This is a genomic window from Prevotella sp. ne3005 (assembly GCF_900110085.1).
GTDB lineage: Bacteria > Bacteroidota > Bacteroidia > Bacteroidales > Bacteroidaceae > Prevotella.
Window position 1 is genome coordinate 288,357 of the sequence record NZ_FOCK01000004.1, and the last position, 101,272, is coordinate 389,628.

The window sequence follows — 101,272 nt, forward strand, 5'->3', positions numbered from 1 at the left end:
GAGTCAGCCACGTTGAACTCTACCTCAGTACCCTCACTACGACCAATCCAGTTCCGCTGGGTCTCCTTCAGTGAGTCTGTCCAATCAATCTCCTCCAGACCATCGAGCAGACGCTGGGCGTAAGCAGAAACACGCAGACACCACTGTCGCATCTTCTTCTGCACCACAGGATAGCCACCACGAACGCTGACGCCATCCACTACCTCATCGTTAGCCAATACGGTGCCAAGTTTAGGACACCAGTTCACCATCGTATCAGCCAGGTAGGCAATACGGTAGTTCATCAGCACCTCCTGCTTCTTCTTCTCAGAGAAACCAGCCCAGTCGGAAGCTGTGAAGTGCAGCTCCTCAGTACCCAGGGCGTTACAGTTCTCAGTACCCATCAGTTCGAAGTGCTCAATCAGCTTAATGGTAGGCTGAGCCTTATGGGATGAAGTAGAGAAATAGCTCTTGAACATACGCTGGAAAGCCCACTGCGTCCACTTATAGTAGATAGGATCGCAAGTGCGAACCTCGCGCTCCCAATCGAAGCAGAAGCCGATCTTATCCAACTGACTGCGATAGCGGTTGATGTTCTCAACGGTGGTCTTCTCAGGGTGTTGACCCGTTTGGATAGCATACTGCTCAGCAGGAAGTCCGTAAGCATCATAACCCATGGGGTTCAGCACGTTGAAGCCCTGCTGGCGCTTATAGCGGGCATAGATATCACTGGCGATATAGCCAAGGGGATGACCCACGTGCAAGCCTGCCCCAGAGGGGTAAGGGAACATGTTCAGCACGTAGAACTTCTTCTTGTTCTTGTCCTCCACCACGCGATAGGTACCATTCTCCACCCATCGCTTCTGCCATTTCTGTTCGATGTCTCTGAAATTGTAATCCATTGTATCTTTCTTTTTTAATTGTTTCCGTACATTAATACTGAGGGTGCAAAGATAGTGTAAATCGTGCAAATAACCAAATTTATTTTGATTTATTTCTTTGGCAATTGATAATAAATGGTTACCTTTGCAGCCATAATAACAAGAACAGGGATGATAAGAAAGATTTTGCCTTTGGCTATTCTGGCAGGAATATGTATTTCCATAGGATGTGTGGTTAATCTCAGAGTTGGTGGTGTGGCTGGTGCCGTACTGTTTGCTTTTGGACTCACCACGGTGGTGTATTATGGACTGAAGCTCTATACGGGCACAGCAGGATTCATCCGTATGAAGGGCGATTGGACCATGCTTGGCTTGGTACTCCTGGGAAATATCATTGGCTGTCTGCTCTCTGCGTGGCTGATAGCCTATGCCCAGCCTGATTGCATCGAACCTGCTTCGAAGATTCTGGCTGGACGTCTGGCCAAAGGACCCTTTGCTTGTTTCCTGTTAGCCATTGGTTGTGGCTTTATCATGACCACAGCTGTGGAGTTTGCCCGTAAGGGAAAGATGTTGACTTTGCTCTTAGGAGTCCCTGTGTTCATCCTATGTGGCTTTGCCCACTCCATCGCTGATGCCTTCTACTTCCTGGTCTCCCCAGCAGAACAAGTCTTACAGGCTGATGTCCTCATCGTTTACATCAGTGAAGTCTTAGGCAACTTCGTAGGCTGCAACCTCTATCGCTGGATGCTCGTCTTCGAACAGCAACCTCAAGGCTGACGAGAACGTATATCGTTCCCCACGATCCGTAAGCTCGAGAGCTTCTTCGTACTTGCCTACTTTTATTTCAAACAAATTATTCTCAGAAAATTATTTTTTTTAAATAATTCTTTGTGGATATAGATAGTTTTTGTATCTTTGCAGCGTATAACATAATATATCAGAGATATGATAAAGAACACCAACCCATTTATTGTGTCAGGCAAGATTCCCGTTGCATTATTTTGTGATCGTAAGGAAGAAACAGATAGTCTGCTGAAGTTTCTTCAGAGTGAGGAGAACGTGGTTTTGATGTCGCAGCGTCGTATGGGAAAGACAAAGCTTGTGGAACACTGCAGTGAGGTGAATATGCTCGAAAAGCAATATATCCTGATAAACGTTGATATTCTGCACACTACCTCACTGCGAGAATTCATCCAATTATTTGGAGGTGTTGTTTTTGACAGTGTTGCTCGTCGTAGTGCAAAGATGATGAAGTTATTCACAGCAACATTAAAGTCGTTAAAGGGAAGTTTTGGTTATGACCCTATACAAAATATACCCACTTTTGATATTCGTTTGGGTGATTTAACAACACCGGAATATACATTAAATGAAATATTCCAATATATAGAAAAGGCTGATCGACGTTGTATCATTGTTATTGATGAGTTTCAGCAGGTGACTAAATATTCCGAAAAGAATGTGGAGGCCATGTTACGCTCACACATACAAAAGCTTTCAAACGCAAATTTTGTATTTTCTGGTAGTCAGCGTAGGTTGATGGAAGAGATGTTTTTCTCTGAAAAGCGGCCTTTCTATATGAGTGCCCGTAGCATACAATTGTCGCCCATTCCGTTTTCTGACTATTTTCAGTTTGCAAGTTATCACTTCAATCAGGCAGGAAAATCCATTGAGGAAGCAGCAGTACAACAAGTTTATGACACATTCTTTGGTGTAACACTTTATCTTCAGAGAATGATGAAGGATGCTTTCAATCTTACCTCAAAAGGTGAAAAATGCGACGAAGCGTCTATCAAACAGATCATAAATGACTATGTGTTGGAATGCGAACCAAGACTCAGGGAACAACTGGCCTTTGTCACTGAAACACAGAAAGAACTACTCTATGCTGTCAGTGAGGAACAGGAACCTGTTAAAAACCTAACAGCTTCAGCTTTCATAAAACGTCATCGCTTAAAGTCATCAAGTGCTGTTCAAGCTGCTGCAAAGAAACTATTGGAATATGACTTATTAACTCGCAATGAGGGTTCCTACTCAATTGCTGACCCTCTGATGGCTTTGTGGTTGAAATCAAAGAGATTTTAAAGTCCACTCCATCGCTGGATGCTCGTCTTCGAACCCAAATCAGAATGAAGTAAACAATCATCCCCTACTCATTATCAAACTCGAAGATCGCTCAGTTCTCCCAAAAGCGCAAGAATTCCCTTCCCACAATGTTTTTAAATAATAGTTGTTAAGGTAGCATTTCAAGATCTAATGAGCTGTTGAAAAAGTTTAGATGTTTAGGAAAAATCCTGAACATCTAAACACATACATTTCTTGAATACTATAACGCTAAATACTGAGATTCTAATATTTAGCTATTGCTTTATATAGGTTATCTCCCCTATGGTAACTCTATTACCACTCATTTTAAAATAATTACTTTCTGTTTCACCTGATGAATTTGTAATATAAATAGTATTTCCGTCAATTTTATATTTACCTTCAAAAGATTTCCACACATTTCCGTTTTGTGTTATAGATATTTTTATCTGGTATCCACTTATAACCATAGTAAACAATTCTATTGGGTCACCGTTTTCCTCAATATAAGTTCCAGAAGGGATACTAGTATAAGTTTCATCATCATCACTGCTGCATGATGTGAACCCTAAACTTAACATTGTTACCATCATAATGGCCAATAGATGAATTAAATTTTTCTTGTACATAATGTTTTGAATTAAGTTGTGCAATATTGCTTTTTATTCTTTCATTGATACTGCACTAACCTTTAAAAAAGAAAGCGCAGACTTCCGTCATACGCTACTCAGGCCTACCACAGCCATCAATCCACTATGAGGAAATCCACGCTTAGCGTGAACTTCAATGTGAATTGATATTGCTCGTTCATTATCTATCGAGGTGGTAGTTCGAGTAGCGATTGAGCAAAAAAGTAAATGCATTATTTAATGCACGCTGCAAAGATAAGAAATATTTCCGAAACTCAAAAGAAAAAAACAGGAAATCTTTTGGATTCCTGCCAAGTAGTGTTATAATCGAGATAGATTAGAACAAATCTTCCATTTGTATATGGAAAAATTCTTTGAGGGCACAAAAGCTCCAGATCCTTTTGCATCCCGACCCCTTCTTCGCCAACGATGACAGCGATGACAATCGGTGTCATCGTCATCGTTCAGGCATCTATACCATTATTATGGAATAGAATAAACGTGATGTCAAATTGTAAAGAAAAGTATCAAGAATTTAACACTCTTGGATGAGTGCTTCCAGGAAACGGAAAGCCTGAATATGGCAGAATTATTGACAAAAGAAACCTTCGTCGGAGTTTGATGGGACTAAACCTGGACTTTAGTCCGAGCAAAGTCCAGGTTTGTGACGTACAAAGTTAGTCTTTTATAGGGCCAAAGATAGTCTAAAATGGGCTAAAAAACAGTGTTTGGCAGGATGAATTCTTTACATTTTCAGACCCGAAATCCATAACCGTTTTAGTATCAACGAATTACAAAATGGCTCATATTTCACGTCTTTCAAGCCCAAAGATGAGTTGGGCTCTAAAACGCGATTCTCACGCATCGGTTTGTCAGTATATTTCTCTTCATCCCAAGAGTCCTGTATGCTCGAACATCTTCCGATAGGCCTCGGCTTTCTTGGTGAAGGCCAAGGGATAGGCACGAGAGGATGAAGGGAGGCGATAGAGGATGATTGACTCTGAATCGTGATTCAAGAGCTGGGGGATGGTGACGAAGGTGTTGACCTTGGGCGTCTCTGGGATTTGGAGGGTGGCGCAGATGGTGTCTGTGGCCTTCTCGCCTGTGGTGACGATGGCCCTGAGGTGAGGGAGCTTAGAGATAAGTGCGGGGATATCCGTAGGTTCCACCACCTCGAGAAACTTATCAGAGGCATTGTCCATCAGGCGACGAATGGCTGTAGAGGTATCGTAGAAGGCGATGCCCTTGTCTTGGCAGAAGCTGACTATCTCGTTGATCTTAAATCGTTTAGCCTCGACATCTACGAAATGGTTGCGATCTCCGAAAAACACCTCCCCTTCGATGCGCCAATGGTCGTTGATGAAGTTGGGGTAATAGAAATCGATGCACCAGCGTTTGCGCTGGGGAGGGAAGCTGCCCAAGAACAGCACTTTGGCATTCTCTGGCAGGAAAGGGATGAGCGGATGGTACTCTACCCCACCCTCGCTTCGCTGGATATTCTCTGTGTTCAGATACGACTTCATACTATTGATAGCTAAGCGTTGTGCCCTCAGGCGTCACCTCGAGTGTGGCTCTGGCACCAGTAAGCAAAGGGAAGTTGCGCAGATGGGCATGACCCACAGGGAAATCGAAGCAGACGGGAATGCCATAGTGCTTCATATACTCGTGGAGCATCTGATACATATCCTGGAAACCATTCTCGGGGTGCTTGTATTTGTTGAACTGTCCTACGATGATGCCTCGTAGATGGGGCAGCAGGCCTCGTATCTCCACATTGTGAAGCATGCGATCCACCTTGCTCATCCCCTCGCCTGTATCCTCCATGAAGAGGATGATATCATCGAGCAGCAGAGGGTCGAAGTCGGAACCAGCCAGATCATTGTAGACAGAGAGGTTACCCCCTACGACGATGCCCTCTGCCCTACCCTTGATGTCGAGCGGATGGGGCGCCACTCGATAGGTGGGCAGTTCACCTTGCAGCATTCGTCGGAGCGTCTGACTGATGGTGTCATTACCCTCGTAAGTCTTTAGTGCCCAGCACATGGAGCCATGAATACCCTTCACCCCTGCCCTCGCCTCAGCACAGAGCAAGGCTGTCACATCGCTGAATCCAATGATCGTCTTGGGATATTGGCGAAGCGTATCGAGCGACAAGCGTGCCAGCAGGTGGGCAGCCCCATCACCACCTCGAGAGCACATAACGGCCTTTACGCTTGGTTCTCTGAGAGCCCAGAGCAAGTCGGAGAGGCGCTCGTCGATGGTGCCGGCAAAACCATGATAGTCGTTGAGGGCGTTTGGTCCCACCACACAATGGTAGCCCCAGCTCTCCAACGTACGGATGCCCCCATTGATGGTAGTGGTATCCGTACTGCTCGATGGCGAGATAATCGCGATGGTGTCGCCTTCATGCAGAATCTGTGCTGACAGTGAGGGCATCCAGCAGAGCAAGAGCCCCAAGAGACAGTATTTCTTCATCATGATGCAAAGTTACGAATAAAAAGTGAAAGATGATTTATTTTCAGGGGAAAATTTTGTCAATTGGGAAAAAAGGAGTAACTTTGTCGCTCAATATAAAAAGGTAGCAGATATGGCCAAGAAAGATGGGGAATTAACCCCGATGATGAAGCAGTTTTTCGATTTGAAGGCGAAACATCCGGATGCAGTGATGCTCTTCAGATGTGGCGACTTCTATGAGACCTATTGCGAAGATGCCATTACTGCTGCGAAGATCCTGGGCATCACCCTCACCCATCGTAACAATGGTGCTGGCGTGAAGGGCGACGAGATGGCCGGATTCCCCCATCATGCCCTCGATACCTATCTCCCCAAGCTCATCCGTGCTGGAAAACGTGTGGCTATCTGCGACCAGCTGGAAGATCCTAAGTTGACCAAAAAGCTTGTCAAACGAGGCATCACTGAATTGGTGACTCCTGGTGTGGCCATGAGCGATAATGTGCTGAACTATAAGGAGAACAACTTCCTGGCAGCTGTACACTTTGGGAAAGCTTCGTATGGCGTGGCCTTCCTGGATATCTCTACTGGTGAGTTCCTGACAGGTGAAGGTACTCAGGACTATGTGGAGAAGCTATTGGGTAACTTCTCACCCAAGGAGGTGCTCCACGATAGGAGCAAGAAGCAGGAGTTTGAGCGTAGCTTTGGTACAAAATACTTTACCTTCCAACTCGACGACTGGGTGTTTACGGAGCAGACTTCCAAGCAGAAGCTGTTGAGGCACTTCAATGTGAAAAACCTGAAGGGCTTTGGTGTAGACCATCTGCAATCAGGTGTCATCGCAGCTGGAGCCATTCTGCAGTATCTCGAACAGACCCAGCACACCCAGATAGGGCATATCACTTCGATATCCCGTATCGAGGAAGATAAGTATGTACGCCTGGATAAGTTCACGATTCGCAGTCTGGAACTTGTTCATCCGATGCAGGATGACGGAAAGTCGCTGCTCGATGTGATCGACAAGACGGTAAGTCCGATGGGAGGCCGTCTGTTGCGTCGTTGGCTGGTGTTCCCCTTGAAGGACGAGAAGCCCATCAATGAGCGCCTCGATATCGTGGAGTACTACTATCGTGAGCCAGAATTCCGTGAGTGTATCGATGACCAGATACATCGCATTGGCGACTTGGAGCGTATCATCTCGAAGGCGGCTGTGGGTAGGGTATCGCCTCGTGAAGTCGTACAGTTGAAGATCGCCCTGCAAGCCATCCAACCCATCAAGACTGCTTGTCTCTATGCCAAGAACGAAGCGCTGAACAGGGTAGGGGAACTGCTGAATCTCTGTGAGTCGCTCAGAGACAGGATAGAGAAGGAAATCCAGAACGATCCGCCTCAGTTGGTGGCCAAAGGAGGTGTCATCAAAGATGGTGTGAATGCTGAGCTCGATGAACTCAGAAGCATCGCCTATAGTGGTAAGGACTACCTCTTGAAGATTCAGGAGCGAGAGGCCCAGGAGACGGGCATCCAGAGTTTGAAGATAGGCTATAACAATGTGTTTGGCTACTATCTCGAGGTGCGCAATACCTATAAGGAAATGGTGCCCCCAGAGTGGGTGCGCAAGCAGACACTGGCACAGGCAGAGCGCTATATCACACAGGAGTTGAAGGAGTACGAAGAGAAGATCTTGGGCGCTGAGGACAAGATTCTGAGTCTGGAGGCCAAGCTCTTCAATGATCTGATTCTGGGCATGCAGGAGTTTATCCCCCAGATCCAGATCAATGCTAATATCATTGCCCATCTGGATTGCCTCTTGAGTTTTGCAAAGACAGCTGAGGAAAACAACTATATCCGTCCTGTAATTGACTCTACGGAGGTGATAGACATCAAACAAGGTCGCCATCCTGTCATCGAACAGGAGTTGCCCCTTGGTGAGCGTTATGTGCCTAATGACATCTTATTGGACAATGAGCGCCAGCAGATCATCATTATTACAGGTCCGAATATGGCTGGTAAATCGGCGCTGCTGCGTCAAACGGCATTGATAGTACTGATGGCGCAGATAGGTTGTTTTGTGCCCGCAGAATCAGCTAGAATCGGTCTGGTGGACAAGATATTCACTAGGGTGGGGGCCTCAGATAACATCTCCTTAGGTGAATCAACCTTTATGGTGGAGATGACGGAAGCTTCAAACATCCTTAATAATGTCAGCAGTCGCTCTCTGGTGCTCTTCGATGAGTTGGGACGAGGTACGAGTACCTACGATGGTATCTCGATAGCCTGGGCCATCGTAGAGTATCTGCACGAGAACGCCAAAGGTCACCCCAGAACCCTCTTTGCGACGCACTATCACGAGCTGAACGAGATGGAGAAGAACTTCCCGCGCATCAAGAACTATAATGTCTCTGTGAAGGAGTTGGATGGAAAGGTCATCTTCCTGCGTAAGCTGGAGCGGGGTGGGAGTGAGCACTCCTTTGGTATCCATGTGGCAGAGATAGCTGGTATGCCTCGCTCGATTGTGAAGCGTGCTAACGTGATTCTGAAGCAGCTGGAGGCTGAGAATGCCTCTGTAGGTAGTGTGGGCAAGCCCACAGCAGAGATCGCAGCCTCTCGCGAAGGTATGCAGCTGAGTTTCTTCCAACTGGATGATCCTGTGCTTTGTCAGGTTCGCGATGAGATTCTTGGCCTTGACGTCAACAACCTCACCCCTCTCGAAGCCCTCAACAAACTCAATGAAATCAAGAAAATCGTCTCAGGTAAGTAGTTCCCAGATACCTTCCCCCTTGTAAGCTCCCTGTTTCCTTCGAGGAAACAATTATTTTCTCAGTGGGGAAACACCGTTTTCTCGTCTGGAAAACGATATTTTCTCACTGAGGAAATGATTTCAAAGAAAAATCCTATGATTTCTTGGCCCTTACCATGCAATACGTTCCAAGCAGGATAAAGGGAATGGAAAGAATCTGTCCCATGTCGAGTGGGAGGGAGGCTTCGAAGGCTTCCTGTATCTCCTTGGTGTACTCGATGAAGAAACGGAAAGTGAAGATATAGGTCAGACAGAAGCCGAAATACCAGCCAGTACCAATCTTCTGGGGCATACGCTTGTGCAGATACCACATGATACCAAACAGAATGGCGTAAGCAATGGCCTCGTAAAGCTGTCCTGGGTGACGAGGTACAGCATCGACACGCTCGAAGATAAAGGCCCATGGCACATCTGTAATCTTACCAATAATCTCAGAGTTCATTAGGTTGCCCAAGCGGATGCAGCAAGCCATAGAACCAGTGGCAATAGCGATATTGTCGAGTACTGTCCAGATGCTGAGTTTGGTCTTCCTGACATAGAGCCAGAGGGCAATCATCAAGCCTAAGGTACCACCATGCGAGGCAAGGCCTGCATAGCCAATGATATAGAAGCCAAATGTTTGTCCCAACCAACTACCATCGTTGCCTATGAGGATGGGGAAAATCATCTCCACGATGCCTTTCCAAGAGGTGAGAAAATCCTCTGGCTGGTAGAAGATACAATGGCCCAAACGAGCACCTATCAGGATGCCAAAGAAACAGTAGATAAAGAGGGGATCGAAAAGCTCGTCCTTGATTTTCTGTTCCTTATAGAGCCTCTTGACGATGAAGTAGCCCAGGACAAAGCCAATGAGCCACATCAGTCCGTACCAGCGAATGGCAAACGGACCCAGACGGAAAGCCTCCAGGTCAGGATTCCAGACAATATAACTGAGCAGATTCATCATACGTTAAAGCGGAAATGCATGATATCACCATCCTGAACCACGTAGTCCTTACCCTCTACGCCCATCTTACCTGCCTCACGGACAGCTGCCTCAGAGCCATACTGGATATAGTCGTCGTACTTGATGACCTCAGCACGAATAAAGCCTTTTTCGAAGTCGGTATGGATGACTCCAGCACACTGAGGTGCCTTCCATCCTTTCTTATAGGTCCAGGCCTTTACCTCCATCTCACCAGCGGTGATAAAGGTCTCGAGGTTCAGAAGGGCATAGGCCTTCTTAATCAAGCGATTGACGCCACTCTCCTCCAGTCCGAGCTCTTCCAAAAACATCTGCTTGTCTTCGTAAGACTCGAGTTCTGCGATATCCTCCTCTGTCTTGGCTGCAATAATCATTGCCTCTGCTCCTTCCTCTTTGGCGAGGGCCTCGACTTTCTTGGTGAAGTCGTTGCCTGATTTTGCATCAGCCTCACTGACGTTGCAGACATAGAGTACGGGCTTTGAAGTGAGGAGGAAGAGGTTGCGGGCGCAATCCTGCTCGTCCTTACTCTCAAACTCCACGATACGGGCATTCTTACCCTGCTCCAACACCTCTTTATAGGCATGAAGCACATTGACTTCAACCTTTGCGTCCTTATTTCCAGCAGCTGCAGCTTTCTCTGTCTTGGCCAAACGACTCTCGATGGTCTCAAGGTCTTTCAGCTGAAGCTCTGTATCAATGATTTCCTTATCGCGAATGGGGTCGATGGTGCCATCTACGTGGGTGATATTATCATCCTCGAAACAGCGCAGGACATGGATGATGGCATCCGTCTCACGAATGTTGCCAAGGAACTTGTTTCCTAAGCCTTCGCCTTTCGAAGCACCTTTTACAAGACCAGCGATATCTACAATCTCACAGGTGGCAGGTACGATACGACCTGGATGAACGAGTTCTGCGAGTTTGGTGAGTCTTTCATCAGGTACGGTGATGACACCCACGTTGGGCTCAATCGTACAGAAAGGGAAGTTTGCTGCCTGCGCCTTGGCGCTTGACAAACAATTAAATAAGGTGGACTTACCCACGTTAGGGAGTCCCACAATACCACATTTTAATGCCATTTTCTTCTTTTAAACGTTTAAATTTGGGTGCAAAGGTACTGCAAATTAATGAATTAGCCAAATTTTTGAGTATTATTGCAACTTTTTGTATCTTTGCAGCGTCAAATGGATGAAGTAACAATTAAAACTTAAGGATATGAAGACAACAATAGTTACAATGATGACTGCCCTAGTACTTTCAGTATCATCTTGCAGAGTTAGTTTGGGAAACGGTTTTAATGAGAGGATAGAACCCAGTGAGAACATTGTCAAGGCCAAGTATCCTCAGGAGGCATTTGACAAGATCGATAATCATGTGGTGGGTAAGATCCAAGTGGTTCAGAGTAAGGATGATAAGTGCCGTGTGACCCTCTCAGCACCTGACAACTATATCGAGCTCTTTGAGTTTAAGAATAAGGATGGTGAACTCGACATTCAGTTTGCTGATCGTAACGTGAATATCGATGCGGATAACGTCACCATCATTATCTATACGCCTAATATCCGCGAGATTGAGAACTCTGGCGCAGCAGATATCTGTATGGATGAGCTGACTACGGATGAGCTGGAAATCAAGAATTCTGGTGTGGGTGCCTTTAAGATGGCCAAAGTTACAGCCCGTAAGCTCGATGTATCGTGCAGTGGTGTGGGTAGCATCACCATCGATGGTAAGACAGACGAGGCAGAATACAGCTGTAGTGGTGTAGGCAATATCGATGCCAAGGACATGAAGGCTCGTGAGGTGGACGCCCATATCAGTGGAGTAGGGGGCATCGAGTGCTTCGCTTCAGAATATATCAAGGGTGATGTCTCTGGTGTAGGAGGACTCAAATACGGAGGCAATCCCAGCAAGAAAGACCTTCACAGCGGTATGACAGGAGGCATCTCAGAATTGTAATATGATACAACCCCAACTGCATTTCTACGACTTTGGTGAAGGCGTGAAGGCCTTCAGCAGCACAAGGCATGGTGGCTTCAGCAAAGGCCACTATGCAGCTTTTAATATCAACCACTATTGTGGCGACAGCGAAGATGACATTGCTAAGAACCGCTCTCTGCTCTGTGATTTGTTAGGTATCGGAGAGGATCGTTTGCTGATGCCCCATCAGGTACATCTGACAGAGATGGTGACCATCGACGAGGTCTTTATTGGGCTCTCTGCTGCGGAGCAAAAGGCGCGTCTGGAGGGTGTGGATGCCCTGATGACGAACTTGAAGGGAGTCTGTATAGGGGTGTCTACAGCTGATTGTATCCCTGTGTTATTATATGATAAGGTGCACCATGCCTCTTGCGCTATCCACGCTGGTTGGCGGGGGACAGTGAAACGCATCGTTGAGAAAGCTGTAAAGAAGATGACAGGCGTCTATGGTTCTCGTCCTGAGGACATGCTGGCCCAGATAGGTCCTGGCATCCATCTCGAGAGCTTCGAGGTGGGCGATGAGGTCTTCGAAGCCTTTGAGAAAGAAGGCTTTGCGATGGATACTATCAGTAAGAGATTTCCTTCCAAGGATGGTTCTGTCCAAGAGAAATGGCACATCGATTTGCCAGCATGCAATCGTCAGCAACTGATGGACTCAGGCATTCCTGAGCATCAGATCAAGGTGTCGCCCGTTTGCACCTTCCTGCAGCACGAGACCTATTTCTCAGCTCGTCGCCTGGGCATCAACTCTGGCCGTATCTTTACAGGAATCCTGATGGATTAATGGGCCTCAAGCCAGTTCTGCCCAAAGCCGGAATCAGCTACCAAAGGTACACTTAGGTGGAAGGCTTTCTGCATCTCCTCAAGGACAATGTGCTCCACCTTTTCCTTTTCTTCAGGGTATACGCTGAAGTTGAGTTCGTCGTGTACCTGCAGAATCATTTTACTCTTGATGCCTTCAGCCTGGAAGCGCTGATGGATATGGATCATGGCTACCTTGATGATATCTGCTGCTGTGCCTTGGATGGGGGCATTGATGGCATTACGCTCAGCAAAACCACGAACAGTGGCATTGTGGGAGTTGATGTCTGGCAGGTAACGCCGACGCCCGAAGAGGGTAGTGACATAACCCTTCTGACGAGCCACTTCCTTGGATTTCTCCATGTAGTCATGAACCTGTGGGAATGTGGCGAAGTAGCCGTCTATCAACATCTTAGCCTCGTCGCGAGGGATGTCCAGACGCTCTGCCAAACCAAAGACGGTTATACCATAGATGATTCCAAAGTTGGCACGCTTCGACTTGGTGCGCTCATCGCGTGTCACCTCTTCGATAGGCTTCTTATAGATGTTTGCAGCTGTGGCTGCATGCAGGTCCTTACCCTCACGGAACACTTCCACCATGTTCTCGTCCTTCGACAGATGGGCCATCACTCGTAATTCAATCTGACTATAGTCTGCAGAAAAGAAAAGACAACCTGGCTCTGGAATAAAGGCCTTACGAATCTCCTTTCCATCTTCGCCTCGAATGGGGATGTTTTGCAGATTGGGGTCAGATGATGATAAGCGACCTGTGGCAGTGATAGTCTGATTAAATGAGGTATGGATATGTCCTGTACGTGGATTGATGAGCTTGGGTAGGGCATCGATGTAGGTTCCGATGAGTTTCTTTAATCCCCTGTGTTCCAATATGTCTGCCACAATCTCATGCTTATTGCGCAACTGCTGGAGCACTTCTTCTGAGGTAACATACTGACCAGTCTTTGTCTTCTTGGCTTTCTCCACAATCTTTAGTTTCTCGAAGAGAATCTCACCCACTTGTTTGGGTGAGGCGATATTAAATTGTTGGCCTGCCAGTTCGTAGATACGTGCCTCGATCTCATTCATACGAGTGGTGAATTGTTTTGACGTTTCAGCCAACGAATCCGTATCAAGACATACACCATTCATCTCCATCTCTGCCAAGACAGGCATTAAAGGCATCTCTATATTATAAAAGAGGTCTTCGCACTCATACTTCTTCAATTCTGGCTCCAGCTTGTTCTTCAAGCGCAGGGTGATGTCCGCATCCTCTGCAGCGTATTCATAGACCTGAGAGGGTGGGAGTGAGCGCATCGATTTCTGATTCTTGCCCTTAGGTCCAATCAACTCGTCAATATGGATCGTCTGATAGTTGAGGTAGATCTCAGCCATGTAGTCCATGTTGTGATGAAGTTCTGGTTGGATGAGGTAGTGGGCAATCATGGTGTCCCACATCGGACCAGCAAGATGGATGTCATAGTTGCGAAGCACTTCGAGATCGTACTTCAGGTTCTGACCCACTTTAAGGATTTTGGGGTCTTCGTAGACGGATTTAAAGATATTAACAATTCGCAACGCTTCTTCACGATTAGCAGGGATGGGGACATAAAATGCCTCGAATTCCTTCACAGCGAAGCTCAAACCCACCAATTCTGCATCGATGGACGAGGTTGAAGTGGTTTCCGTGTCTAGACTGAGAATTTCGTTTGTCAAGAAATAGTCACACAATTTCTTCAAATCTTCCTCATTATCAATGAGTTTGTAATTATGAGGGGTCGTTTTAAGGCTCTCAAAACTCGAATTTTTTGGCCCTTCCGACCCGTCGGCGGGAAAATCGGCAAATAAATCAAGTTGTGCATTAACGGGTTTTGGCGTATTTTGAGGTTTTTTAAGAATCCTGTCTGCCAAGCTCTTAAACTCAAGTTCTGTGAAGAGTTTGCCCAGTTCTTCCTCATTGGGGTCGACCAGTTTCAGTGAGTCCATATCGAGCTCGATGGGCACATCCGTTTTGATGGTTGCGAGGAAGTAACTCATCTTGATGTCCTCGACATGCTCTTCCACTTTTTCGCGAAGCTTGCCCTTGATCTCACTCGAACGCTGAATCAATTGTTCCACGTTTCCAAAATCACCGATGAGTTTTGTGGCCGTCTTCTCTCCCACACCCGGACAACCGGGGAAGTTGTCTGCAGAGTCGCCCATGAGGGCCAGAAGGTCGATGACTTGGAGTGGGGTAGCAATGCCATACTTCTCACAGACCTCCTTGGGACCCATCGTCTCATAACCTCCACCATGACGAGGACGGAATATCTTCACGTTGTCACTCACCAATTGTCCATAATCCTTATCAGGGGTTAACATATAGGTAGTGACTCCGATGGAATCAGCCTTTTTGGCCAGGGTACCTATCACGTCGTCTGCCTCATAACCGTCAACCTGAAGGATGGGTATGCGGTAGGCATTGAGGATATCCTTGATGATTGGCACAGCCTTGCGGATATCCTCCGGCGTCTCCTCGCGCTGGGCTTTATATTCTGGGAAGGCTTCACTTCGGAACGTTGGGCCATGAGGATCGAAAGCCACACCAATATGTGTAGGCTGTTCTTTCTGCAACACTTCGTTGAGGGTGTTGCAGAAGCCTATGATGGCACTCGTGTTCAATCCTTTCGAGTTGATTCTCGGGTTCTTGATGAAGGCATAATATGACCTGTAAATGAGCGCATAAGCGTCTAAAAGGAACAATTTCTGCATAACTTTCTTAATTTTCTGCTCAAAAGTACTCATTTTTTTTTGAATAACGGAATTATTTCTTATTTTTGTGGCAAAATTCGATGCAAAATGGATTATTTATTAACGATTCGAAGACCTATTGCTGTTGAAATGAACGACTTTATCGAGTTGTTCGATAAGAGTCTGTCGTATAAGGAAGGTCTTCTTGGACAAGTACTTTCGCATATTCGTAAAAGAGGTGGAAAGCGCATGCGTCCGATGCTGGTTCTGCTCTCTGCGAAGAACTATGGCGTGGTGTCGGATGTGACTCAGAATGCTGCCTTAGGATTGGAGCTGCTTCATACTGCCAGCCTGGTTCACGATGATGTGGTGGATGAGAGTAGCGAGCGTCGAGGTCAGGCCTCTGTGAATGCCTCTTATGATAATAAGGTGGCTGTGCTGGTGGGTGACTATATCCTCTCTACGGCTCTTCTCCGAGTGGCTCTTTCGAATAACCATAAGATTGTTCAGCATCTTGCAGAACTGGGTCGCACGCTTGCTGCTGGAGAGATCCTGCAGCTTTCCAATATCTCGAATCAAGATATATCGGAAGAGGCGTATTATCAGATCATTGATAAGAAGACTGCTGTGCTCTTCGAATCGTGTGCTGCCCTTGGAGCTATCTCTGTGGGATGCTCAGATGAAGAGGTGGAAAAGGCCAGGCAGTTTGGACATAATATTGGTATGATCTTCCAGATTCGCGATGATATCTTCGATTATTACGACTCTAAGGAGATTGGCAAGCCTACAGGAAATGATATGACTGAGGGTAAATTGACGCTTCCTGTGATCTATGCATTAAATCATGCGGGTTTTGACTCCATGCAGACTTTGGCCAAGAAGGTGAAGACAGGCAAGATTAATGCCGATGAAATCGCTGTTTTGGTAGAGTTCACCAAGCAGAATGGGGGTATAGAGTATGCAGAACAGAAGATGGAAGAGTTTGCCAAGGAGGCCCAGAAATATATCGATGAATGCGTGAAACCAGAGCTTAAAAAGGCCTATATGGCTTATCTGGATTATGTGATACAACGTAATATCTAAGCAACAATAAACCCTCGCCAATCGGCGAGGGTTCTTTATTGCGGAAGAACCGGCTTGCTCACTTTTGCTTGTTAAAAGAACTTCACCTCTTCGCCAATCACTTCGCTTAACAGCAGGTTTGCCAAGCGTGATGTTCCCATGCGGAACCACTGGTTGGTGAGCCATTTCTCGCCCAGAACCTCCTTGACGATGGTGTAATAGATAAGTGCATCCATCACAGAATTAAGGCCTCCAGCGGGCTTGAAACCAATCTGAATACCTGTCTGCTCGTAATATTCCTTGATGGCCTGACACATCACGTATGCTGCCTCTGGCGTTGCTGCTGGCTGCTCCTTACCTGTTGAGGTCTTGATATAGTCGGCACCTGAATACATGGCTAGAATAGAGGCTGTCTTGATGTTTGAAGCCGTCTTCAGACAACCTGTTTCCAGAATCACCTTCATCTTCTTGTCGCCACAAGCCTCCTTCATCTGCTGGATTTCATCGCATACTGTCTCGTAGTCGCCAGAGAGGAATGCACCTACGCTCAGCACCATATCGATCTCTGTGGCGCCATCTTTTACTGCCAGTGAGGTCTCGATGGTCTTCACCTCTATTAAGGCCTGAGACGAAGGGAATGAGCCTGAAACACATGCAATCTCTACGCCATCTACCTCCAAGGTCTCAGCAACAATCTTGGCAAAGCGCGGATAGACGCAGATAGTGGCTACATGGGGTAGGTTAGGATAGGCCTCGTCGAACTGGTTTACACGTTCTGTAAAGGCCAGTACACTTTCATCGGAATCCGTAGTTTTCAGCGTAGTCAGTTCCACGCTACCCATCAGGAATTGCTTTACTTCTGGGGTATCGTTCTCATGCACTTTCTCTGCAATGATCTTCTTCACAGCCTCCTTCACTTCCTCGTCGGAAATTTCGAGGTTGTACTTACTCAGAGCCTCTTCAATACGGCTCTTCTCTGGCATCTCCACGTGGTGGTGATGCTCGTGGTCATGATGATGTTCTGCCATAATCGTTTATGCTAATAGTTTCTTGTTATGTATATGTCGTAATGCGTCTCTTTGCGTCTTCTTTTCAATGGATTTCTCTAGTTCGGTGGTGAGGTCTACGCCCGTCTGATTGGCCAGACAGAGCAGCACCCAGAGCACATCTGCCATCTCTTCGCCCAGATTGTCTTTCTCGCCCTCCTTGAAGCTCTGATCGCCATATTTACGGGCTATCACACGAGCCAATTCGCCTACTTCTTCCGTTAAAACCGCCATATTTGTCAGTTCTGAGAAGTATCTCACACCGTATTCCTTAATCCAGCGGTCTACTGCTTCCTGTGCTTCTTTGATGGTCATCTGAACAGCATTTTAATGATGAGAATGAATATAGCGACCAGCAGAATGATAATGTTCTGTTTATTTTCGCGAGCATAGGCCTCCCAGTGGAAGGCTTTATAAAGAAAGGTTATGAGCCAGCAGAGTAGTCCGATGGCACAAGGCCACATGCCGAAAGCTGTTCCCCAAATCAGGCTGCATCCTATGCCTATAATAACCAGGATCAGACCAGATACTTCTATTTCTCTAAGATACTTTTTCATTCCTTTGTCAATTACTAGTCTTTTTTATTCCTTATTCTTGGTATCCATGCAGATGGTGACAGGTCCGTCGTTGAGGAGTTCTACCTTCATATCTGCTCCAAATTCGCCCGTTCCAACGGTCTTTCTGATGGCCTCAGAGAGTTGTTTGCAGAAAGCCTCGTAGAGTGGGATAGAGTGCTCGTGGGAGCCAGCACGAAACCAACTGGGACGATTTCCCTTCTTGTAACTGGCGTAGAGCGTGAATTGACTGACTACCAGACAATTTCCGTCTACATCGAGGATGCTGCGATTCATGACACCGTTTTCATCGTCAAACACCCGCAGATTGGCAATCTTCTTCACCAACCACTCCACATCCTCCATTGAATCCTCATCGCAGATACCTAATAGAATTAGGAATCCGAGACCTATTTCTGCCTTCTTCTGGCCTTCGATGGTAACGCTGGCGTGGGTGACACGCTGAATGACTGCTCTCATAACGTTTCTGATTTTTCGGCAAAGATACAAACTTATTTTTGTATCTCCAAATCTTTTTCGATTCTTCTTGTGGAATTATTAACCCTTCCTTTCATGCATTGTTCACAGTTCACAGTATCACAGTTTTTTTTCGAAGGGGTTGCCCTGCTTCATGGTATTATTTCTTATACATATTTATACATATATTTAATAATATTAACACTTATAAAAGCTTTTATTCCCCCTTTGCAAGAAATAACAAACTGTGATACTGTGAAACTGTGATTATTGTCGTTTCCTGTGCATGGCGATGTAAACTATTTTCTTTTTACTTCCTTACATAGGTTCTTTATAATTAACTCTCCCAGAAGAGCATTTAGCGTACCTTGATTTTACTCTAAGTAAAGTGGGAGTTTACTCGGAGGAAAGTGTCATTTTACCCGTCATAAACTCTAGGTTTCCTGACGACAATTCTTAGTTCTATTGCGGCTCACTCGTTGCCGTGTTTCAATGTAAATATTCTTTATTATTCTTCTTGATGGAAGTACTCGAATATGATTTTTGCTTTTGCCTTACCAATGAGTCCGGAAAGGGTCTCTAAATCAGCTTCTCGGATGCGTTTTACCGATTTTAATGCCTGCAATAGCGCATCTTTGGTCTTTTTTCCTATGCCTTTGATGTCATCCAGCTCAGAGTGCAGGGCATGCTTAGAACGCTTTTCTCGATGGAATGTGATGGCAAATCGATGCACTTCATCCTGTATTTGAGTGAGCACATGGAAGAGCTCAGACTCTACCTTCAGGGCAACCTTCATAGGCGGGAAACCATATAGTAGCTCATTGGTGCGATGACGATCGTCTTTGGCGAGTCCGGCAATGGGAATATCGAGATTTAGTTCGTCTTGAATCACCTCACGAATCACCTCCATCTGACCTTTTCCACCATCCGCAATAATGAGGTCGGGTAGGGGTTGTTCTTCGTCAACCAATCGGTTGTATCTTCTCGATACCACTTCCTTCATCGAGGCATAGTCGTCAGGGCCCTTTACCGTCTTGATATTGAAGCGTTTATAGTCCTTTTTGCTGGGCTTCATTTTCTTGAATACCACGCATGAAGCAACAGCATCCGAACCAGAGATATTTGAGTTGTCGAAGCACTCGATATGGTAGGGTAGTTTGGGTAGGTGAAGCTTGTCTTGAAGCTCCTTCATAAGGCGTGTTTGCTTCTGCTCCGGATTAAGTTTTTCTGCTTGTTTCAGGCGGTCCAGCTTGTATTGTTTGCCATTCATAATCGAGAGATCGAGTAGGGTCTTTTTGTCTCCTCTCTGAGGGATGGTAAAGGTAACATTTTCGAGCTCTACATCTACCTCTTGGGGCACGATAATCTCCTTAGCATCGCTCTTGAATCGCTGCCGTAATTCAATGATTCCGAGCTGCAATAGTTCATCGTCTGTCTCTTCTAGTTTCTTCTTGTATTCGATGGTAAAACTCTGGTTGATAGAGCCATTTGAGACGTGGATAAAGTTGATGAATGCCATCTTCTCATCACTCGTAATAGAGAATACATCGACGTTGTTGATGGTGTGGCTCACCACCTGACTCCTACTAGCGAATTGGTCCAGTGCGATATACTTCTTTTTCACTTCTTCTGCCTCTTCAAAACGCAGTTCTTCTGAGAGTCTTAGCATCTCTTCTTTCAGGTCGTTGAGCACCTGGCGCGTGTTTCCTTTTAGGATCTCTCGTGCCTGAAGGATGTTTTTCTGATAGTCGTTATACGATTGTTTCCCTACGCATGGACCCATACATTTTTTAATATGGTAGTCCAGACACACTTGGTATTTCCCCGCCTCAATGCCCTCTTTGGTGATGGGTTGACGACAGGTACGAGGATGGTAGAGTTCCTTGATGATGCCCAGGATGTTGTTCATGCTCGTAACATGAGAGTAGGGGCCATAAAAAGTGCCTATTTTCTTGTTGATATTCCTGGTTTTGAAGATGCGTGGGAAGAATTCCTTGGTAATGCAGATGCTAGGGTAGGTTTTACCGTCTTTGAGCAACACGTTATAGCGGGGATTATGCTTCTTGATTAGTGCGTTTTCCAAGAGTAGGGCATCCTCTTCTGTATTTACTACCGTATAGCTAATATCGAAGATTTTACTGACGAGCACTTTGGTCTTGAAACGGTCTATTTCTGCGTAGAAGTAAGATGAAACCCTAGACTTGAGATTTTTGGCCTTACCCACGTATATGATGGTGTGCTCATGGTCGTAGAACTGGTAGCTGCCTGGTTTATCTGGCAACCTGCTAACGATTCCTTTCAGGTAGGCTAAACGCTTTTCGTTTTCTTCCTTTGTCATGCTGCTGTTGATGATGCAAACCTTGCGGACCCCCTGTAATTAAAGGTGTTCCGCAAGGTCGTGTTTCACGTGGAACGTTTCTCAGATAGTTAATAACGTAGTAAGATCTATACCCTCAAATTCGTCACGACCATGTAATCCTTCGTCTTTGATTTCCACGATGAAGTTCATATAGACCTTCTTGGGGTGGAAGTGCTGAACCAGGTTATATGCAGCCTTGGCCGTACCTCCTGTTGCCAACAGGTCGTCATGAATCAGAACAACGTCGTTTTCGTCGATGGCATCGATGTGCATCTCAATGGTGTCGACACCATACTCTTTGGAGAAAGATTCTTTGATTACTGTATAGGGCAGCTTTCCGGGCTTACGTGCCATCACGATTCCACACCCTAGTCGTCCTGCCAAAGCAGATGCCATAATGAAGCCCCGACTCTCGATTCCAACGATTTTGGTGATGCCCTTGTCTTTGTAGATAGCCTCCAGTTCATTCAGCATAATCTGTACACACTCGGCATTCTTATAGAGCGTGGTCACGTCTCTGAAGTTAATGCCCTTTTTGGGGAAATCTGGTATGGCACGCAGATTGTCCAATAATACTTTGTTGTTCATAATCAGTGAGTTATAAAGTTATTAATGATCATTTGTTTCACGTGGAACGTTACCGCCCCATCAGTACCAAGAGCACATTGATGTCGCTGGGAGAGACGCCAGGAATGCGGCTGGCCTGTGCCAGCGTCTCGGGCTGGATCTTCATCAGCTTCTGGCGGCATTCAGTAGAGAGACCTTGCAGCTCTTCGTAGTTGAAGTGCCCACGAATCTTAATGTTCTCCAAGCGGTGCATTTTCTCTGCCACAATCTTCTCTCGCTCGATGTATCCTTTATATTTCATCCTGATCTCCGCAGCCTCTGCAATCTCCTCTCTTCGATTAGATGGGCGATTCAGAACCTCTTTTAATGGAGCGATGATTTCTGATAGGTTCGTCAGATTGAGCTGAGGACGGTTCACTAAGTCTACGAGCTTGCAGCCAAATTGGAGTGGGGTAGTGCCAAGCGATTCGAGTGCATCATTTATTAATCTCGGTTTTATCGCAAAGTTCTGACAGAATGTTTCGATTTCTTCGATGGCCTCCTTTTTCTCCATCCACCAATCGAAACGGTCCCTTTTCGCTAATCCGAGCTTGTAGGCTTTCTCCGTTAATCGCGCATCGGCATCATCCTGTCTCAACAAGATGCGATATTCTGCTCTGGAGGTAAACATACGATAAGGTTCATCTACGCCTTTTGTCACCAAATCATCGATGAGAACGCCGATATAAGCCTCGTCGCGATGAAGAATCAGCGGACTGAACTGACTCTCGCTCTCTGCACCAGCTTTCAGGGCAGCGTTGATGCCTGCCAATGTCCCCTGGCCTCCTGCTTCCTCGTAACCTGTAGTTCCGTTTACCTGACCAGCCATAAACAGATTGCCGATAATCTTCGATTCCAACGAATGATAAAGTTGCGTTGGGTCGAAGAAATCGTACTCAATGGCATAGCCTGGACGATAGACTCTGACATTTCTGAAGGCAGGCATCTTCTTCAGTGCTTCTATTTGCACATCCATCGGAAGGGATGATGAGAAGCCATTGAGGTACATCTCGTTGGTGTCTTCTCCTTCTGGCTCCAAGAAAAGGGGATGCTTATCTCGTTCAGGGAAGGTCATGAGTTTCGTTTCAATCGAAGGACAGTAACGAGGACCTATTGATTGGATCTGACCATTATATAAAGGTGAATCGTCCAATCCGCTTCTGAGGATCCGATGCACTTCCTCATTCGTGTTTACCGTCCAGCAAGGCAACTGCTTCAGGGCACCTCCCTTGTTCATATAACTGAACTGATAGGGGCGGTTCTCACCAGGCTGAATCTCCATTTCATCGAAATCCACTGAGCGCTTGTCAATGCGGACAGGAGTGCCCGTCTTCATGCGAGCTGATACGACACCATGTTGGGTGATGCTCTCCGTAAAATGGGGAACGGCAGGTTCTGCAATGCGACCACCAGCCACCATCTTTCGTCCTATATGCATCAGCCCGTTGAGGAAGGTACCTGCTGTCACAACGACACACTTGGCATAAATCTCTGCGCCCCAGATGGTGCGTACACCAATGGCTTTCTTGTCTTCCACAATCAGTTCATCAGCCTGATCCTGCCACACTTCCAGATTCTTCGTTTCATCGAGTCTTTTTCTCCACTCCCAGATAAACTTGCCTCTGTCGCATTGGGCACGAGGGCTCCAAACGGCAGGCCCTTTGCCAACGTTCAGCATACGGAACTGGATGGAGGTGGCATCAGTCACCAAACCCATCTGTCCACCAAGGGCATCGATCTCTCGTACAATCTGCCCCTTGGCGATGCCTCCGATGGCAGGGTTGCACGACATCTGGGCAATCTTATTCATGTCCATCGTCACCAGACATGTCTTGGCACCCATATTGGCACTGGCACAAGCTGCCTCACAGCCTGCATGACCTCCTCCAATGACGATTACATCATATCTTAAAACCATAGTCAAACGCTACACCTTTCAATCAATAATCGAATTGTTGGCGCAAAGATACTCAAATTTTGATAATTTCCCGTGGAAAGTCCAACTTTTTTTGTAACTTTGCAACCAAATAAGCAAAAAACTCGGAATTATTAGTATAATGGAACAAGCAGAACGTATCAGGCAGATGGAACAAAGGCTTGAAAAGGCTTCGGCAGCGACTATGGAACTGTCAGCAGCCCTCGACAAGTATCTGGATGTCCAAGAGGCGATAAAAATGCTCAGTGATTACTATGGTAGTGAGGACTGGAAAAAGGACTTTGCTGACGACGAGGCAGGTCTCTTGCCATCAGATCTTAAGAGGGGCGTTCTATCAGAAGACGGCATCTGGAATCTGCTCTCTGATTGTCAAGAATTGAATGTCAGATTACGAGAAGCAATAACGAAAATGTAATTTTTTTGAAAAAACGCTTGCTTATCTCATTATTTTTTACTATCTTTGTACCCTAAACGTGTGCTGATGTACCTAAAAGTAAGTATCAAACATTCTATAACTCATTTAAATTCAACAACTTATGTGGTTAATCAATTCATCAATTGGTAGAAAAGTTGTAATGTCTGTTACGGGCGTTGCGCTCATTCTGTTCCTGACCTTCCATGGTTGCATGAACATGGTGGCGCTATTCTCGGAAGAGGGTTACAACATGATTTGCGAATTCCTGGGTGCCAACTGGTATGCCGTTGTGGCTACACTTGGCTTGGCTGCCCTGGCAGTGATTCACATCGTCTACGCGTTCATTCTGACAGCGCAGAACCGTACCGCCCGTGGTGACAACCGTTACGAGGTGGCTACGACGGTTAAAGCTGGTAAGGTGGAGTGGGCATCTAAGAACATGCTCGTTCTTGGAATCATCATCCTTATTGGTATGCTGATTCACCTGTGGAACTTCTGGTACAACATGATGTTCGCAGAGCTTGTGGGCGCTATGCCTGCCATTGATCCGACAGACGGCTTTGGATGGATCAAGGTGACATTCTCGAATCCTGTATTCGTAGTGATTTACATCATTTGGCTTGCAGCCATCTGGTTCCACCTCACCCATGGTTTCTGGTCAGCTATGCAGACCCTTGGCGTAAGTGGTAAGATTTGGCTGAAGCGCTGGCAGTGCATTGGCATGATTTATGTAACCGTGCTCATGCTGATGTTCCTCGTTGTGGTTTTGGCTTTCGCATTCGGTTGTGCACCAAGTCTCAGCTGCTAATTATCAACTTTAAAATTCTAGAAGATTATGGCAAAAGTAATTGATTCTAAGATTCCCGCAGGTCCAGTGCCTGAGAAATGGAAGGAATATAAGGCTCATCAGCGTCTGGTCAACCCGAAGAACAAGCTGAAGCTGGATGTGATTGTGGTTGGTACTGGTCTGGCTGGTGCTTCTGCAGCTGCATCTCTCGGTGAGATGGGATTCAACGTGATCAACCTGTGTATTCAGGACTCTCCTCGTCGCGCTCACTCTATCGCTGCTCAGGGTGGTATCAATGCCGCTAAGTGCTACCAGAACGATGGTGACTCTATCTACCGTCTGTTCTACGATACCGTCAAGGGTGGTGACTATCGTGCTCGCGAGGCCAACGTCTATCGTCTGGCTGAGGTTTCTAACAATATTATCGACCAGTGCGTGGCTCAGGGCGTACCTTTCGCTCGTGAGTATGGTGGTATGCTGGCTAACCGTTCATTCGGTGGTGCTCAGGTAAGCCGTACATTCTACGCCAAGGGTCAGACGGGTCAGCAGCTTCTGCTGGGTGCTTACTCTTCACTGAGCTGTCAGGTTCAGGCCGGTAAGGTAAAGCTTTACACCCGTTATGAGATGGAAGATGTGGTGATCGTTGATGGCCGCGCTCGTGGTATCATTGCCAAGGACCTGTGCACAGGTAAGCTGGTTCGCTTCAGCGCTAATGCTGTGGTAATCGCTACTGGTGGTTATGGTAACACTTATTTCCTCTCTACCAACGCTATGGGATGTAACTGTACAGCTGCTGTTCAGTGCTATCGTAAGGGTGCTTACTTTGCAAATCCCTCTTACGTTCAGATTCACCCCACCTGTATCCCCGTTCATGGCGACAAGCAGTCTAAGCTGACGCTGATGTCTGAGTCACTGCGTAACGATGGTCGTATCTGGGTTCCAAAGAAGCTCGAGGATGCTAAGGCTCTGCAGGCTGGAACCAAGCAGGGTTGGGAGATTCCTGAGGAGGATCGCGACTACTATCTGGAGCGTCGTTATCCTGCATTCGGAAACCTCGTTCCTCGTGACGTAGCCTCTCGTGCTGCTAAGGAGCGTTGCGACAAGGGCTTCGGTGTTAACAATACCGGTCTCGCTGTATTCTTGGATTTCTCAGAGTCTATCAACCGTCTGGGTATCGATGTAATTATGCAGCGTTATGGTAACCTCTTCGAAATGTACGAGGAGATCACCGACGTATTCCCTGGCGATGTAGCCAACGAGATCAACGGCGTGAAGTACTACAAGCCCATGATGATCTATCCCGCTATCCACTACACCATGGGTGGTATCTGGGTAGACTACGAGCTGCAGACCACTATTCCTGGTTTGTTCGCTATCGGTGAGTGTAACTTCTCTGACCACGGTGCTAACCGTCTGGGTGCTTCTGCTCTGATGCAGGGTCTCGCCGATGGTTACTTCGTACTGCCTTACACCATCCAGAACTATTTGGCTGATCAGGCTGTATGGCCAAAGGTTTCTACCGATCTGCCTGAGTTCGCTGAGGCTGAGAAGGCTGTTGACGCCGAGATGGATCGTCTGCTGAAGATTCAGGGTAAGCGCTCTGTTGACTCTATCCACAAGGAACTCGGCCACATCATGTGGGAGTATGTGGGTATGGGCCGCACCGCTGAGGGTCTGAAGACAGGTCTGAAGAAGATGCACGAGCTTGAGAAAGAGTTCGATACAAACCTCTTCGTTCCTGGCTCTAAGGAAGGCCTGAACATCGAGCTTGATAAGGCTATCCACCTGCGTGACTTCTTCACCATGGGTCAGCTCGTAGCCTTCGACGCCCTCTCTCGTAACGAGTCTTGCGGTGGTCACTTCCGCGAGGAGTACCAGACCGAGGAAGGCGAGGCAAAGCGCGACGATGAGAACTACTTCTACGTAGGCTGCTGGGAGTATCAGGGCAAGGGCAACGAGCCTACTCTTATCAAGGAGCCACTGGAGTATGAGGCAATCAAGGTACAGACACGTAACTATAAGAATTAATAAGGTATGGCAAAGAATATTTCATTTACAATAAAGTTCTGGCGCCAGAATGGCCCCAAGGACCAGGGACATTTCGACACCCACGAGATGCACGATATTCCCGATGACACCTCTTTCCTGGAGATGCTTGACATCCTGAACGAGGAGCTCATCAACGAAGGCAAGGAGCCCTTCGTGTTCGACCATGACTGCCGCGAGGGTATCTGCGGTATGTGCTCACTCTACATCAATGGTACGCCTCACGGACTTACCGAGCGTGGCGCAACAACCTGTCAGCTCTACATGCGTCGTTTCAACGATGGTGACGTCATCACTGTCGAGCCTTGGCGCTCTGCTGCCTTCCCTGTAATCAAGGACTGTATGGTAGACCGCAATGCTTTCGATAAGATTATCCAGGCTGGTGGTTATACCACGATCCGCACAGGTCAGGCCCAAGATGCCAACGCTATCCTGATTCCGAAGGAAGACGCTGACGAGGCTATGGACTGCGCTTCTTGTATTGGTTGTGGTGCTTGTGTAGCTGCTTGTAAGAATGGCTCTGCTATGCTCTTCGTATCGTCTAAGGTATCTCAGCTGGCTCTGCTTCCCCAGGGCCGTGTAGAGGCTGCCCGTCGTGTGAAGAACATGATTGCTAAGATGGATGAGCTCGGCTTTGGTAACTGCACCAACACCCGCGCTTGCGAGGCTGTCTGCCCGAAGAACGAAACCATCGCTAACATCGCTCGTCTGAACCGCGAGATGATTAAGGCAAAGTTGGCTGATTAAGGTTTCACCTTATTTATAATAAGAGCGCTGTAGATCTTTCTACGGCGCTCTTTTTGCTTTCTGTATGTACCTTATTAAATTACAAGTTCTTTGATATGATTTTAATGAACTCGCTTTCAAAGTTGGGTGTGAGGATGCCTTGGCCAATGGTTGCACGGATTTCATCGAGGGTCCAGAAACGGCCTCCATCGAGTTCTTCACTTGAAAGACAGATGGGGCCATCGTAGGTAACGCGATTCACATAGACCAGTTCTCGCTCTCTGGCACTCTCAAAAATGTATTTCTCGATAAACTGCGGTTGGAAGTCGGTGATACCTAATTCTTCGCGAACCTCACGACGCAACGCATCTTCTGGCGTCTCTCCATAGTCTATATGTCCGCCCACGGCTGTATCCCATTTGCCAGGCTGGATATCCTTCCACTCCGGGCGCTTCTGCAGATACAGCTCACCTTTGGAATTGAACAGATGCAGATGCACCACTGGATGCAGCAGTCGCGAACCGTTGTGACATTCGCCACGAGTTGCCGAGCCAATCGTCTGACCATCGACATCTACGATGGGGAATATTTCTTGTTTGTTGTCTTGTGCCATGAGTTGTTGATTTGAAAATTATCCAAGGAAGAAAAGGCTGACGCCAAAGACGGAGATGATGGCTCCAATGACGGCCCGCCAGGTGATTTTCTCGTGGAAGAGCCAATACGAGGGCAGAAGGATGATAATAGGTGTCATCGCCATCAGTGTAGAGGCAATGCCTGCTGCCGTATACTGCACAGCCATCAGTGAGAAACCAACACCTACAAAGGGCCCGAAGATGGTAGTGGCCGTAGCCACGGAAAGTCCCTTTTTATCGTGTATCGCTTCACGTAAAGGAGCCATTCCATCGCGAAACCAAAGCAATAATGAGAAACCGATGATTCCTGCGACACAACGATAGAAGTTAGCACTGAAAGGTACCAGCCATTCGGGCATGCCTGCCTCAGCCATCATCGAAGCTTCATAATGATCCATTCCAATCTTGCTCAGTACCAAGCCAACACCCTGACACACTGCAGCGCCAATCGCAAAGAGTACACCATTGAGAGGTAATTTCAACGAAACCTTGTGGTGCTCGCCTCGTCCTAATACGGAAATACCGATACCCATGAGCGTTACCAGCATAGCCAAGATACTCATGGCCCTCATCTGCTGGTCTAATGTTATCCACGCCATCAGGGCTGCTGCCAATGGGGCAAGCGTCATAAAGAGTTGTCCATATCGCGAACCTATTATAATATAGCACTGAAAGAGGCAGAAGTCGCCAATCACATAACCCACAAGTCCAGACAGCAACATCCATCCCGCAGCTTCTACTGATGCTCCTGCAGGCAACGGATTGCCTGTTACAACGCCAAACAGCACCAGCGAGAACACCAGTGCCAAAGCCATACGCAGGACGTTTAGCGTCAGGTTGCCAAGTCGCTTTGAGCCGAACTCACTCAGTAGCGCTGTTGCTGTCCACGAAAACGCTACGCCTATTGATATCAGTTCACCTAAATAAGTCATCGTTTCTTTTTTGTTTGATCTTGTCTTTACTCTATTGAGATAATGATTCTTTGATAGGACTTCAGGTTGGAAGCTCCTTTATCACTGACCTCACAGATGAAGTGGAGGGCCTGGCCTGTGGCGTTGGTAGGGATGTGGAGGTTGACAACAGCGCTCTGCGCATCCTCAATGGTCAGTTTGGCTGTTCCTATTTCTGGTTGCTGCCACCATTGGAAAGCGATGGCGTTGAAGTCTGGGTCGGAACTTTTGGAGGCATCCAATCGGATGGTATCACCAGCTTTAGCCTGAAGTGTTAAAGGCGATGGGCCTTGGTGACCATTAACCACAACTATCGGATTGTGATTACCTTCGCCATGTTCTGCCCAATGCAACCGTTCTATAAAATCAAATAGCTCATGGAGGTAGAAGCGCTGCTTATAACCAATGCTGATGCTGCGCACTGGCTCCTCCCAACTGGTCCAGGCTGTTGTGAGCGAGTCAGGACAGAGACCACGCTGATGGTAGCCTGCCCAACCTGCTTGTGAGGGGTCTTCAGGGTCGTTGAGACCATTGGGTAATACATAGAGGAAACTAGGCGTATCACCCTCTACACCCCATTTGTAATTAGGATACTCCTTGCCCAATGCACCCAGTTTCTGGATGCTGTTCTGGTGCCATGCCCAGTGCTGCTTGCCCAGTTCGCATTGCTCCTGCCAGGTGCCCTCGTCCCAGATAAACTGCAGGTCGTCCTTAAACTCCTGACGCAGCCACTGGTGTGAACTATAAGCCCGATTCATACGCATGTTGTATTGCATATCCTGATCCGTAATGGTATAGATGCGGAATTTGCTTACAAACTTCTTCAGTTCCTCTGCTGAGCGTGTCTGCTTCACTCGCCAGATGGCCTGCGCCAGCGTGTTGGCGCCTCCCCAGGCTGCCACATAGATAGGACGTGGGTCGTCTTCATCTGCCAGTTGTATCAGCAGGTTACTGCCTGGCGAGTCATTACCTTCGCCAATCACCTTGATACCTCCATGCTCACTACCCATCACAGCACGACTTCTGAGATAGTCGGCACTGGGCCAGTAGCCTATATGCTGACGTCCGTTTTCTTCGTCGTTTGATAAGAAAGAAGTCTGCTCCGAGCGTTTCCTCAGGTTTTTGACATCCTGGCCATAGGCATCAATCACGCGATGCAGATACTGCGCCCATTCCTTAGGGTAGGGGTCGCAGTTCCATCCCACTGATGTAATCAGCGCCTCGATCTCAAACATATCGGCATAGACCATCAGGTGTACCATCGACTCCATATCGTCGGGCTCCACATCAGCAGGTGCAATGTCAGTACATACCACCAGACGTGGTTTCAAGGGCGTTTCCTTTGCGAAACTTATGACAGAAATGCCCAGCAGCATCACAAAGGCTATCGTTAGCTTTCTCATCTTGTATGTTTGCTTTTCGTTTTGCGAGGGCAAAGATACGAAATTAATATGAATTAATTTGTTTTATTCGGATAATTGTTGTACTTTTGCCCGGAATTTGTAATCATGGTTCAAGATGAGCAGAAATAAAATCTTTACCTTATTAATATGTGTAGCATGGACATTGACGGCTGGTGCGCAAAATTCTGTTGAGAGCATCCGCAAGGCTTACCAGGATGTTCATAAGATGATTGACCAGATGACGCCTGATGCAGATGGCATGTGGAAAACGCCACCAGAATATTTCGATTTGAAGGTGGTGCAGAACTTGCCAGGCACAGGTCCTCATGAGGAAAAAATCCGTATGTACTATGGTGAATTGGAGTCAGAAGAGGAGGGCAATCCCTATCCACCGCATTATCTCCGCTTCACTACAGCCAAGTATAACTTTGCTGCCCGTGAGTTCTATGAGGAATATCTCTACGACGACAAAGGACAAGTGATGTTCATCTATGCCCTCACCCCCGATGTTGGCGATGAGTTGATACCCTATGAGTTACGTATGTGGTTCGATGGCAAGCGCCTGCTGCGCTTCACAGCTAAGAAGTCAACCCTCAAGGATGTTTATTCTGGCTCGACTATCCCAGAGTTGTATCTCAGTGAAGCAGAGCGTTGTCAACAGCGTGCCCAACGTTATCTCTTGATGTTCAAGGGTATTGATGAAAACACAAACTTGTGACTTATGGCCAGGACATCAGGAAAACTATCTAGAATCACAGAGCAGCCCTCCCATTACGACCATCTGGAACAGATGTCGGTAGGAGAACTGTTGAAGCATATCAACGAGGAGGATGCGCTGGTGGCTGATGCCGTTGGCAAGGCTAATCCGCAGATAGAAGCGTTGGTGGAAGCCATTGAGACAAGGATGAAGCGTGGTGGGCGACTCTTCTATGTGGGAGCAGGAACCAGTGGACGACTGGGTGTGCTCGATGCCAGCGAACTGCCTCCAACCTTTGGTGTGCCAGAGGGTTGGGTGACAGGTATTATTGCTGGTGGTGACGAGGCTTTGCGCCATGCTGTGGAGAAGGCAGAAGATTCCCCAGAGCAAGGCTGGAATGACCTCCAGGCCTTTCATCCCACGGCGGATGACAGCGTGATAGGCATTGCGGCCTCTGGCACGACCCCTTATGTGATAGGCGCCATTCGTCAGGCTCACCAAAACGGACTCCTGACAGGTTGTATCACAAGTAACCCCAACACTCCTTTGGCAGAAGCCTCCGATTTCCCCATAGAAATCATCGTAGGCCCAGAGTTCGTGACAGGCTCCAGTAGGATGAAAAGTGGAACAGCCCAGAAGATGGTGCTGAACATGATATCCACAACCCTGATGATCAGGATGGGGCGCGTACATGGCAACCGTATGGTGAAGATGCAGTTGACGAATGCCAAACTCGTGGATCGTGGCACAAGGATGCTGCAGGATTACCTGGGATTGGACTACGACGAGGCCCAACAGCGTCTGCTCGATGCCGGAAGTGTGGCAGGAGCCCTCAAAGGCAAGGGCAGAAAGCACTGATTACTTACCCCATGCCTTCATTGACTGCAACAGGACGCTGAGCAGGATGAGGACGATACCCAGATAGAAAGAGAAATTGATTTCACGACCTTCCCCAAAGATGAGGAAGGCAAGGATAATCGTATAGCAAGGTTCGAGATTATAGGTAAGGTTTACCGTAAAGGCCGAGAGTCGCTTCAGGGCCTGGATCTGGAGCAGATACATGCCTACCGTACAGAACAGCGCGTGGCAGAGCATAAGCCAGAGGTTGCTGCCTTCAGGAATGACGACTACGGGCTGATGACTGGGAAATACCAACAGATAGAAAGGGATGATGGCAGAAACCATGATGAGACCACCCGACATCTGATACATCAGCACCGTCCGACTGCGCACCCCTACGCTTACCTTCTTATTACAGATGGCGTAGAGGGCACAGACGGCTGATGACAGTACACCAATCATGATGCCATAACGATAACGTGCATCGAGCGAGAAGATACAGAGCACACCAGCCACCGTTATCAGCGACAACAGGAGCTCCGTCCATGAAATCTTCCGTTTATAGATCAAAGGCTCGAAGAGGGCCGTGAAAAAACCTATGAGCGAGAAGCAGATGACACCAATGGAGACATTCGAGGCCTTGATGCTGCCATAGAACAACATCCAGTGGAAACCCAGCAAAGCCCCACAGCCACAAAGCTGCAGAAACTTTCGCCAGCCCACACGAGGCAATCCTGTAAAGACCAGCAGGATGAGGCTCGTAAACAGCATCCGATACCATACGATATCCACCTCATTCAATGTGATGAGTCGCCCGAAGAGGCCAGTAAAGCCTGCAAGCAGCACGCTCAGATGCAGTTGTACGAATCCCTTTCTCGTCTCCGTCATCAGACAGCTATTTCACTTTCCAGACATTCAGTACGATACCCTTGAACTCCGAAGAGAACTCAGGGGCGCAGACGAAGAGTGCATTATTCAGCCAACCGTATTTACTGTCTGCAGGAGCTTCGAACTGAGGGGCTGCACGGAAATAGAAAGATGGTTTCCCGTCAGCATCCTTCCCATTGGCAATGATGCCACGATTGCGGACGTGGATGTAGATACCGTCATCCGTCTTGATACAGTAGATGGCCTCCAGTTCTGTGCGGTTCTCTGTATTCAGTTGATAGTCTGCACCACCATTGATGATCGTTCCCTTCAGCAGCGGACCCTCGAAAGTACCTCCTGTGATGGGAATGACGGTACGGCGGCCATGCTGGGTGTTGTCAATGCCAAAGGCCTCGCCAAGCGTCACCTTCAGCTGCAGGGCAAACTCCAGTTCTGGTGTGAACTTCGGGGGGTAGCTCTGGGCGCTGACATTCAGAGTTAGGGCTGTCAGCAGGGCCGTGAATAGTAATTTCTTCATTGTAGGTTTGCTTTGTTATTACACATTTCTGATTATTTTGGTGCAAAGGTAATACAAAAATCTGAATTATTTGTTATCTTTGCATCCGAAATGATGAATCAGGCAACTTTTGACTTTATCCGTCAGCACGCTGATGCCGATGTGCGTCAGCTGGCACTTCAGGGGACAAAGGATCCTGAGGTCAATCTGACCTTTGCCCTTGAGCAGATAGCCGGCAGACAAAAGGCGCGCACCAAACTGCCCTCCTGGGCTGCTAACGACGGCATCATTTATCCTCCCCACCTCTCGATGGAACAATGTTCCTCTGAAACCACAGCCCTTTACAAAGCCAGGTTGGCAGGTCGTGGCGAGACCTATGTAGACCTTACAGGAGGCTTTGGCGTCGATTTCTACTTCATGTCGCAAGGTTTCTCCAAGCGCATCTATGTGGAACAAAATGCCGACCTCTGCACGATCGTTGGGCATAACATGCAAGCGCTGGGACTTCAGAGCACTGTGGTTTGTAGTCAGACGGCAGAATACCTGTCGTCGATGCCACATGCCGATGTCGTCTATCTGGACCCTGCCCGTCGTAATGAGCATGGTGGCAGGACCTACAGCATCGAGGATTGCTCGCCCAATGTGCTCGAGCTGATGCCCCGATTGATGGAGAAGGCAGAGAGGGTGATTCTGAAACTCTCCCCCATGCTCGATTGGCATCAGGCTGTGGAGGCGCTGAAGAGCGTGAGCGAGGTGCATATCGTCTCTGTCAACAACGAATGCAAAGAGCTCCTGCTGGTGCTTGGCAGGCAGACGAGCGAGACTTTGCGACTGGTATGCGTCAACGGAGAGAGTACCTTTGAAATAATTCCCACCGTGGGAACAAATAGTTCCCAGGCTGGGAACAAACAGTTCCCACGGTGGGAACTTTCTTCCATCAGGGACCAAAGCCTCTGTCTCTACGAACCAAACGCCTCCATTATGAAGTCCGGATGCTTCGCCGCCTTGGAGGAGCGGTTCCCTATACAGCAGATAGGCCCCAACTCCCATTTGTTCATTTCTGCTGACGAAATCCATGATTTCCCTGGTCGCAGCTTTGAGATATTGGCTGTTTCATCCATGAACAAGCGCGAGCTGAAGGAGGCGCTCAAGGGTATTGACAGGGCAAACATCGCAGTGCGCAACTTCCCTCTGTCAGTAGCCGAACTCCGCAAGCGCCTGAAACTGAAGGATGGTGGCGAGGTGTATATTTTTGCCACGACGGTGGGCAACGATGGGCATCAGCTCCTTGTTTGCCGTAAAAAATCTTAATAATTTGGTTTTTTGCGCCTTTTTGCGTAACTTTGCAACGAATTATTGCTTTAACGAAAAGAAAGATGTCATCAGTAGAAATAAGGAGAGTTGCAGACAAAAAGGATTTGAAGGCATTCATCGAATTTCATTACGAGTTGTATGAAGGAAATCCCTATGATGCCCCCAATCTGTATAGCGACGAGGTTCACACCTTCAGTAAGGATAAGAATTCAGCCTTTGAGTTTTGCGAGGCAGAGTATTTCCTGGCCTATAAGGACGGAAAGCTGGTGGGCCGTGTGGCTGCCATCATCAACCATCGTTATAATAAGCAGTGGGAGCGTCCTGCCGTGCGTTTCGGCTGGCTCGATCTGGTCGACGATATCGAGGTGCTTCGGGCCTTGCTGGGTGCCGTTGAGGATTATGGTCGCAGCAAGGGCATGAAGGAGATCATCGGCCCTCTTGGTTTTACAGACATGGATCCTGAAGGTATGCTGACCTACGGCTTCGATCAGTTGGGCACGATGGCCACAAGCTATAACTACGAGTACTACCCCAAGCTGATGGAGCAGATGGAGGGTTACGTGAAGGATAATGACTATGTGGAGTATAAGCTATACGTGCCGAAGGATGGCATTCCCGAGAAGTACAAGCGTGTGGCAGAAATGACGATGAAGCGCTACAACCTCCATGTGCCCGATCTGAAGCGTAGTCAGGTGTTTGGTCCTGAGCAGTATGGTCAGAAGGTGCTCGATGTGGTCAATAAGACCTTTGCCCACCTTTATGGCTTTTCCCAGATGACCCAGCGCCAGAAAGACGAGTATGTGCAGATGTACTTCAAGTTCTTCTCGATGGATATGCTCTGTGTCATCGAAGACTGGAACACGCCCAATCACGATGTGATAGGCGTGGGAATCTCCATTCCTTCGTTGACCAAAGCCCTGCAGAAGTGTCGCAAGGGGCGTTTGTTCCCCTTCGGATGGTGGCACGTCATCCGGGCCCTGAAGTTTCATAAGACGGATGTCGTCGACTTGTTGCTCGTCGGCATCCTGCCAGAATATCGCGCCAAGGGTGCCAATGCCCTGCTGTTCTATAAGCTCATACCCGTCTATCAGAAGTACGGCTTTAAGTGGGGCGAGACTCATGTGGAGATGGAGACCAACAGCAAGGTGCAGGGCCAGTGGGCTTATCTGGAGAACGAACAGCATAAACGCAGAAGATGTTATAAGAAAGCTTTATGATAGAAGACAACAGCATAATCAGTCAACCTAATGAACAGGTAAACTACGATGAAGACAACATCCGCCACCTGTCGGATGTAGACCATATCCGCACGCGTCCTGGTATGTACATCGGACGCCTCTCCGACGGTTCGCAGCCAGAGGATGGTATCTACGTACTCCTGAAAGAAACCATCGACAACTCCGTCGATGAGTTCCGTATGAATGCTGGCAAGCGCATTGAGATCGATATTATAGACCATCTGCGAGTCTCTGTTCGCGACTATGGTCGTGGTATCCCTCAGGGAAAGATCATCGAAGCCGTCAGCCAATTGAATACGGGTGGTAAGTACGACTCCAAGGCCTTTAAGAAGTCGGTGGGAATGAATGGTGTCGGTATCAAGGCTGTCAACTTCCTGAGTTCCCATTTCGAAGCCCATAGCTATCGTGACGGACAAGTACGCAAGGTGGTCTTCGAGCGTGGTATCCTCAAGAGCGACGTTACTGAGCCCTCTAATGACGAGACGGGCACCTATATCATGTTCGAGCCCGACGACACGTTGTTTAAGAACTATTCCTATCGCGACGAGATCATCGAGAACATGCTCCGTAACTATACCTACCTGAACTCTGGTCTGGCCATCATGTACAATGGGCGCCGCATTATCTCTCGCAATGGTTTGGAGGATCTGCTTACCGATCGCATGACCAACGATGGCCTTTATCCCATCGTCCACCTGAAGGGCGAGGACATTGAGATTGCCTTTACCCACTCCGATCAGTATGGCGAGGAATACTACTCCTTCGTCAATGGTCAGCACACCGTCCAGGGAGGAACCCATCAGAGCGCCTTAAAGGAGCATATCGCCAAGACTATTAAGGAATACTTTGGCAAATACGAACCAGGCGACATCCGCACAGGTATCGTGGCAGCCATCGCCCTAAATGTCGAGGAGCCCACCTTTGAGAGTCAGACGAAGATCAAGCTTGGTTCTACGCAGATGTCCCCCAATGGTGTGAGCATTAATAAATATGTGGGTGACTTCATTAAGCAGGAAGTAGACAACTACCTGCATATACATCAGGATGTGGCAGAGGCCCTAGAGACCAAGATCAAGGAGAGTGAGCGCGAGCGCAAGGAGATGGCAGGTATCACCAAGAAGGCCCGTGAACGTGCCAAGAAGGCCAACCTTCACAACCGTAAGTTGCGTGACTGCCGCATCCACTATAACGACGCTAAGAACGACCGTAAGGAAGAGTCCTCCATCTTTATTACAGAGGGTGATTCTGCCAGCGGAAGCATCACAAAGAGCCGCGATGTAAACACTCAGGCAGTGTTCTCCCTGCGAGGCAAGCCCCTGAACACATTCAAGCTTACCAAGAAAGTGGTCTATGAGAACGAGGAGTTCAACCTCCTGCAGGCAGCCCTCGACATAGAAGACGGCCTCGACAACCTTAGATATAATAAGGTGATAGTGGCTACCGATGCTGATGTCGATGGCATGCATATCCGTCTGCTGCTTATCACTTTCTTCCTGAAGTTCTTCCCAGAACTCATCAAGAAAGGTCATGTCTATGTGCTGCAGACGCCGCTTTTCCGTGTCCGCAACCGTCGCACTAAGATCAAGAACAAGAAGGTGATAGCTGAGGCCGATGCCAAGTCTGGCAAGAAGGGCGACTTCATCACCCGCTACTGTTATAGCGATGAAGAACGGTTGACGGCTGTCTCGGAACTTGGTCCTGATCCAGAGATTACCCGTTTCAAGGGTCTTGGCGAGATCTCGCCTGATGAGTTTGCGGGCTTCATAGGTCCCGATATCCGTATGGAACAGGTGACGCTCCACAAGAACGACCAGATTCAGAAACTCCTGGAGTACTATATGGGCGACAACACGATGGAGCGCCAGAACTTTATCATCGATAACCTGGTGGTCGAAGAAGACCGCCCAGAAGAAGAATCTTATGATTAAATTCAATCAGATAACACGATGGGGCATCTTATCATTATGCCTTTTCGTCTTTTCGCATTTATCCGCACAGTTTCGTCCTTCTACGAAAGACGATTCGCCATTGAGGAAACTGCAGTATGCTGAGGTGGCCATCACCAATCTTTATGTCGATAGCGTCGATGAAAAGAAACTGGTAGAGGATGCCATCCGTGGAATGCTCGAGAAACTCGATCCCCATTCCACCTATGCCACCCCTAAGGAAGTGAAGGAGCTTAACGAACCTTTGAACGGCAACTTTGAGGGCATTGGTGTGCAGTTTAATATGATTGAAGACACGCTGCTCGTCATCCAACCCGTCACCAACGGCCCTTCAGAGAAGATAGGTATCATCGCTGGCGACCGTATTGTCTCTGTGAATGATACGGCCATTGCTGGTGTGAAGATGCCGAAAGAGGAAATTATGAAGCGTCTGCGTGGTCCGAAAGGTACAAAAGTCAAACTTGGCGTAGTGCGTCAGGGTATCAAGGATCAGTTGAAGTTTACTGTTACACGAGATAAGATTCCTGTGAAGTCAGTGGATGCTGCCTATATCATCCGCCCTGGCATTGGCTATATCCGTATTGGCAACTTTGGAGCCACTACCCATCAGGAATTCCTTGAGAGCCTTTCCAAACTCCGAAAGGCTGGTATGGTTGACCTCATTCTCGATCTTCAGGATAATGGAGGCGGTTATCTGAAAGCAGCTGTCGATATTGCCAACGAGTTCCTTCAGCGGGGCGATCTCATCGTCTATACCGAGGGTCTGAAAGTGCCCCGTATGGAGTATAAGGCCGATGGCCGTGGTGTGTTCCTCTCAGGAAAAGTGGTTGTCTTGGTCGATGGTTTTACGGCTTCGGCAGCAGAGATTGTCACGGGAGCCATTCAGGATCAGGACCGTGGTTTCGTTGTGGGGCGCCGAACCTTTGGAAAGGGCCTCGTACAGCGTCCTGTCGATCTGCCCGACGGTTCGATGATTCGTCTCACAATCGCTCATTACTATACCCCCTCGGGCCGTTGTATCCAGAAGCCATATAAGAAAGGCGACAAGAAAGATTATGCGATGGATATGGTGAATCGGCTTAAGAGTGGTGAGCTGACAAATGTCGACAGTATCCACTTTGTCGATTCGCTGAAGTATGAGACCCTTCGCCAGCACCGTACGGTTTATGGCGGCGGTGGTATCATGCCTGATGAGTATGTGCCTCTCGACACCACAATCTATACAGACTACCATCGACAGCTGGCTGCCAAAAGCATTGTCATTCAGCAGAACCTCCGCTATGTCGACAATCATCGTAAGGAATTAAAGGAGTGCTGGCCCTCGTTCGACGAGTTCAAACAGCATTTCGAAGTGCCACAATCACTCATCGACACAATCATTGCCGAGGGAGAGAAGCAGGAAATCAAGCCCAAGGATGAGGCCGAATTGGCCCAGACCATACCTTATCTCAGTCTGCAGCTGAAGGCCCTTATCGCCCGTGATATCTGGGATATGAGCGAATACTACTCTGTGGTCAACGAGAGCAGCGAGATGGTCCGCAAGGGGCTTGAAGTCATCAGCAAGTAGGGTTTACAAGATCTCCATCAATTGGTGGAGACTTGTGACCTCAAAGGTGACAGGCTCTGGGGCAGGATAGTCGGGAAAGCGGTTGAAGTAGGCAGTATCGAGGCCGACTTGCTTAGCACCTAAGATGTCGGTATTGAAGTTATCGCCAATCATCAGCGTCGATGCCTTGGGGGCCTTGGAGATCTCAAACGCATAGTCAAAGAATTGTTGCGAGGGTTTGTTGGCTCCCGCATCCTCGCTGAGGATAATGGTATCGAACATCTCATAGAGGCCACACGATTGCAGTTTCTTGTATTGCACCTCATGGAAGCCATTACTGCAGATATGCATCCGATAGCCTTTCTTCTTCAGGTAGTCCACCAGTTCACGGGCGCCCTCCACCAATCCTGGCTTCGTGGAACAGTAGTCCAGGAACAGGTCACTGGCCTTCAGGCAGTAGTCCTCCGTAGGCTCCAGCCCTTTTCCAAAGCTTAGAGGACGACGGAAACGCTCTACAATCAGATAGTCACGTGTAATCTCTGCTTTCGAGTAGCGTGTCCAGAGATCGATATTTGCCTTCCAATATTCATCATAGAATAGGGTAGGGTCAGGGAAGTAGTCGCCTAAGTGCAGGGCAACAAAGAGCTCTTGCAGGGCGATGACGGCATTGCCATGGGTATCATAGAGCGTATCATCGAAGTCGAGAAAGAGGTCGGAGTATTTCATATCGTACCTGATTTTATATGAGCCCAAAGTGTCTAAGGGCGTTTCGGATGCCATCGTCATCAACGCTGGTGGTCACATAGTCGGCAATCTCCTTCAGTTCGTCGATGGCGTTGCCCATCGCCACACCAATGCCTGCTCCGCGAACCATAGAACTGTCATTGCCGCCATCACCGAAGGCCATTGTCTGCTGAGGGTTCAGCCCTTGGTGAGCGGCCATTGCCAGAAGCCCCTCGCCCTTATCTGCCCCCTTGGCGGTGATGTCGGTAAAGGCAGGGTGCCAGCGTCCAGAGGTACAGCCAGGCAAACGACTCATCAACTCCCGTTCGTAATCCTTGTTGAAGAATGGCGTCAGCTGGAGGATACGCTGGTCGATAACTTCCTCAACGGCTTTTGCCAGATGCAGGTTCTTGACGGCCAACTGCTGCCCGAAGATATAGTCCACCTCACCCTTAGGGTCGAAAATAGCTACATCCTTCTCGCCAATGACAATCACACCATATTGTTTTTCTTGCGCATCCTTTACTACGAGCCGCGCTTCCTCTTGAGGGATCGACTTACAGCTCACCACGTCGTTGCCTACAAAGCAGAGGGCACCATTGGTGGTCACATAGCCGTCGATCAGATGCTCGATGGCACCAAGATTGGTAATGATAATCGGAGGACGACCAGTAGCAATAAACACCTTGTGACCATTGGCTTTCGCCTGGGTCAGTGCCAAGATGGTCGATGGCGGTATCTCATGGGTCTGGAAACTCACTAACGTTCCATCAATGTCGAAGAATAGGGCATATTTTGTCATTTCGCTTGCAAAATTACGAAAAATTTCGTATATTTGCCGTCGTATACTAAAATTATTTGAAAATGAAAAGACTTATCTCCCTCCTGACGCTGTTGATGACACTGCTCTCGGCTACTGCCGATGATACTTTTTGGTTAGGTGCAGATATCAGTGGAACCTCCGCCATAGAGGCTTTCGGTGGCCAACTCTATAATGCTCAGGGCGAGCCCTGTGAGAACACCAAACTGATGAAGGAATATGGTCTGAACGCTGCCCGATACCGTGTTTGGGTCGATCCTCGGGGTGGGTTTAGTAGTAAAGAGGATGTGCTCCGCTTGGCTCTTCGCGCTAAGGAGCAGGGCATGGCCATCATGATCGACTTCCATTACAGCGATTGGTGGGCTGATCCTGGTAAACAGAATATCCCTAAGGCCTGGGAGCAGATGACTTACGAAGAAATGTGCCAGGCATTGGCAAAGCATACTCATGAAACTTTGCAGCTGCTGAAGGATAATGGTGTTGACGTGAAGTGGGTACAGGTTGGCAACGAGACCACCAATGGCTTCCTCTGGCCAATGGGGCGTGCCACGGAGAACATGGCGCAATATGCAGGATTGACGCAGGCTGGCTACGAAGCCGTAAAGGCTGTGTTCCCAGACGCCATTTGTATTGTTCACCTCGATGGTGGCTGCGACCCCAAGCGCTACAAGTTTATTTTCGAGGGACTCAAGGAGCATGGCGCCAAATGGGACATGATAGGTCTGAGTGTCTATCCTTATTGGGACATCGATGCTGGATTGACCAAAACAGAAGACGAGACACTCGAGAAGGCCATCGCCAACATCAACCAGTTATGGGATCTCTGGCAGACGCCGCTGATGATTGTCGAGACAGGCTATGATGCCGATCGTGCCGAGGATGGCAAGTTGTGGATGACACGACTAATCAATGCTGCCCGCCATCAGACGAACGGCCATTGTCAGGGCATCTTCTACTGGGCTCCTGAAGCCGAAGGTCATTATCGCCTGGGAGCCTTCCGCAACCATCGTCCTACGGCCATCATGGATGCCTTTAAAGAAGCTGCCTCCAAGCAGTAATTAATAGCCGAGATTCTCGCCCACCAAAATCACGGTATGTTTGCCGTGTGGTGAATTGCGCAAGAAGTGGACGTAGTTGCAGATACTCTCTGGCGAATTACAGTTGTGGCAGACACCATCCACCTGACAGGGCGTCTTGATGTCGAAACGGGTCGCATTGATAGGTGAGGCCGTGCTGCGAGCCCTGGCCAGAGCAGCCTCCACCGTTTGGGTCACCTTGTTCAATCCGATGATAAAGATCACCTTCTTGGGTCCCCATGTAATAGCTGCCACACGGTTACCATTCCCGTCGATATTCACAATCACACCGTCTTCAGAAATGGCATTTGCACTCGACAGATAGACATCGGTCGTAAAAGCTCTGACATACATCTGCACTTTCTCCTCGTTGCCCTCTACGAGGTCGCGGTCCAGCACTTCATATGTTCCTTTCTTCCTAAGGGCATCAGGCAGTCCCATATCCCGTATGGTCATCGAACCGCCCCAAGTGATACTGCTGCCATCGGGAATCAGTTCTAACACTTTCTGAATGGTTTCCTCGGAGGTTTTACAATAGAAGGCCTCCATATTACGGCGTTTCAGATTCTTGATCATCCGTTCTGCCAGTCGTTCGTTTCTGAGTTCTTTGGGTGTCATAATCCTATTTGTTTAGTTAATCCTCGGCAAAAATACACATTATTAATAATACGTGCAAGAAAAAACGGCTAAACAATCCTAAAAGTTGGTATTTGGATAGAGGTCATTCGCAAAAAATCATTATCTTTGCAGCAATATCGAAGACAATGACATTGATTATAGGACTATTGATACCATTGCTGGGCACGATGCTTGGTTCTGCCTTTGTGTTCTTCATGAAGGACGAAATGTCTGTGAGGTTACAGAAGACGCTTCTGGGATTTGCCTCTGGCGTGATGGTGGCGGCATCAGTATGGTCGTTGCTGATTCCATCGATGGAGATGGTGGAAGATAGCGGGCGCTGGTCTGTCCTTCCTGCTGCTGTAGGATTCCTATTGGGTATGGGATTCTTGCTGATGATTGACGAGTTGACACCTCACCTCCATATCGGCACAGACAAACCCGAGGGTATGCAATCGCATCTCTCCAAGACAGCGATGCTGGCTCTGGCTGTCACCATTCACAACTTGCCAGAAGGTATGGCGGTGGGCGTGGTATTCGCTGGAGCAGAGAGCAGTGTCTCGAATATCTCATTGGCCAGTGCTGTAGCCGTAGCCTTAGGTATCGCCATCCAAAACGTGCCTGAGGGTGCTATTATCTCCATGCCCATGCGGGCAGCAGGCAATTCCAAGTGGAAGTCATTTGTGATTGGTTCGTTGAGTGGTGCCGTTGAGCCTGTAGGAGCCGTCGCCGTCCTACTCCTGGCCTCGATGCTGATGCCTGTCCTTCCTTATATGTTGGCCTTTGCTGCTGGTGCCATGTTCTATGTCGTTGTCGAGGAACTGATTCCTGAGGCCTCCAATGGTCAGCACTCTAACCTTAGCACCATCGGTTTCGCAGTAGGTTTTGTCCTGATGATGGTGCTTGATGTGGTGATGGGGTAGTTTAGCATATGTTTATTAAAGAAGTAATACCATCAATATTCGTTCATTGCTAACAAAAATGTTGCAATGAACGATTTTTATTATTAAATGAAACATTATTTATTGTAAATATAAGGTTTTTGACCTATTTTTGCAGCAGAATTCGATAACAATCAAATGAATAGTAAAATGAAAAGAACAGCAATTTCTATCGTGGCCGCCCTGCTGACGTCGCTGTCGGCACAGGCTCAGGTGAACCCAATGGTATTGAGTGAAAACCATGCGATGGTACGTCTGGAGACAGGATGCAAGTATGTATTGCTGCCTGTTGAGGAGAAGGCAGAGAATGCCAACATACGCATCATTGGTATGGAGAACCAGAGTACGCGTCGTCCGAATGTACGACTGGCAGTTGACAACGTAGACTATTACGTGCCCCTAGAGATAAAGGACGGTCAACTGCTTGATATTATCTTCCATGGCGACCGTCGTACGACAGGCAACATGAAAGGCTTTGCTTGCTGGAAGGAGATGAAGTTTAGTGATACTTTCGATACTACCAATCGCGAGAAGTTCCGCCCAGCCTATCACCATACGCCACAATATGGTTGGATGAACGATCCGAATGGAATGTTCTATAAGGACGGCGAATGGCATTTATACTATCAGTACAATCCCTATGGCTCTTTGTGGGAGAACATGACATGGGGCCATAGCGTCTCTAAGGACCTTGTCCACTGGGAGGCTTTACCATTGGCCATTGAGGCAGATGCCTTAGGCACTATCTTTAGTGGATCTTGTGTGGTAGACAAAGATAATACCGCTGGCTTTGGTAAGAACGCTGTCATCGCCTTCTACACTTCTGCAGGGGAGGCTCAGACTCAGTCGATGGCCTACTCAACAGATGGTGGACGTACCTTTAATAAATATGGAAAGAACCCCGTTGTTACTTTTAACGCACCCGACTTCCGTGACCCCAAGGTGTTCTGGTATGATGGCACTAACCGCTGGATTATGATGCTAGCCGTGGGACAGGAAATGCAGATCTGGTCATCGGCCAACCTGAAGGACTGGCAGAAGGAAAGCAGCTTCGGTAGTGAATATGGTAATCATGGTGGTGTATGGGAGTGTCCTGACCTGTTGAAGATCGAAGACAAATGGGTGCTGATTTGTAACATCAATCCTGGTGGACCTTTTGGCGGCAGTGCTACCCAGTATTTTGTTGGTGACTTCGATGGTCATAAGTTTACCTGCGAGTCTATGCCAAAGGTAACGAAGTGGCTTGACTATGGTAAGGACCATTATGCTACCGTTTCATTCTCAAATGCGCCCGATGGCCGTACTGTGGTTCTGGCTTGGATGTCCAACTGGCAGTATGCTAACCAGGTGCCCACAAGACAGTTCCGCTCAGCTAACTCTATAGCTCGTGACCTAGGCCTGTTCAAGGATGGCGAGGAGACCTATGTCAGTGTGATACCCTCGAAGGAAACACTGGCTATGCGTGGTAAGAAAATCAAGAACCCGACAGATGCCTGTGAGATTGTCGTCGACGTGAAGGGCTCAATGGAGTTGATACTCTCCAACACAAAGGGTGAGCAGGTTGTCATGAAATACGATGCTCAGAAACAGACCTTCGCTATGAACCGCAAGCAGAGTGGAGACATCAGTTTCAGTGAAGCTTTCCCGATAGAGACTACAGCTCCCACCCATGGTGCTCTGAAACAGCTTCGCCTCTTCATCGACCATAGTAGCATTGAGGCCTTTGCCAGTGACGGAAAGATGGCGATGACCAATCTCGTATTCCCCAACGAGCCTTATAACACGCTGAAAGTGAAAGGCGGTAAGGCAACCATCTACGAGATTAAATAGTAAATAATCAAATAACATACAACTATGAGTAAAGTTAACAAACTTGCCCTTGTTCCTGTGATGCTCTGCTTCTTCTGCATGGGCTTCGTAGACTTGGTGGGCATCGCTTCGAACTATGTGAAAGAAGATTTGGCCCTAAACGATTCGACAGCCAACATCTTTCCTTCGCTGGTGTTCTTCTGGTTCCTGATCTTCAGTGTGCCAACGGGTATGCTGATGAACAAGATCGGGCGTAAGAACACTGTGTTGCTCTCGCTTGGCGTGACTGTACTGTCGCTGCTGATTCCTCTGTTTGGTAATAACTTCGCTATCATGCTGATCTCATTCTCGTTGTTGGGTATTGGAAATGCTCTGATGCAGACATCGTTGAATCCGCTGGTATCGACCGTTATGGGTGGTGGTAATCTGGCTTCTACCCTCACTTTCGGACAGTTCATTAAGGCCATCGCCTCGTTTCTGGCTCCTTATCTGGCTATGTGGGGTGCTACTCAGGTGATTCCCTCGTTCGGCTACGATTGGCGCATCCTCTTTGGCATCTATTTCGTTATCGGTATTCTGGCTACCGTCCTTTTGGGTGTGACGCATATCGATGAGCCCAAGATTGAGGGTAAGGCTTCGACCTTTGCTGAGTGCTTAAAACTGCTCGGCACCCCCATCGTATTGTTGTCGTTCTTTGGTATTATGTGCCACGTGGGTATCGATGTTGGTACCAACACCACAGCTCCGAAGATCCTGATGGAACGCTTAAACATGACACTCAATGAGGCTGCCTTTGCAACCAGTCTCTACTTCATCTTCCGTACCATTGGTTGTCTGACGGGCTCGTTCTTCCTCCGTGTATTGCCTACGCGTACATTCTTTATTATCAGTGTTGTGATGATGGCACTCTCGATGTGTGGACTCTTCATCGGCACAGAGAAATGGATTCTCTACACGGCTATCGCACTGGTGGGTTATGGCAATAGCAACATCTTCTCTATCTGTTTTGCTCAGGCACTCACAGCAATGCCTCAGAAGCAGAACGAGGTTAGTGGTCTGATGATTATGGGCCTTTTCGGTGGAACGGTATTCCCGTTGTTGATGGGTTTTGCCAGCGATGCCATCGGACAGGCAGGTGCTGTATTGATCATGGCCCTCGGCGTTATTTATCTATTCACCTATATCAAACAACTTAATACAGAAAAAGCATGAAACGTTATATTGTAGGCCTCGGTGAGGCATTGTGGGATGTACTTCCCGAAGGTAAGAAATTAGGTGGCGCTCCTGCCAATTTCGCTTATCACGCAGCACAGTTTGGTTTGGATACCATTGCCATCAGCGCATTAGGCGAGGATGCACTGGCAGAAGAAACCATCGATGCTCTGAAAGAGCACAATCTGAACTACCTGATGCCACGAGTTCCTTATCCTACGGGAACGGTGCAGGTAACACTTTCCGGTGAAGGTATCCCCACGTATGACATCAAGGAGAATGTGGCCTGGGATAATATTCCTTTCAATGCAGAGATGGAAGAGATTGCAAAGAGCGCACGGGCTGTCTGCTTCGGTTCACTGGCTCAGCGTAATATTGTCAGCCGTGAGAATATCCGCAAGTTCCTTGATGCCACACCCGATGACTGTCTGAAGATCTGTGACATCAACCTGCGCCAGCAGTTCTATAGCAAGGAGATCCTTGAGGATTCGTTCTGTATCTGTAATATCTTGAAGATTAATGACGAGGAGCTGGTTGTTGTCAACCGTATGTTTGGTTATGATGGACTGGATATGCGCCAGACCTGTGAGAAGATTGTACAGGATTACCACCTGAAGATGCTTGTGCTGACCTGTGGTACAAATGGCTCGTACGTCTTTACTGATGACGGACTGACATCGTTCCAGGACACACCGAAGGTTGAGGTGGCTGACACCGTGGGTGCCGGCGACTCGTTTACCGGTTCGTTCTGTGCTTCAATCATCAATGGCCGACCAGTACAGGAAGCCCACAAGACGGCCGTTCAGGTCAGTGCCTATGTATGCACTCAGAACGGTGCCATGCCTATCATACCAGACAAACTGAAAAAAGCATAATATCCATTAAGAGGTTCAGTTTCTTACTGAACCTCTTTTTTTATTCCTCCCTTTGTTACATTTTTCCAAAAATATTTGGAATTTCCGCAAAGTTTTCATATCTTTGCAGCACCTATTACTAACGCCGGTATACCAATGCGCAAGTTTTTATTTTACCTGATTGCACTTACAATAGTTCTATCTTCTTGCTCTAAAAGTGAGAAGACTTATAAGATTGCTGTGTCTCAGTGTTCGGAAGATATATGGCGTCATAAGTTGAATCAGGAGTTGGTAATGGGCACCTATTTCTATGATGACGTGGAGCTGAGTTTTGCCTCTGCTGATGATAGTGACGAGAAGCAGATAGAACAGATCAACCAGTTTGTCAATGAAGGTGTCGATCTGTTGATTGTGGCTCCAAACCAGGTTTCCACCGTTTCGCCTGCCATCGACAACGCTTTCGACAAAGGGATTCCAGTCATAGTCTTTGACCGGAAGACCAACTCAGAGAAATATACGGCTTCTATCGGAGCCGATAACTATGAGATGGGTTCGCTGATGGGGGAGTATATAGCTACTCAACTTGGTGGAAAAGGTCGTGTGTTGGAGATTATGGGACTAAAGGGGTCGTCACCCGCCATCGATCGTCATAACGGCTTTGTAAAAGCACTTGCCGCCTATCCTGGTATAGAGCTTGTCGCTTCGCTGCAAGGCGACTGGACAGAGGAAAGTGCCGTCAAAGCTATCAAGGACTATCAAGGCGACCTTACTCATATTGATTACGTCTTTGGTCAGAATGACCGTATGGCCGTGGGTGCCTCGAAGACGCTGGCCAGCAAAACTACGAAATACTGTGGCATCGATGGTCTTCCTGGAAAAGGGAACGGTATTGAATGTGTTCGCGATTCGGTGCTGGAAGTCTCCTATATCTATCCCACTCATGGAGATCAGGTGCTCCAATTGGCGATGAACATCCTGGAAGGGAAACCTTACGAGAAGGACAATCCTTTGATGGCGTCGCTTGTCACCAAAGACAATGCCAAAGTGTTGCTGCTGCAGAACGAGGAACTGGTGCGCCAAAGTAACAATATCAATTTGTTACATAGGCAAGCTGACAACTACCTGCAACAGCTTAACAGCCAACGTTTGATAACGTTGCTTTTGGCTATTGTCATATTTGTAATCACTGTCAGTGGTATGATTATTGTTTCCAACATGCACCGCCGTCACCGTCTGGAGCGCCAGGCTTTCTCAATGGTGGTAAACGTACCGGTAGAAGATGAGCCGGCAGAGGTGGCTCCTGCTCCGGAACAGCCGCAGATTACGACTGTGACCCCAGAGGAACAGGCACATATAGAAGCGGGATCTGATGCCCGATTCCTGGAGAAGCTTCGTGGTCTTGTACAGGAACAGATGGGTGAGAGCTCTTTAAGTGTTGAGACCTTGGCCGAACAGATGGGCGTCAGCCGTGTTCAGCTATATAGAAAAGTGAAGACGCTGACAGGTCGTACACCTGTCGATATTATCCGCTTGAGTCGTCTTAACCGTAGCAAGGTTTTGCTGGAGACAACCGATAAGAATGTATCCGAGGTTGCCTATGAAGTAGGGTTTACTGCCCCCTCTTATTTCACCAAATGTTTCAAAGACGAGTTTGGCATTAGTCCTTCCGACCTTTAAGTTAGCAAAAATCGTTCATTTCTTCGCAAATTTGTTACACTGAAACAATTTTTGCATGGAATGAACGATATTTTTACGCCCTCACGCGAATTGCTTAGTACCTTTGCAGCAAATATTTCAATTCATTATGAGTACTAACAATTTAAACAAGTCAACAATGGAAAAACTAAAGAAACTATTTCTGAGTTTTGCACTCCTGCTTGTCAGTACTATTATGTACGCGCAAACGGAGATCAGTGGCACGGTGGTCGACGCTACAGGCGAGACAGTTATCGGTGCCACAGTGATGGAGAAAGGGACCTCGAACGGTACTATTACTGATTTCGATGGTAACTTCAAGATTAAGGTGAACCCTGGTGCAATCCTGGTGTTCTCCTACATTGGCTTTGAGACACAAGAAGTGGCTGCAAAAGATGGTATGCAGATCACGATGAAAGACAATGCCAAGGAGCTGGCTGAGGTTGTGGTTACTGGTTACCAGACACAGCGTAAGGCCGACCTTACCGGTTCGGTATCAGTTGTTGAGACGAAGGATCTGAAGACTTCATCGGATACCGACCCCATGCGTGCCTTGCAGGGTAAAGTTCCAGGCATGACCATCACCAGTAACGGTTCTCCTGTCGGTGCAGGTACCGTCCGTATCCGTGGTGTGGGATCGTTCAACTCTTCACAGGATCCTCTGTTCGTTATCGACGGTGTGCCTACAACGACCAACCTGAACACTCTGAATATGAATGATATCGAGTCGATGCAGGTGTTGAAGGACGCTGCCTCTGCTTCTATCTACGGTTCTCGTGCTGCTAATGGTGTGATCATCATCACCACCCGTAGCGGTAAGAAGGGCGACAAGGTAAAGGTTGACTTCTCTGCCAATCTGACGGCCCAGTTCTACACCAAGCAGTCGATGATGGACCTGGCAAATACCGCTCAGTATGCCACCTCAATGGCTCAGGCTGCCATGAACGACGGCCTCGATCCCGAGCAGTATGCCAACAACTACGGTCTGACACTGAATGCCGCTTCAGGAACACCTATCAGTGCATACGACCCTGCAACAGGACAAATGCGTCAGTTTACTGTTAACGGTCTTTACGACGGTTATATTAACCTGAAGCGCACCATGCGTTTCAGCGACACCGACTGGCTGAAAGAGATTTCACGTACAGGTTTCGCACAGAATTACGACCTCTCTATCTCTAATGCTACCGAGAAGACATCGGCACTCTTCTCTTTTGGTTACAAGAAGAACACTGGTATCCTGAAATATACCGACTTTGAGAGCTTCTCAGGTCGTATCAATACTAGTTTCAAGGTGAACAAGATGATTACCGTGGGTGAGAATGCTACTATTTCCTATTCTAATCAGGTTGACTGCCAGCCTCTGGAGAATGCTCTGAAGATGGCTCCTACAGTACCTGTTTATGAAGAGGACGGTGTAACCTTCTCAGGTCCTGTCGGTGGCATGTCCGACCGTCAGAACCCCCTGCGTGAGTTGTATCACAACCGCGACAACCGCCTGAAGATGTGGCGTGTTTTCGGTAATGCATTCGTTAACATCGAGCCTATTAAGGGCCTGTTGCTCCGTTCAAACTTCGGTCTTGATCTGTGGTCTGAGAATATTCACAGTGTGACTTACACCTGGCATTCAGACGTGGTGAACAACTCTACGCCTTCTGCAAACATGGGTTACAAGACCGATGTGAAGTGGACTTGGTCAAATACGGCCAACTATAGCTTCAACCTTGGTTTGGATCACTCTTTCATTGTACTGGGTGGTATTGAGCTCCACAGAGATATCGAGGACAGGGCAAATGCCTATGCACAGATGTTTGCTATAGAGAACTACGACTATATGTATCCCGATGCAGCTACCGGCACCCAGCGTGCAAGTGGTATCCAGGAAGGCTACAACCTCGTTTCTTTCTTCGGAAAGGTTGACTACAACTTCAAGGACCTGCTGCTCGCTTCGTTCACCATCCGTCACGACGGTTCAAGCCGTTTCGGTGAGAACAACCGCTATGGTACCTTCCCCGCTGCTACACTTGGTTATCGTATCTCACAGCATCTGGGTCAGAGCTGGATCGACGATCTGAAGATTCGTGCATCTTGGGGTCAGACTGGTAACCAGGCTATCTCTAATTACGCCCGCTACGGACTCTATGCAGCTACCTATGGTGGTGGACGCAATGAGTCGACAGCATACGACCTCGCACTGCAGGGCAGTGGTATCTTCCCCTCTGGCTTCCGTGCTACTCAGGCTCAGAACAACGACCTGAAGTGGGAGACCACAGAGCAGTGGAACCTCGGACTTGACTTCCGTTTCCTCGGCAGCTCTATCTATGGTACATTCGATACCTATATTAAAAAGGTAAAGGATATGCTGATCAATCCCGCCTACCTCGGTTCGATGGGTGAGGGTGGTGCAAGCTGGCTCAACGGTCCCAGCCTCCAGAACTGGGGTATGGAGCTCTCACTTGGCTATCGCCACACTACAGAGTATGGTCTGAAGTACGACATCAACGGTAACGTCGATTTCTATCGTTCAAAGGTTACTTACCTGCCTGAGACAACAACTGGTTCGTATGTCCACACTGCTAAGGAGAACCTTGTAGAGTCGAAGAAGCCTTACGGTTCAATCGTAGGTTATGTAGTCGACGGATTGTTCCAGAGCCGTGAGGAGGTTCTTGCCTCTGGCCAGGACAATGCCCGCGTAGGTGGTCTGAAATATGCCGACCTCGATGGTAATGGTATCATTAACGAACAGGACCAGACCTGGATTTTCAATCCGGTGCCCAACTTCTCTTGGGGTCTGAACTTTGACATCAGCTATAAGGACTTCGACTTCAATATGTTCTGGCAGGGCGTTGCCGGTCAGGATGTCTACAACGACCAGAAGTTCCAGACTGACTTCTACAGCATCACCGATGCCGGTTCTAACAAGGGTAATCGTATGCTTGGTGCATGGACTACAGCCAACACTGGCAGCTCTATTCCTGCCCTGACCACTAACAATACCGGTGGTGAGAATCGTGCCTCTACATATTTCGTAGAGAATGGCTCTTACGGAAAGCTCCGTCAGGTTCAGATTGGTTACAACTTGCCTAAGAGCCTTATTGGCAAGCTGAACATGACAAGTGCACGCGTTTATATCTCTGGTCATAACCTGCTCACCATCAAGAGTAGTTCGCTGACCTGCTCTGATCCTGAGAACCCACGTTGGATGTATCCTAACAGCACTAGCCTCTCATTTGGAATCCAGACCTCTTTCTAAAGGTAAAAGGGTAAAAAAGTAAAAGGGTAAAAAAGTAAAAAGGTAAAATAGTAAAATAAGAAAGATTATGAAGACAATATATCAAGCAATCTGCGCAGGTCTGATCGTTTGCGGTGCACTTACCTCTTGCAATAAGTTCATCGACGTTGAACCCAAGGGTGTCATCAGCGAGGGTCTGGCTATGAGTCAGCCAGAGGAGATGGTGACTGCAGCCTATGCCAAACTCGGCGACGACTGGTATACTTATCCGTTTAATTTGTGGCCTTATGGCGACGTTTCTTCCGACGATGCCATGAAAGGTGGTTCAGGTACTACCGATACCAACTACCATCCTGTAGAGGTTTGGTCGACACTTACAGCTTCGACTCCCGACCATATGGACGAGCTCTGGTATCATCTCTACTGCTCAGTAAGCCGTTGCAACCGTGCTTTGGTAGCGCTGGCTGATGCTGGCGACAAACTGGATCCTCAGACAAGAACCATCCGTGAGGGTGAGGTCCGTTTCCTCCGTGCCCACTTCTATTTCAAGCTCGTACAGCTCTGGAATCAGGTGCCCTGGATCGACGAGGAGGTCTATAGAGTTCACTCTGAGGAGCAGACTCGTAACGATGAGTTCACTCACGAAGAGTTGATGCAGAAGATTGTGGCCGACTTCAAGGCTGCCTACGATGTACTGCCTGCCGTTCAGGCTGAAGGCGGACGCGCCAACAAGATTGCTGCTGCTGCCTATCTGGCCAAGTGCTATCTGACAATGGCTTGGGGCGACGGTTATGAGGCAAACACTGGTGTGAGCCATATCAACAGCCAGTATATGCAGGAAGTACTGAAGTACACCCAGGAGGTGGCCAGCTCTCAGTATGGTTATCTCGAGGACTATGGCGACATCTTCCTGCCTGAGTACAAAAACTCTAAGGAGAGTGTCTTCGCTGTACAGCACTCTGACTATCAGGATGACAACACCCTCTATGGTCGTGCCAACTGGAGCAACATGCTTAATGGCTGCTGGCAGATGTGGTCATGCGGATGGGACTTCCACAAGCCCACACAGAATCTGGTGAACGCTTTCAAGACCAAGGACGGTCTGCCCATGTTCGACGACTATAACAAGGAGATTTCATATCCTATTAACGGTGTGCCCAATGCTCAGAAGTGGGATCCGCGTTTGTTCCACACTGTTGGTATGCCTTCCTTCCCCTACAAATACGAGGCTCAGTACACGATGACCAAGGACAACTCTCGTACCCCGAATACCTACGGCTACTATGCTTCACTGAAGGAAGTTCCGCAGCGTTCAAAGGGTGAGACCTTCGACAACCCCTGGCAGGCTTTCGCCATGAACGACTATGTGTTCCGCTACACCGATGTGATGCTGATGCGTGCTGAGGCTATGATTGAGACAGGCGACCTGGAAGGTGCCCGCACCATTATCAACGACATCCGTCAGCGTGCCAAGAACTCTATCTCCAAGCATATTGCATACGCTGCCGACCAGTGTGATATCGCCCTCTATCCCCAGACCTACTTCCAGGATAAGGATACGGCTCGTAAGTGCCTGCGCTGGGAGCGCCGCCTGGAGCTCGCTATGGAGAACGGCCGTTATTTCGACCTTCGCCGTTGGGGTATAGCCTCTACTACCCTGAATGCCTTCTTTGAGACAGAAAAGAATATGGAGTATGATGGTCAGACCTATGCACAGTATTATAAGGATGCCCATTATACACCTGGCAAGAACGAGTACTTCCCATTGCCTTATATCCAGCTCTACTACGTACCTGGTCTCTATACCCAGAACAAGGGATACAATTAAATTGAAAATGTTAATTGACAATTGAAAAATAAGCGTTATGAAAAAGATATTATTTATTATAATGGCGATGTTTGCCTTGGTTCTGACTGCTTGTCAGAACAAGGACATCGAGCGCGAGGCCATGAAGCTTCAGGCACCCGATGCATCACAGATCACAGGTCAGCTTTCTGGCGACAACTACACCTGGACGTGGCCTGCCCAGAACGGTGAGATGCGAGTAGCGATCTATCGCAACGGAACCCTCTCGGGGATTGAGACCGTCAGCGGCAACTCCTTTACACATAAGGATGTGCCTACAAATGTGCCTTTCGAGTATGTGTTCAAACTGACCGATGGTGCCAACATGTCGGCAGGTGTCATCAAGTCCTACACCCGCGAAGGTGCTACCAGCATCAGCGGTGTACAGATGAGTCAGGTCGACAAGGATGGTGGCTATGATGCCCTGATAGAGTGGAACAAGGCTGCCGATGCCTCAAGCATCCTGCTGACTGCCACCAACGGCAAGCGCACCATCACCGAGAGCCTTTCAGGTACAGCCACAAGCTATGTGATTAAAGATGTTGTGACTGGCGAGACATGGTCTGTCGTCCTGGTAGCCCAGAATGAGAAGGGTACGTCACTCTCTACGTCATCATCCCTCCGCATCGGTAAGACTGCCATCGGATTCCTCAGCGTATATGCTACTCCCGAGGAGTTGGTAGCCAACGGTGATGATGATGAGGCCTCTGCATGGCTCTGGCTCCACGAGACTTATCCTACTGCTAAGTTCGTACCGTTCACCAGCATCACTTCTAGCGAGGTTGTTGAGCCGTTCCGCGTTCTCTTCTGGCTGCGCGACCTTGAGGGCGTGAGCGAGAGCGACGTTTGGAACATGCCTGCCAGCGTACAGGCTGCCACACCAGTGATTAAGGAGTGGTATAAGGATGGTGGAAGCATGCTGCTGTGGAGCCACGCTACCGTATATGCCGGACATCTGGGCCGTATCAGTCTCGACGAGATGAAGGGCAACGACCACGCATTCGGCTTCGGTGTAGGCGGCTTCAATCCCGACACCTGGAAGATGGCTGTCGAGCTGAATCCCGACCATAAGTTCAAGAAGGATCATTCAACACATCCTATCTACAGAGGACTCGAGGTTGAGACGACACAGGACACCAAGCTCATCGCCTTCAAGGGCCCGGGTTGGACTGAGGATCACAACTGTCTGTACTTCAACCTGCCAAGTCTCTGGACAGGTATTGGCAACACCGAGGAGGCTTGCTATGCACAGTGCACACAGACCTACGGTGTCTATCCTCTCGGCACATGGGATAGCCAGATATGGTGGGTAAGCCAGATGAATGTCTGGGAGGCTCAGCAGGGTAACACAGAGTTCAAGGGTACACTCCTCTGCATCGGTAACGGTGGTTGCGAGTTCTCAATGAAGAACCCCGACGGTACACCTGACAAGAGCGCACACCCGAAGAACAATGTCTATCAGGACAATGTGCTCACGCTGGCTAAGAACTCTCTGGAATATCTGAAGACAAGGTAATCAGGCAATACCGGAAATAAAGACTATGCGAATGCTAAAACGAATATCCTCGATGGTGGTGACCGCTGTGATGGCGGTTACCATCATTGGCTGTTCGGGGGATGACCCCAAGTCGGATCCTACGCCGACTCCAACCCCCACGCCTACACCCACCCCGACCCCGACGCCGACTCCAACGCCGACGCCTACACCGGTATCCGGTTACAACGAGCAGTACCGTCCACAGATCCATTTTACGCCAGCCAAGAACTGGATGAACGATCCCAATGGAATGGTTTTCTTTGATGGAACGTATCACCTCTTCTATCAGTACAACCCGCTGGGCAACGACTGGGGAAATATGTCGTGGGGCCATGCCACCAGTACCGATCTTGTTCACTGGAAAGAGCAGGCTGTAGCCCTGATGCGCGACGATCTGGGTGATATCTTTAGCGGTTCGTGTGTCATCGACAAGGACAATACCGCTGGCTTCGGAGCCAATGCCATGGTAGCTCTTTATACCTCGGCGGGGGATGGCAAGCAACAGCAGAGCATAGCCTACAGCACTGATGGAGGCGTTAACTTTACACGTTTCTCTGGCAACCCTGTTATCAGGAACAACGACGACAATCTGCGTGACCCCAAGGTATTCTGGCATGCCGACACCAAGCAATGGGTGATGGCACTGGCTAAAGGCATGGCCAAGGGAATAGACTTCTACACCTCGCCCGACCTGAAATCGTGGACGCATCAGAGTAAGTTCTTCACCCAGTTGTCTGGCCTCTCGGGAATGGATAACGTACAGTGGGAATGCCCTGATCTGCTTCAGTTTGGCAATAAGTGGGTTCTCATTGTCAGTGTGAACCCCGGCGGTCCAGTGCTCGGTTCTGGCACCATGTACTTTGTGGGTCAGTTCGACGGTAAGGAGTTCAAGGCCGATGCCCTCGACTATCCGCTCTGGCTCGACTATGGTATGGACAACTATGCTGGTGTCAGCTGGAGCAATACTGGCGACAGAAAGATGATGATTGGCTGGATGAACAACTGGAGTTATGCAGGTGCCGTGCCTTGCTCTCCCTGGCGTTCGGCCATGACCCTGCCTCGTGAGCTGAGGCTTACGGAGCATGCAGGCAAACCCCTGCTCTGCAACGCTGTAGTGAGCGAGATCGACAAGATTGCAGGCCAGTGGCAGACTGTCAGCACCGAAGCCCTGCCTCTCGATGCTGCGAAGTCGGCTTATCAGCTGCGCCTCAATATCAGCATGGACAAGAACTCTACCATCACGCTGAGCAACGGCAATGACGAGAAGTTTGTCATAGAGATCACAGCCTCGTCACGTGTACTTGCTGTCAAGCGTACGGCTGCTACAGGAAAGTCCTTCGGAACCTTCTCCGTACCATCCATGCGGGCACCGCTGAATGTTGATGGCGACAAGGTGGCGATAGACCTGTTTGTCGATCAGTCGTCAGTAGAAATCTTCACTCAGGATGGAGCAATGGCAATGACGAACCTTGTGTTCCCCAACTCCATCTACGATGCGCTGACCGTCAGTGGTGCCACCTACGAGGCCCAGGTGCGGTCGCTGACTCGCATTTGGTAAATACATTTATAGTTCGATTTATACATAAGATTGGTTTTTGTTAATTTTCTAATATTGTTAATTAGAGTTTGTGTTAGAGCGAGGCCTGCAGGGATGCAGGCCTCGTTCTTTATGTTCCAACAGATTGGAGAGATGCCCATGTCCGACAAGGTTGTTAATGAGCAAACATTTAAGGAAGGGCTGGAGGCTACAAACGAGAGATGAGATAAGGACAAGAGGATTAAAACAGGTTCTAAAGCATTTGTTCCCACGGTGGGAATAAAGTGTTCCCACCGTGGGAACTGTTGGAAAGTCGTAAGGAAAGTGTCAGCATCGCCGTAGCGGACGCTGAGAAAGTCGTAAGCGGACGCAGAGAAAGTCGTAAGGTGACGTTGGCTTGTCTGGAAATATTCGTTTTTTATCAAAAACCCTCAATCCCTCCCGTCAATGGCCCGGAAGCCCCTAAAATAAAGGATTCTTTGATTTTCATCCCTCCCTTGATCCCTCCCGTCATCTCTCCCATATCCCTCCCGTCGTCATCTCCTGTGTCTGACTTGAGCCATCTCACATTTATGTATCGAATGTTAAAATTCGTGATTATTTAGGCATTTGCCACAGATTATTAAGAATTTATTTGCAAAACGGCAAAAAATTTTGTATCTTTGCACCTACAAAAACACGTTGTGGAAAACGCGACGATACTACTGCCGAAGCATCGGCTTAAAGTAGGATTTACATTTGAAATTATTATAAGGAATGGAGAAGAGTAATCTTTTGCCTGTAGAGACTTTTGGAGTCTCCCAGGTGGGAACGCTTGTGATCGAGCTGTTCCTCATGAGCAACTACCGTTTCCGACGAAACATCCTCAACGGAAAGGTAGAGTTCTCGGCAAAGCCCAGTGGCGATGCGGAGTGTGATTATCGTCCTCTGACGCAGGCGGCCCTTAAAAGCATCGTGATTCGTGCCAAGCGCGAACAGGTGCTGGAAAAGGGGAACCCTAAGTCGGAGATTGAGGAGTATGTGGAATCGGAGGAAGTGCCAGAGTATAATCCTGTACAGGATTTTCTGGAAAATCTGCCTGTATGGGACGGACAGAACCATGTAGCCAAGGTTTTTAGTCGTATCCCAGGCATCACCTCCGAGCAGCTGAACTATCTCACCATCTGGCTGCGATCTACTGTGGCCCACTGGTCGCAGATGGACATGCTTCATGGTAATGAGTGTGTGCCAACGCTCATCGGAGGTCAGGGTTGCGGAAAGACCACCTTCGTGCGTCGTCTGTTGCCTCAGCATCTGCGTGAATATTACCTCGACCATCTGAATCTGTCGAACAAGTTTGATAAGGAGATGGCTCTGACGAACAATCTCCTGGTCAACCTCGACGAGTTGGAGGCCATCCGCCCTTCCCAGCAGGCATCGCTGAAGCAGACGCTGTCTGTCAGCAAGGTGAATGCTCGCCCGATATTCGGGCGTGCCCAGGAGGATCGTCCCCGATTTGCCTCGTTTGTGGCTACCACCAACAATCGTCATCCGCTGAAGGATGTTACGGGCAGTCGCCGATACATCTGCATCTTGATTCCTGATGGTCAGATGATCGATAATACGGGTGAGATAGACTATGGGCAGCTCTATGCTCAGGTGGTGTATGAGATCCATAATCAGGGTGCCCACTACTGGTTTCACAATGACGAGGTGGCCCGCATCCAGCAGCTGAACCAGGATTTCATGGAAAAGAAGGACCTCGGAGAGATGTTTACCGCCTGTTTCCGCCAGCCTCGTGAGGGTGAGGCGGCCAAGACGATGAACTGCGACCAGCTGATCAGCATCATGCAGAAGGATTATCCTACGTTGCAGAATACGATAGGCAATAAGGTCAAGCTCGGCAAGGCCATTTCGGCTCTGGGGTTCAAGCACAAGGAGCACTCCCATGTGGCCTATTATGAAGTGGTACCACTCATGAAAGTCACAGCCGCATGAACCAGACGGGAGGGATGACGGGAGAGATATGGGAGGGATTGAAAACATCCCTCCCGTGCTCAAACCCCTTTATACAAAGGGCTTCCGGAAGATTTAGGGAGGGATGAGAGATTTTTTAGCAAATACATAAATTAAAACAATGGAAAAGATTTTAGAATTGAAGATGATCCCTTGGGGATATGAGATTTGTTTCAACAACGATTGTCAGTTGCGTGAGAAATGCCTGCACTATCAGGCAGGGCTGTTGATGCCCAGCGACCGTCTTAGCGGTCCTGCGGTCTATCCTGCAGCGTGGAAGGACGGCCAGTGCCAGCGATTCCGGGAATACAAGCTGGTCAGGAAGGCCTGGGGCTTCAACAAGCTCTATAGGAACCTGCCTCGTCACCTGAAGACTGAGGCTCGCGAGTGTGTGATGAGTTACTTCAGTGGTGGCTGCGGCCCTTACTATCGTTATCATCATGGTGAGAACAAGCTCTCGCCCAGTCAGCAGGAAGATATCATGAACATCATGTCAAAGTTCTGCAGTACCGAGGGCCTGTCCTTCGACCGCTACGAATGGGACTACGACTTCACATGATCTGTTGAGGTGCATTCCCACAAAAAAGACTCACGAAGCAGCTTAGTTTCGTGAGTCGTTTTTATGAGATATAGGTAGATTCTACTCGACCGGGCGAACCAGGCGCACGGAGAAACCGCGGGACGAGGCATGCATCCCTGCAGGTCTGGATGACGTTTCTTTGTATCTAGAAATGACAGCCAGTTTTTTTGCGAATCGTTTGGCGGATTCATGAGAATGTACTACCTTTGCAGGCTAATGAATCGTAAACTAATAGAATAAGCAAGACCATCTATATGGAGATCTACGAGAAAAGACATGCTTTGAAAGCAATATGGGATGCGGTTACCTATTTGTTACCTATAGTGCTGGGCTGTGTGATTGCTGCCATTGCCATCAGTCCATCCTTTTTTAATACTACAATTTCTGCACCAGACTGGTTGTGGTACTCGTTGGTGGCAGTTGCTGTGTTTATCATTCTGCCGTTGAGCCTGTACGTCCTGTATTTCTTTAGTGTAAGGTATTACAATCTGTGCCTGTTTAAGAAGCCAGCCTTGGTTATCACCGATAGCGAGCTACACATATTCTCACCATATCGTGGCTATACGGTCGTCAGATGGGATGAGATAGCAGAGTTTAAAGATGGCTATCTTACGAAGTTTCGCAAGTTTGTTTATCCTGTATATAAAGATGCTATGCGGAACAAGAATATACTTCGCAGGGGCTATCTTGACGGTATATTGACTGATTACCTTACGATAGGCTACGACGACTTGCTGGCCGAGCTGAACAGCCATCTGAAGAAAAATGCAAAATAATCCCGATTTTTTTTGCATTTCGCTTTAATTACATTACCTTTGTACCATGAATCGAATTTATGAATACTATATTCTCTTATTCTTGTCGCTCGTGAGCCTGACAGCCCAGGCACAGGGACTGCCTACGGATGGACCTTTGACCATCCGACTCATACTTCAGCAGTTGGGTGAACGTCTGCTGAAAGGAAAGACGGGCAGTATCGTGGCCATCAACCCCGAAAACGGCGAGATAATCTGTCTGGCTACGAACACGCCACAGGGGCCGGACGTGCGTCAGGCCATTGGCAAGCCTCAGGCGCCTGGCTCTACCTTCAAGACGGCTCAGGCTCTGACGCTCTTGTCGGAGGGATTTGTTACGCCTGATACGAAGATGGCCTGTAACAGTGGCATCACCGACGGCAATATCAAGGTGGGCTGTCACAAGCACCGCTCGCCCCTGAACCTGAAAGATGCCCTGGCGCAAAGCTGTAACACATGGTTTATCGTGAACTTCGGTTCGATGATCAACGATGACTTCATGTACGAGTCGAAGGATGAGGCCATCAACACCTGGCGAAGCTATATGCAGTCGATGGGGCTGGGTGGTCCGATGCATATCGACATCGCTGGCGAACAGGGAGGCCTGTTGGCAGGTGCCGACTACCTGAATCGCCGTTATAAGGATGGCTGGGACGGTAAAACCGTCTGGTGGGCAGGCATGGGACAGGGTGATGTCACCTGTACGCCCCTGCAGCTCTGCAACCTCGCTGTTACGATTGCTAATCGTGGCTGGTACTACGTGCCCCATATCCATAAGAACACGACCAACCAGCGCTATCTGACCAAGCGCCAGACCAAGGTTGCCAAGGAGGCCTATGCGCCAGTGGTGGAAGGCATGCGTCTCGCTGTGGAGAATGGAACGGCCACCAGCATCAAGACCACTTATCCCATTTGTGGCAAGACGGGCACGATAGAGAATCCGGGTAAGGACCATTCGGCCTTTATCGCCTTTGCCCCGATGAACAATCCCAAGATAGCCATTGCCGTCTATGTGGAGCATGGTGGCTTTGGCGCTGATTTGGCTGCCCCCATGGCAGGGCTCGTCATCGAGGCCTACCTGAAAGGCAAGCTATCCCCGGCCTCTGAGCAAAAGGCCAAGCGTCTTGAGAAAAAACAATTATAAATATGAATACTAAATTAGAAGATCAATTATGAAAGCTCTATGCCCATCATCGCATGGCTCTGTTTATCTCCTTCGCCTTGTCGCTGACGGTTATCCCTGTGCTTTGGCTGGTGTCGAAGTTTGCACCCGGGCTCTTGTGGTATAGCTACTTGATAGCTTACATCATTGAGATTGTAGCCATCTTAGTATTACATCATGTGATGCATGCCAAGTTTGAACTAAGTACGAAAGTTTAGTTTCTGGTAAGCCAGACGCTCGTCACCAGAGGCAAGGTAGATAATACCGCAATAGGTAAAGCCGTGCTTCTTGATATTGTGTTGCATGATCCGATTGTCCTTATGGGTGTCAATACGGATGTTTGCATCATGTGAAAAGCAGAAGTCCATGATGGTGCTGAAAATGCCATGGGCCTCAGGATAGCTGGCAATCCGATGGATAACATGATAGGGTAGGTTGTCATCCATCCACTCACCATCGTATATCTTAGAGTAGGTTGGTTCAGGAGATGGCAAGAATGCGAAATAGCCGACGATACGGCTTCCATCCTCAATGACAAAGCCACCATGTTTCTCCATATCACTGAAAATGACTGCCTCTGAAGGATAGCCATCTCCCCATTGGTGCATGTTGCCGGATTGCCGCATGATCTTCTTTGCTGCGTCCATCACTTGCATTATCTCGGTGATGTCTGTCGGCTTTGCCTCTCTGATAGTCCAATTCATAAACGTATTATCTATTTTCACATAAAACTAACGACAAAGATAATGAAAAACAGGGAATCATCGCAATAATATCATCGACATTTAGGATTGTTTATGAAGTGTTCATTATAAAAAGAAAGGGACTTACCATCACGGCAAGCCCCCCATTTAACTAAACTAAACAAATACTTTATGACTCATCATGTGTTATTGTGCGTGCTGGCATTTATCGCAGCGACCTTTACACGCAGTCTTTCTTTCACAATAGCGCTCACATTGTGCACAAAGGTCATAGCCCAGCATCGTACCAAGAATAAAGTCCTCCTCAGGCGTCAGCTCGTTGAGCGGACGGGTGACAATGAGGCGAATGGCATTGAGGCATTCCTTACGACCAATATAGAAATTCAGATTGTTCTTGCCAGCCGGTTGTAATACGAAGTCCATGTTCTGACTGTAGAGTCGTTTGGTGGCATAGGCTTCATATCGCTTCGGACAGGTAAAGAGTACCATCTGGCGCACTCCCTTTTGGAGTTCGTAAATATGGTTCATCAATACTTTCATCTCAATTGGTGTAATCTCGGTTTGTCTCATAGCCCTATATATTATAAATTAGGTGAAATCTCTGCAATCCACGCATCGATGCGCGTATCTGTCTTATCGTCCTCGTTCACATCGTCGAGAGGTAGACCCACGAATTTTCCATCAACGACTGCTTCAGAGTCGTCGAAGGTATAACCGTCAGTTTCTACAGCTCCCACAAAGTGCGCACCACTGGCTTTAATACCATTATACAATTCACCGATGCCACCGACAAAGGTGTCGCTATACGACTCACTGTCGCCACAGCCGAAGAGGGCGATGGTCTTGCCTGAGAGGTTGGCACCCTGCAACACCTTCAATCCGTCGTACCAGTCGTCCTGCAACTCACCAGCACCCCAAGTCGAGGTGCCGAGGATCAGGTTTTGGTTGTTGTTCACTACATCGGCTGTGAGGTCCTGTACGTTGATGGCCTCACAACCTAACTTCTGGGCTATTTTCTCTGCGATAGCCTCGCACGTTCCTGTTGAGGAACCATAAACTACAATTGTTGCATTCATTTCTAACTATTCTAAATGGCTAAAATTTCCGGGTGCAAAGGTACGACGAAAATCCCGACGGTACAATACTCAAAACTGAGTGTTTTACCGTCGGGGGATATAGGAATTCTAATGAAACGCGATTAATAAGAAGTAGGTATTCCTTTCTTTTCTTTGGCTTGCCTTGCAAACTCAAATAGTGACTGGGGAAGATGGCAGTAGCCTGTAGGATTCTTGTCGAGATAGTCCTGATGATATTCTTCGGCTGTATAGAAGTTCTCCAACGGCAGTTTTTCAACGGCCAGCGGCTGCTGATACTTCTTCTGTTCCTCGGCAAATACCTTTTCGATAATGGGCAAATCCTCTGAATCGGTATAATAGATACCCGTACGATAACGGGTTCCCTCATCGTGCCCCTGCTTGTTAAGACTTGTCGGATCGATGGCCTTGAAGAACATCTGCAAAAGGAATTCAAGGCTCACCACATCTGGGTAATACTTCACATGTACCGTCTCGGCATATCCCGTTGTATCGGTATAGACCTCTTTATACGTTGGGTTGGTAGTATGACCATTGGCAAATCCCACTTCCGTTTCCACCACACCCTCTATCTGTTTGAAGAAATGCTCTGTTCCCCAGAAGCATCCTCCTGCAAGGTAAATCTCTTTTTTCTCCATATTACTTCAACATGATGATACTTTATGAAATTACATCGTGGCAGTGAGGAAGGTGGCGTTGCCAAAGATATAGAGGATATTCTCACAGGCTGGCACGAGGATGGTTTCACCCTGATGAATCTCTATGCCATTGATATTGGCTTTTCCCCAAAGACATACCACGATGACAAATGAGTCGCAGTGGAAGTCAATCTGCTGGGCAACCTGTACCACTACGCGATGTACCACGAAATATGGACAGTTGATGAGCTGTGACGTGGGCTTGGTGCTGTCGTAAGAGGTGCGATAGGCTGGCCACACCTGATAGTCGATGGCTTCCTTGGCCTGCTCAATGTGTAGTTCACGGGGGTTGCCATGCACATCCTTACGTCCGAAGTCATAGACACGATAGGTGATATCGCTGGTCTGCTGGATCTCGGCCAGGAAGTTGCCTGCACCGATGGCATGCAGACGACCTGCAGGTAGGAAGTAGAGGTCGCCCTCATGAGCCTCGTGGGTAGCGATTACGTCCTGCATGGGCGAACGTCCGTTTTGGGGTTCAGCCGTTGCCAGCTGTTCGTATTCCTCTGGCGTGATGCTCTTCTTAAGACCTGCGTAGATCTTTGAGCCCACATCGCTCTTGATGATATACCACATCTCCGTCTTTCCCGCACAGCCATGACGCTCCATCGCCAACTTATCGTCGGGATGCACCTGCACGGACAGGTCCTGACGGGAGTCGATCAGCTTCACCAGCAGGGGGAACTGATTACCGAACTTCTTGTAGATCTTCTTGCCTACCAGCAGCTCCTTGTACTTATCGATCAGTTCTACCAGCGTGAGACCCTCATCGACGTCATTGATAAGGCCTCGGTTGATGGCTACGCTCTCATGGCCTGGTACACCACTGATTTCCCAACTCTCACCGACATTGGGTTGTGCATTGAAGATGCCTTTGAAGGGGGCAATCTGATAGCCGCCCCAGATGGTGGTCTTCAGATAAGGCTCAAATTTATAGGGTTTCATAGGAATTCTGTTGTTGAGGCGTTATTTTTGATTTCTGTTCTTTGCTATCAGCTTCTTGATGGTCTCCACACTGGCACTGGTGGTGAGTCCGTCCTCAGGGGTGTTCATGCAGTAGTCCACCAGGCGGTCCACACTTGAGGTGGCGACATGCAGACGGGTATCGGCTGAAGCATAATAGATGAATACCTTTCCATCCTCATCCTTGATCCATCCGTTGGCAAAGGCCACGTTCATCACATCACCGATATACTCGTCGCCTTCGGGTACCAGGAAGAAACCGCCAGGCTTGGCAATCACCTTCGTGGGATCCTCGAGTGAGGTCATATACATATATAGTACATAGCGCAGACCATCAGCCGTACCACGTACACCATGAGCCAGATGGAGCCAGCCCTTTGGCGTCTTCAGGGGATGGGGGCCCTCACCATTCTTCACCTCGGTGATGGTGTGGTACTTGCGCTCATAGATAATCTTCTCTTCCTTCACCTCGGCATGTGTCATGTCATCCACCAGTGCCCAGCCGATGCCACCGCCGCTGCCGGTGTCGATGAAGCCATCCTGCGGACGGGTATAGAGGGCATACTTACCATCCACGAACTCCGGATGAAGCACCACGTTGCGCTGCTGACTCTTCGTCTTCAGATCAGGCAGACGGTACCAGGTCTTCAAATCCTTGGTGCGGGCGATGGCGGCTGTAGCCGTGGCGGCCGAGAGGTTGCCAGGTTGTGAGTCGTCGTGGCGCTCAGCACAGAATACGCCGTAGATCCATCCGTCCTCATGCTGGGTGACACGCATATCGTAGATATTGGTGGCAGGATCCTCCGTATCAGGCATGGTGACGGGCTCATCCCAGAAACGCCACTGGTCGATACCGTTAGGCGACTCTGCCACGGCGAAGAACGACTTGCGGTCAGCGCCCTCCACACGACATATCAGCAGATAACGTCCATCAAGTTTGATAGCACCTGCATTGAGTACAGCGTTCATCATGATACGCTGCATCAGGAAGGGGTTGTCCTGCTCGTTGAAGTCGTATTTCCACTCCAGAGGCGTATGCTCTGCCGTCAAAATGGGGTACTCGTATTTCTCATAAATACCGTTACCACCCTCCATCACTTGATTCTTGCGCTGAAGCAGTGCCTCATGACGCTGGCGTAATGCCTGTACTTTTTCCTGATAGTTCATAATGCTTTTATTTTTTATTGTTTTTATTCCCTTTTTGACATTAGATAAAAACCTCGCGCACCTCCTGCTTCAATGTTTCAATCTCCATCATTTCTTAATTGGATAAATATAGATAAGGCCAATCATGATCAACGCAATAATAGCGGGGAAGAGGGAGAACAGTGCCCAGATCATATTGTTGACAGACGCTGCATCGGTGATGGTGATGACGGTCTGACCTGTGGCATCGGTACCTGACACGAAGCCGGCGATACCCAGCAACAGTGCCACCAAAGAGCCGGAGATGGCAGTACCGAACTTCTGCGACATCGTACCGCTGGAGAAGATAAGACCTGTGGATGAGGTGCCGTTCTTCTCAGTGGCATAGTCGGCTACATCGGCATACATCGACCATAACAGTGGCGAGTAGAGTCCGATACCGATAGAGGTGAGGATCACAACAGCTACCATCAGCCAGATGCTGGCGGCATCCATCGGAATAAAGAAGAAAATCACTGAAGTAACCACGCAGATGACAGCTGCCCAGATGAATGCCATGCGCTTGGAACCTACCCACTTGGTAAAGGCAGGCGACACACCACCGAAGATCATACAGGTAAGTTCACCAAAAGTCATAAACACCGTATAGTTGATGATGAGTCCACTCACCGTCACGTCGCCATGCAGACAATACTCGAACATATAGCCAGCCACCGCATAGCGGAAACCGTTGAAGAAGTTCATGCAGATACCTATCAGCGTGAGGATCACCCAAGGACGGTTACGGAACAGGTCGCCGAAGGGTTTCAAGGAGAACTTCTCGGCACGGGCTGGCTTCTTGCGCTCTTTCGTCAACAAGCCACAAGCCAAGGTACCTACCGTTGCCACAAGACCAAGCATCGCACCTACCACCGCATACTGGTGCTGGTCGCTGCCACCCACCATCTTCTGCAGATAAGGGAAAGACAGCAACGTGACGAATCCCATGGCATAGGCTCCCACCATACGGAAGGAAGAGAACTGATTCTTCTCGTTGTCATCATCAGTCATCACACCCAGCAATGAGCCATAGGGGACATTCACCGCCGTATAGACCACCATCATCAGCAGATAGAACGTGTAAGCCCAGATGCGCTTACCCGTCAATCCGAGGTCGGGGGTGTAAAGCAACAGGGCGAAGATGAGTCCAAGGGGGACGGCACCAAAGATCATCCAAGGACGATAGGTGCCCCAGCGCGACAGGGTACGATCGGCCAGAGAGCCCATCAGAGGATCAGTTACCACATCGAACATACGGGCTATCAGCATCAGGGTAGCCGTGTCTGCAACAGTCAGACCAAATACATTGGTGAAGAACAATGGAAAGGCTATTGACATCACCTTCCAAGTAATACCACCAGCGGCAGCATCACCCAAAGCATAACCAATCTTTTCGCTTAATTTTGCCATAGGTTTCTTAACTCCTTTAAAAGCCAGCTTTCCCACTCATCCCACTGCTCTTGGAACCAGAAATGCCATGTGGCTTGATAAGGTGAGATTTCCTTAGGTCCAGTCACAGTGTTATAGGTAGCCCAAGCTGTGGTAGGGGGTACTACGTCGTCGCAATAACCAAAAGAAAACCAGCCGTGCTGCTTGTCAGTGATCAGACGTGCAAAATTCACACCGTCATAATAGCGCGACACTTCGATCTGCTTCTCCTGTCCTTTGCCCTTATTCCAGTAGAAGAAGTGGGGCCATCCGCAGGCAACGCCGCGCAACGAGTTCGTATGGTCGCAAAGAGCTGCATGTACAGGGGCATAGCAAGTGATGCGCTTGTCGAGTCCTGCTGTGGCCAGCGTCAGGAATCCTCCTTGACTCGATCCCGTCACGCCTGCATTACTTCCGTCCCACGGGGTGTACTGCTCTATATAATCCATCGCACGGATACAGCCCATGATCACATGATGATAGTAGTGCTTCTCGCGCGAGTCCATATTAAACTCCCAATAACCTTTCAGTGCACCGTTGTTCAGGTCGTCGTAAATACCTTGCTTCATGGTTACAGGTACGCCGTGAATACCGATTTCGAGTGTAATCACACCCTGTGATGCTGTGTACACATCACCTGCATATGGGCGCACACCTGCCCCTGGCACTCTCAGCAACGCTGGATATCTGCCCTCTTTCACGGGTACGCACAAGATACCATAAGTACGCGAGCCTAACTGCTCGTTCTGGAAACTTATCTCATAGACGTTCACATCCTTCGTACAGCGCTCGGGCAACAGGCACTTTGTCGGGGCGAGATCCGTCTTGCGGGCTTCTACTATCGACTGCTGCCAAAAGTCGGCAAAGTCGGAAGGCATGATAGTCGAGGGTTTCAACTTCTCGGGTGAGAAAGCGGCTGCACAGGCCCCATGATAGTCCTTCCCGCCGACATGGGCCGTCACGTCCACGCGGTAGAAGCCTGGCTGACTCATCTTGCCTGAGAGCTTCATCTTGCCCTCCTTCAGCGTCAGGCTTTTCTTAACATCCTGATACATCTCAGGGCCAGCCGCATAGTCTATGCTGACGTCGTTGATAAGTGTGCCTGAGCGGCGTACTTCCACCGTAAAACTGGCCGTCTCGCCTACACAATAATTCCAGTCTTGATGATCGGGCTCCACGGTTACAACAATACTGTTGCCCCTGATTTGCGCCCCAATGGGCAACATGACCAGAAAGGCCAATAAAAGGAAAATTTGTCTTTTCATTTTTACTATTGTTTGCTTAACAGCTGCAAAGTTAGATACATTTGAACGAATAGTCTTGGACTTTTTTAGCAAAATCTGCTACTTTTTTATTGTTGTCCAAATCCAAAATAATAATATTGCAGGAAAGTGTCAGAATTTGATAAAATAAAGTTGAGCCGTTTCGTTAAATTGTTTTAACTTTGCAGGCGAATCAGGAGGTTCTGAGAAGACTTTTACTGTAAGAAACTAAAACGTGTGTATTAATAAAAACTAAAACGTATGAATAAAAACAATTCTTCTTGAATCATGGGGAGTCGCGCGAACCTTATTTATATGTAAGGCAAGTGGCTCGGGAGAATTGTTGGTCCGAAAGCCAACAAAAATGAATACAAATTATTCCAATTTAAGTATAACACTCAAGTATGAATCGAACATTTAGGAAGACAGCGCTGTTGATGAGTGCCCTCGCCCTCTTGGGTCTTGGCTACTCGTCAAATGCCAATGCTGCAGGATCTCCTCAGGAGATTCAGCAGGCATCGAAGAAGATTACCGGAACGGTAGTCGATGCTCAAGGTCCCGTCATCGGAGCCAGTGTAGTTGAAAAGGGTACCACGAATGGTACAGTTACTGACTTTGACGGTAACTTCTCTCTCTCTGTAAAAACTGGTGCAACGATTGTTATCTCGTTCATCGGTTATGAGACTCAGGAAATTAAGGTCGGAAACCAGGACAACATCCAGGTTACGATGAAGGATGATAACGCCGTCCTTGAAGAAGTGGTTGTCGTAGGTTATGGTGTCCAGAAGAAAAAGCTGGTTACCGGTGCAACTGTTCAGGTGAAGGGTGAGGACATCGCCAAGCTGAACACCACCAACGCCCTTACTGCCATGCAGGCCTCAACCCCTGGTGTGAACATCACGCAGAGCTCTTCTCAGCCAGGTAAGGGCTTCAAGGTAAACATTCGTGGTGTGGGTACCATCGGTAACTCTTCACCGCTGCTGATTATCGATGGTATCAATGCCGGTACGGCCGATGACGGTCTGAACGGTTTGAACCCGAATGATATCGAGAGCATCGATGTGCTGAAGGACGCTGCATCAGCAGCCATCTACGGTGCCCGTGCTGCCAACGGTGTGATCCTTGTGACCACTAAGCAGGGTAAGGAGGGTAAACTCTCACTGCAGTACGACGGCTTCGTGGGTTGGTCGAATGCTTATAAGGTGCCTGCCATGTTGGGCGCTAAGGACTATATGAGTGTGATCAACGAGACATATTTCAACACCTATGGCAGCGTGCCTCAGTGGAACACGCTGGTGCCACAGAGCATTCTGGACCGCGTGAATCAAGGCTGGAACGGCACAGACTGGTTTAAGGCCTATGAAAACAAGAACGCTCTGCAGTTCAGCCATGCTGTGACGCTGAATGGCGGTACCGACCGCTCGAAGTTCTCTATCTCGCTGAACTACAGCTCTAACGAAGGTATCATGGGTGGTGACAACGCCTCTTCATACAAACGTTACGGTGGACGTATCAACTCAGATCACGTGGTACTTCGTGGTAAGGACCTGTTGGGTGAGGAGCACGACCTGCTGACCATCGGTGAGAATGTGAGCTACTGGTATCACAATAGTCACGACTTGGCAGAGAGCAACGGCTACTGGAACATCATGCAGGCTGCCTATATCGCCTCACCGCTGGTAGAGCCTTATGATGCCAACGGCAAGCTGGCTTCCTATAAGGACAACGGCGCTGGCTACAGCACCATGATCTACGGCAACCCGCTGAACCACTTCCTCAACGGTGGATTCAACTCTTTGAACGAGAACCGTGACTTCGGTGTAGGTGCTACCTTCTACTGGATTGTGGAGCCTATCAAGAACCTGAAGTATCGTGGACAGTTCAACACGGGCTACAGCGGTGGCAACTCTCGTAACGTAGGTTATCCCTACAGCTCAAGCTTTACCAGCGCAAGTGCTAACTATACTGTTAACCAGAGCGATTGGCAGAGTTCAAGCTTTACGATTGAGAACACCCTGTCGTATGTATTGCCTACCTTCGGCAAGCATAACATTGACGTGCTGATTGGCCAGTCAATCGAGCGCAGCAACTGGAGCTCTGGTCTGAACGTCGGTGCTACCGTCACTGAGGAGAATCTGAACTCACTCGTGCTGAAAGGCTGGAACTACAACACCATTGCCAACTACGACTACGCTTTCCACTCTTCATCTGGTGGTTATGACACCCCGATGCAGGGTTCGATTGCCTCTTTCTTCGGTCGTGCCAACTGGAACTACGACGAGAAATATATGCTGACTGCCATCATCCGTGCCGATGGTTCAAACAACTTCGCACGCGGTCATCGCTGGGGTTATTTCCCCTCTGTATCTGCAGGTTGGAACATCTCTAACGAGAAGTTCATGGAGTCTACCTCTTCTTGGCTGAGCTTCCTGAAGCTCCGTGCATCTTGGGGACAGAACGGTAACTGTCAGATTGGTAACTTCTACTATCTCTCTAACATCGGTTTCTCCCCCAGCGGATATCCCGACTATGGCTACAAGTTCTCGAGCGATATGGTTCAGACGGTGACCGACAACGTTTACACCACTGGTGCTTACGCCAAGAACGTTCCCAACCCCGACGTGACTTGGGAGACCTCTGAGCAGTTGAATATCGGTTTGGATGCACGCTTCTTTGGCGGCCGCCTCGGACTGAACTTCGACTGGTATAAGAAGACCACGAAGGACTGGCTGGTACAGGCCCCGATGAACGTGGTGCTCGGCTATGAGGAGCCTGCCTACGTGAATGCAGGTGACGTGGAGAACAAGGGTTTTGAGGTGGCTCTCAGCTGGCGCGACCAGATTGGCAGTGACTTCACTTACCATGCTAACGTCAACTTTGCTACCAACAAGAACGAGGTAACCCGTCTGGCTAACAACTCTGGATATATCGACGGTCAGGATAAGGCCCTCTTCGAGAACTCTTCATGGATCTCTCGCGTAGAGGTAGGTCATCCTATCGGTTACTTCAACGGTATGTCTTATAGCGGCGTATGGCAGAATCAGGCTCAGATTGACGCAGCAGTTGCAGCCGGCAAGGCAGTCCTCGAGGGTGCACAGCCTGGTGACCTGATCTGGGATGACTATAATAAGGACGGAATGATTTCGCTCTCAGAAGACCGTCATGAGATTGGTAATCCTCATCCCGACGTAACTCTCGGTGCCAGCCTCGGCTTCGAGTGGAAGGGCTTCGACTTCGGCGTGACTGGTTCGGGTGCCTTTGGCATGCAGGTGATGCAGTGCTACCGTACGGCTCTGTTGGCTAATCCGTTCAACAACTACTCAATCAATGCATTCGACCGCTGGCATGGTGAGGGTACGAGCAACTCTCGTCCGCGTCTCGCTGTAGGTACAACCAACGACCAGTGGGTATCAACGCTCTATATGGAGGATGCTGACTACTTCCGCATTCAGAACATCACCTTAGGCTATAACTTCTCTAAGCTGTGGAAGAGTGGTCCGTTCTCTCAGCTCCGCCTCTATGTACAGGCTCAGAACCTCTACACCTTCACAGGCTACTCTGGTGTTGATCCTGAAATTGGATCTTCTGGCGGTAAGGACTCTTGGGCTCGCGGCATCGACGTAGGTCTCTATCCGCAAGCACGTACCTTCATCGTAGGTGCAAGTATCAAGTTCTAATAATATAATAAGGTATATAAGAATATGAAAAAGATATATTTAATGGCAATCTCGGCTCTCTTCACATTTGGCCTGACCTCCTGCGAAGACTTCCTTGATTCCTCCAATTATACAGAAGCCAATACGAGCAACTATCCCGCTTCTCCCAATGACCTGAACAAGGAGCTGGCTGCCCTGTATGGCGTGATGAACCAGATGAGCACAAGTCCGCTGCAGACACCTTGGTTCGTGAACTATATTATGTCTGACGATGCCAACGGTGCCGGTGGTACTGGTGACGTAGAGGCACATGCAGTCGGTCACTTGATGACTAATAAGGAGTCTCTTTATGATGATGCCTGGAAGAATACCTACGTAGGTATCTCTCGTGCTAGTGCCATCATCTATGCTGTCGATGCTTTCGACTGGACTGGCCAGGAGTCTGCCCGCAACCAGATGCTGGGTGAGGCCTATTTCATGCGCGGTCTGTTCTACCTTTGGGGTGTTCAGTTCTGGGGCGATATCCCTGCTTACTGGGCTTCTGCTGCTCCCGATCCATGTCCGCAGGTAAGTGCCGAGGATGTGATCTTCCCGCATATCTTGGCTGACTTCGTATCAGCAGCCAACCTGATGACTCACGGAGCCACCACCCGTGGCGACGGTCATGCCACTAAGGGTGCTGCCGAGGGTATGCTGGCTCGTGCCTATATGTTCTACGAGGGATTCTATAAGAAGGCAGGCGAACTGGCTTCGGCATCTCTTGCCGACGTGACTTTCGACTTCGAGCAGGAGGCAGCCGGCTCTTCTCTGAGCAAGGCTCAGGTGGTGAGCTATCTCGAGGATGCCATCAACAACGGTGGCTACAGCCTCGTTGAGGACTTCCGTCTGCTTTGGCAGTACAGCAATGAGCTGACAGCTCCCGACTATGCCTATGTAAAGGATCTGGCCGACGGAAAGAAATTCTGGGCTGGCAATGGTAACTCTGAGGAGATGTTCCAGGTGCAGTATATGAACTCTGGTTCATGGAGCGGTAAAATCGGAATGGGATTCGTTAATCAGGTAGAGCTTTACTGCGGTCTGCGTTGTGATGACGACGGTGCAGGACATGCTAATGGTGATCTCGAGACCTTCCCCTTCGGACAGGGCTGGGGCCAGGGTACCATCAATGCCAACCTCTGGGATGAGTGGAGCGACAGCGACCCACGAAAGAAAGCTACCATCCTTGATGCACAGGCTGAGTGTGAGAAGTTTGTATTCACCACTTCTTGCTCTGAGGATGCTGGCTACTACAATAAGAAATGGATCTCTACCACCTGCAAGGAGTCTTCATGGTCTGACCACAACACCGCTTACACCTGGTGGGGTGTATATCGTACAAAGAATACCACCTCTCCTAACACCAACGGTAACTCATTCCAGGGCGACCACTTCACGGATATTGTGCTGCTCCGTCTGGCCGACGTGATGCTGATGCACTCTGAGTTGACGGGTACTGCCGATCAGATGAATAAGGTACGTGCACGTGCCGGTCTGCCTGCAACAACCTATTCTTGGCAGAACATCAAGAATGAGCGCCGCTTCGAGTTGGCTGGTGAAGGTCTGCGCTTCAACGACCTGCGCCGCTACTCTGGTAAGGATGGAGGAACTGGTTGCGAGGCTGCTAAAGCTCTGCAGAAGCAGGAAGGTACACGTGTGAACTATACCGGCACTTGGACGGTGATGAGTCACGGAAGGGGTGTAGGTGGCAGCAGCTGGGCAGAGCGTTATGCCGATACCGATGGTTTCCTGCCAAAGCCTCCACAGCAGATCGGTCTCATCAATAATCCTGAGATACTGAGCCAGAACAAGGGTTGGTACGACGGAACAGGCTGGAGCATGTCTGGTACACCTATTTATTAAAAGGTGAAAAACTAAAAAGGTAAAACAGTAAAAAGGTAAAACAATATGAAAAAATCAATATTATTGTTCGCAGTAGCGCTGGGCATGCTGACGGCTTGTGATCCTATCAAGGAAGATGGCAGCATGAAGATCGACAGCTTTACCAGTAGCACACTGCTCGACGGTGCTGAGTTCTCTCAGTATGCCGATCAGGCTTGCAGCACGCCGCAGGCCGACGGTAACTGGATTAAGTACAATGTCCCCAAGGCAACAAGTGTATATATCTATTATGTGAAGGCCGACGGCTCTGAGTTCAAGCTCACCAGCGGTTCTGCAGGCGGTGTGTTCAACTTCGTTCCCGCCCGTGGTTCAGATCCTCTCCAGACGGTTTATTTCCGTTTTGTCAATGCCAATGGTGATGAGGTCATCGCAAGCAAGGAGTTCACTGTTCAGGTGGCTGCCGAGCTGAAGCCTGAGGTACGTCTGATTGCTTCGAATGCCTATGGTAAGAAAACCTGGAAGTGGAATGTGGGTAATAATACATCTTCTGGTCATGTTTGGGGTAACTTTGGTGCCGATGGTAGTTGGCGTGGTGATGCTCTTAATGACTTTGTATGGTGGGGCGTTGACGATGCTGCAGATCTTACGGGTCAGTTAGGTCACTCTGTAACCGGTCAGGCTATTGGTGAAGAAAGTAACGATGCTACCATGGTGTTCACAGAGGATGGCCTTGTGAAATGTTATGATGCCAATGGCAGTGAGATCCGTAATGGTACTTATGAGATTAAGGGATGGACTGGCGACAATCACGATGGATTCAAGTATGGTGTCCTTCATACTTCAGAGGGCGCAACTCTGTTCCCATTCGAGATTAATGCTGGCGGCCGTTATGTGACAGATTACTGGATTTATTCTCTGACAAGCGATCAGATGATTCTGGTTTATCCTGACAATGGTGCTTTCAGTGGTTGGTCTGAAGGAACATACTGGAACTTCAAGAGCGATAGCGACGTATCAGGTATGATGACCAACTATGGTAGCAAGACGTGGACTTGGAACGTTGGTAATACTACATCTTCTGGTCACGTATGGGGTAACTTTGGTGCTGATGGTAGCTGGCGTGGTGAATTCCTTAACGACTTCGTATGGTGGGGTGTTGACGATGCCGCAGACCTTACGGGTCAGTTAGGTCACTCTGTAACTGGTTCTGCTACTGGTGAGGAGAACAACGATGCCACAATGGTTCTGAATGAGGATGGTACCGTGAAGTGCTATGATGCCAGCGGTAGCGAGATCCGTTCGGGTAGTTATGAGATTGACCTCTCAACAGCTGATGGTTGGAAGAAGGGCACATTCAAGACCACCGAGGGTGCAATCCTGTTCCCATTTGAGATTAATGCAGGCGGTCGTTATGTAACCGATTTCCAGATTTTCCACATTTCTGGCTCTGAGATGATCCTTACCTATCCAGACAACGGCGCATTCAGTGGCTGGTCTGAAGGAACATATTGGAACTTCAAGGCTAAGTAATTTTCTTCTTGAGATTTAATTAGCTCAATGATTTGTTATCGCCCCGCAACTGCTCGTCAGTCTGCGGGGCGGTATTAAAATAGAGAAAAACTTTGTTAAGTCAGATTTTTGTGCTACCTTTGCAGCGTTTATGAATAAAGCGATAACTAAATACGGAATTATAGCCTTGTCAGTGCTTATCAGCATCGGCGTATTCTTGTTTTGGTATATTGCATACCCTCACGCCATGTCGTACCAGGAGCAGTATCAGCTGTTTTTGTGGACGTCTGATTACTTTCTCAACAGAGTGAGTGTGCCAGGTGGCTTTGCCAGTTGGATAGGCGAGTTTATCGTTCAGTTCTATTATGTGGAGTGGTTGGGTGCCTTGTTGCTCTCACTGCTCATAGTGGCTTTGGGGTGGACTGCCGGGTGGATACCTGCTGCGCTTGTGCTTTGGCTGTTAGGTGACCCCAGCGTAAAGTTAGGCTATGTGGTGGCTCTCCTGATGGTGGTAGGTGCTCATAGAATAAATCCTGTAAAATGGGGTAGGCAAGCATGGAGCGAAGTGGTTGTCATACCTGTTGTATATTGGTTGACGGGGCCCTTGGCCTGGGTTTATGTGCTGTTGCGTATGTATCGCTACGGACTTAAGAGTTGGTTTATGCCCCTATGCCTGTTGACTATGCAGCTGCTGGCTTATCGTTTCCTGCTTACGCAGTGGACCTTAGAGATGACCCTGATGCCTGCTCAGTATTATCGTACGCCCATGATGATGCCCGTGCTGATGTGGCTAATCCCATTGTTAACAGTACTTACTATAGTGGTGCAGCATCGAATCCATACAGTCAAGTGGTTGCTGCCCGTGCAAGTTGCCATCGTCATCGCATTGGCTTGTTTAGGCGTCAGCAAAGGGTATGATAAAGAAATGTACGAGCTGATTCGTCAGGATTATCTAGTTCGTCAGGAACGATGGGATGAGATCGTGAATCGGGCGAAAGAATATCAGGTTAAGACGCCGTTCAGCTCTGTCTGCGTCAATCTGGCTTTGTCGCAGAAGCACTTGTTGGCAGACCGTATGTTCGACTTCTATCAGAGCGATGAAAATGCGTTGATTATGCCCCGTATTCGCGACTTGACCTCGATGCTGCCATCGGCCGAGGCTTTCTGGCGATTGGGTATGGTTAATTCGTCCCTGCGTTATTTTTTTGATACGCAGGAGTCGATTCTGGATGGCAGTATGAGTGGACGTTGCACCAAGCGGATAGCCGAATGCATGATAGTGAACGGCCATTATAAAACAGCCAGAAAACATCTTAACTTGCTGAAGAAAAGTTTGTTTTATCGTGAATGGGCAGTCAATGCCGAAACTTTGTTGGGTGATGAGGTTGCCATTAATGCACACCCTGTGTATGGTAAATTGCGGCAGTTGCGCTATAAGAACGATTTCCTGTATAGTCATCTGGAGCTGTATAAGATGTTGGGCCTGCTGTTTATGAATAATACAAAGAACACCATGGCGCTTGAATACTTTATGGGGCAGATGCTATTGGAAGGGCAGGTGCAGGGATTCCAGCAGTATATGCCCATGGCAGAGAAATATAGTGGTTACCGAGAGATGCCTATCGGCTATCAGGATGCCATGATGTGTATACAAAAGCAAGGCAATGCGCCTGGTTCGTCTTATGCCGAATATGTGAAAAGGATGGTGAAGCAAAAGAGCAAAAACGAAGACGATGATGGAGCTCATTAATATTAGATATAAACTTCTGGCCGTCTGTTGCTGTCTGATAGCCATTGCAGGCTCGTCGTGTAGCGAAAGACCCACGAGTCCTACGATGGTGAATGAGCAACCAGCCATTTATCCTGATTATATAGGTGTGACCATTCCGGCAGATATTGCCCCGTTGGATTTTAATTTTACCGATGAGGAAATCGACTGCATGGATGTGGTGGTAAAAGGCAGTAAGGGCGGCGATTCGCATGCTAACGGTGATTGGGCTGATTTTGATGTTGACGACTGGCATGAACTGACAGAGCAGAACGCTGGTGGCGAACTGCTGTTTACAGTATGTGTGAAGAAGAATGGTCAGTGGCTGCAATATCAGGACTTTAAGATGTATGTTAGCAAGTATCGCCTTGATGAGTATGGCGTTACCTACCGCCGTATCGCGCCAGGTTATGAGGTGGGCGGCGATATAGGCATCTATCAGCGTGACATACATAGTTTTGATGAGTCGGCCATTTTAGCCGAGAGTGTCGTTCCGGGTCAGTGTATGAACTGCCATGTGGCCAATCGTGCTAATCCAAACACCTTTAATATGCAGATTCGTGGTGAACATGGCGGAACTTTACTATACAAGGATGGCAAGCAAATCTATCTGACAACAAAGACTGATAGTACCGTGGCCAATACCAGCTATTCCTATTGGCATCCCGATGGTGATTATTGTGCTTTCTCCACCAACTCCATTCATCAGAGCTTCTTTGTTGGAACAGGACAGCGCATAGAGGTGTACGACACCTTTAGCAATGTGCTGGTGCTTGATACCCGTACCAATGAATTAGTGCTTTGTCCGTTGTTGCAGACTGATGACTGGGAGACATACCCAGCCTTTTCTGCCGACGGAAAGACCCTGTACTATTGTACGGCCAAGCCTCACAGAGTGCCTGCTGAGTGGGATCAGGTGAAATACAGCCTGTGCAGGATTTCGTTCGATGCCAAGACGGGTACTTACGGCAATCATGTCGACACATTGTTGAATGCTCGAGAGTTGAACCGTAGTTTCACCTATCCTCGTCCCTCTTACGATGGCAAATGGCTAATGTATAATGTGACCGCTTGCGGTAATTTCCCCGTCAACCATCCAGAAGCCGATCTTTGGCTGATGAATCTGATGACGGGAGAGACCTATCCGCTGGCAGGAGCCAACAGCGATGATACTGAGAGCTTCCATAACTGGAGTCTCAACAGTCACTGGTTTGTTTTCTCCAGTCGTCGCGAGAATGGTGTCTATAGTATGCCTTACATCGCTTTCCTTGACGAAAAGGGTAAGGCGGGAAAACCATTCCTGCTGCCTCAGCGCAATCCGAAGAAATACTATCAAGAGGAGATGGACTCCTACAACTGCATCGACTTTACCCGTGAGAAAGTGCAGCTGGATGCCCGCGAAGTACATAGGAAAGTGTTTGAGAATAAACGGGAACAAGTAAAAATCAGGTAGCAATATAATTATAGACAAGCAATGAAAAAGATTCTATTGTGTTTTATGGCGGTGGTGGCTGCGACGATGTTCTTCAGCTGCCAGCAAAGCGACGGGAAATGCCATATCCAGGGTGTCGTAAAGGGCGAGCAGTTTGAGGGCAAGCGTGTGTTCCTCGTGCCTTTTTCCGGTTCTAAGACTGCCGAGACGGTCGACTCGGTAGAGATTAAGAATGGTCGTTTTGCTTTTGAGACCGACGTCATGCAGATGTATAAGATTCTGATTGATTTCCGTTTCCGCGTCGGCGTCCAGCCCCTGTTGGTGGTTGGTGAGCCCGGTGAGGTTCAGGTGATCATCGACAGTGTAAGCCATGCAGTTGGTACACCCCAGAACGACTCTCTGGAGAAGTGGAAGACGCGTACAGAGATTCATAACCGTGAACTCTATAAGATGCGCATGTATATCAAGGACCTTCAGGGACGGTTTGATACGGTGCAGGCAAAGTATATCCTGCAGCGGGCCGACAGCTTCCACTTGGTGTATAAGAATTACACCCGTCAGTTGGCAAAGAACATGAAAGAAGGCGTGCTTCATGATTTTCTGAAAGACATGTTCCCATTGACCTATGAGAAAAAGATGCCCGACGGCTCTGTCAAAATTATGAATGCCGACACACATGAGGAAGTAAAGAGCGAAGAGTGAATAGAGAAAAATATATTCCAGGGCTGCTGACGCTGGCATTCGGCGTGGTGGTGTTCCTTTTCTGGAGCATCCGCTATCCCTATGTGTTGGCTTATCAAGAACAGTTACAGTTGTTCCTCTTCGATGGTGACTACTTCTGCGAGCGTATCTCAGAACCAGGGGGCCTGGCCAGATATGTGGCTGAGTTCCTGGTGCAGTTCTATAATGCTGCCGCCATCGGCGCCCTGATTATTGCCCTGCTCTTTATGCTGGTGCAACGGCTCACGTGGCGGCTGATGCGGGTCAAGAGCCACTATCTACTAAGCTTCCTGCCCGCTTTGATGCTGTGGTATGCCATGGGCGACGAGAACGTCATGCTGACCTATGTCGTAGCACTGGTGATGGCTTTGTCTGTGGCCTTGGTCTGGACGTGGTGGTGTGCAGGCATTGCCCTATGGAAGAAACTGATAGTGGCATTGGTCGCTATCCCCGTGCTTTATTGGCTCATAGGACCGATGGTGCTGCTGGTGGCTTTAGTGATGATGCCTTGGCTAGTAGCCATGCCTGCTGTTGTCTATGCCTTGACGCTGATGCTGCTGAGTGCCCAGTGGCTGCCGTTCCCCATGACGAGGGTGATGCTAGGCATCGGCTACTATCGCGTCCCCGCTACGTTGCCTTATATGCTGATGACCATCCCCGTCGTCACCCTCTTGCTGACATGGTTTGCGAAATGCTTGCCCCAACCCCGGAAGTGGGAAGGATATGCTGAGGCGTTAGTCTTTGCCATCCTTATACTGGTGCCTCAGACATACGGCTTCGATAAGAAGAAGTACGACCTCATCGAGTACGACTATCTGGTGCGAGTAGGCGATTGGAACGCCATTATCAAGAAGGCAGAGAAGCAGATGCCCGATTTGCCGATGAGTGTCAGCGCCACAAACCTCGCCTTGGCGAAGACCAATCAGTTGGGCGATCGTGCCTTCGACTTCTTCCAGCGTGGTACGGAGGGGCTGCTGCCGAGGTTTGAGCGTAACTTCGCCACGGCACAGCTCACGGGCGAGATCTATTTCAACCTTGGCTTGGTGAATACTGCCCAGCGCTTCGCCTTCGAGGCAATGGAGGCCATACCTAACTATAATAAGAGTGCCCGTGTCGTGAAGCGTCTCGCCGAGACCAACCTCATCAACGGACAGTACGAGGTGGCCCGGAAGTATCTCAAGATACTGGAGAAGACTGTGTTCTACCGTCCCTGGGCACAGCGTATGATGGCGATGCTGGGCGACGAGAATGCCATCAACCGCCATCCGCTCTATGGCATGTTGCGCCAGTACCGTCTGCATGACGACTTCCTCTTCAGCGAGCGCGAACTGGATAAGATCTGCGGACAGCTCTTCATCCACAACCAGCAGAACCAGATGGCAGCGCAGTATCTGCTCATGATGCCTTTGCTCGACGGCGACGTATCGCGCTTCATGAATTATGTGCAGTATGTACAGAACAGAATTGCCTACAACCCCCGCCATTGCCAGGAGGCCATTGCCTTTGCCTTCTTCCAGCAGCGACAGAATCCGCCTCAGGGACTCGTCAGCCCGCTCATCCTGCAGCAGATGAATGATTTCTCGCGGATGTATTCTCAAGATAAGAATTCACCAGAGCTGAGTAGGTATAAGAATACGGTATGGTACTATTTAACGGGTATAGCCCTAAATGCAAAATAATAAATGATAAATATGGGAAGAAAATCTGCAAATTTCAGATGGTATAATTGGATGATGTGTTTATCATTCATCATTTATCATTTATTATTTAGCATAGCGTGTAGCCATGCGCCTGAGAATCCCACGATGGTCGGTCAGCTGCCGGCTATCTATCCAGACTATGTCGGGGTGACGATTCCTGCAGAGATTGCCCCGTTGAATTTCAACAGCACCGAAGCCGATGTCGACTGCATCGACGTGGTGGTGCGAGGCTCGAAAGGAGGCGAACTGCATGCCAACGGCGACGGCGCTTACTTCGACATCGATGACTGGCACCAGCTGACGCAGCAGAACAAGGGAGGAGAGCTCACCTTTACCGTCTGCATCCTAAACGATGGCCAATGGAAGCAGTACAAGGACTTCGTGGTCAGTGTCAGTCCATACAGCCTCGACGAGTGGGGACTTACCTACCGCCGCATCGCACCGGGCTATGAGGCCTTCAGTAAGATGGGACTCTATCAGCGCAGCCTCTCTACTTTCGACGAATACCCCATCATCGAGAATACTCAGGTGCCGGGCATGTGCGTCAACTGTCACTCGGCCCATCAGACCGATCCGCAGAAGTTTGTCTTTCATGTGCGTGGCGACCATGGGGCTACGATGTTTCAGATCGATGGCCAGCGCGAGTGGCTGAAGGCCAAAAACGACTTGCTTGGTGGCTCGATGGTCTATCCTTATTGGCATCCCAATGGGGAGTACTGTGCTTTCTCCACCAACCAGACGCGTCAGGGATTCCACGTCGTGCCCGATGAGCGCATCGAGGTGTTCGACCTCTCCAGCGATGTCTTTGTCTATCATCCTACCACGCATGAGATACTGACCGATTCGCTGCTGCAGACCAAGGACTGGAGCGAGAACTCGCCCGTCTTCTCGCCCGACGGCAAGACCTTGTATTATATGACCTGCCTCCAGCAGGACTATCCCACTCATTACAAAGACGAGAAGTATAACCTCTGCAAGATTAGCTTCGACCCTGAGACAGGCGCGTTTGGCAACGAGGTAGACACCGTCTTTAATGCCGTAGCGATGGGCAAGAGCCTCACCTGGCCTCGTCCCAGTTACGATGGCAGGTATCTGCTCTTCACGCTGATGGACTATGGCTATTTCTCTGTCTGGCATGAGGAGAGTCAGCAATGGATGCTCGACCTCCAGACCGGTGAGGCCCGTGAGCTGACGGAGATTAACAGTCCCAAGGCCGACAGTTATCATAACTGGAACCTCAACTCCCACTGGATTGTCTTCACCAGTCGCCGTGACGATGGCTACTATACCCGTCTTTACTTAGCCAGCATCGATGATAAGGGGCGCTTCTCCAAACCCTTCCTGCTGCCCCAGCGACATCCGAAGGAGTACTATGATGAGAGCATCTACTCCTTCAATACCCCCGACTTCACCAAACAGAAGGTAGACTTCGATGCCCACCAGGCTGGCCTCGAGATTAGTTCCGATAAGCGTATCGAGACGAAGGTAAAATAGTATTGCCTAATAGAATTTAATCGGTTCTTGTTTCATGGCCTTGGCGACATCGTAGACGTCAAAGGGGACTTTTCCTTTGCCGAGTTCGGGGGCGTTGAACGACTTCAGGTTGTTGTCGTAGAACGTCGGATGCTGTTGGGGTAGGCAGAAGGGTTTGTGCGCCTTGCCATGACTGTCGACATAGCAGAAGTAGGGCTTGCCATAGAGTCCGTCGTCGCGTTTTGAGGCGAAGACAAACCAACGACTATTGCTGCTCCATGAGTGATAGGTGTCGCTCTTCTCGCTGTTGACGATGCTGAGGCTGTCGATGGCGCCTGTCTGGAGGTTCATCATCTGAAGGTCGGCCTCGGGATGCCAGATGGGGAAGGTGCCGTAGTCGGCTACGGTGTAAAGGAGATATCGGCCATCAGGGCTAATGCGGGGGTGGCAGACGCTTCGCTGACTGAAGAGCGTGTCGACCTGGGTGCCGATGGTGCCTGTAGTCTCGTCGAAGGGGATGCGGACGAGGCTGTATTGCAGGTTCTTAATGTCCCTCGGCAGGCTTACGGTGTCTGCAGTGCAGTAGTAGATGTACTTGCCGTCGGGCGAGAATGTGGGGAAGGTCTCGAATTTCAGACTGTCGCTGAGTAGGGGCGAGGAGATGACACGATGCTCCTGCATGTCAGCCACGAAGACGTTGGATGCGGCATCGTAGACCTCCAGCCGTTTGCTAGCCAGACTATGGAAAGCTGGGATGATCTTCTGGGTGGAGTAGGTGATGTAGCGCCCTGTGGGACTGAAGCCGAAGTAGACGCTGCCGGGAATGTTGAGCTTTTGTAGCTCGCTGTTGCTGTTCAGGATGGCACCACCTCCCGGGCCTCTGACATACATCATCGATAACCGTGGATTCTGGTTGGCGTATGTGTGGCAGTTCATGCAGCGGTTCTCCAGTTGCTCGTAGTGTCCGAGGGCGTTTACTTCAAAGTTCTCCACACAGCGCTGCTGGATCTGCACATGGTTCCATATCTCGTAGTCGGGCTCGATGAGGCGATAAGTGAGGTAGGGGTCTACTCGGTCGCCGACCACTTGCCAGCGGAAGGATTTGTATTGTTTCCATGTGCCGTTGACGAGTGCCGTGATGGTAACCTCTATCTCTTTGCCAGATGACTGTTGCATCAGCGTTTTCCAATCGTCCATGTTGAAGACGGCCTCGTTGCCGCTGGCATTGAGTACGAGTTCACCGGCCTTCACCTCGATGGCCTCACAGTCAGCACGGAGCAGGAAATTCAGCGGGGCGATATTCTCGGGGATGGTCACATTGCAGTAGTCGGGGTAGATGGGGGGCAGTGTGTCCAGCTCTACGACATCCTTCGGCGCATGGCTGCATGCAATGCAGAATGATAAATGATAAATGATGAATGATAAACATATCATCCAATTACACCATTTGATTATTATTGATCTCTTTTCCATCTTTATCATTCATCAATTATCATTAAGGGCGCAGCCCGCTAAATTTCCGGGGCTTTCATCTTGTCGAAGTAATACCAGTAAGAATCCTTAAAGGCCGGGTTGCCGCGTTGCTCGTTGTACTGCTGGAAGCGCTGCAGCACATCTAAGCGCTGGATATACTTTCCCCAATCCTCCTGAGGGGCGTTGGTACCTGCCAACCAGATGCACAGGGCTTCCTGATAGAGCGGCTTCAGACGTGGCTTGCCTGTCTCAATACAATAGCGGTCGTAGTCGCGCTTGAAGTTTGTGATATCCTTCAGCAGCAGGTCGCTGCAGAGGATATAGTCGAGGGCAATGGTATTGTCGGGATTGGTATCCAGCAGCTGCATCATCAGGAAGTGGGCATTGTCGCTGATGGTGATGGTGTCGCGACGGTTCACCATCTGCATTTTCTTTTGATAGATTTCCCTGCCATGCTGGCGGATGTTGTCGGCCCATATGCTGTAGACCCATGTCTTGTCAAGGATGCGCAGGTACTTTTCCGCTGCCAGCGTATCGCCACTGACGATGTTACACTCTGCCAGTCGGCGCATCATGCGCACATTGCGGTTGTCAGCAGAGAAGACGTTAGTCATCATGGCCGCCCGCTCCGTAAAGGTCATATCGCCTAAGGCCCAGTAAAGCTCGTTCATGTTGCGGATAGTGAGCATAGGGGTGTCAGGGCCGATTTTCTCGAATGTTCCCAGATAGTTTGGCGTGAACTTCAACAGGTGGTCAGGCAACTCACCCCGCTGGGCTTGCGTCAGGTTATAGAAGAACAGCATCTGGTCTGTCAGTTCGTCTGAACCTTCCACCATCTGGATAACCTTGTCATGGTTGCCGAAGTAATACTCACAGTCCACGGCGAAGTCCTTCTCTAAGATGAAGTCGGGACTCTGAATCTTCTTGACCTCAGGCCGTGCGAAGAGCAGCCAGAAGGGTAGTATGGCGAGCGCAAGCGTTATAAGGCGCATTTTCCAGCCGGGCATCAGCGACACCAGCCATAAAAGGAGTGTCCAGCCCAGAAAGGAGATGGTAGATGAGAGGCGGTAACTTGTGTTGAAATGGCATACGGCGACGAAGGTCATCACTGTCAGAGCCAGTATCAGGGTCACAACCCTGCTGACCTTGAGGTTTCTAAGAGCCTTATAAAATAAGGTGCCAATTAGGAACAGGCAGGATGCAAGGATAATAGCTCCGACGTAAAGATAATAATAGAACTGTGTGAGAAAATCGCCGGTCAGACGGGCTAATCCGCCAGGCTTTTCAAAATAGGAGGAGATGTAATCCCACGAATAGAGGAACAACTGATTCTGCTCCTGGAAGAAGAAATGGTAGGGATAGCAGAACTGGAAGAACCACCAACAGATGACGGCCCAAAGAACCACCACCATTGACCATTTAACATTCCACATTTTACCTTCCACTTTAGATGATAACCTTTGTCTTCTGGTATTTCTCGCGGAATTCCGTGGGGCTGCAGCCTTTGCGCTTACGGAAAAGGCGGTTGAAGTTAGAGAGCGTATTGAAACCCGTTCTCCAGCAAATCTCGCTAACGCTGTCAGCGGTGTCTATCAGTAAGCGGGCCGCATGCCCTAGGCGGATATCGACAATATACTCTGAGATGTTCTTACTTGTACGCTGCTTGAAGTAACGGCTGAAGGCCGTAGGCGTCATACCCACTAGACCAGCCAACTGCTCCAGACCCAGCTCTTCTTTGTAGTGCTCGTCGATGTAGTTCTTCACCTTTAGGATACGCTTCGACTCACTTTCTATCCCGATCTTGGCAAACGACGAGGTGGCCAGTTCGCGGGCGTTGTCGAATTTCGACAGCTCGTAAAGTATATAGAAGAACTCCTGCACAGCAATGAATCCGTCTTCGATCGTCGAGAGCTTGACCAGCCTGTGATACACCAGTTGGATGGCTTCGCAAGGAAACGCGAGCCCGTGCTTCGCCCTTACCAGCATATGGAGGATGGATTTATAACATTTGAATCTCAGTACCGATGTAGTCATGTCGAAATTTATTCGAAACTGCACCGTCACCTCATGGATGTCCTCACTCTTACATTCGTGCTGCTCCCACACATGTTCCAAATCGGGACTTGTGATAAGCACTAAGTCCAGATTGTCTATTGTCTCGCTTGAGTCGCCTACCACGCGCCGTGCTCCCGCTGCATTAGCCACAAAGTTCAGCTCTAACACATCATGTATATGAATGGGATAGTCAAACTCCTTTTTGTGGCGGTCGGCCACGTACATGAAGTCATTCTCACTTAATGGCGTGATCTCACGTATAACTCTTGTTTCCATTTTTGTGTGCAAAGATAATGTTTTTTCTTTAAATGGCACAGCATTTTGGAAAAAATATGTATCTTTGCAGCATCGAATGAACTAAAAGCATAATTTATGATAGTTATGAAGAGATTAGCATTACTCACGGTGATTTCGCTCATCGTTACGATGGGTGTCGCCGCAAAGAACAAAAAGAAAGCGCAGCAGCCGCTAAAGCCAATGAATGAGTTCGTGAGTGAGCTCATGGGTAAAATGACCGTTCAGGAGAAGATAGGACAGCTGAATCTCCTGCCATCGGGTGATATCCAAACGGGTATCTCGGAGAATAGTTCTGTTAGTGAAGCGATTCGTCAAGGGCGCCTGGGTGCTATTCTCAATCTGAAAGGGGTAGATAACATTCTGAAAGTCCAGAAAATGGCGGTTGAAGAATCGCGACTGGGCATACCGCTTATCTTCGGTATGGATGTCATCCATGGTTACGAAACGATATTCCCGATTCCTTTGGCACAAGCCTGTTCGTGGGATATTCCTGCCATCGAGCAGAGTGCCCGCATTGCAGCACAGGAAGCTACTGCCGATGGACTATGCTGGACTTACAGTCCGATGGTTGATATCAGTGTTGATCCTCGTTGGGGCCGTGTGGCTGAGGGTGCTGGCGAAGACCCGTTCCTGGGTTCACGCATTGCCGAGGCTATGGTGCGGGGCTATCAGGGCGATCTCTCGCGTCGTGATCAGATCATGGCCTGTCTCAAGCATTATGCCCTTTATGGAGGATCGGAGGCAGGGCGCGATTATAATACGGTCGACATGAGTCGCATCCGTATGTACAACCAGTATTTCCCACCCTATAAGGCAGCTGTTGAGGCTGGGGTAGGGAGTGTCATGTCATCGTTCAACACGGTCGACTATGTACCTGCCACAGCTAACCGATGGCTGTTGACGGATATGTTGCGTCAGCAATGGAAGTTTGACGGCTTTGTGGTTACCGACTATGGTGCCATCAACGAGATGATCAATCATGGACTTGGCGATCAGCAACAGGTGGCTGCATTGGCTTTGAAGGCAGGCACCGATATGGACATGTGCTCGGAGGCCTTTACCGCTACGCTCGAAAAATCACTTGAAGAAGGTAAGGTTACAATGGCCGATATCGACCAGGCTTGCCGACGTATACTCGAAGCCAAATATAAGCTTGGGCTCTTTGCCGATCCCTATAGGTATTGCGACAAGTCGCGGCGGGCTACTGATATCTATACTGCAGAGCATCGTCAGGCAGCCCGGAACCTGGCTGCCGAGACTTTTGTATTACTGAAGAACGACAATGTCCTTCCGCTCAAGAAACAAGGTACCATTGCCCTCATTGGCCCTCTGGCCGACACAAAGAATAACATCCCAGGCACATGGGCGCCTACTGCCACTTACCAGTATCCTACATTGCGAGAGGGTATGCAGCGCGCACTCCAAGGGCAGGCCACGTTGCTCTATGCTCAAGGCTGTAATATCTGTCGTGACTCTGTGCTGCAGGCAGATGGCTCTTTCTATCGCACCATTCCTCGTGGCGACGATGCCCAAATGAGGTTGCAGGCGCTCGAAACAGCCCGTCAAGCTGATGTTATTGTGTGTGCCATGGGCGAATTGCAAGAGATGAGTGGCGAGAGCTCCAGTCGCAGCAATCTGGAGTTGTTTGATGTTCAGCGTGAGCTTCTGGATGAACTGCTAAGGTTGGGCAAACCCCTCGTGCTGCTCAACTTTGCCGGGCGCCCAACGATTCTTTCTTGGGAACAGCAGCATGTGCCGGCCATTCTTAATGTATGGTTTGCAGGCTCTGAAACCGGCGACGCTGTCTGTGATGTGCTATTTGGTGATAAGTCGCCATCAGGAAAACTCACGATGTCGATGCCTCAGAATATGGGACAGATTCCCGTCTATTATAATCACCTGAACACAGGTCGTCCGGTAGAGGAGAACACCCAAAAGTTCGCAAAGTTCCAGAGCAACTACCTTGATGTGCGTAACGAACCGCTCTATCCCTTCGGCTACGGTCTCTCATATACCACATTTCAGTATAGCGATGTAACGCTAAGCAGTGATCAGATGAAGATTGATGGAACCATCACCGCCTCTGTAACGATAAAGAATACGGGTCACTACGATGCTGACGAAGTGGTGCAACTTTATATTCGCGATGTTGTAGGCTCTATCAGCCGTCCTGTTAAGGAGTTAAAGGGCTTTCAGCGTATTCATCTGAATGCTGGTGAGTCTCGGACTGTTACCTTCAAGATCACTTCTGACCTTTTGAAATTCTATGATTATCATCTTAATGACGTCATCGAACCGGGCGACTTTGATATAATGATAGGTCCCAATAGCCGTGACGTCAAGAAGAAAAGAGTATCTGTCCTCGCCTTTTCCGCGGGGTCTTGATTATCTGTAAAGAATCGTAGAGCGTGTGGTGATATATACCTATTTTGCCAGTTGCTTTTTGCCGTTCTGGATGTAGAGCCCCTTAGCGGGAATCTTTGCAAGGCGACGGCCTTGGAGGTCGTAGATGGAATCATTGACCATGGGCCATTGGCCATTTACCATTGAGGGGGATTGGATGGCGGTGGGCCAGCCTGCCGAGAGGTCTTCGAGGGTGATGACACGATCGTCGTTCATACACTTGGTCCACTCGTCGTGGCTGGTCTTGTCGACGAAGTTGCCTCCCCACGTCTGATACCAGGGCATCCACCACGACCAGACGGCTTCTTCGGCAAACTCCTTGTCGATGTCGGGGATGGGCCCGTTCTCTGAGAGGGTAATGATCTTCTTGCCGGCGGTGAGGTTCTTGAGCTTGTCGAAGGCGACATAGTTGCTGGAGTAGTCGAAGGCGTTATTATAGATGTCTATGGCGACGACATCGTAATAGGCTTCGCCAGGATTCCAGTCGGCATCGTCTACGGTGCATGGGTTCCATACCCAGATGACGTTGTGGACACCCTTCACACTGGTCATCTCGTCGACAATCAGCTGATAGAGCTTGGCGTAGTTGGCACCGCCGTCTGTTCCCCACCAGAACCAGCCCCCGCTGGCCTCATGGAGCGGACGGAAGATGCAGGCCATGCCAGCGCTCTGCAATTCAAGGAAGTAATCGGCGATGGTATGGATGTCCTTGACGATGTTCTTATAGAGTGCTGACGAGGTATTCCAAGTGCCGTCGGCGTTCATGGCGTCGGAGATCTTCATGGTGCATGCAGGCTTACCGTCGACGGTGACATAGAACTCTCCCGTCTTGCGGCTGGGGTCGCGCCAGTGCCAAGTGAAGGCAGGCAGTCCGCCACGATGGTAGAGGTCTTTGGCAAGGGCGATGCTCTTATCGGTGTAGTCTTTAAACCAGGCATCCGTCTCGTTGATGCCTGTAGCATTCATGAAGTCGAAGCCTACGAGTGCCGGATATTTGCCGGAAGCCAGCCAGACGGCCTGCACATCGGCATGCTTGGTGACGTCGCCGTTGGCCGTCTCCATGTCGCCGGTCATGATGCCAGAGATGGTCTTCTTGCCGAAGTTGTCGTAGAGGAAGGCATAGACGTTCTTGGCTGCGTCGGAGGCCTTGGCGTCAACAGGTGTCTGGGCGATGTCGAACTGCACGGCACTCTCACTGTGGGCTACGGTGACGTAGTCGATGCGGAACCAAGTCCAGTTGGGTGTAATCTCAATCTTATTATCGCCCTTATTCATAAGGTAGGGGCCGACAACGGCCTCGCTTGGACCTTTCTCCGTCGTGTTGAAGGTGGCAGCGTTGCCATTGACAGACAGATTGACCACCTTGTCGCCATACAGTCCGTCGTAGCCAACGGTGATGGTGTACTTGCCGCTTTCGGCAGCTGTGTAGGTAAAGGTAATTTTGGCATTGGCCTCTGTGAGTTCGAGTGCCTTACCGCCTGAATACTTCCCATCTTCGACGAGTTTGCAATTCTCGTAGGTAGCACTTTCGGCTTCCATCTTGGCTGCAGTCTGTGCTGAGGCAGAGATCAGTCCGCATACAGACAGCATCAGTAAAAGCGTAGTTTTTCTCATCTTGTTTAAAATTGTTTATAATTCGATTGTAGTTGTCAGAATTTGCTGCAAAGATATGAAGAAAGGCGCAACTGCAGGTTTCCTGATCTTTTAAAAAACGTTAAACGGGCAGAATAGTCATATCATTTGCAAAAATCTGCATAGTCCATCATGTGCCTCGGAACAGCCTGTTCTCAAAGGTAACTTGTTCAAATAGTTAGAAGATTGTCCAAAGGTCAAAGATTATGGTTGTTTTGCCAAAATACTAAGTTCTTTGTCTAAATATTGTTGTATATTTGCAGGCAAATAACAAACCGCTACTGAAAGTATGAGAAAGACAACCTGGATTCTGACGTTATTGCTGCTATCGCTGATGGCGAAAGCTCAAGTGGTGTGGTTCGATGGAAAGACGCCTGTCACCTATAGTGTACCCAAGCGTGTGGAGCCTGTTGTGAAGACTGCTCTTGAGATGTGGAAGGGCGACATACGTCAGGTGACGGGTATGGAGCCTGTGGCCTCAGCAAAGCCAAGGATCAAGGTCGTTCAGGGCAAGGGTGCCGACGACGGTTTCCGTATATATATAAAAGGTGAACAGATCATTGTGGAGGGCTATAATGGCCGGGGTATGGCCTACGGACTGTTGGAGCTCTCACGGATGGCGGGCGTGTCGCCCTGGGTATGGTGGGGTGACCTGGTGCCAGAGAAGAGGGACCGGCTGGTGATAGATGCGGATTTCAAGACCGAGCAACAGCCCAGTGTGGCCTATCGTGGCATCTTCCTGAATGATGAAGACTGGAGCCTGCGCCACTGGAGCTACACCACATTTGAGCCTGCACCCTTCGGACATATAGGCCCCAAGACCTATAAGAAGATATTCCAGCTCCTGTTGAGGCTGAGAGCCAATGCTGTCTGGCCAGCGATGCATGAAGGAACAGTTGCCTTCTTCAAGATTCCTGGAGCCAAGGCGATGGCCGATTCGTGCGGTATTGTGGTTGGCACCTCTCATTGTGAGCCACTTCTTAGGAATAATGTTGGCGAGTGGAATACGAAGGAGCGTGGCGCCTTTAACTACCGAACTAACCGCGAGGCCGTTCAGAAATATTGGATAGAGCGTCTGCAGGAGGTCAGGAAGTCGAAGGATAACATGTTTACCATTGGGATGCGAGGCATCCACGACAGTTCGATGGAGGGTTATCATACGGAACAGGAGAAGTTTGACGCTTTGCAGCAGGTCATCAACGACCAGCAGGATTTGCTTCGAAAGCATATCGGTGATCCTGCCAAGCAGATGCAGGTGTTCGTGCCTTATAAGGAGGTGCTGCAGCTCTACGAGAAAGGGCTTCAGGTGCCTGACTATGTGACACTGATGTGGTGTGATGATAACTATGGCTATATGACGCGCCTCTCCGATACTCAAGAGCAGCTGCGAAAGGGTGGGGCGGGAGTCTATTATCACCTGTCATACTGGGGACGTCCGCACGACTATCTGTGGCTGACAACTACCCAGCCTGGTCTTATCTACAACGAGATGCGAGAGGCCTACGACCACAACTGCCGGAAATTATGGATAGCCAACGTCCATGACCCCAAGGTGGCAGGTTATGACTTGGAGCTTTTCCTCGATATGGCATGGAACATCGACTGTGTGAGTGGTGAGACCATCAACGATCATTATAGGGCATGGCTCTGTCGTCAGTTCGGTAAGGAGGCTGGCGAACGGCTTTTCCCCGTCATGCACGAGTTCTACAGACTTTGCGGTATACGTCGTCCGGAATTCATGGGGTGGACACAAGTGGAGTTGGATAAGAAGGTGTATCCACGTGGCCTGTCGCCAGTATCGGACATACCTCTGACGCCCCAGGAGGCAGCTACCCGTATAGCTGATTTTGAGCGCATCAAGACAACGGTTTCAGAAAGTCGTTCATTGATTCGTCAGGAGTTACAAGACGCGTTCTTTGCTGCCATCGAATATCCTGTTTCCGCTGCCGCTGCCATGAACCGCAAGATTCTCTGTGATTCTATAAAGAGTCATCAAGCCTACGAGGAGATACAATTGCTGACCAGGCAATACAACGAATTGTGTGGTGGCAAATGGCGAGGGCTGATGGATGCGGCTCCACGCAAATTGCCAGTATATGAAAATGTACACGGCCATTTGACGGGAATACCTGCAAACAGAGTCAATACCATTCATGCTTGTGATTATGCGGAAGTCACTGGAAACTCACGCACCATCCAGATGTTAGGACGTTCGATGAAGGCCGTATCATTGCAAAAGAACGGTGTGCTGACCTATCGGTTTGATGTGGAGGAAGAGGACGATTATGTCATCCGTACCGCCCTGATTCCCACACAGCCCAATGACAATGGCGACCTGCGTTTCAGCGTCGGCATCGACGGCCAGGAGCCCACAGTCTACAGTCTGAAAGAACCATTCCGCTCGGAGCGCTGGAAAGAGAATGTCCTTAATGGCCAAGCCGTGCGTGACACGAAGGCTCATCTCTCAAAAGGGAGTCACACCCTGACCATCCGTGCCCTCGACAATCACATTGTGTTTGATTTGTTCTTTCTCCTCAGAGGGAATAATGGATGAAAAAGGAAAAAAAATGGGTCAAATAGAAAAACAACTTTCAGGATATTGTTGTATATTTGCAGCAAAAATGTTATATGAAGTGTTTTTTAAAAATAGGTTTAGCACTATTATTCTACCTTTATGCGCCATGCGTATATTGTCAGACGAGCAGGTTCTTCTCTTCAGACCACTTGTCAAGCACTATGATTTCATCTGCATGTATCGCACAGGATTCAGAAGGATATCTATGGATTGGAACAGAATATGGTCTTAACAGATACGATGGCTACCGCTTTACTTGTTATTTGAATGACCCAGAGAACCCAGCCTCTTTGGGTTATAATCTTGTCTCTACATTGTTGTGCGAAGACACAGGGAGTATATGGGTAGGAACAGCTAAAGGTCTCGACTTATATAATTCAGATACAAATACTTTTGTCCATTTCAAGTTCCCTGATGGATTACAGCCTCGTGTTTCAAAGATATTAAGGCTTGCGAGTGGTCGATTACTAGTTGGAACAGCCGGTTATGGACTATATCAGGCAGACGAGGAAAAACAGGAATTGTTGCGAGTACAGAATTACACATCGGCTGATGACGATGAATTTTATTCTTCGTTATTCGAAGATAGTCAGGGGAATCTATGGAAGTGCGATGCAGTGAATGGTATCACGTTTAATAAACTTTTCTCAGGCAGTAATGCCCATAGGTTTAAATCTCCCCTGGGCACACCAATGTCTTTTGCTGAAAAGAATGGCGAGGTGCTGATATTGTGCCTGCATGGAATGCTCGTTTACGAAAATGGAGAGTTGAAGACATATCCGTTAGAGGTGGAAGTTTCAAATCAGCATGATGCCGTATTCCGCACGATGCATAAAGATAAAAAAGGCAATATCTATCTTGGCACTAGGGGACACGGGCTCTTTGTGTTGTCAGAAAAAACAAACGAAGTAAGAAGAGTGGAATGCTCAAATCCAGAAGTCAACCTGAATAATACAAAAGTATGGAGTATCTTTGATGATAATCATTCGAATCTTTGGATAGGTTGTCAGCAGAAAGGCCTGTTAATGTTGCAGGGCGGCAAATCAGACTTTAACAACTGGAGCTTTTCTGCTCAAAAGATTGGTTTGGGCACACCTGTAACAGCCATTTGTCAGGGTGATAACGGTGTAACATGGTGTTCTGTGCAAGGCAATGGTATATATGGTTTTGATGTTAATGGCAAAATAGTAGCTCATCACACAGCTCCAGCTGCCGTAGAGTTTATCCATAGAGACAGAACCGGGATGTATTGGGTGGGAACAGACGATGGATTATATCGGTATGACCCGTTGACTGGCAAATACAAACTGATATCTGAATTCGAATGTGACAAATTTAATCATCTGACAGATGATGGGAATGGGAATATTTATATCTCAACATTTGCCCGTGGTTTTTGCAGGTATAATATCCAAACAAACCAATGGAAAAACTACAATTCAACAACGACCGATGAAGTAAAGGGAGAACTATGCAATAACTGGATTCACATGATGTTGTCCGACCGTAACGGATTGTTGTGGATTGCAACCGCTACAGGTGTATCGTGTTTTGATCCGCAAAGTGACAGTTTCAACTCTCTGGGGTGGAGGAATCTGTTAGACGGCATGATGTGCTATTCGCTATGCGAACAACCTAATGGCGATATACTGATTGGCACAGACCATGGACTATACATATATAAGCGCCAAGAAAAGAAAGCAGAATCCTTTCCGAATTCGCAATTGTTGAATAACAAAGTGATTAGTTACATTGTGACTGATAATGACGGCGATATATGGTGCAGCACATCAATGGGAATATGGCAGTATGAGAAAGAACAGAAGACTTGGATAGGATATATAAAAGGCAACGGGCTTGGCAGCCGCGAATATGTGGTGGGAGCAGGACTGCACACATCGCAGGATATGATATACTTTGGAACGGCCGATGGTATTACAGCTTTCAATCCCCAGCAAGTGAAAACACGTCGTGAGGCTGTAGGCAGTGTACATTTGACATCGTTTGTAATAGCAGGAAAGAACACGCCAGGCCAGGGGCAGTTTTCATTCGTCATACCCTATCAGACAAACTCTTTCGTTCTGGAATTCTCATTGTTGAATTTTGCTGAGGCAGATAATACAACCTTTGAGTATCGTTTGAATAATAGCGACTGGACAGCTTTGAATACCGGCGATAATAGTATTAGTTTTAATCACATGGCCTCGGGAACTTATCATCTTGAGGTTAGGGCTATGGTAAATGGTATCTATTCGCCAGTGAGTAAATATACATTTGTCGTCACAACTCCTTGGTACAAGTCAACTTGGGCATATCTGCTATATATTATGATGGCATCAGCCATCACGATCTACCTTATATATATATATTTGCGTGACAAGCGGAGACAACTGGACGAGGAGAAAATGAAGTTCCTGATCAATGCCACACATGATATCCGGTCGCCGCTGACACTGATTATGTCGCCGCTGGCAAAACTTAAATTACGCCACACCTCGCCTGAGGATAAAGAGGAATTGGGACTAATTGAGCACAACACTCAAAGAATATTAGGACTGGTAAACCAGATTCTTGACGTGAGGAAAATAGATAAGCAGCAGATGCATCTCTCTTTTCAGCAGACAAACCTGACGGAGTATGTGAATGGTATATTCAAGATGTACAGCTATAATGCCACCGAACGGACTATCACATACACGTTCAAAAGCCCTGAGACTCCCGTAATGGCATGGATTGACCACACCCAATTTGATAAGGTTGTAAGCAATCTCATCTCCAATGCATTCAAATACACGTTTGATGGTGGCCATATTGAGGTATCATTAAATACCACTTCCGATGGCCATGTACGGCTGTGTGTAAGTGATGATGGCATAGGTATAAAAGAAGAAGATCGTAAACGTATATTTGAGCGTTTCTATCAGAGTAGTCAGACAAGTTCATCACATATTACTGGTACAGGAATCGGTCTGAACTTGTGCAAGATGATAGTAGAACTGCATCATGGACAGATAGAAGCTCTGTCTGGTAAAGATGGGCGGGGAAGCGAATTCGTGGTACTTATCCCTATGGGTAAAGAGCATTTGCAACCCGAGGAGCTGCTACAGAAGCATAAGGCGCCAGTTGCTACAGAAAGACCCAACAGCCCGTACCGATTGCTCTTTGTCGACGATGATGAAGAATTGTGCCTGTTTATAAAAAATGAGTTAGGGCATTATTATCATATTGACACTTGTCATAACGGTCGTGACGCTATAAGAATCTTATTAAACAGTAATTATCACCTGGTGATCTCAGATGTCATGATGCCGGAAATGGATGGCTTCAGCTTATTGCGACTGATAAAAAAGAACCCGGAATTGAATCATATCCCCGTTATACTTCTTACCTCTAAAGCTGATATTGCCAATCGTATGGAAGGACTAGAGCGTGGTGCCGATGCTTTTATGGCAAAACCATTCAATATACAGGAACTACATGTCCTTGTGAATAGTCTGATAAGCAACGTACTCAGGCTGAAAGGTAAGTTCTCGGGTGTACAACAACAGAACGGACGATTGGAAACCAAAGAAATAAAGAGTAACAATGAAGTCTTGATGGATCGAATCATGAAAGCCATCAGCAGAAATCTGGATGAAAACGAGTTTGGTGTTGATGACTTAGCGAAGGAGGTAGGTCTGAGCCGATCGCATCTACAACGCAAGATGAAAGAGCAGACAGGCCTGAACGTAGCGGAGTTTATACGTAATATACGCCTTGAACAGGCTGCCAGACTATTAAAGGAACAAAAGATCAATGTATCCCAGGTAGCCTATTCGGTAGGATTTAGTAATCTGGCTCATTTCTCTACTGTTTTCAAAAAACATTTTGGTGTTACACCTACTGAATATATTGCGAAAATAGAGCGTGGACAATAGATGATCCACGCTTTTTTATATGTAAATCAAAAAGAAAAGCAAATGGTTCAATTTTGAAAAGCCCATTCTTTTGATTATCGTAATTTTGCATCCGAAATATTCATTACTAACAATCATTTAATTGGATGTAAAATGAAAAGTATTTATCTTAAAAAAACAACTATGTGTATCGGATTATGCTGCTTGGGCATGATCACCGTACAGAAGGCTTCGGCAGCTACCGAATCAGTAGCTTCCGTTCAGCAAATGAAACAGGCAACTGGTCAGGTTTCAGACTCTCAGGGTCCGCTGATTGGTGCCACGGTCATGGAGAAGGGTACCAACAACGGTACTGTTACCGACTTCGACGGTAACTTCTCTCTTAATGTGAAGCCGGGCGCTACGCTCGTCATCTCTTATGTAGGCTATGTATCTCAGGAGATCAAGGCCGGCGACAACGTGCGTGTGAACCTTAAAGAAGACGGACACGTGGTGAACGAGGTGGTGGTTATCGGTTACGGTACCCAGCGCCGTGAGGCCGTTACCGGTTCTGTTGCCAACATCGGTGGTGAGAAGCTGAACCAGATTGCAGCTACCAACGCCGCCCAGGCTCTGCAGGGTCGTGTAGCCGGTGTGATGATGACACAGACTTCTACCAAGCCTGGTGATGAGATGCAGATCCGTATCCGTGGTCAGCGTTCACTGAGTGCTTCTAACGATCCGCTGATCGTGCTCGATGGTATCCCCTTCATGGGACAGCTTTCTGATATCAACCCTGCCGACATCAAGTCGATGGATATTCTGAAGGATGCCTCTGCCACCGCCATTTACGGTTCTCGTGGTGCCAATGGTGTGATTATCATCACAACTGTTAAGGGTAGCCAGGGTACTCCTGCCAAGGTGACCTATAACGGCTATGTCAGCTTCAAGAAGATTTTCAAGAAGTATCCCATGATGGATGGACCAACGTACTCTAAGTTCCGTCAGTACGTAGGTAAATACCAGAACTCACTCGACGAGAGCGACAATACCAATACCGACTGGCAGGATCTGTATTATAAGACAGGTGTGAGCCACAACCACGATGTGAGTGTTGCCGGTGGTACCAATGGCGGTAGCTACAGCTTCGGTGCAGGTTACTATCACGATGAGTCTGTTGTTCCTACCGAGGGTTACGACCGTGTGTCTGTTCGTGGTAACTTCGATCAGCAGGTTGGCAAGTGGTTCCGCTTCGGACTGAGCACTAACAACAGCTATCGTAAAAAGCAGGGCGTGAGTGATATGCATGCAGTGCTGACAATGAGCCCGTTGGCTAGCCCATACGATGAGAACGGCAACATAAAACGCTATATAGCCATGCCTGCAGATGATAAACCTGTAGTAACCAAGGAGACTGTTGAACGCGACAAGGACGTATGGTTGAGTGAGAACAAGGGTATTGGTTCTTATAATACCTTGTTCGGGGAGGTGAAGTGCCCATGGGTTGAGGGTCTGAGCTACCGCATCAACATCGGTCTGAACTTCCGTTCTTCTAAGCAGGGTGGTTTCACTGGTACCGGCGTGAACAACAAGGATGCCAATGCTGTGAACAGCGGCTCTGTATATGAGAACCAAACCCGTAACTGGGCTGTTGAGAACCTGCTCACCTATGATCACGCATTTGGCAAACATAATCTCAACCTGGTTGCCATGTACTCTGCCGAACAGACTACATACGAGCAGAGTGGTGGTTCTGCACAGGGTATTCCTGCCGACTACTTCCAGTACTATGCACTCGACAAGGCCACAGGTCAGTCAAACCTCACTGGCTATAACTACTGGCAGAGTGGTCTGATCTCCTGGATGGGGCGTGCCATGTATTCTTATGATAATAAGTATATGCTTTCAGTAGCTGTCCGTTCAGATGCTTCTTCACGTCTGGCAGAAGGTCACAAGTGGCATACTTATCCCGCTGTCAGTGCAGGTTGGAACATCGCCCGTGAGAGCTTCATGGAGAATCTGACTTGGATTGACAACCTGAAGCTGCGTGTTGGTTACGGTGAGACCTCTAACCAGAGTATCAACCCCTATTCGACACTCGGTGGCTTGGCAATCCGCAACTATAACTTCGGCAACGGCACCAACTATAATGCTGGTTACTATGTAAACTCACTGCCTAACCCCGAACTCGGCTGGGAGTATTCCAAGACCTGGAACTTCGGTCTCGACTTCTCTCTGTTCAATGGTCGCCTGTCTGGATCATTCGAGTACTATATTCAGAAGACCAACGACATCCTGCTTGACGTGACGCTGCCTTCTACCTCTGGTGTAAGCAGCTATACAGGTAACATCGGTAAGACAGAGAACAAGGGTTGGGAGTTCACTCTGAATGGTATCATCATTGACAACAAAAACGGATGGAATTGGGAAGCTGGCATCAACCTCTACCAGAATCGTAACAAACTGGTAGCCTTGGAATCAGGTCGTAAAGAGGATGAGGCTAACCGTTGGTTCGTTGGCCATCCTATCGACGTGATTTACGACTATGAGTATGTAGGTCTATATCAAGCTGGCGAAGAGGCTGCCCTAAACATCCTTGAGCCGGGTGGTAACATTGGTATGATTAAAGTTAAGTACACTGGCGACTACGATGCCAATGGCCTGCCCACTCGTCAGATTGGTCCTGAGGACCGTCAGATCATAAGCATGGAGCCTGACCTGATTGGTGGTTTCAATACAACTGTTGGTTACAAGGGCTTCGACCTGACCGTTATCGGTGCTTTCCAGATTGGTGGTAAGCTGATTTCTGCTCTACACTCTTCTAGTGGTTATCTGAACCAGCTAACAAGCCGTGTCAATAATATGGATGTAGACTACTGGACTGAGCAGAACACTGGTGCCAAGTATCCGAAACCCGGTGGTATCCAGAACGGTGATAACCCCAAGTACGGTTCTACCCTCGGTTATTTCAATGCTGGTTATCTGAAGTTCCGTGCCATTACCCTTGGTTACAACTTCGACAGCCTGAAGGCCGTCAAGAATCTCGGTATCAGCCGCCTGCGCCTTTATGCAACGGTTCAGAACCCGTTCGTGCTCTTCTCTCCGTACAATAATGAGAGCGGACTTGATCCTGAGACCAACTCTTGGGCAAACCAAAACACGGCTGTGGCAGTTGATGGTTATACAGGCAAGCACAAGATGCCAATCGTAGGTTATAACACACCTGCTACCCGCAACTTTATCTTCGGTCTTAACGTAACTTTCTAAAGGTAAAAAGGTAAAACAGTAAAAAGGTAAATTTATGAAAACAAAGAATTTTAAATACATCCTCGCTGCAGGTTTAGTTTGCTGTGGTCTAACCACGACGTTCAGCTCTTGCGGTGATGTGCTTGACGAGCAGCCCCGTAGCCAGTTCGATCCGACATATTTCAATACGAAAGCGGGTATTGAGGGTGGTCTGACCTCACTCTATGCTCATCTGCGCTATTTCTATGGCAATGGTTACTACCTGAACTCATTGGAGACAGGTACCGACGAGTATACCTATGCGCAGTCTGCCGACGGTAACTTCAAGGATGCCGATCTCTCAGGCGTCGGTTCTCTAACACCTACGAGTTCTGTTGCTGGTGGTGCCTGGGGCACACTGTTTGCAAACATTAACACCTGTAGTGGTGTGATTGAGAATGGTGAGACTGCAGGTATTGATCCTGCTTTGCTGGCTGAGGCTTACTTCTTCCGCGGGTTTGACTATTTCATCCTGGTACAGACCTATGGTGGTGTTCCCCTCGACCTGGGTGCTGGTGAACTGA

The 101,272-nt window shown here is 48.6% G+C and carries 78 protein-coding genes (1 of these 78 running past the window's edge); 44 read left to right on the forward strand and 34 right to left on the reverse strand.

The window, feature by feature from the left end; genetic code table 11:
* Nucleotides 1-881, reverse strand: partial view of a leucine--tRNA ligase gene (gene leuS, locus BMY16_RS07620; protein WP_091841363.1) — the 5' portion only. It extends 1,939 nt beyond the left edge of the window; 881 of the gene's 2,820 nt are visible here — the first part of the coding sequence; its start codon is at nt 879-881; the stop codon falls past the left edge of the window.
* Nucleotides 882-1,031: 150 nt separating this feature from the next.
* Between leuS and BMY16_RS07625 the strand changes: the two genes are divergently transcribed.
* Both BMY16_RS07625 and BMY16_RS07630 read left to right on the forward strand, forming a co-directional pair.
* Nucleotides 1,032-1,637 carry a formate/nitrite transporter family protein gene (locus BMY16_RS07625; protein WP_170836042.1) on the forward strand — a complete coding sequence of 202 codons (606 nt, stop codon included), beginning with the start codon at nt 1,032-1,034 and terminating at the stop codon, nt 1,635-1,637.
* Nucleotides 1,638-1,805: 168 nt separating this feature from the next.
* The gene (locus BMY16_RS07630) at nt 1,806-2,945 is read left to right on the forward strand and encodes an AAA family ATPase (RefSeq protein WP_091841366.1); all 1,140 of its coding nucleotides are present in this window, start codon (nt 1,806-1,808) and stop codon (nt 2,943-2,945) included.
* 275 nt (nt 2,946-3,220) lie between these two features.
* On the opposite strand, the gene BMY16_RS07635 is transcribed toward BMY16_RS07630, so the two are convergent.
* The 3 genes from BMY16_RS07635 to BMY16_RS07645 form a co-directional block, all read right to left on the reverse strand.
* A complete protein-coding gene (locus BMY16_RS07635) occupies nt 3,221-3,574 on the reverse strand; it encodes a lipocalin family protein (RefSeq protein ID WP_091841368.1) in 354 nt (117 codons plus the stop codon).
* Between the two features lie 887 nt (nt 3,575-4,461).
* On the reverse strand, nt 4,462-5,097 hold the full coding sequence (locus BMY16_RS07640) for a DNA glycosylase (protein ID WP_091841369.1): 636 nt from the start codon (nt 5,095-5,097) through the stop codon (nt 4,462-4,464).
* 1 nt (nt 5,098) lies between these two features.
* Nucleotides 5,099-6,052 carry a S66 peptidase family protein gene (locus BMY16_RS07645; RefSeq protein WP_091841370.1) on the reverse strand — a complete coding sequence of 318 codons (954 nt, stop codon included), beginning with the start codon at nt 6,050-6,052 and terminating at the stop codon, nt 5,099-5,101.
* 109 nt (nt 6,053-6,161) lie between these two features.
* On the opposite strand from BMY16_RS07645, the gene mutS reads away from it, so the two are divergent.
* On the forward strand, nt 6,162-8,783 hold the full coding sequence (gene mutS, locus BMY16_RS07650) for a DNA mismatch repair protein MutS (protein ID WP_091841372.1): 2,622 nt from the start codon (nt 6,162-6,164) through the stop codon (nt 8,781-8,783).
* A 133-nt stretch (nt 8,784-8,916) separates the two neighbouring features.
* Here the strand turns inward: mutS and lgt are convergent, their stop codons facing one another.
* A complete protein-coding gene (gene lgt, locus BMY16_RS07655) occupies nt 8,917-9,768 on the reverse strand; it encodes a prolipoprotein diacylglyceryl transferase (RefSeq protein ID WP_091841375.1) in 852 nt (283 codons plus the stop codon).
* Nucleotides 9,765-10,865, reverse strand: coding sequence for a redox-regulated ATPase YchF (gene ychF / locus BMY16_RS07660; RefSeq protein ID WP_091841376.1), 1,101 nt, complete (start codon nt 10,863-10,865; stop codon nt 9,765-9,767). Before ychF ends, lgt begins: the two co-directional genes overlap by 4 nt.
* Before the next feature lie 136 nt (nt 10,866-11,001).
* Here ychF and BMY16_RS07665 point away from each other — a divergent pair, with 136 nt between their 5' ends.
* Together BMY16_RS07665 and pgeF are read left to right on the forward strand one after the other, a co-directional pair.
* Nucleotides 11,002-11,742 (forward strand): head GIN domain-containing protein, encoded by a 741-nt coding sequence (locus BMY16_RS07665; RefSeq protein WP_091841378.1) that lies wholly within the window; start codon nt 11,002-11,004, stop codon nt 11,740-11,742.
* Between the two features lies 1 nt (nt 11,743).
* Nucleotides 11,744-12,547, forward strand: coding sequence for a peptidoglycan editing factor PgeF (pgeF, locus tag BMY16_RS07670; protein WP_091841379.1), 804 nt, complete (start codon nt 11,744-11,746; stop codon nt 12,545-12,547).
* Here pgeF and polA read toward each other — a convergent pair.
* Complete coding sequence (polA, locus tag BMY16_RS07675) at nt 12,544-15,309, reverse strand: DNA polymerase I (protein WP_091841511.1); 2,766 nt, start codon at nt 15,307-15,309, stop codon at nt 12,544-12,546. The two genes, pgeF and polA, sit on opposite strands and share 4 nt — an antisense overlap.
* Nucleotides 15,310-15,396: 87 nt before the next feature.
* Here polA and BMY16_RS07680 point away from each other — a divergent pair, with 87 nt between their 5' ends.
* Nucleotides 15,397-16,371 carry a polyprenyl synthetase family protein gene (locus BMY16_RS07680; RefSeq protein WP_091841381.1) on the forward strand — a complete coding sequence of 325 codons (975 nt, stop codon included), beginning with the start codon at nt 15,397-15,399 and terminating at the stop codon, nt 16,369-16,371.
* A gap of 71 nt (nt 16,372-16,442) precedes the next feature.
* Here BMY16_RS07680 and deoC read toward each other — a convergent pair whose 3' ends face one another.
* The 7 genes from deoC to mnmG form a co-directional block, all read right to left on the reverse strand.
* Entirely contained in the window at nt 16,443-17,378 is a 936-nt protein-coding gene (deoC, locus tag BMY16_RS07685; protein ID WP_091841382.1) for a deoxyribose-phosphate aldolase, read from the reverse strand.
* A 6-nt stretch (nt 17,379-17,384) separates the two neighbouring features.
* Nucleotides 17,385-17,711 carry a nucleotide pyrophosphohydrolase gene (locus tag BMY16_RS07690; RefSeq protein ID WP_091841384.1) on the reverse strand — a complete coding sequence of 109 codons (327 nt, stop codon included), beginning with the start codon at nt 17,709-17,711 and terminating at the stop codon, nt 17,385-17,387.
* Nucleotides 17,708-17,953: a hypothetical protein gene (locus tag BMY16_RS07695; RefSeq protein WP_091841385.1), complete on the reverse strand. Its 246-nt coding sequence runs from the start codon at nt 17,951-17,953 to the stop codon at nt 17,708-17,710. Before BMY16_RS07695 ends, BMY16_RS07690 begins: the two co-directional genes overlap by 4 nt.
* 24 nt (nt 17,954-17,977) lie before the next feature.
* Nucleotides 17,978-18,430 (reverse strand): D-aminoacyl-tRNA deacylase, encoded by a 453-nt coding sequence (gene dtd / locus BMY16_RS07700; protein ID WP_091841387.1) that lies wholly within the window; start codon nt 18,428-18,430, stop codon nt 17,978-17,980.
* Nucleotides 18,431-18,935: 505 nt separating this feature from the next.
* A complete protein-coding gene (gene uvrC, locus BMY16_RS07705; protein ID WP_091841388.1) occupies nt 18,936-20,765 on the reverse strand; it encodes an excinuclease ABC subunit UvrC in 1,830 nt (609 codons plus the stop codon).
* A gap of 81 nt (nt 20,766-20,846) precedes the next feature.
* A complete protein-coding gene (locus BMY16_RS07710; RefSeq protein WP_091841390.1) occupies nt 20,847-21,374 on the reverse strand; it encodes an adenine phosphoribosyltransferase in 528 nt (175 codons plus the stop codon).
* A 49-nt stretch (nt 21,375-21,423) separates the two neighbouring features.
* Nucleotides 21,424-23,310, reverse strand: a complete 1,887-nt coding sequence (gene mnmG, locus BMY16_RS07715) for a tRNA uridine-5-carboxymethylaminomethyl(34) synthesis enzyme MnmG (protein ID WP_091841391.1) — start codon at nt 23,308-23,310, stop codon at nt 21,424-21,426.
* Nucleotides 23,311-23,449: 139 nt separating this feature from the next.
* On the opposite strand from mnmG, the gene BMY16_RS07720 reads away from it, so the two are divergent.
* The 4 genes from BMY16_RS07720 to BMY16_RS07735 all read left to right on the forward strand — a co-directional run bounded on the left by BMY16_RS07720 (nt 23,450) and on the right by BMY16_RS07735 (nt 27,323).
* On the forward strand, nt 23,450-23,743 hold the full coding sequence (locus BMY16_RS07720) for a DUF4298 domain-containing protein (protein ID WP_091841393.1): 294 nt from the start codon (nt 23,450-23,452) through the stop codon (nt 23,741-23,743).
* A gap of 121 nt (nt 23,744-23,864) precedes the next feature.
* A complete protein-coding gene (locus tag BMY16_RS07725) occupies nt 23,865-24,551 on the forward strand; it encodes a succinate dehydrogenase/fumarate reductase cytochrome b subunit (protein WP_091841395.1) in 687 nt (228 codons plus the stop codon).
* 27 nt (nt 24,552-24,578) lie between these two features.
* On the forward strand, nt 24,579-26,558 hold the full coding sequence (locus tag BMY16_RS07730) for a fumarate reductase/succinate dehydrogenase flavoprotein subunit (RefSeq protein WP_091841396.1): 1,980 nt from the start codon (nt 24,579-24,581) through the stop codon (nt 26,556-26,558).
* Between the two features lie 6 nt (nt 26,559-26,564).
* Nucleotides 26,565-27,323, forward strand: coding sequence for a succinate dehydrogenase/fumarate reductase iron-sulfur subunit (locus BMY16_RS07735; RefSeq protein WP_091841399.1), 759 nt, complete (start codon nt 26,565-26,567; stop codon nt 27,321-27,323).
* Between the two features lie 79 nt (nt 27,324-27,402).
* Here BMY16_RS07735 and BMY16_RS07740 read toward each other — a convergent pair whose 3' ends face one another.
* From BMY16_RS07740 to BMY16_RS07750, 3 genes are read right to left on the reverse strand one after another with little or no spacing between them, the layout of a single operon-like run.
* Nucleotides 27,403-27,915 (reverse strand): NUDIX hydrolase, encoded by a 513-nt coding sequence (locus tag BMY16_RS07740; RefSeq protein WP_091841400.1) that lies wholly within the window; start codon nt 27,913-27,915, stop codon nt 27,403-27,405.
* A gap of 18 nt (nt 27,916-27,933) precedes the next feature.
* Nucleotides 27,934-28,866: a DMT family transporter gene (locus tag BMY16_RS07745; RefSeq protein ID WP_091841402.1), complete on the reverse strand. Its 933-nt coding sequence runs from the start codon at nt 28,864-28,866 to the stop codon at nt 27,934-27,936.
* A gap of 26 nt (nt 28,867-28,892) precedes the next feature.
* On the reverse strand, nt 28,893-30,287 hold the full coding sequence (locus tag BMY16_RS07750; protein WP_091841403.1) for a nucleoside hydrolase-like domain-containing protein: 1,395 nt from the start codon (nt 30,285-30,287) through the stop codon (nt 28,893-28,895).
* A gap of 115 nt (nt 30,288-30,402) precedes the next feature.
* Between BMY16_RS07750 and BMY16_RS07755 the strand changes: the two genes are divergently transcribed.
* Together BMY16_RS07755 and murQ are read left to right on the forward strand one after the other, a co-directional pair.
* The gene (locus BMY16_RS07755) at nt 30,403-31,005 is read left to right on the forward strand and encodes a hypothetical protein (RefSeq protein WP_139207166.1); all 603 of its coding nucleotides are present in this window, start codon (nt 30,403-30,405) and stop codon (nt 31,003-31,005) included.
* Nucleotides 31,006-31,008: 3 nt separating this feature from the next.
* On the forward strand, nt 31,009-31,842 hold the full coding sequence (gene murQ, locus BMY16_RS07760; protein ID WP_091841407.1) for an N-acetylmuramic acid 6-phosphate etherase: 834 nt from the start codon (nt 31,009-31,011) through the stop codon (nt 31,840-31,842).
* Here the strand turns inward: murQ and BMY16_RS07765 are convergent, their stop codons facing one another.
* Together BMY16_RS07765 and BMY16_RS07770 are read right to left on the reverse strand one after the other, a co-directional pair.
* Nucleotides 31,843-32,712, reverse strand: a complete 870-nt coding sequence (locus BMY16_RS07765) for a DMT family transporter (RefSeq protein WP_091841408.1) — start codon at nt 32,710-32,712, stop codon at nt 31,843-31,845. It lies immediately after the preceding gene.
* Between the two features lie 7 nt (nt 32,713-32,719).
* On the reverse strand, nt 32,720-33,229 hold the full coding sequence (locus tag BMY16_RS07770; RefSeq protein ID WP_091841410.1) for a DUF3237 domain-containing protein: 510 nt from the start codon (nt 33,227-33,229) through the stop codon (nt 32,720-32,722).
* Between the two features lie 90 nt (nt 33,230-33,319).
* Between BMY16_RS07770 and BMY16_RS07775 the strand changes: the two genes are divergently transcribed.
* From BMY16_RS07775 to BMY16_RS07790, 4 genes are all read left to right on the forward strand, one after another.
* The gene (locus BMY16_RS07775) at nt 33,320-34,519 is read left to right on the forward strand and encodes a class I SAM-dependent methyltransferase (protein WP_091841411.1); all 1,200 of its coding nucleotides are present in this window, start codon (nt 33,320-33,322) and stop codon (nt 34,517-34,519) included.
* A gap of 65 nt (nt 34,520-34,584) precedes the next feature.
* On the forward strand, nt 34,585-35,739 hold the full coding sequence (locus tag BMY16_RS07780; protein ID WP_091841413.1) for an N-acetyltransferase: 1,155 nt from the start codon (nt 34,585-34,587) through the stop codon (nt 35,737-35,739).
* A complete protein-coding gene (locus BMY16_RS07785) occupies nt 35,736-37,688 on the forward strand; it encodes a DNA topoisomerase IV subunit B (RefSeq protein ID WP_091841415.1) in 1,953 nt (650 codons plus the stop codon). The genes BMY16_RS07780 and BMY16_RS07785 overlap by 4 nt, the downstream gene beginning before the upstream one ends.
* Nucleotides 37,681-39,273, forward strand: coding sequence for a S41 family peptidase (locus BMY16_RS07790; protein WP_091841417.1), 1,593 nt, complete (start codon nt 37,681-37,683; stop codon nt 39,271-39,273). The genes BMY16_RS07785 and BMY16_RS07790 overlap by 8 nt, the downstream gene beginning before the upstream one ends.
* Before the next feature lie 3 nt (nt 39,274-39,276).
* Here BMY16_RS07790 and BMY16_RS07795 read toward each other — a convergent pair whose 3' ends face one another.
* Both BMY16_RS07795 and BMY16_RS07800 read right to left on the reverse strand, forming a co-directional pair.
* The gene (locus BMY16_RS07795) at nt 39,277-39,978 is read right to left on the reverse strand and encodes a YjjG family noncanonical pyrimidine nucleotidase (RefSeq protein ID WP_091841419.1); all 702 of its coding nucleotides are present in this window, start codon (nt 39,976-39,978) and stop codon (nt 39,277-39,279) included.
* A 13-nt stretch (nt 39,979-39,991) separates the two neighbouring features.
* Entirely contained in the window at nt 39,992-40,777 is a 786-nt protein-coding gene (locus tag BMY16_RS07800; protein ID WP_091841421.1) for a Cof-type HAD-IIB family hydrolase, read from the reverse strand.
* 62 nt (nt 40,778-40,839) lie between these two features.
* Between BMY16_RS07800 and BMY16_RS07805 the strand changes: the two genes are divergently transcribed.
* A complete protein-coding gene (locus BMY16_RS07805; protein WP_091841423.1) occupies nt 40,840-41,853 on the forward strand; it encodes a glycosyl hydrolase 53 family protein in 1,014 nt (337 codons plus the stop codon).
* Here the strand turns inward: BMY16_RS07805 and BMY16_RS07810 are convergent, their stop codons facing one another.
* Nucleotides 41,854-42,489 carry a lactate utilization protein gene (locus BMY16_RS07810; protein WP_091841424.1) on the reverse strand — a complete coding sequence of 212 codons (636 nt, stop codon included), beginning with the start codon at nt 42,487-42,489 and terminating at the stop codon, nt 41,854-41,856.
* A gap of 146 nt (nt 42,490-42,635) precedes the next feature.
* Here BMY16_RS07810 and BMY16_RS07815 point away from each other — a divergent pair, with 146 nt between their 5' ends.
* The 14 genes from BMY16_RS07815 to BMY16_RS07880 all read left to right on the forward strand — a co-directional run bounded on the left by BMY16_RS07815 (nt 42,636) and on the right by BMY16_RS07880 (nt 61,901).
* A complete protein-coding gene (locus tag BMY16_RS07815) occupies nt 42,636-43,412 on the forward strand; it encodes a ZIP family metal transporter (RefSeq protein ID WP_091841426.1) in 777 nt (258 codons plus the stop codon).
* A 168-nt stretch (nt 43,413-43,580) separates the two neighbouring features.
* Complete coding sequence (locus tag BMY16_RS07820; RefSeq protein ID WP_244512976.1) at nt 43,581-45,260, forward strand: glycoside hydrolase family 32 protein; 1,680 nt, start codon at nt 43,581-43,583, stop codon at nt 45,258-45,260.
* A 24-nt stretch (nt 45,261-45,284) separates the two neighbouring features.
* On the forward strand, nt 45,285-46,451 hold the full coding sequence (locus tag BMY16_RS07825) for an MFS transporter (RefSeq protein WP_091841430.1): 1,167 nt from the start codon (nt 45,285-45,287) through the stop codon (nt 46,449-46,451).
* Complete coding sequence (locus tag BMY16_RS07830) at nt 46,448-47,326, forward strand: carbohydrate kinase family protein (protein ID WP_091841431.1); 879 nt, start codon at nt 46,448-46,450, stop codon at nt 47,324-47,326. The genes BMY16_RS07825 and BMY16_RS07830 overlap by 4 nt, the downstream gene beginning before the upstream one ends.
* A gap of 219 nt (nt 47,327-47,545) precedes the next feature.
* Nucleotides 47,546-48,982, forward strand: coding sequence for an AraC family transcriptional regulator (locus tag BMY16_RS07835; protein WP_244512977.1), 1,437 nt, complete (start codon nt 47,546-47,548; stop codon nt 48,980-48,982).
* 157 nt (nt 48,983-49,139) lie between these two features.
* Nucleotides 49,140-52,253: a SusC/RagA family TonB-linked outer membrane protein gene (locus BMY16_RS07840; protein ID WP_091841513.1), complete on the forward strand. Its 3,114-nt coding sequence runs from the start codon at nt 49,140-49,142 to the stop codon at nt 52,251-52,253.
* A 67-nt stretch (nt 52,254-52,320) separates the two neighbouring features.
* The gene (locus BMY16_RS07845; RefSeq protein WP_091841434.1) at nt 52,321-54,060 is read left to right on the forward strand and encodes a RagB/SusD family nutrient uptake outer membrane protein; all 1,740 of its coding nucleotides are present in this window, start codon (nt 52,321-52,323) and stop codon (nt 54,058-54,060) included.
* Nucleotides 54,061-54,097: 37 nt separating this feature from the next.
* Nucleotides 54,098-55,594: a DUF4960 domain-containing protein gene (locus BMY16_RS07850; protein WP_091841436.1), complete on the forward strand. Its 1,497-nt coding sequence runs from the start codon at nt 54,098-54,100 to the stop codon at nt 55,592-55,594.
* A gap of 31 nt (nt 55,595-55,625) precedes the next feature.
* Nucleotides 55,626-57,173, forward strand: coding sequence for a glycoside hydrolase family 32 protein (locus BMY16_RS15480; RefSeq protein ID WP_170836043.1), 1,548 nt, complete (start codon nt 55,626-55,628; stop codon nt 57,171-57,173).
* A gap of 735 nt (nt 57,174-57,908) precedes the next feature.
* Nucleotides 57,909-59,129: a VapE domain-containing protein gene (locus tag BMY16_RS07860; RefSeq protein WP_091841438.1), complete on the forward strand. Its 1,221-nt coding sequence runs from the start codon at nt 57,909-57,911 to the stop codon at nt 59,127-59,129.
* Between the two features lie 139 nt (nt 59,130-59,268).
* Nucleotides 59,269-59,706, forward strand: coding sequence for a DUF6078 family protein (locus BMY16_RS07865; RefSeq protein ID WP_091841440.1), 438 nt, complete (start codon nt 59,269-59,271; stop codon nt 59,704-59,706).
* A gap of 302 nt (nt 59,707-60,008) precedes the next feature.
* The gene (locus BMY16_RS07870) at nt 60,009-60,503 is read left to right on the forward strand and encodes a hypothetical protein (RefSeq protein ID WP_139207167.1); all 495 of its coding nucleotides are present in this window, start codon (nt 60,009-60,011) and stop codon (nt 60,501-60,503) included.
* Nucleotides 60,504-60,549: 46 nt separating this feature from the next.
* A complete protein-coding gene (locus tag BMY16_RS07875; protein ID WP_091841443.1) occupies nt 60,550-61,665 on the forward strand; it encodes a penicillin-binding transpeptidase domain-containing protein in 1,116 nt (371 codons plus the stop codon).
* 53 nt (nt 61,666-61,718) lie between these two features.
* Nucleotides 61,719-61,901 (forward strand): hypothetical protein, encoded by a 183-nt coding sequence (locus tag BMY16_RS07880; RefSeq protein WP_091841444.1) that lies wholly within the window; start codon nt 61,719-61,721, stop codon nt 61,899-61,901.
* On the opposite strand, the gene BMY16_RS07885 is transcribed toward BMY16_RS07880, so the two are convergent.
* From BMY16_RS07885 to BMY16_RS07920, 8 genes are all read right to left on the reverse strand, one after another.
* Nucleotides 61,884-62,387 carry a GNAT family acetyltransferase gene (locus BMY16_RS07885; RefSeq protein ID WP_091841446.1) on the reverse strand — a complete coding sequence of 168 codons (504 nt, stop codon included), beginning with the start codon at nt 62,385-62,387 and terminating at the stop codon, nt 61,884-61,886. The genes BMY16_RS07880 and BMY16_RS07885 overlap by 18 nt on opposite strands.
* A 186-nt stretch (nt 62,388-62,573) precedes the next feature.
* Complete coding sequence (locus tag BMY16_RS07890) at nt 62,574-62,957, reverse strand: DUF2023 family protein (protein WP_091841447.1); 384 nt, start codon at nt 62,955-62,957, stop codon at nt 62,574-62,576.
* 11 nt (nt 62,958-62,968) lie between these two features.
* Nucleotides 62,969-63,463 (reverse strand): flavodoxin FldA, encoded by a 495-nt coding sequence (gene fldA, locus BMY16_RS07895; protein WP_091841448.1) that lies wholly within the window; start codon nt 63,461-63,463, stop codon nt 62,969-62,971.
* Between the two features lie 122 nt (nt 63,464-63,585).
* A complete protein-coding gene (msrA, locus tag BMY16_RS07900; RefSeq protein ID WP_091841450.1) occupies nt 63,586-64,119 on the reverse strand; it encodes a peptide-methionine (S)-S-oxide reductase MsrA in 534 nt (177 codons plus the stop codon).
* 30 nt (nt 64,120-64,149) lie between these two features.
* Nucleotides 64,150-65,124 carry a type I phosphomannose isomerase catalytic subunit gene (locus tag BMY16_RS07905; protein ID WP_091841452.1) on the reverse strand — a complete coding sequence of 325 codons (975 nt, stop codon included), beginning with the start codon at nt 65,122-65,124 and terminating at the stop codon, nt 64,150-64,152.
* A 21-nt stretch (nt 65,125-65,145) separates the two neighbouring features.
* Entirely contained in the window at nt 65,146-66,309 is a 1,164-nt protein-coding gene (locus BMY16_RS07910; RefSeq protein ID WP_091841453.1) for a glycoside hydrolase family 130 protein, read from the reverse strand.
* Nucleotides 66,310-66,396: 87 nt separating this feature from the next.
* Nucleotides 66,397-67,737 (reverse strand): MFS transporter, encoded by a 1,341-nt coding sequence (locus tag BMY16_RS07915; protein ID WP_091841455.1) that lies wholly within the window; start codon nt 67,735-67,737, stop codon nt 66,397-66,399.
* Nucleotides 67,725-69,020 carry an acetylxylan esterase gene (locus tag BMY16_RS07920; protein WP_091841456.1) on the reverse strand — a complete coding sequence of 432 codons (1,296 nt, stop codon included), beginning with the start codon at nt 69,018-69,020 and terminating at the stop codon, nt 67,725-67,727. The genes BMY16_RS07915 and BMY16_RS07920 overlap by 13 nt, the downstream gene beginning before the upstream one ends.
* Before the next feature lie 401 nt (nt 69,021-69,421).
* Between BMY16_RS07920 and BMY16_RS07925 the strand changes: the two genes are divergently transcribed.
* From BMY16_RS07925 to BMY16_RS07960, 8 genes are all read left to right on the forward strand, one after another.
* On the forward strand, nt 69,422-72,694 hold the full coding sequence (locus tag BMY16_RS07925; RefSeq protein WP_091841458.1) for a SusC/RagA family TonB-linked outer membrane protein: 3,273 nt from the start codon (nt 69,422-69,424) through the stop codon (nt 72,692-72,694).
* A gap of 24 nt (nt 72,695-72,718) precedes the next feature.
* The gene (locus BMY16_RS07930; protein WP_091841459.1) at nt 72,719-74,572 is read left to right on the forward strand and encodes a RagB/SusD family nutrient uptake outer membrane protein; all 1,854 of its coding nucleotides are present in this window, start codon (nt 72,719-72,721) and stop codon (nt 74,570-74,572) included.
* Nucleotides 74,573-74,617: 45 nt separating this feature from the next.
* Nucleotides 74,618-76,081 (forward strand): hypothetical protein, encoded by a 1,464-nt coding sequence (locus BMY16_RS07935; RefSeq protein ID WP_139207168.1) that lies wholly within the window; start codon nt 74,618-74,620, stop codon nt 76,079-76,081.
* Nucleotides 76,082-76,211: 130 nt separating this feature from the next.
* A complete protein-coding gene (locus BMY16_RS07940; protein WP_091841463.1) occupies nt 76,212-77,810 on the forward strand; it encodes a DUF6057 family protein in 1,599 nt (532 codons plus the stop codon).
* Nucleotides 77,794-79,281, forward strand: a complete 1,488-nt coding sequence (locus BMY16_RS07945; RefSeq protein WP_091841465.1) for a TolB family protein — start codon at nt 77,794-77,796, stop codon at nt 79,279-79,281. The genes BMY16_RS07940 and BMY16_RS07945 overlap by 17 nt, the downstream gene beginning before the upstream one ends.
* Before the next feature lie 21 nt (nt 79,282-79,302).
* Nucleotides 79,303-79,962, forward strand: a complete 660-nt coding sequence (locus BMY16_RS07950; protein WP_091841466.1) for a DUF4369 domain-containing protein — start codon at nt 79,303-79,305, stop codon at nt 79,960-79,962.
* The gene (locus BMY16_RS07955) at nt 79,959-81,659 is read left to right on the forward strand and encodes a DUF6057 family protein (protein ID WP_091841468.1); all 1,701 of its coding nucleotides are present in this window, start codon (nt 79,959-79,961) and stop codon (nt 81,657-81,659) included. Before BMY16_RS07950 ends, BMY16_RS07955 begins: the two co-directional genes overlap by 4 nt.
* A gap of 54 nt (nt 81,660-81,713) precedes the next feature.
* A complete protein-coding gene (locus BMY16_RS07960) occupies nt 81,714-83,174 on the forward strand; it encodes a TolB family protein (RefSeq protein ID WP_091841514.1) in 1,461 nt (486 codons plus the stop codon).
* Nucleotides 83,175-83,180: 6 nt separating this feature from the next.
* On the opposite strand, the gene BMY16_RS07965 is transcribed toward BMY16_RS07960, so the two are convergent.
* From BMY16_RS07965 to BMY16_RS07975, 3 genes are all read right to left on the reverse strand, one after another.
* Nucleotides 83,181-84,587 carry a TolB family protein gene (locus BMY16_RS07965; protein WP_091841469.1) on the reverse strand — a complete coding sequence of 469 codons (1,407 nt, stop codon included), beginning with the start codon at nt 84,585-84,587 and terminating at the stop codon, nt 83,181-83,183.
* A gap of 77 nt (nt 84,588-84,664) precedes the next feature.
* Nucleotides 84,665-86,059 (reverse strand): DUF6057 family protein, encoded by a 1,395-nt coding sequence (locus BMY16_RS07970; protein WP_091841471.1) that lies wholly within the window; start codon nt 86,057-86,059, stop codon nt 84,665-84,667.
* A 13-nt stretch (nt 86,060-86,072) separates the two neighbouring features.
* On the reverse strand, nt 86,073-86,957 hold the full coding sequence (locus BMY16_RS07975; RefSeq protein ID WP_091841472.1) for an AraC family transcriptional regulator: 885 nt from the start codon (nt 86,955-86,957) through the stop codon (nt 86,073-86,075).
* Between the two features lie 150 nt (nt 86,958-87,107).
* Between BMY16_RS07975 and bglX the strand changes: the two genes are divergently transcribed.
* A complete protein-coding gene (bglX, locus tag BMY16_RS07980; RefSeq protein ID WP_244512980.1) occupies nt 87,108-89,363 on the forward strand; it encodes a beta-glucosidase BglX in 2,256 nt (751 codons plus the stop codon).
* Nucleotides 89,364-89,402: 39 nt separating this feature from the next.
* Here bglX and BMY16_RS07985 read toward each other — a convergent pair whose 3' ends face one another.
* A complete protein-coding gene (locus BMY16_RS07985) occupies nt 89,403-90,995 on the reverse strand; it encodes a glycosyl hydrolase (protein WP_091841473.1) in 1,593 nt (530 codons plus the stop codon).
* Nucleotides 90,996-91,302: 307 nt separating this feature from the next.
* Between BMY16_RS07985 and BMY16_RS07990 the strand changes: the two genes are divergently transcribed.
* The 4 genes from BMY16_RS07990 to BMY16_RS08005 all read left to right on the forward strand — a co-directional run.
* Nucleotides 91,303-93,567 (forward strand): glycosyl hydrolase 115 family protein, encoded by a 2,265-nt coding sequence (locus BMY16_RS07990; RefSeq protein WP_091841475.1) that lies wholly within the window; start codon nt 91,303-91,305, stop codon nt 93,565-93,567.
* Nucleotides 93,568-93,641: 74 nt separating this feature from the next.
* Nucleotides 93,642-97,505 (forward strand): hybrid sensor histidine kinase/response regulator transcription factor, encoded by a 3,864-nt coding sequence (locus BMY16_RS07995; protein WP_091841476.1) that lies wholly within the window; start codon nt 93,642-93,644, stop codon nt 97,503-97,505.
* Between the two features lie 189 nt (nt 97,506-97,694).
* A complete protein-coding gene (locus tag BMY16_RS08000; RefSeq protein ID WP_091841478.1) occupies nt 97,695-100,730 on the forward strand; it encodes a SusC/RagA family TonB-linked outer membrane protein in 3,036 nt (1,011 codons plus the stop codon).
* A gap of 34 nt (nt 100,731-100,764) precedes the next feature.
* Nucleotides 100,765-101,272, forward strand: a 508-nt coding sequence (locus BMY16_RS08005) for a RagB/SusD family nutrient uptake outer membrane protein (protein ID WP_139207169.1), incomplete at its 3' end; no start/stop codon positions are given.

Excerpts from the sequence above, each read along its gene's own strand:
- BMY16_RS07665 (WP_091841378.1), top strand. The coding sequence starts at position 11,002 with ATGAAGACAACAATAGTTACAATGATGACTGCCCTAGTACTTTCAGTA.
- mnmG (WP_091841391.1), bottom strand. The coding sequence starts at position 23,310 with ATGGTTTTAAGATATGATGTAATCGTCATTGGAGGAGGTCATGCAGGC.
- ychF (WP_091841376.1), bottom strand. The coding sequence starts at position 10,865 with ATGGCATTAAAATGTGGTATTGTGGGACTCCCTAACGTGGGTAAGTCC.
- dtd (WP_091841387.1), bottom strand. The coding sequence starts at position 18,430 with ATGAGAGCAGTCATTCAGCGTGTCACCCACGCCAGCGTTACCATCGAA.
- BMY16_RS07795 (WP_091841419.1), bottom strand. The coding sequence starts at position 39,978 with ATGAAATACTCCGACCTCTTTCTCGACTTCGATGATACGCTCTATGAT.
- BMY16_RS07755 (WP_139207166.1), top strand. The coding sequence starts at position 30,403 with ATGAGCAGAAATAAAATCTTTACCTTATTAATATGTGTAGCATGGACA.
- BMY16_RS07990 (WP_091841475.1), top strand. The coding sequence starts at position 91,303 with ATGAGAAAGACAACCTGGATTCTGACGTTATTGCTGCTATCGCTGATG.
- BMY16_RS07790 (WP_091841417.1), top strand. The coding sequence starts at position 37,681 with ATGATTAAATTCAATCAGATAACACGATGGGGCATCTTATCATTATGC.
- BMY16_RS07725 (WP_091841395.1), top strand. The coding sequence starts at position 23,865 with ATGTGGTTAATCAATTCATCAATTGGTAGAAAAGTTGTAATGTCTGTT.
- BMY16_RS07780 (WP_091841413.1), top strand. The coding sequence starts at position 34,585 with ATGTCATCAGTAGAAATAAGGAGAGTTGCAGACAAAAAGGATTTGAAG.
- mutS (WP_091841372.1), top strand. The coding sequence starts at position 6,162 with ATGGCCAAGAAAGATGGGGAATTAACCCCGATGATGAAGCAGTTTTTC.
- polA (WP_091841511.1), bottom strand. The coding sequence starts at position 15,309 with ATGCAGAAATTGTTCCTTTTAGACGCTTATGCGCTCATTTACAGGTCA.
- BMY16_RS07885 (WP_091841446.1), bottom strand. The coding sequence starts at position 62,387 with ATGAATTGGACTATCAGAGAGGCAAAGCCGACAGACATCACCGAGATA.
- BMY16_RS07730 (WP_091841396.1), top strand. The coding sequence starts at position 24,579 with ATGGCAAAAGTAATTGATTCTAAGATTCCCGCAGGTCCAGTGCCTGAG.
- BMY16_RS07960 (WP_091841514.1), top strand. The coding sequence starts at position 81,714 with ATGTGTTTATCATTCATCATTTATCATTTATTATTTAGCATAGCGTGT.
- BMY16_RS07710 (WP_091841390.1), bottom strand. The coding sequence starts at position 21,374 with ATGAACAACAAAGTATTATTGGACAATCTGCGTGCCATACCAGATTTC.
- BMY16_RS08000 (WP_091841478.1), top strand. The coding sequence starts at position 97,695 with ATGATCACCGTACAGAAGGCTTCGGCAGCTACCGAATCAGTAGCTTCC.
- BMY16_RS07820 (WP_244512976.1), top strand. The coding sequence starts at position 43,581 with ATGAAAAGAACAGCAATTTCTATCGTGGCCGCCCTGCTGACGTCGCTG.
- BMY16_RS07975 (WP_091841472.1), bottom strand. The coding sequence starts at position 86,957 with ATGGAAACAAGAGTTATACGTGAGATCACGCCATTAAGTGAGAATGAC.
- BMY16_RS07695 (WP_091841385.1), bottom strand. The coding sequence starts at position 17,953 with ATGAAAAAGTATCTTAGAGAAATAGAAGTATCTGGTCTGATCCTGGTT.
- BMY16_RS07690 (WP_091841384.1), bottom strand. The coding sequence starts at position 17,711 with ATGACCATCAAAGAAGCACAGGAAGCAGTAGACCGCTGGATTAAGGAA.
- BMY16_RS07750 (WP_091841403.1), bottom strand. The coding sequence starts at position 30,287 with ATGAGAAAGCTAACGATAGCCTTTGTGATGCTGCTGGGCATTTCTGTC.
- BMY16_RS07905 (WP_091841452.1), bottom strand. The coding sequence starts at position 65,124 with ATGAAACCCTATAAATTTGAGCCTTATCTGAAGACCACCATCTGGGGC.
- BMY16_RS07815 (WP_091841426.1), top strand. The coding sequence starts at position 42,636 with ATGACATTGATTATAGGACTATTGATACCATTGCTGGGCACGATGCTT.
- BMY16_RS07720 (WP_091841393.1), top strand. The coding sequence starts at position 23,450 with ATGGAACAAGCAGAACGTATCAGGCAGATGGAACAAAGGCTTGAAAAG.
- BMY16_RS07640 (WP_091841369.1), bottom strand. The coding sequence starts at position 5,097 with ATGAAGTCGTATCTGAACACAGAGAATATCCAGCGAAGCGAGGGTGGG.
- BMY16_RS07910 (WP_091841453.1), bottom strand. The coding sequence starts at position 66,309 with ATGAACTATCAGGAAAAAGTACAGGCATTACGCCAGCGTCATGAGGCA.
- BMY16_RS07890 (WP_091841447.1), bottom strand. The coding sequence starts at position 62,957 with ATGAGACAAACCGAGATTACACCAATTGAGATGAAAGTATTGATGAAC.
- BMY16_RS07775 (WP_091841411.1), top strand. The coding sequence starts at position 33,320 with ATGATGAATCAGGCAACTTTTGACTTTATCCGTCAGCACGCTGATGCC.
- BMY16_RS07945 (WP_091841465.1), top strand. The coding sequence starts at position 77,794 with ATGATGGAGCTCATTAATATTAGATATAAACTTCTGGCCGTCTGTTGC.
- lgt (WP_091841375.1), bottom strand. The coding sequence starts at position 9,768 with ATGATGAATCTGCTCAGTTATATTGTCTGGAATCCTGACCTGGAGGCT.
- BMY16_RS07880 (WP_091841444.1), top strand. The coding sequence starts at position 61,719 with ATGGCTCTGTTTATCTCCTTCGCCTTGTCGCTGACGGTTATCCCTGTG.
- BMY16_RS07630 (WP_091841366.1), top strand. The coding sequence starts at position 1,806 with ATGATAAAGAACACCAACCCATTTATTGTGTCAGGCAAGATTCCCGTT.
- BMY16_RS07625 (WP_170836042.1), top strand. The coding sequence starts at position 1,032 with ATGATAAGAAAGATTTTGCCTTTGGCTATTCTGGCAGGAATATGTATT.
- BMY16_RS07970 (WP_091841471.1), bottom strand. The coding sequence starts at position 86,059 with ATGTGGAATGTTAAATGGTCAATGGTGGTGGTTCTTTGGGCCGTCATC.
- uvrC (WP_091841388.1), bottom strand. The coding sequence starts at position 20,765 with ATGACAAAGGAAGAAAACGAAAAGCGTTTAGCCTACCTGAAAGGAATC.
- BMY16_RS07930 (WP_091841459.1), top strand. The coding sequence starts at position 72,719 with ATGAAAAAGATATATTTAATGGCAATCTCGGCTCTCTTCACATTTGGC.
- BMY16_RS07785 (WP_091841415.1), top strand. The coding sequence starts at position 35,736 with ATGATAGAAGACAACAGCATAATCAGTCAACCTAATGAACAGGTAAAC.
- BMY16_RS07645 (WP_091841370.1), bottom strand. The coding sequence starts at position 6,052 with ATGATGAAGAAATACTGTCTCTTGGGGCTCTTGCTCTGCTGGATGCCC.
- pgeF (WP_091841379.1), top strand. The coding sequence starts at position 11,744 with ATGATACAACCCCAACTGCATTTCTACGACTTTGGTGAAGGCGTGAAG.
- BMY16_RS07830 (WP_091841431.1), top strand. The coding sequence starts at position 46,448 with ATGAAACGTTATATTGTAGGCCTCGGTGAGGCATTGTGGGATGTACTT.
- BMY16_RS07860 (WP_091841438.1), top strand. The coding sequence starts at position 57,909 with ATGGAGAAGAGTAATCTTTTGCCTGTAGAGACTTTTGGAGTCTCCCAG.
- BMY16_RS07840 (WP_091841513.1), top strand. The coding sequence starts at position 49,140 with ATGGAAAAACTAAAGAAACTATTTCTGAGTTTTGCACTCCTGCTTGTC.
- BMY16_RS07965 (WP_091841469.1), bottom strand. The coding sequence starts at position 84,587 with ATGATATGTTTATCATTCATCATTTATCATTTATCATTCTGCATTGCA.
- BMY16_RS07985 (WP_091841473.1), bottom strand. The coding sequence starts at position 90,995 with ATGAGAAAAACTACGCTTTTACTGATGCTGTCTGTATGCGGACTGATC.
- BMY16_RS07635 (WP_091841368.1), bottom strand. The coding sequence starts at position 3,574 with ATGTACAAGAAAAATTTAATTCATCTATTGGCCATTATGATGGTAACA.
- fldA (WP_091841448.1), bottom strand. The coding sequence starts at position 63,463 with ATGAATGCAACAATTGTAGTTTATGGTTCCTCAACAGGAACGTGCGAG.
- BMY16_RS07740 (WP_091841400.1), bottom strand. The coding sequence starts at position 27,915 with ATGGCACAAGACAACAAACAAGAAATATTCCCCATCGTAGATGTCGAT.
- BMY16_RS07805 (WP_091841423.1), top strand. The coding sequence starts at position 40,840 with ATGAAAAGACTTATCTCCCTCCTGACGCTGTTGATGACACTGCTCTCG.
- BMY16_RS07940 (WP_091841463.1), top strand. The coding sequence starts at position 76,212 with ATGAATAAAGCGATAACTAAATACGGAATTATAGCCTTGTCAGTGCTT.
- BMY16_RS07920 (WP_091841456.1), bottom strand. The coding sequence starts at position 69,020 with ATGAAAAGACAAATTTTCCTTTTATTGGCCTTTCTGGTCATGTTGCCC.
- BMY16_RS07915 (WP_091841455.1), bottom strand. The coding sequence starts at position 67,737 with ATGGCAAAATTAAGCGAAAAGATTGGTTATGCTTTGGGTGATGCTGCC.
- BMY16_RS07850 (WP_091841436.1), top strand. The coding sequence starts at position 54,098 with ATGAAAAAGATATTATTTATTATAATGGCGATGTTTGCCTTGGTTCTG.
- bglX (WP_244512980.1), top strand. The coding sequence starts at position 87,108 with ATGGGTGTCGCCGCAAAGAACAAAAAGAAAGCGCAGCAGCCGCTAAAG.
- BMY16_RS07765 (WP_091841408.1), bottom strand. The coding sequence starts at position 32,712 with ATGACGGAGACGAGAAAGGGATTCGTACAACTGCATCTGAGCGTGCTG.
- BMY16_RS07800 (WP_091841421.1), bottom strand. The coding sequence starts at position 40,777 with ATGACAAAATATGCCCTATTCTTCGACATTGATGGAACGTTAGTGAGT.
- BMY16_RS15480 (WP_170836043.1), top strand. The coding sequence starts at position 55,626 with ATGCTAAAACGAATATCCTCGATGGTGGTGACCGCTGTGATGGCGGTT.
- BMY16_RS07745 (WP_091841402.1), bottom strand. The coding sequence starts at position 28,866 with ATGACTTATTTAGGTGAACTGATATCAATAGGCGTAGCGTTTTCGTGG.
- murQ (WP_091841407.1), top strand. The coding sequence starts at position 31,009 with ATGGCCAGGACATCAGGAAAACTATCTAGAATCACAGAGCAGCCCTCC.
- BMY16_RS07770 (WP_091841410.1), bottom strand. The coding sequence starts at position 33,229 with ATGAAGAAATTACTATTCACGGCCCTGCTGACAGCCCTAACTCTGAAT.
- BMY16_RS07875 (WP_091841443.1), top strand. The coding sequence starts at position 60,550 with ATGAATCGAATTTATGAATACTATATTCTCTTATTCTTGTCGCTCGTG.
- BMY16_RS07995 (WP_091841476.1), top strand. The coding sequence starts at position 93,642 with ATGAAGTGTTTTTTAAAAATAGGTTTAGCACTATTATTCTACCTTTAT.
- BMY16_RS07925 (WP_091841458.1), top strand. The coding sequence starts at position 69,422 with ATGAATCGAACATTTAGGAAGACAGCGCTGTTGATGAGTGCCCTCGCC.
- BMY16_RS07935 (WP_139207168.1), top strand. The coding sequence starts at position 74,618 with ATGAAAAAATCAATATTATTGTTCGCAGTAGCGCTGGGCATGCTGACG.
- BMY16_RS07950 (WP_091841466.1), top strand. The coding sequence starts at position 79,303 with ATGAAAAAGATTCTATTGTGTTTTATGGCGGTGGTGGCTGCGACGATG.
- BMY16_RS07810 (WP_091841424.1), bottom strand. The coding sequence starts at position 42,489 with ATGACACCCAAAGAACTCAGAAACGAACGACTGGCAGAACGGATGATC.
- BMY16_RS07680 (WP_091841381.1), top strand. The coding sequence starts at position 15,397 with ATGGATTATTTATTAACGATTCGAAGACCTATTGCTGTTGAAATGAAC.
- BMY16_RS07825 (WP_091841430.1), top strand. The coding sequence starts at position 45,285 with ATGAGTAAAGTTAACAAACTTGCCCTTGTTCCTGTGATGCTCTGCTTC.
- BMY16_RS07865 (WP_091841440.1), top strand. The coding sequence starts at position 59,269 with ATGGAAAAGATTTTAGAATTGAAGATGATCCCTTGGGGATATGAGATT.
- BMY16_RS07845 (WP_091841434.1), top strand. The coding sequence starts at position 52,321 with ATGAAGACAATATATCAAGCAATCTGCGCAGGTCTGATCGTTTGCGGT.
- BMY16_RS07735 (WP_091841399.1), top strand. The coding sequence starts at position 26,565 with ATGGCAAAGAATATTTCATTTACAATAAAGTTCTGGCGCCAGAATGGC.
- msrA (WP_091841450.1), bottom strand. The coding sequence starts at position 64,119 with ATGGAGAAAAAAGAGATTTACCTTGCAGGAGGATGCTTCTGGGGAACA.
- deoC (WP_091841382.1), bottom strand. The coding sequence starts at position 17,378 with ATGGCAGAACATCATCATGACCACGAGCATCACCACCACGTGGAGATG.